The organism is Variovorax sp. Soil_C_17, assembly GCF_057657265.1.
Window position 1 is genome coordinate 778,420 of record NZ_JBDGIT010000001.1, and the last position, 107,818, is coordinate 886,237.

Here is a 107,818-nt window from a genome sequence, read left to right on the forward strand (position 1 = left end):
GCCAATGGCGGCGGCCTGTGTCCATTCGAAACCGAGCAGCGCGAGCATGGCCTGCGCGGCCGGCAGCTTGTCCTCGGTGCCGTAGCGCACATGCTCGATGCCCAGGGCCTGCAGTCGCAGGCGCAGCGGCTTGGAATCGCGCCCCGTGATCACCGCCGGCGTGATTCCGGCCAGGCGCAGCAGCTTGAGGCCGTAGCCATCGAGGATGCTGAAACGCTTGAGCGTTTCGCCGTGCTCGCTGAAATAGACGCCGCCATCCGTCAGCACGCCGTCGACATCGAAGAAGGCCACACGGATGTCCTGGGCGGCGAGCAAGGTCTCCGCCGTGAATGCGAGCGCCATCAGATGACTTTCGCGCGCATCAGGTCGTTGATGGTGAGCGCGCCGATCAGCACGTCCGCCGCATCGGTCACCAGCACGCTGGTGATCCTGTGCTGCTCCATCAGCTCGGCCGCCTCCGCCGCCAGCGCATCGGCACGCAGCTTGCGCGGGCCGGGGTGCATCACGTCGGCCGCGGTCAGGGCGCGCAGGTCCGCACCGGTCTCGATCTGGCGGCGCAGGTCGCCGTCGGTGAAGATGCCGATCGCGCGGCCCTCGCGATCGACGATCGCGGTGGCGCCCAGCCCCTTGGAGCTCATCTCGCGCATCAGCTCGCTGAAGCTGGCGCCGGGTCCCACGCGCGGCACGGCGTCGCCGGAACGCATGACGTCGCTGACGTGCGTGAGGAGCTTGCGGCCCAGGGCGCCGCCCGGATGCGAGCGAGCGAAATCCTCGGTGCCGAAGCCGCGCGCATCGAGCAGCGCGACCGCCAGGGCGTCGCCCATGGCCATCTGCGCGGTGGTGCTGGCGGTGGGCGCCAGATTGAGCGGGCAGGCCTCTTTCTCGACGCCGCCGTCGAGCACGATGTCGGCATGGCGCGCGAGCGTGGAGTCGGTGCGGCCGGTGATCGCGATCAGCGGCACGCCCTGGCGCTTGACGACCGGCAGGATCACCGTGAGCTCGTCGACCTCGCCGCTGTTGGAGATGGCAAGCACCAGGTCGACCGGCTTGATCATGCCGAGGTCGCCATGGCTGGCCTCGGCCGGGTGCACGAACATCGCGGGCGTGCCGGTGGAGGCCAGCGTGGCGGCGATCTTGCGGCCCACATGGCCGCTCTTGCCCATGCCCATGACCACCACGCGGCCGCGCACCTCCAGGATCTTCTGCACCGCCGCCACGAAGCTCGCGCCGATGCGCTGCTTGAGGCCGAGCACGGCCTCGGCCTCGATGTCGAAAGTGGTGCGGGCCCGCGCGAGCATCGCGTCGGAGGAGGCCTGAAGGGCCGGGTCGGGGCTGGAGCGCATCGCGGGATTTTATCGGCCGGGCATGATCGCGCCCGCGAACGGGGGTTCCATTCAGTAGCATCGGCCCATGTCTTCCTTCGACCTCACGCTGATGTACCTGCTCGCGGCAGTGGTCGGCGTGGTCGCCTGCCGCTTCCTGCGCCTGCCGCCGATGCTGGGCTACCTGGGCGCAGGCGTGCTCATCGGGCCCCATGCACTGGCCCTGGCCCAGGACGCCGATGGCGTCCGGCACCTGGGGGAGTTCGGCGTCGTCTTCCTGATGTTCGTGATCGGGCTGGAGTTCAGCCTGCCCAAGCTGCGCGCGATGCGCAAGCATGTGTTTGGCCTGGGGCTGCTGCAGGTCATGCTGACCATGGCGATCGCCACACTGGGCGGGCTGCTGCTGGCCTCGTGGCTGCCGCCCTACTGGCAGCTGGGGTGGCAGACGGCGCTGGCGCTCTCGGGCGCGCTCACCATGAGCAGCACCGCGATCGTGGTGAAGCTGATGGCCGAACGGCTGGAGCTCGAGAGCGAGCACGGCAAGCGCGTGATGGGCGTGCTGCTGTTCCAGGACCTGGCCGTGGTGCCCTTGCTGGTGCTGATCCCGGCGCTGGGCGCGCCGCCGGAGGCCATGCTGAAGGCGCTGGCCATCGCCTGGCTGAAGGCCACCTTCCTGGTGGCCGTGCTGCTCTACGGCGGGCCGCGGGTGATGCGCTGGTGGCTGACGCTGGTGGCACGCCGCCGCAGCGAGGAGCTCTTCATGCTCAACCTGCTGCTGGTCACGCTGGGCCTGGCCTGGCTGACGGAGCTCGCGGGGCTGAGCCTGGCGCTCGGGGCCTTCGTGGCCGGCATGCTGGTCTCCGAGACCGAGTTCAAGCATCAGGTGGAGACCGACATCCGGCCCTTCCACGACCTGCTGCTGGGTTTGTTCTTCATCTCCATCGGAATGTCACTCGATTGGCACATCGTGGTCCAGCAATGGGCGCTGGTCGGCGTCCTGCTGCTGCTGCCGCTGACCTTCAAGCTGGTGCTGGTCACGCTGCTGGCGCGCTTGCTGGGGGCAACGGCCGGTGTGTCGCTGCGCACCGGGCTGTACCTGGCGCAGGCGGGCGAGTTCGGCTTCGTGCTGCTGAGCCTCGCGCAGGGGGAAGAGCTGCTGCCGGCCTGGCTCGCGAACCCGGTGCTGGCCTCGATGGTCCTGTCGATGCTGGCGACGCCCTTCATCGTCCTGTACAGCAACCGCATCGTGCGCAAGCTCGTGGCCAGCGATTGGCTGCAGCAGTCGCTGCAGATGACCTCGATCGCGCGCAAGACCATCAACACGGCCCAGCACGTGATCATCTGCGGCTACGGACGCTGCGGGCAGAACCTGGCGCGCATGCTCGAGCGCGAGGGCATTCCCTACCTGGCGCTGGACCTGGACCCCGACCGCGTGCACCAGGCGACCGCAGCCGGCGACTCGGTGGTGTTCGGCGACGCGGCGCGGCTGCAGGCGCTGATGGCGGCCGGCCTGGCGCGCGCCAGCGCGGTGGTCGTGACCTACCTCGACACCCCCGGCGCGCTCAAGGTGCTCGCCAACACGCGGGCGCATGCGCCGCAGGTGCCGGTGATCGTGCGCACCAAGGACGACCGCGAGCTGGAGAAGCTGCAGGCGGCCGGTGCGACCGAGGTGGTTCCGGAGGCGATCGAGGGCTCGCTGATGCTCGCCAGCCATGCCCTGGCGCTGGTCGGGGTGCCGATGCGGCGCGTGATCCGCGTGGTGCAGGACCAGCGGGATGCCCGCTACAACCTGCTGCGCGGCTACTTCCACGGCGCCGATGACGACAACGCCGACGAGCTCGATCACGAGCGGCTCAACAGCTACACGCTGACGGCCGACGCGCAGGCGGTGGGCCGGCCGCTGGACCAGGAGGCGCTGGAGGAGGTGGGCGTGCGGGTGGCCGGCTTGCGCCGGCACAACGGCAAGGCCGTGACCGTGAGCGACGACGTGGTGCTGGCGGACGGGGACACGCTGGTCCTGTCGGGCAAGCCCGGCGCGCTCGCCGTCGCCATCGAGCTGTTGCACAAGGGCTGAGCCCGTGCGCAGCGGGCCTCAGTTGGCGAGGCTCGGGTTGCGCTTCTCCTCGTCGATCTGCTGCTGGCGCCGCACCGCGTCGCACTGGGCATGGGCCCTGAGCTCGGGCTTGGCGCATTGGGCGACCATGCAGCGCGAGCGGCCGAAGAAGCCCTGACCCGCACAGGTCGCCTCGGGGCTGGGCGGCGCGACCGGCTCCGCCGGCGCCGTGGCGACGACCGCCGCAGGCGCAGGTGCGGGTTGGGGAACCGGCGTCGTCGGCGCGGCCGGCGGGGCCTTGCGTGGCTTGGGCGCGGCGGCGGCGGCCGCCTTGGGCGCGGCAGCGGCAACGGGCTTGGCCGGCGCTTCGGCCTTGGCAGGCGGCGGGGCAACAGCGGGCGGCGAGGCTGATGCGGGCGGCTCGGCAAAGGCCTTCGCCTGGGGCACCGGCAGGGGCTCTTCAGCCGGAACCTGCGCGATCTGGGTCGGCGGAGCGGGCTGAGTCGGCGGAGCGGGCTGGGGCGCCGGCGCGGGCGGCGCCGCATCACGCGCGGGAGCAGGCGGCGCCATGGCGACGGGTCCCGCAGCCGCAGGCGTCTGGCCCGCGGCCGGTGTCACGGCGTCGCGCGGGCTTTGCATGTACCAAGCCGCCGCAGCGATTGCGACAAGCAGCAGGGCGAAGCCACCCCACAGCGGACGGGACCGGCGCGGTGCCGCAGGCACGGAGAGCGTGGCGGGTCGCGACGCCGCCTTCGGCGCTCGAGCCGCGGTCGGAGATGGTGGCAATGGGGCAGGGCGAGTTGGCACCCTTGGCGGAGCCGGCGAGCGACCGATCGCCACGGTGGTCTCGTCGGCAGCGGATGAAGACCTCTTCGCCACGGCCTCGGGCAGCGGCATCCGCTCCGTGATCGGCCACTCGGCGGGCGCAACCCTGTCGTTCGCGGCGACGGCCACAGCCACCAGGCGATGCCCGCAACCTTTGCAGAACTTGGCGCCGTCGCGATTCTGCGCCCCGCAGGACGCGCACTCCACACCCATCTTGGAAGCCCTCAAACTGTACGCATCACCCTCCAAGCGGCGGGGTGGCTGTCGGCGCACTCGTCAGATCGAGAGCTTCAGGTCACCGCCACGCGCTTGGGCTTGTTGACCATTCTCTTCGCAATCACTGCGCCCAAGGCCATGGTCAGCTCCAGGGCCACGGCGGGCTGGCGGTTCGACATCTCGGCAAAGCGGATGGCCGTGAGCCGCCAGACGCGCGCCGCGCCAGTGGCGATGACGTTGGCCGAACGTGGAAGCCTGGAGAAGAAGGCGCCTTCGCCCACCACCGAACCGGGATTGAGGATCGCGAGCCGCATCTGCCCCTGGCTCCCGATCAGGTGCACGCTGAGTGCACCGCGCTCGATGAAAAAGAGCGTGCGGTCGTGGGCGCCCTGGTCGATCAGCACCTGGCCGGCGTTGAGGTCGTAGGGCTGCAAATAGCCGGCCATGGTCTCCCATTGCTGGGCATTGAAAGCCGGAGCGAACGCGTCGTAGCTGGTGTTCTGTGCGACGGCCCGGCAAAGATCCTGGATGCTCGATGACATGTTGATACCCTGCTGTGCGTGCGTGCCGGGACGCAGTATCGACGATTGCGTCAGATTGCAGTGACAGAAGTCACATCTACTAACTCTTTTTGTCTACTTTCCGATACAAAATCGGGAAAAGATCACACCCAGCAGGTCGTCGGCGCCGAACTCGCCGGTGATTTCGTTGAGCGCGTTCTGCGCCAGGCGCAGCTCCTCCGCCAGCAGATCCAGGAACTGGGCGCGGGCCGCGAAGTGCTCGGCGGCCACCGCGAGATGCCCCTCCACGCGCGACAGCGCCTGCACATGGCGCGCGCGCGCCAGGTACACCCCTTCCGGCACCGCCTGCCAGCCCGCCACCTCGAGCAGACGCTGGCGCAGCGCTTCGATCCCGAAGCCGGTCCTGGCGGAAAGGCTGATGCCTGCGGCCGGCGCCGCGGAAGGGGCTGCGTCCTGCTTGCTCCAGACGTCGAGCACCGGCACGCCGGCAGGCAGCTTTTCGCTCAGCAGCCGCAGGATCTCCGCATCGGCCTGCGCGTAGTCGGCGCCGGCCACGCGCGTCAGGTCGTGCAGGAACAGCACGGCGTCGGCGTCTTCGATCTGGCCCCAGGCGCGCGCGACCCCGATCTGCTCCACCAGGTCCGTGCTGTCGCGCAAGCCGGCGGTGTCGACCACATGCAGGGGCACGCCGTGGATCTGGATGGTCTGCGACACCACGTCGCGCGTGGTCCCCGGGATCGGGCTCACGATGGCGAGCTCGGCGCCGGCCAGAGCGTTGAGCAATGAACTCTTGCCTGCATTGGGCTGGCCGGCAATGACCACCTTGATGCCTTCGCGCAACAGGGCGCCCTGCCGCGCACGCAGTTGCACCGCGCCCAGCTGCGCCTGCAGAGCGGCGAGCTGGCCCTCGGCATCGGCCTTCTGCAGGAAATCGATCTCCTCCTCCGGGAAATCCAGCGTCGCCTCGACCAGCATGCGCAGGTGGATCAAGGCGTCGCGCAGCGTGTGGATCTCCTGCGAAAAGGCGCCCGACAACGAACGCCCGGCGCTGCGTGCCGCCGCCTCGGTGCTGGCATCGATGAGGTCGGCGATGGCCTCGGCCTGGGCCAGGTCGATCTTGCCGTTGAGAAAGGCGCGCTGGCTGAATTCCCCCGGCTCGGCCACGCGCAGGCCGGCCAGCCGGGGCCGCCCGGTGGCGGAGTCGTCTTCGGCGGCAGCTTCCAGGCAGCGAGCCAACAGCAGCTGGAGCACCACCGGTCCGCCGTGCGCCTGCAGCTCGAGAACGTCCTCGCCGGTGTAGGAATGCGGCGCCGGAAAATAGATGGCCAGGCCGCGGTCGATGGCGCCGCCGCCGGCGTCGAGAAAGGGCAGGTAGGTGGCCTCGCGCGGCTTGAGGCTGCGCCCGCAGACCGCCGCGATCAGGGGCGCCAGCCGCGCGCCGGAGACGCGCACGATCCCGACCGCGCCGCGGCCGGACGCCGTCGCGATGGCGACGATGGGATCGGTGGTGCGCGCCAGCATGGGGAGGATGATGCTTCAACGAGAAGGGCCGCAGTCTGCGGCCCTTGCTCGAGATCGTTCTGATCGTGCGCTACTTGCCGATCACGCCCAGGCGCTTGTTGATGAACCACTGTTGCGCGATCGACAGCACGTTGTTCGTGATCCAGTAGAGCACCAGGCCGGCCGGGAAGAAGATGAACATCACGCTGAAGGCCAACGGCATGATCCACATCAGCTTGGCTTGCATCGGGTCCGGCGGCGTCGGGTTGAGCCAGGTCTGGAACAACGAGGTTGCGGTCATCACGATCGGCAGGATGAACCAGGGGTCCGGCGCCGACAAGTCCTTGATCCAGCCGATCCAGGGCGCGTGGCGCATCTCGACCGACGACAGCAGCACCCAGTACAGCGCGATGAACACCGGGATCTGGACCACGATCGGGAAGCAGCCGCCCATCGGGTTGACCTTCTCCTCGCGGTAGATGCGCATCATCTCCTGCTGCATCTCCTGCGGCTTGTCCTTGAGCCGCTCGCGCATTTCCATGACCTTCGGATTGATGGCCTTCATCTTCGCCATGCTGGCGTAGGCCTTGGCGTTGAGCCAGTAGAAGGCCGCCTTCAGCAGCACGACCAGCGCGACGATGGCCCAGCCCCAGTTGCCCAGCATCGTGTGCAGCTTGTCGAGCAGCCAGTAGAGGGGCTTGGAGATGATGGTGAAGATGCCGTAGTCCTTGACCAGCTCGAGGCCAGGCGCCACGGCTTCGAGCGTTTTCTCGGCCTGTGGGCCGACAAACAACTCGGCGTCGATGGCCTTGGAGGCGCCGGGCTCCACCGCGCCGGCCGGCGTGATCATGCCCACCGCGTAGAGGTTGTTGTCGACCTTGCGCGCGAACAGCTCGCGCGGAACGCCGTCCTTCAGCAGCCAGGCGCTCGCAAAATAGTGCTGCACCATCGCAACGTAGCCGTTGGTCGCTTCCTTCACGAAGTCGGCCTTGTTGTTCTCGATGTCCTTGAACTCGATCTTCTGGTACTTCTTCGCCTCGGTGTAGACCGCCGGGCCGGTGAAGGTCGAGTAGAAGGAGGACTCGCCCGGCGGCTTGTTGCCGTCGCGCACGATCTGCAGGTACAGCTGCGGCGAGACCGGCGCCGTTCCGGTGTTCACGATCTCGTGGCGCACCTGCATGTCGTAGGAGCCGCGCTTGAGGGTCCAGGTCTTGACGAGCTTGACGCCGCCCAGGTCGGCCGATTCGAAGCGCAGCGCCAGGTCGTTGGCACCCTCCTTCAGCGCACGCTCGCCTGTGAAAGTCATCGGCGTCTTGTGGGTGGGGAAGGTGCCGCCGATCAGGCCGGTCTGGGCGACGTAGTAGCGATTGGCGCTCTGGTCGAGGAGGACGAAGGGCTTGTCCTTCTCGGTCAGGTCGTCATGCTGGATGAATTCGCTCTGCACCAGCGAGCCGCCCTCGGTGTCGAAGGTCAGCTTGAGCACGTCGGTGGTAACCACGACCTTCTCGCTCGCCGCAGGCGCTGCGGTCTTGCCGTCCGGCACCGCGCCGGCGCCGCTGGCGCTGGACGGGGCTGCGCCGGTGGCCTGCGGCACTGCATTTGATGCCGCACCCGAACCTGCACCGGCCGGAGCGGCCGCCGGCGCCGTCGCTGTCGCAGGCGGCTTGGTCGACGGCAGGAAGGTGGGATTGCGGCCATTGAAGACCTGCCACTGGTCCCACAGCAGCACCAGCGAGAAACCAAAGATCACCCACAGGATGGTGCGGCGAATATCGTTCATGAAGAAGACTTCTTGTCGTCGGAGAAAAGGGAGGAGAACAGCGCGCGCGTATCGCGGGCGCCGGGTTCCTTCCTCGGGGGAACGGGTTCATGGCCGCCCTGGCACCACGGCTGGCAGCGGACGAGACGGCGCAGAGTCAGATAGCTGCCGGCCGCCGCGCCATGTCGATCCAGCGCCTCGATGGCGTAGGCCGAGCAGGTGGGCTCGAAGCGGCAGCCCTGCCCGAGCCAGGGGCTCAGCAGCAGACGGTAGGCCTTTACCAGGCCGATCAGCAGGGCTTTCATGAGGCGCTCGCAGCAGCAGCACGGGCGGCCCGCTCCAGCAATTGCTGGAGCTCGGCGCGAACGGCGGCCTTGAGCTTGTCGGAACTCGCGCTTACGAATTCCTTGCGGTCGAAGCCCGCGCGCAACCGCACCACGTGCGCGGCAGGCGGCAACGAAGCTTCGGCGGCCGAACTCATGCGATAGATTTGGCGCTTGATGGCATTGCGGGTGACGGCCCTGCGCGCCCAGCGCTTGGGCACCATGGCCCCGACCCACACGTCCTGCGTGGCGAACAACGGCGCGGCGCCGGCTTGCGCGTCGAGCGCGCAACGGTGCAAGGCGAAATGGGTGGTGCGCGCCACGGTAGCACCTGCAAGAACAGCCTGGAATTGCGCGCGGGTCTTGAGCCGCTGCATGGAAGCCAATCGCAGGGCGCCGGCGGACAAGGACGGCGGCAGCGGAACGACTGGCAACGGAGCCTTAGACGGCGAGGCGCTTGCGGCCCTTGGCGCGGCGTGCGTTGATCACGGCGCGGCCGCCGCGGGTCTTCATGCGAACGAGGAAGCCATGGGTACGGGCGCGGCGGACTTTGGATGCTTGGTAGGTGCGTTTCATGATGTTTTTCCTGATGGACCCGAAAAGCCGGGCTTGTCGGGTTCTGTTGCCACGCCTGTTGCCAAAGTGGCTCCGGGCTGACCGAAGATCGAGTTTGATTACCCCGAAACCTATAAAGAGGTTTTCAGGGAAACCCGCGATTATCGCAAACATTCTGTACCGCAACAATCCGCGCGTGCCTGGGAGCGGTTTCCGCGCACCGGAAAACCATGTGGATAAGGCTTTGACAAGTTAGAATCACCGGCCCGTCCCAGGGGCGACTATCCACAAGCAGAACGACAAATGACCGAGGGACACTTGACCTTTCAGACCCCCCATGCCGAGTGAAGGCATTGGCGACAGCCTCTGGCAAGCCTGCGTCGACCAGCTCGCGCAGGAACTGTCGGAACAGCAATTCAACACCTGGATCAAGCCGCTGACCGCCAGGGTCGCGGACGATCTTTCGCGGGTCACCGTCTTCGTCGCCAACCGCTTCAAGCTGGACTGGATCCGGGCCCAGTACGCGGGCAAGATTGCCGCCATGGCCGAGAAGCTCTATGGTCAGCCGGTCATCATCGAGTTAGCGCTTGCTCCTCGGGAAATCGTTGCCCGGCCTGTATCCATGGCCGTCGCAGTCGAAACCGATGTGCCGCGCGACGTGGCCGGTCCAGGCGAGGATGCGCCGGGCGGCGCCTTCAAGAACCGGCTCAACTCCGGCCTGACTTTCGAGACCCTGGTCGAGGGCACGGCCAACCGCATGGCACGCGCCGCCGCCATGCACGTGGCCGGCACGCCGGGCCATCTCTACAACCCCCTTTTCATCTACGGCGGCGTCGGCCTGGGCAAGACCCACCTGATGCATGCGGTGGGCAACCGGCTGTTGTCCGACCGCCCCGACGCCAAAGTTCTCTACATCCACGCGGAGCAGTTCGTGTCGGATGTGGTCAAGGCCTATCAGCGCAAGACCTTCGATGAGTTCAAGGAGCGCTACCACTCGCTCGATCTGCTTCTGATCGACGACGTCCAGTTCTTCGCCAACAAGGACCGCACGCAGGAAGAATTCTTCAATGCCTTCGAAGCCCTGCTGGCCAAAAAGTCGCACATCGTCATGACCAGCGACACCTACCCCAAGGGGCTGGCGGACATCCACGAGCGGCTGGTCTCGCGCTTCGACTCCGGGCTCACGGTGGCGATCGAGCCGCCCGAACTGGAAATGCGCGTGGCGATCCTGATCAACAAGGCGCGGGCCGAGAACGCCGAGATGCCGGAGGAAGTGGCCTTCTTCGTGGCCAAGAACGTGCGCTCCAACGTGCGTGAGCTCGAAGGCGCGCTGCGCAAGATCCTCGCCTACTCGCGCTTCAACCAGAAGGAAATCTCGATCGCCCTGGCGCGCGAGGCGCTGCGCGACCTGCTGTCGATCCAGAACCGGCAGATCTCGGTCGAGAACATCCAGAAGACGGTGGCCGACTACTACAAGATCAAGGTCGCCGACATGTACTCGAAGAAACGCCCGGCCTCGATCGCGCGGCCGCGTCAGATCGCGATGTACCTGGCCAAGGAGCTGACCCAGAAGAGCCTGCCCGAAATCGGCGAGCTGTTCGGCGGCCGCGACCACACGACGGTGCTGCACGCGGTGCGCAAGATCTCCGGCGAGCGCCAGCAGCTCACCGAGCTCAACCAGCAACTGCACGTGCTGGAACAAACCCTCAAGGGCTGATGCATGCCTGTCATCGCAGATTCACGAAGGTCTGTCAAAGGACAACTCTGGGGAAAGTTCCGGCACAAACGGGCGCTTGTCCACAGGCCAGCGTCGCTTCCGGAAGTTGTGCGCCTCGGCGCGACAGCACCGAAGCACGCCTGCACACAGCCAGCCGGCAACGGCAAGTGCCTGTCGCCAAAGCGGAAAATGGCTCTGTCCACAGCGGGGCGCGCCCCTTATCTACTACTACTAATTTGAATTAAAGAAATAAGGAAGAGGTAAGTCATGATCGTTTTGAAGGCTACACAAGACAAAGTCCTCGCCGCCCTGCAATCGGTGGCGGGGATCGTGGAACGGCGCCACACGCTGCCGATCCTGGCCAACGTGCTGATTCGCAAGACCGGCCCCCGTCTGCAACTGACCACCAGCGACCTGGAGATCCAGATCCGCACCCATGCCGAGCTCGGTGGCGACGACGGCAACTTCACCACCACCGTGGGCGCGCGCAAGCTGATCGACATCCTGCGCACCATGCCGGCCGACCAGACGGTGAGCCTGGAGTCCAGCGCCAACAAGCTGGTGCTCAAGGGCGGCAAGAGCCGCTTCACGCTGCAGTCGCTGCCGGCCGAAGACTTCCCGCTGGTGCAGGAATCCGCCAACTTCGGCCCGGTGTTCAGCGTGCCGCAGAAGACCCTGAAGGACCTGCTCAGCCAGGTTTCCTTCGCGATGGCGGTGCACGACATCCGCTACTACTTGAACGGCATCCTGTTCGTGGCCGAGGGCAAGCAGCTCAGCCTGGTGGCCACCGACGGACACCGCCTGGCCTTCGCCTCGGCCATGCTGGACGTCGAGGTGCCGCGCCAGGAGGTGATCCTGCCGCGCAAGACGGTGCTGGAAATGCAGCGCCTGCTGTCCGACGCCGAGGGCGCGATCGAGATGCAGTTCGCCAACAACCAGGCCAAGTTCGCCTTCGAGGGCATGGAGTTCGTCACCAAGCTGGTGGAGGGCAAGTTCCCCGACTACAACCGAGTGATCCCCAAGAACCACAAGAACTCGGTGACGCTGGGCCGCGCGCCACTGCTGGCCAGCCTGCAGCGCACCGCGATCCTGACCAGCGAAAAGTTCAAGGGCGTGCGCCTCAACATCGAGCCCGGCACGCTTCGAATCGCCTCCAACAACGCCGAGCAGGAAGAAGCCCAGGACGAGCTCGACATCGACTATGGCGGCGACGCCATCGAGATCGGCTTCAACGTGGGCTACCTGATCGATGCGCTGGCCAACATGGGCCAGGACATGGTGAAGCTGGACCTCGCCGATTCCAATAGCTCCGTGCTGATGACGATTCCCGACAACGCGTCCTTCAAGTACGTCGTCATGCCGATGCGCATCTGACGGCCTTCGACAGGGAGTGACGAGGCCGCCCGCGCATTCCGCGGGCTTGGTCTTTCAAGAGACGAATAAAACCTGGTTCCCGAGAGAGTAGAAAGATCCTGATGAGCGAAGACAGCAAGCCGGAAACGCCGCACACCGAACCGGTCTATACCCCCGAGATCGAAAGCGCAATCCCGATCGAAGTGACGCCAGCCGCCGCTGACGCCTACGGCGAAGGCTCCATCACGATCCTCGAGGGGCTGGAGGCGGTGCGCAAGCGTCCCGGCATGTACATCGGCGACACCTCCGACGGCACCGGCCTGCACCATCTGGTGTTCGAGGTGGTCGACAACTCCATCGACGAGGCGCTGGCGGGCTATTGCGACGACATCGTCGTGACCATCCACACCGACAACTCGATCTCGGTGGTGGACAACGGCCGCGGCATCCCGACCGGCGTCAAGATGGACGACAAGCACGAGCCCAAGCGCTCGGCCGCCGAGATCGCGCTCACCGAACTGCATGCCGGCGGCAAGTTCAACCAGAACAGCTACAAGGTCTCCGGCGGCCTGCACGGCGTGGGCGTGAGCTGCGTGAACGCATTGAGCAAGATGCTGCGCCTCACGGTGCGGCGCGAGGGCAAGGTGCACGTGCTCGAGTTCAGCCAGGGCTTCGTGCAGAACCGCATCGTCGAGACGGTGAATGGCGTCGAGGTGTCGCCGATGAAGGTCACGGGCGACACCGAGAAGCGCGGCACCGAGGTGCACTTTCTGCCCGACACCGAGATCTTCAAGGAGAACGCCGACTTCCACTACGAGATCCTCAGCAAGCGGCTGCGCGAACTGAGCTTCCTCAACAACGGCGTGCGCATCCGCCTGTTGGACGAGCGCACCGGCAAGGAAGACGACTTCTCCGGTGCCGGCGGCGTCAAGGGCTTCGTCGAGTTCATCAACAAGGGCAAGACGGTCCTGCACCCCAACGTGTTCTACGCCGCCGGCGAGCGGCCGGCCGACACCTACGGCGGCATCCCCGGCACGCACATCGGCGTCGAGGTCGCGATGCAGTGGAACAGCGGTTACAACGAGCAGGTGCTGTGCTTCACCAACAACATCCCGCAGCGTGACGGCGGCACCCACCTGACCGGCTTGCGCGCCGCGATGACGCGGGTGATCAACAAGTACATCGAGGAAACCGAGCTGGCCAAGAAAGCCAAGGTCGAAGTCACCGGCGACGACATGCGCGAAGGCCTGTGCTGCGTGATGAGCGTGAAGGTCCCCGAGCCCAAGTTCTCCAGCCAGACCAAGGACAAGCTGGTGTCCAGCGAGGTGCGTGCGCCGGTCGAGGACATCGTGGGACGGCTGCTCGCCGACTACCTGCAGGAGCGCCCGAACGACGCCAAGATCATCTGCGGCAAGATCGTCGAGGCCGCGCGCGCCCGCGAGGCGGCGCGCAAGGCGCGCGAGATGACGCGCCGCAAGGGCGTGCTCGACGGCATGGGCCTGCCCGGCAAGCTGGCCGACTGCCAGGAGAAAGACCCGGCGCTGTGCGAGGTCTACCTGGTGGAGGGCGACTCCGCCGGCGGTTCGGCCAAGCAGGGCCGCGACCGGAAGTTCCAGGCCATCCTGCCGCTGCGCGGCAAGATCCTCAACGTGGAGAAGGCGCGCTACGAGAAGCTGCTCACCAGCAACGAGATCCTGACCATGATCACGGCGCTGGGCACCGGCATCGGCCGCGCCGGCGCGACCACGGCGGGCGGCGGCGCCGACGACTTCAACGTCGCCAAGCTGCGCTACCACCGCATCATCATCATGACCGACGCCGACGTCGACGGCGCCCACATCCGCACGCTGCTCTTGACCTTCTTCTATCGCCAGATGCCGGAGCTGGTGGAGCGCGGCCACATCTACATCGCGCAGCCGCCGCTTTACAAGGTGAAGGTCGGCAAGGAGGAGCAATACCTCAAGGACGGCCCGGCGCTCGATGCCTTCCTGCTGAAGGTGGCGCTCAAGGACGCCAGCATCCGGACCGGCGGCAACGAGCCGGCGGTGCTCGGCGGCGACACCCTGGCCGAGCTCGCGCGCAAGCACCAGCTGGCCGAGGCCGTGATTGCGCGGCTGGGCAACTTCCTCGATGCCGAAGCGCTGCGCGCCATTGCCGACGGCGTGTCCCTGGACCTGGACACCACCCCCGGCGCCGAGGCTTCGGCCGTGGCGCTGCAGGCCAAGCTTCGCGAACTCAGCGCCACGGGCGTGCCGGCCGAAGTGGCCAGCGAGTTCGACGTGCGCACCGACAAGCCCCTGCTGCGCATCAGCCGACGCCACCACGGCAACATCAAGAGCAGCGTGATCACGCAGGATTTCGTGCATGGTGCCGACTACGCGGCGCTGGCCGAGGCCGCCAAGACCTTCCGCGGCCTGCTCGGCGAAGGCGCCGTCGTGCGCCGCGGCGAGGGCGAGAAGGCCAAGGAGGAGAAGGTGGGCGATTTCCGCGAGGCCATGCGCTGGCTGATCGGCCAGGCCGAGAACGCCACCGCGCGCCAGCGCTACAAGGGCCTGGGCGAGATGAACCCTGAGCAATTGTGGGAAACCACCATGGACCCCAACGTGCGGCGCCTGCTCAGGGTGCAGATCGACGACGCGATCGAGGCCGACCGCGTGTTCACCATGCTGATGGGCGACGAGGTCGAGCCGCGGCGCGAGTTCATCGAGCAGAACGCACTTCGGGCAGCGAACATCGACGTGTAGACGCGCCGCAAAAAAAGTCCCGCATTCGCCGCCTTCGCAGCCGCACTGCTCGTAAACGCTATACCTCGCCCGACTCTTGCTAAGCAAGAATTTCGGCCGATTGGACGCCGTTTTTGGAGCGAGGACAGCAGCATGAAAGCGAACCGGATCGGGTGGCCCCTGGCGGCATGGGTCTTCCTTGGTGCATGGACATCTGCACAGGCGCTGCCGTCGAACCCGCCGATCCTGATGACCCAAGGCATCGAGTACATGTGCGGCGGCAAGAGCAGCGACGAGGCGGCGTTCATGCGCATGGTGTCGCCGCGCTGGGCGGCCACACTGGAGTTCTCGGTCAACCGCGCCAAACCCAACGAGGTGCCTGCCGATGTGGCCGTGGTGGTGCGCGAGCGCTATACCGGCCGTCCGATCATGCAAGCCGTCGCCGGAGCCCCCTTCATGCTGGCGCGGCTCGATCCCGGCGCTTACGAGATCGAGGCCACGCTGGCCGGGGTCACGCTGAAGCAGCCGATGACCGTGTTCAATGGCGTCGCTTCGCGGGCCGTGTTCGTCTGGCCTTCCAACGTCGATTTCGCCAATGCCGGCGGCCCGCACAGGGCGGAGCAGCAGGCAGCTGCGCGCACCAGCGACTGAGCGGCCCGGCGGGCGCGGCAGCATGCCGCCGAAGTTCAGCCTCGTCTAAGACTGGACGTCCATAGTCCCGGGCGTGGGACGAAACACTTCGCCCCGCTTCCCAACCCGAGCAAGGACATGGCTATGAACACAACCCGTTTTTGGCGGCCGGTAGCCGCCCTGGCATTTTTCGGCGCGTCGCTCCTGGGTGCGCTTGCGGCGCATGCGGCCTACAACCCGCCGATTCACATGGCCAATGGCATCGAGTACATGAGCGGGGGCATCAGCAGCGACGAAGCCGCGCTGATGCAGACCGTCGCGCCGCGCTGGCCCGCCACCTTCGAGTTCGCGATCAAGGACGGCACTCACTCCGACTTCGCGGCCGATGTCGCCGTCACGGTGCGCGATGCCGCCGGCCGCACCGTGCTGTCGCAAGTCAACGCAGAGGGCCCCTTCATGGTGGCGCGCCTCGATCCCGGCCGCTACGAGGTGGAAGCCACGTTGGCCGGCCGCACATTGACTAAGACCGTCGAGATCCATGCCGGCAGCCCGACCCGCACGCTCTTCCTCTGGCCCGCCGGCACCGACGTCAGTGCGCATTCGTGAGCCACGGCCGGAGGAGCCCAGGGGTCTGTCGGCCCACATCCTGCCGACCTCGGCCACCATGGTCGGGGTGTGCATGACGGTGCTCTCGATCGGCCGGCTGCGCCGCAACGGCCGTTCGGGCGTGCTGATCGACAAGCTGCTGGCCTTCGACGCCCTGGTCTTCCTGGCGAGCGCGGTGCTTTCGTTCGCCTCGATACGTTCGCGCCGCCAGGGGCCGAGCCATGAGCGGCGGGCCGAGCTGCTGTTCCTGGCCGGCCTCGCCATCCTGGCGCTGGGTGCCGTGGCACTGGCTTTCGTGATCGATTGAGGCTGTGGGACGCCCCGTTACTTTTTGCTGGCACGCGCCTTGAATGCGGCGCTACAAGCGCCCACATGCGCTGCTGGTGCTTCGCTACCGTGCAAGGCCTCGATGCCGCTTCGCCCCCTCACCCTCCTCGTCACGCTGCTGCATGTCTACATCGGCCTGCGGCTTCTGCCTGCGCTGGCGAGCTTCACCGGCGCCTGGCCGCTGCTGCTGTCCGCGCTGTTGCTCTCGGCCGCGACCATGCCGCTGCCCTTCATCGGTGCGCGCGGCAGGGCCAAGCGTGCGGCGCTGGCCCCGGGCTGGAAATGGCTGGGGCTGCTGAGCATGGGCTGGTTCTCCTCGATGTTCGTGCTCACGCTGGTGCGCGATGCAGGCCTGCTGCTGGCCTGGATGCTTGCCCTGGTCGGTGGCGGGTCGATCGATATTTCGAGCGCGCAGTCCTGGAGCGCGGCGGCCGTGGCGCTGCTCGCGACGCTGGTCACGCTGATCGGCTTCTTCAACGCCCGGCGCACCGCCAGCGTGGTGCGTGTCGACGTGCCGATCCGGGACCTGCCCGCGAGCCTGGAAGGCTTCACCATCGCCCAGCTCAGCGACATCCATGTGGGCTCGACCATCCGGCGCGGCTACATCCAGCGCATCGTCGATGCGGTCAACCGGCTGGGCGCCGACATGGTCGCGATCACCGGCGACCTGGTCGACGGCACCGTGTCCGAGCTGCGCGAGCATGTGGCGCCGCTGGCCGGTTTGCGCGCGCGCCACGGCACCTTCGTGGTGACCGGCAACCACGAGTACTACGCCGGCGCCCACGCCTGGATCGACGAGCTTAGGCGGCTGGGCTTGCGCGTGCTGCTCAACGAGCACGTGGTGCTGCAGACGCGCAACGTGAAGGGCGCGCAGACCGACGAGGAGGTGCTCGACAGCGCCCTGGTGGTGGCCGGCGTGACCGACTACACCGCGGCGCATTTCGATGCCGACCATGCCAGCGACCCCCAGGGCGCGCTCGACGATGCGCCGCCGCTGGTGCGCACCCGGCTGCTGCTCGCGCACCAGCCGCGCAGTGCGCCGGCCGCGGCCGAGGCGGGTTACCAGCTGCAGCTCTCGGGCCACACGCATGGCGGGCAGTTCTTTCCGTGGAACCTGTTCGTGCCGCTGCAGCAGCCCTTCACCGCCGGGCTGCACCGGCTGCGCGACATGTGGGTCTACACGAGCCGCGGCACCGGGTACTGGGGGCCGCCGAAGCGCTTCGGCGCGCCTTCGGAGATCACCCTGCTGAGGCTGGTGCCGGAGCGCTCCTGAAGGCCGCGTGGGCCATCAGTCGGGGCGGATGTTCCGTGCCGTGGCCAGCAGCGTGGCGCACAGCGTCTCCCCACCCTCCGGCGCGACGGCGTAGACCTCCGCCGCGCACACGGTGAGCAGCGGGCCGCCGTGCACCACGCGTCCGCGCGCCCGCACGGCACGGCCGGCGGCAGGAGCCACCAGCTTCAGCGTGGCGTCCACCGTCGCGTTGCGCCAGCCCACGGGCAGCACGCTGCCGGCTGCCGACACGGCTGCGAAGTCCGCCGCCGCGAACACCGCAGTGGCCTGCAGGCGGCCCGGGCTGAAGCTGAGGGCTTCGGTGATGGGCAACTCGACCTCGACCTCGCCGGCCGTGAGCTGCGTGAAGCGCAGGCCCAGCGTGCGCGCCATCGGCATGGCGAGCACGGCTTGTTCGACCCGCTGGAGTTGGGGGTTGTCGTTCATCGCTTCTTCTCCTTGGCGCCCGGCCAGGGCGCCTGTTTCGCTTTCTTCGAGGGTGCTGCAGCGCGCTGCGGACGTTGCGCGCGCAGCCAGTCCGCGTGCTCCATCACCTGTGCGCGCAAGGCGTGCAGCCGGGCGATCTCCTGGTCGAGGGCAGCCGCGCGCTCCTCCAGCGCATCGGTCATGCGCGTGATGCTCAGGCGGCCGGCGCGGTAGGCCGGCAGCAATTCGGCGATGGCGGGCAGCGAGAAGCCGATGCGCCGCGCCATCGCGATGAAAACCACTTCGCGCCGCATCGACTCCGGATAGTCGCGATAGCCCGAGCCATTGCGGGCGGGTAGCAGCAGGCCCAGCCTTTCGTAGTGGCGCAGTGCATGCACCGTGACGCCGGCGCGACGAGCGAGTTCCGAGATCCGCATGAGCCCGAGGCTAGCAAGCCTCGCGCTACGCGAGAGTTAGGTGAAGGCAGTTTTTTTGCGCCGCGACGCGGCGCGCGTTCAGGCCTGCGGGCCGGCGAGCCGCAGGGCGTTGGCGCTCGCCTTGGCGTGGATCGGCTTCAAGCCGCGCTGCGCGATGCGGGCGCCGGCGCTCGACAGCTGGCTCAGCGTGGCGGCCGAGCGGGTGGCCGCAATCGCGAGCGCGCGGCCGTGTGTTGCCATCTGCGCCGGCGTGGTGCTGGTGGCAAGCGAGACCAGCGCCACGGCGCCGCCCAGCCACTGCCGCATGGCGCGATTGGCCAGGGCGAACTGGGTGCTGTGCAGCTGGTTGGCGATGGCGGAGCTTGACTCCGCCACCGCCGCCAGCTTCTCGTGGCCCATGAGTTGCATCTCGGCAAGGTCCGCATCGCTCGGCACCAGGCCCGCCTTGGCCATGAGCCCGGTGCGCAGCTGGATCACGGAGCTGGAGTGCAGCAGCATCTCCTGCGTCTTGAGGGCCACGTCGATCCACAGCATGAACGGGTTGAAGAAGCGCGGGGAGGAGAGGACTGCGGACATGAACGTCATACGAAAGAGCTGAGATGCACTATAGGCTCATCGAAGGAGGTTGCGGCAACGCTGCTAAATTTGAGAGAAGATTTCCACTTCCCTGTCGCGGCGACATGCCCTTGTCCGTCTCTTGTAAGGCGGCGATGGTAGTCAGCCTTTTTTTGTCCGTCGCAGGTTCTGTTCGAATGACCAACAAGAAATCGTCCTGCGTCAAGGTTCTGCTCTGTGCGGGACTTTTGTCGCTCTCACTCGCCGCCTCCGCCTTCGAGGATGGCAAGCCCGCCTTCTACGTCGAAGCCGGCCGGGCGCCGCACAACGACACCAGCACCCGCTCGCTCACGATCGGTGCGGTCCTGCCCTGGGGGACGCAGGATCTCGTGTGGGGCACCCGGGTCACGTCCTATGCGGACCTGTTCCTGAGCCAGTGGCGTGCGCCGACCGTCGCTCGGGACGGCCATCACAACTTCTCGCAGCTCGGCGCCATCGCGGGCTGGCGCTTTCGCTTCGACGAGGGCGCCTCGCCCTGGTTCTTCGAGGCGGGCCTCGGCGTCACCTCGATGAACGACCGCTACGAGACGCCCGACCGCAGCTTCAGCACCCGCTTCCAGTTCACCGAGCAGTTGGGCATCGGCCGCAACTTCGGTGCGCGCGGGGAGCACGAGCTCTCGCTGCGGGTCCAGCATTTCTCGAACGCCGGCATCCGCAGGCCGAACCCCGGCGAGAATTTCTACAAGGTCCGCTACCTCTATCGCTTCTGACGGGAGCGCTTGCGCGGCACCAGGTATTCGTTGGCGACGGCGAGGTCTTTCAACCACTGTTCATAGGCCGATTCGCGCTGCTCCGGATCGCCTCTGAGCAGCGCCGACGGATGCAGGGTGACCAGCACCGGCAGGCCGCGCGCGTCGGTGTGCCAATGGCCCCGCTCGCGCATGACGGCGACCGGCCGCCCGAGCAGGGCGCGCGAGGCGGTGGCGCCGAGCGCGATCAAGGCCCGGGGGCGCACCTGGGCGATCTCGCTTTCGAGCCAGTGCAGGCAGGCGGCGACCTCACGCTGCGCCGGCGTCTTGTGCATGCGCCGCTTGCCGCGCAGCTCGAACTTGAAGTGCTTGACCGCATTGGTCACATAGAGCCGATCGCGCGACCAGCCCAGGTCCTCCACGGCCTTGTCCAACAGCCGGCCGGCCGGGCCCACGAAGGGACGGCCCTGCAGGTCCTCCTGGTCGCCCGGCTGCTCGCCGACCATCATCACCGTGGCGCCGACGGGCCCTTCGCCGAACACCGATTGCGTGGCGTGCTCGCCGATCGGGCATTCGCGGCAACGGTCCGTGGCCTGGTGCAACACTTCCAGGGCGCGTTCGCGGTCCTCGGGCAGTTCGGGTGGTGAAGGGATATCGGGCATGGCGAGCTGGCCCCACCGGCGTCAGGGTCTGCGCTGTCGTGCGCGCCGCCGGCGGTGCCGCACCCGCACCTCGGTGAAGAAATAAGCGGCGGAGGCGATGCACAAGGGCAGCAGGTAATAGATCGCCCGATAGGCCAGCAGTGCGCCCAGCAGGCGATCCGTTGCGATCTGGTGCGACAGCAGCGCGACGAAGACCGCCTCCAGCACGCCCAGGCCGGCCGGCACATGGGTGATCACGCCCGCCACCGCGGCCACCAGAAGCACGGCGAGCACCTGCGGATAGGGCAGCTGCTGCTGCAGCAGGAGCCAGATCACGCCGCCGATCAGCGCCCAGTTGGTGCAGGACATCAAGAGCTGCAGCAGCGCCATGCCGAGGGCCGGGGTCTGCAGTTCGTGCCCGCGCAATTCCCAGGTGTGCTCTCGCGCCACCGCGCAAAGGATGAGGTAGGCGAGCGCCAGCACGATCAGCGTGCCGCCGAGGATGCGCAGCCCGTCCTCCTCGATCTTCCACTCGGGCGGCAGTGCATTCGGCCAGAAGAAGAAGGCGAGGCCGGCCACCACCAGGTAGCCGAGCCAATTGGTCAGCATGCTGAAGCCGAGCACGCGCGTGATCGTCAGGTTGTCCAGGCCGTGGCGCGAATAGAGCCGGTATCGGAAGGCGACGCCGCCGATCAAGGAACCGAGGTTGAGATTGAAGGCATAGCTGATGAAGGTCACGCCCATGACGGTGCCGGTGCCCAGCCGGTGGCCCGTCATGTGGCGGCCGAGCAGGTCGTAGGTGCTGTAGATCCCGAAGCTGCAGGCGGCCAGGAGCACGGCGGCCAGCAAGGCCGGCAGCGGGATCTCGAACACGGCCTGCAGCACCCGGCCCCAGTCGATCGTGCGTGCCTGGCGCACCAGCAGCCAGGCCACGAGGCCGAAGAAGCTCCAGGTCGCGATGCGCTTGAGCCAGGGCCACCACGCGTGGCGCGCCATGCCGTGCACCGGCACGCCGTTGCGCAAGGCGGGGCGCGCATCGCCGCTCATGCGTGGTCCGTTCGGGTCGCCCCGCCGTGCGGGCCCTGTCCGGCCAGCGGCTGAAGTCGCGGCGCATGGCGCGGCAGCCAGCCGACCCAGGAGGGATACCAGCGCAGCAGGTGGAAGACGAAAAAGCTGCGCACCAGCCGCCAGGCACTCCACTCGCTGAGCTCGGCCACGTCGATCGTCTTGCAGTGATCCCGCATCAGATATTCCAGCCGCTCGCCGAGATGCGCGGCGAAGGCGGCATCGCGCACGATCACGTTGGCCTCGAGATTGAGCGACAGGCTCAGCGGGTCGAGGTTGCTGGAGCCGACCGTGCTCCAGCGATCGTCCACCAGCGCCACCTTGCCGTGCAACGGGCGCTGGCAATACTCGTGGATGTGCACGCCGGCATGCAACAGGTGGTGGTAGAGCATGCTGGCGCCGACCTTGACGATCGGCATGTCCGGCTCGCCCTGCAGGATCAGGTTCACGTCCACGCCGCGCCGCGCCGCGCGCCGCAGCGCCTTGATGAGCCGGTAGCCCGGGAAGAAGTAGGCGTTGGCGATCACGATGCGCTGGCGCGCGCTGCGGATGGCGGCGAGGTAGTGGCGCTCGATGTCGTTGGTGTGGCGCCGGTTGTCGCGCGTGACGAACTGCGCTTCGGCTTCGCCGGCCGCCGCGTTGGCCGGCGGCGGTGCCGCCGCGAGGCGGCGCCGGAACCAGCCGGCGCCCTTGTTGCCCACGGCGATCGCGTGCAGCACGAAGCGGTGGATTTCCGACACGATCGGGCCTTCGAGCTCGACCGCATAGTCCTGCTTGGCCTTGGGGCCGAAGTCCATCAGGTGGTCGGCCGAAAAATTGATGCCGCCCACGAACGCGATCCGGCCGTCGACCACCGTGATCTTGCGGTGCATGCGGCGAAAGAGGTTGAGCCGCTGGCCGAGGAACCGGCGGCCCGGGTCGAACACGCGCACGCGCACGCCGGCCGCGCTCAGGCTTTCGACGAACGTGTCGGACAGGTTGGGCGAGCCGAAGCCGTCGATCATCAGGTCCACCTTCACGCCACGCTTCGCCGCCGCGCACATGGCCTCGTGAAGCGCGAGGCCGACCTTGTCCTCGAACAGGATGAAGGTCTCGATGATCACCTCGCGCTCGGCCGTGCGGATGGCCTCGAAGACGCGCGGAAAGAACTGCTCGCCGTTCTCGAGCAGTTCCACGCGGTTGCCGGCTGTCCAGCGCTGGGCCATGGCTTTCCTCGTCAGAGCTCGATCTCCGCCACCAGAGGCGCATGGTCCGACAGGTGCGACCACGGCTTGCGCGGCAGCACGACCGGCGCGTGCACGCCCGCGTTGCGCACGTAGATGCGGTCGAGCGACAGCAGCGGGAAGCGCGAGGGGAAGGTCTTTGCGGCGCTGCCGTTGGCATGCACGAACACTTCGCGCAGTGCGGCGCCCTGCTCGAGGATCTCGTGCGCGCGGCCGCGCCAGTCGTTGAAGTCGCCGGCCACGATCAGCGGCGCATCGGCCGGCACTTCGTCGCGCACGATGTGGCACAAGAGTTCGAGCTGCTGCAGCCGGTGGTTCTCGGCCAGGCCGAGGTGCGCGCAGATCGCGTGTACATCGACGGTGCGGCCGGGCAAGCGCAGCACGCAGTGCAGCAGCCCGCGCTTTTCCGGACCGACGATCGACACGTCGTGGTTCTTGAAGTGGACGATCGGGAACTTCGACAGCACCGCATTGCCGTGGTGGCCCCGCGGATAGACCGCGTTGCGGCCATAGGCGAACTGCGGCCACATGGTGTCGGCCAGGAACTCGTAGTGGGGCGCCTCCGGCCAGTTGTCGATCCTGCGCGAATGGCGCGAGTGCGTGCCCAGCACCTCCTGCAGGAACACCACGTCGGCGCCGACCGTGCGGACCGCCTCACGCAGCTCCGGCAGGATGAACTTGCGATTGAGCGCGGTGAAGCCCTTGTGGGTGTTCACCGTCATGACCTTGAGCGAGGTGGGCGAGGCAACCGTACCTGCAGCGGGGGTGGAGGGCTTCACAGAGGCAGTTGTAAGGCGGTGTGCCCGGCACCGCTGTAGGAGCTTGCCACCTTCTTCACTCGCCTGCGGAAGGCAGCGGCCGGTTCCTACAGGCGGGCCTGCCCGATCCCCACATCCGGTGCGCCGGGGGCTTCCTACGGTGGACTCGGAGCTCGAGCAAGGGGCTCACGTTTCTGTTTGAACCTTGAAGGGGACATCACCATGAAGAGAGCCTTGATTGCAAGTGCGGTGCTCACCGGCCTGATGGGCCTGGCGGGCGCCAGTTTCGGCCAGACCACCAGCGTCCCGGCACAGCCCGACCCGGCCAAGGGCGGGCAGGCGAGCACCAAGAGCGTGCCGGGTGGCGTGGCGAACGCCACCCAGCGGCCCGACGGCACGGACCCGGCCTCGCGCGAGGCCGTGAGAGCGGAGGCGCGGGCCCACAACCGCAACAACATCAACAACCCGGTACCCAAGGGTGAGGCCACCACCACCGTGAACGGACAGCCCAATGCCATGCCGAGGCCCACCGGCGAGATGTCGCGTGGCGAGGTGAGCGCGGATGCGCGCAAGGTGAGGCCGCGCTTCGGCGAGCGTGGCGAGCGGCCTGAAGTTCCGACCAACCCGACCGACAAGACAGGCACGCCGCAGTAAGCGGCCTTGACGGCAAAAAGCCCGCAGCCATCGCTGCGGGCTTTTTCATGGGCTTCTGCGGCCCTCAGCTCTTGGCGGGTTCGCGCTGGCCGTGGTGCGGATGGTGGTGGTGGCCGCCACGATGGCCGAAGTGCACGGTTTCCGCATCGAAGGTCTTCTGCTGCGCCGGCGAGAGCGTCGCATAGAAGCTGCGCGTGGCCTCCACGCGCTGGGCGAAGCGGGCGCTGCGCTCGGCCTGGCGGGCCTGCATGTGCTCCAGGCGCTGCGGCGTCGTCAGCTTGGCGAACTCGGCGCGGTCCATGCGGGCCTGGCCGGCCGGGCGGGACGGCCGCTGCTGCGCGGTGGTGAAGTTGTTCCATGCGCCTTCCTGGCTGGCGTCGAGCTTGAGCTTCTGCTTGAGCTCGGCCAGGCGTTGCGCGCGCTTGGCCTGCATGTGCTCCATGCGCTGGGCGCGGTCCATGTGCGGGCGCGCGGCCTTGGCATCGGCCGGGGCGGCCTGCGCAGCGGGAGCGGGGGCGGGCGTCGAGGACGGGGAGCCCTGGGCGAAGCCGGTGCTGCAGGCGAAGGCGGCCGAGGCAATCAGGCCGGCCATGAGCTTTTTCTGACGAGACGAGATCATGAGGGTGCTTCCTTTCGAAGAAGCCTGCCGACACGGCGGCAGGTGAGGCAAGTGTGAAGGCGCTCTGTGTCGCCGCCGTCGCGCATGCGTGAGGCGGGCGTAAAGAAAAATGTCAGGCCGTTTCGGCGCCGGCAGCTACTTGGGCCGCGGGGGCTCCAGGCCGGCGTCCGGCGGCTCGAGCCGGCCGGCGCGCAGCGCGCCCACCGCGCGGACGACCGCGCGGGCGACGTTGCGCACCTCTTCCTGCAGGCCGGTGTCCTGGTCGAGCGCATCGTGGCTGGTCGCATAGGGGGCGTAGTAGCCGAGGTAGCGGTCCAGCCGCGCCTGCGAGCCGGCATCGAGCAGGCCCATCCAGTCCAGCCAGTCGCTGAGGTTGCGCCGCAGGCTCTCCACCCCGGCCACGTCGCCATGCACCACCAGGCCATAGGCCCGCCCCGCCAGATGCTTGGGATAAGCCCAGCCCTTGAGTTCGATCGCCTTGGCTTCGTCGGCCTTCTTGCCGTGGGTGGAGGTGGGGTCGGGATTGCCGCCGTCGGCGCAGACCAGGCGGTCGGCCATCAGCTTGAGCGGGCTGGTGGACTGATACCAGTGGGTGGGCGTGAAGATGATCACCCCGTGGGCCGCGACCCAGCGTTCGTAGATCTCGTTCATCCAGTCGCCGGTCTGCCGCAGCGCATGGTTGGGGTAGCAGCTGCAGGGCCAGTGGCACAGCGGCATCGCCGTCGAGACGCAGCTCTTGCAGGGATGGATGTGGCGGCCGTAGTCGGAAGTGAGCACGCTGAGGTCCAGCACGTCGATGTCCATCTGCTGCGCCTCGAGCACCTCGCGCGCCAGTTGCATCAGGCGGAAGCTCTTCGACATCTCTCCCGGGCAGGTGCCGTCGTTGCGCGGAGAGCCGTTGATCAACAGCACGCGCGACTTCGTCTCGGGCTTCGACCACGCGGCCTGCGCACGCTCGATGCGCGCCTTCGCTTCCAGCCAGTCGACGGAGAGCTCGTACTCGGGGTCGGCGTACCCCGGGCCTGCCTTGCGCGTCACCGGCGCCTTGCGGCTTTCCCGGTAGGCCTCCCAGGCGATGACCTCGATGCGCGCCAGGGCCTCCGACTCGGCGCGATAGGCCGGGTCGCGGTAGCTCTGCATGAAGCGTTCGTGAAACTCGGTGCGTTCGATGGGTGGTGGCGCCTGGCCTTTGCGGACTTCGGTCATCCCATCAATCTATGCAGCACGCGGCGCTCGCACACCGCCGAGACAGGCGCGAGCTGCGGTAGGCGGGCGACTACAGCCCGCCTCGGCGCCGTCCCGCTCAGGCGAGCTTGCCGTTCTGGAAGTCGTTCACGGCCTGCGTCACTTGCTCGCGCGTGTTCATGACGAAGGGACCGTACTGCGCGATCGGCTCGCGCAAGGGCTTGCCCGCGATCAGCAGCGCCCGCGCCGGGCTGTGGTTGGAGGCCGGGGCGCGCAGCAGCACCCCGTCGCTGTCCGGATCGTTGGCCAGGATGGCCATGCGCTTGGTCGGAATCTCGCTGCTGCCGATGTAGAGCGATTCGCGGAACACGTAGAGCAGGGCATTGCGGTCCGGCGCCAGGGCCTGGGCGAACTCGGTGCCCGGCGGCAGCGTGAGATCGAGGTAGAGCGGCTCCGTGTGCTCGCGCTGCACCGCGCCGGCCATGCCGTGGCTCTCGCCCGCGATCACGCGCACATGCACGCCGGCCGGCGTGACGAGCTCGGGGATCTCTTCGCTGCGGATGTCGCGATACCAGGGCTCGCGCATCTTGTCCTTGGCCGGCAGGTTGAGCCAGAGCTGAAAGCCTTCCATCAGCCCTTCCTCCTGCTCGGGCAGCTCGCTGTGCACCAGGCCGCGGCCGGCCGTCATCCACTGCACGCCGCCGCTGGCCAGCAGGCCCTCGTGGCCGGCGCTGTCGCGATGGCGCATGCGGCCCGCGATCATGTAGGTGACGGTCTCGAAGCCGCGGTGCGGGTGGCTGGGAAAGCCGCCGATGTAGTCGGCGGGGTTGTCGCTGCCGAAGGCATCGAGCATCAGGTACGGGTCGAGCCGCTGCTGCAGCGGCTGGTGCAGCACGCGCGTGAGCTTGACGCCGTCGCCGTCGCTGGTGGAGACGCCGGCGACGATCTGGTCGATGCCGCGCGGCCGGGCCAGCGTCACGGGCTCGACATGGTGAGGGGGTCGGGTTGCGTTCGGCGTGCTCATGCGAGGCAATGGTGGCACGGACCGATGTCCTCGCTAGGGGTGGGGATGCCGCGCGGCCAGCGCCTCGAGCTCCCAGGACACGCCTTGCCAGCCTGCGTCGATGCCGGCGGTGCGGGGAGCGGCCGCTGTGCGCCCGGCCTCGATGGCCCAGCGCGCGCCGGCGCTCACGCTGTCGATCAGCGGCACGGGAAGCCGGGGCGCGATGGCGGCGGCCAGGCCCGCCAGTCCGGCGCCGCCCAGGATCACCGCCTGCGCCTCGTAGCGGGCGACAGCCTCCAGGCAGGCCTCGGTCAGCAGTGCCTGCGCGCCGGCCGGGTCGGCTGCCAGCTCGGCGCCGCTTGGCGCCACCGTGTGGATGCCGGCCAGCGCGGATGCGTGGCCGAGCGCCAGGGCCAGGCGTTCGAGCATCGGCCGCCAGCGCTCGCCGCCCGTCACCACCGCGAAGCGCCCGTGCCGTGCCGCGGCGGCGAAGGCGGCTTGCGCGAGGCCGCCCACCGGCACGCCGCTGGCCTCGCGCAGGGCGAACAGGCCCGGGTCGCCGAAGCAGCCGATCAGCACCGCGCCGGCACGCTCGCCGCGCGCCACGGCCGCGGCCCACGCATCGAGCACCGCGTGCTGGGCCACTGCGTAGCTGGCCTCGCTGGCGATGTAGGGGGCGCCGAAGCGGGCGGTGACGGTGTGCACCTTCAGGGCCGGACTCACTTCGCCCTGCACATGGCGCTGCAGCAGCGCACTCACCGCCGTCGAGGTGTTGGGATTGATGATCAGCAGACAGCCCACGTCATCAACGTCGTTGCCGCGTGGCGCGCCGCCGCAGCCAGACCGCGCTGCCGAGTGCGAGCGCCATCACCGCGAACGAAACGATGGTGGTGACCGTGCCCAGCGCGTAGATGGCGGGCGTCGTCACGGTCGAGGTCAGGCCCTGCAGTTCCAGCGGCAGGGTGTTGACGTCGCCGATGGCCTGCGAGGTGCGCGCGATCTCGTCCCAGCTGAGCGTGAAGCCGAACATGCCGATGCCGACGATCGAGGGCCCGATCAGCGGCAGCACCACATGACGGAAGCTCTGCCAGGGCGTGGCGCCGAGGTCGCGCGCGGCCTCCTCGTAGGCCGGGTTGAAGCGGTTGAATACGGCGAACATGATGAGCAGGCCGAAGGGCAGCGTCCATGTGAGATGGGCTCCCAGAGCGGAGCTCAGCAGCCCCAGCGCGGTGCCGTAGGTTTCGAGCGTGCCGTTGGCATCCAGTGCCGCCAGCGCGCCCTTGATGCCGCTGTCGATCAGCCGGAACTGCAGGCCGATGCCCAGCGACACGATGATGGACGGCATGATCAGGCTCGCCACCGTGACGAAGAAGAGCGCGTTGCCGCCCGCGAGCTTCTTGCGGAAGGCCAGGCCCGCCAGCACCGAGAGCGCGACGGTGAAGAGCATGACCACCGTGCCCAGCATCAGCGAGCGCCGGAAGGCGGCGCCGATGTCCACCGTGCCCAGACCTTCGGCGAGCTTGCGGAACCAGTGCAGCGAGACGCCGCGCAACGGAAAGGTCAGGCCGCCCTCCGGCCCCTGGAAGCTCAGCACGAAGATGGTGATCATCGGCCCGTAGAGAAAGAGCACGAAGAGCGCGAACACCATCGCCAGCGGCCAGAAGCCGCGGCTGCGCTGGACGCCGAACCGCGTGCCCACCTCAGAGCTCCTTTCGGATGTCGACGAGCCGCGTCAGCCCCCAGATGATCATCAGCACCACCGCCAGCAGGATCATCGCGTTGGCCGCTGCCAGCGGGAACTGCAGGTAGGAGGTCTGGACCTGGATGATCTTGCCGACCGAGGCGATCTGCTGGCCGCCCATGACGCCGATGGTGACGAAGTCGCCCATCACGATGGTGATGACGAAGATCGAGCCGATGAGGATGCCGGTGCGCGAGAGCGGCACGATCACGTTCCACAGCGTCTGCCAGCCGGTGGCGCCGGCGTCGCCGGCGGCTTCGAGCAGCGAGCGGTCGATGCGCATCATCGAGTTGAAGATCGGCACGATCATGAACATCGTGTAGAGGTGCACGAAGGCCAGCACCACCGAGAAGTCCGAGAACAGCAGCCATTCGACGGGCGAATCGACAAGGCCCAGCGCCACCAGGCCCTGGTTGACGAGCCCGTTACGGCCGAGCAGCGGCACCCACGAGATCATGCGGATCACGTTCGAGGTCCAGAAGGGCACGGTGCACAGCACGAACAGCAGGGTCTGCATGCCGGGCGAGCGCACGTGGAAGGCCAGGAAGTGGGCCACCGAGAAGCCGATCAGCAGGGTGATGGCCCAGACCAGCAGACAGAACTTGAGCGTGCTCAGGTAGGTGGAGAGCGTGACGCAGAAGTCGCCGCTGTCGGTGAGATGCGAGCAGCCTTCGAAGATGCTCGCGTAGTTGCGCAGCGTGAGCGCCGGGAGCAGCTCGTACTCGTTGAAGTTCCAGAGGCTGACCATCGCGATCAGCGCCAGCGGGATCAGGAAGAAGAGCAGGAAGACCAGCGCGAATGGCGCGGCTTGCCACCAGGGCTTGATGCTTGCAGTTGCCGATGTGTTCATTTCTTGTTCCCTCCCCTTCCGGGGGAGGGAGCAACGCAGTTACGCCGCTACGAACTCGTTCCACTTGCGCACCATGTACTCGTTCTCGTCCATCACCGCGTTCCAGCAGGCGATGCCGCCCATGCGCTGCTCGTAGCTCCCGCCGTCCCGCACCGCGCCGGTCTTGGCCAGCAGCTCGCCGTTCGGGCTCTTGATGTCCTGCGTCGCGGCCTTGCCCTCCATCCAGTAGGCCCACTCGTAGGCCTCCATCTTCGCCTTGGCGGTCTCCAGCACGGCGCTGTAGTAGCCCTGCCGATTGAGGTACGCGCCGGCCCAGCCGTCGAGGAACCAGTTGATGAACTCGTAGGCGCCGTCGAGCTTCCTGCCCGAGAGCGTCGCCGGCAGCCCGAAGCCCGCGGCCCAGGCGCGGTAGCCCTCCTTCAGCGGCTGGAAGTTGCACGAGATGCCCTTGGTGCGCACGGCTGTCACGGCCGGCGACCACATCGACTGGATCACCACCTCGCCGGAGGCCATCAGGTTGACCGACTCGTTGAAGTCCTTCCACAGCGCGCGGAACTGGCCGGCCTTCTTGGCCTCGATCAGGGTCTTGATCGTGAGGTCGATCTCGGCCTTGCTCATGTTGCCCTTGTCGGCGTACTTGTGGATGCCCTTGGCCTCCACCACCATCGCCGCGTCCATGATGCCGATGGACGGAATGTTGAGAATCGCGGCCTTGCCCTTGAACTCGGGATTGAGCAGTTCGGCCCAGGTGTCGATGGGCCGCTTGATGAGGTCGGGCCGGATGCCCAGCGTATCGGCGTTGTAGACCGTCGGGATCAGCGACATGAACTGGGTCGGCGACTTGGCGAACACCTTGCTCTTCTCGCCCTCCAGGAAGATCACCTTCTTCGGCGCCGTGCCCTGGTCGCCCACCTTCTTGCCGGCCACCTCGCCCTTGGTGAAGAGAGACGTGATCTTGTCGGCGTTCTTGATCTTCTTTGTGTCGATGCCCTTGAGGTTGCCCGTGGGAACGATTTTCTTCAGCGAGAAGTACTCGGTGTCGATCAGGTCGAAGCTGTTGGGCGCGGTCACGGCGCGCTTGGTGACGTCGTCGGTGGTGACGGCCACGTACTGGATCTCGATGCCGGTGTCGGCCTTGAACTTCTCGGCGATCGCCTTGTCCTGGTTGACCGCGGTGCCGAGATAGCGCAGCACGATCTTCTCCTGCGCATGGATGGCGGGGAACACGCCGGCGGCGAGGATGCCCGCGGTGCCTTGCAGCAGGGTGCGGCGCTGCACGCCTTGGGGGGTGGTGGAGTCGATGGGTGCGGACATGGTTGGGCTCCTGAGGGCGCTGTGATGAATCGGGTTGTGGGGGGTCAGGCCGCCATCGACGCCAGCGCCGACAGGGGCGCGGGGCGCGACACCGGCCCTGAGGGCGGCTCGCCCTCGGGTCGGACGGCGCCCGGCCCCAAGGGACGCGCGTCGGCCGGCGACCACGAGAGGCGCACGTCCTGGCCGACGGCATGGGGATGCATCGCGTAAGCCTTCTCCGGCAGCAGCACCGAGACGCCGCTGCGCTCGGGCGCGGCGCCTTCGAGCTGCAAGCCGATCAGCACGTAGGTGCCCTGGTATTCGACATCGGTGATCCGGGCCGCGAGCCCGGGCTGGGCGCCGGCGGCCGGCGCGATCTGCATGTGGTCGTTGCGCACCGCGATCAGCCCGGCGGGCGTTTCCAGCACGTTGTGCCCGCCCATGAAGCGGGCGACGAACTCGCTGGCCGGATGGTCGTAGACCTGGTGCGGCGTGCCCACCTGCTCGATCAGGCCGTGGTTCATCACCACCATGGTGTCGGCCAGCGCCATCGCTTCCTCCTGCGAGTGCGTCACGTGGATGAAGGTCAGGCCCAGCTCCTTCTGCCAGCGCCGCAGCTCGGCGCGCATCTGGATGCGCAGGAAGGGGTCGAGCGCGGACAGCGGCTCGTCGAGCAGCAGCACGCGCGGTTGCGTGATGAGCGCGCGCGCCAGCGCCACGCGCTGCTGTTGCCCGCCCGACAGCTCGCCCGGCTTGCGCTGCGCCAGGTGCCCCATGGCGACGCGCTCCAGCAGCTGGCCCGCGCGCCGGTGCCGCTCGACCTTCGAGACGCCCTTCATCTTGAGGCTGAAGGCCACGTTGTCGAGCGCGGAGAGGTGCGGGAAGAGGGCGAAGCTCTGGAACATCATGGCCGTGCCGCGGGCCGCGGCCGGCAGGTGGGTGATGTTGCGGTTGTCCAGCAGGATGTCGCCGCCCGAGGCCGTTTCATGCCCCGCCACCATGCGCAGCGTGGTGCTCTTGCCGCAGCCCGAAGGCCCGAGCAGGCAGCAGTAGGAGCCGCTCGCGATGCGCAGGTCGATCTGGTCGACCGCGGGCGGCGCGCCGGCGGCGTAGCGCTTGCTGAGCGCCACGAGTTCGACAGCCGCGGGCGGAAGGGCGGTAACAGCATCCATCGACAGCGTCATCGCAAGATGAATGCCAGCGACTGCCCACCTGGCGGCAGCCCCGGTCGCGCCGAATTGGTGCGGGCAGTGCCCGCTTCAGGGCGGCGGTGCGAAGCGCGAGGTGGCGAGGTTTTTGAGCAGCGACTCGCGCTGCCCGCGGGTGAGGCCGCGCAGGCCCTCGGCCACCCACTTGGCGCGCTCCCCGTCGATGCGCCCGTCGCGCTGCCACTTCTCGAGTGCCGCGCCCGGGTTGTTCAGCATCGCGGCCAGCCAGACGGCCTGGGCCGGGTCCAGGTTGCGGGCGCTGCGCTTGAAGTAGCGGCGGGCCGCGGCCTCGGCGCCGCACAGGCCCTCGCCCCAGGGCGCGTTGTCGAGGTAGAGCTGCAGGATGCGGGGCTTGCCCAGCGTTTCCTCCATCTCCACCGCGTAAAGCAGCTCGCGCAGCTTGCGCTCGGCGCTGCGTTCGCTGCCGGTCACGACCAGCCGGGCCAGCTGCTGGCTCAGGGTGCTGCCGCCGCGCGCGACCTGGCCGGCCTTCTGGTTGGCGTCGAGCGCGGCCGTGAGCTCGGCCAGGTCGTAGCCGGGGTGGCTGAAGAAGCGCTGGTCTTCGGCCGCGATCACCGCACGGGCCAGCCAGCTGTCGGGCGCCAGCCGGCTCGGCGGGCCGCAGCTGGTGCGGGCGTCGAGCAGGGCCTCGGTGCCCAGGCCTTCGACGCGGAACTGCTCGATGCGCGGGATCAACGCGAGATGGTACGCCGGCAGGTCGAGCTGAGCGCGCAGGGCCAGCGTGCCGCTGATCTTCGCCCGCTGCAGCTCGGGCAGGGAGGGCGCCAGCACGCTGTACCAGCGGGCGATCGGCGCGTCGGGCGCATCGATGTGGATCTGCAGGGTCTTCTGCGTGAGCCGGCCGTCCCAGCGTGCGCGCAGCACGTTGTCGCCCGCCACGCTGGAGACGGTGGTCGCGGCCGGCGTGGCCTCGAGCACGCCGTTGAGCGAGCCGGCATCGCGGCGCGCGGTGAAGCGCAGGTTGTCGAGCCGGATCGGCGTGGTGCCCAGCGCGGGCACGAAGGCACTGCAGGGCGCGCAGTCCAGCTCGAGGGTGTTGGTGGCCGCGTTCCAGCCGACGTGCACCGGGCCATGCTCGGTCGGGAAGCTGCGGCCGGCCAGCCAGGGTGCGAACCAGGAGGAGGTGGCGAGCCGGATGGCGGTGGGGACGCCGACATCGAGCGTGAAGGGCCCCGCCCTGACGCGGGTCGGCCACTCGCCGGGACTGGGCGCCAGCGCCAGCTTCACGATCAGGTAGACCGCGACCGCGGCGGTCAGCACCAGGGCCAGCAGGCCAAAAAGCAGGAAGAGCAGCGCTTTCTTCAAAAAAATCTCTCAATCACTCGAACGCGATCGGCCTTGCCAGGGTGACAGCCTGCCACGGCCCCTTGGACCGGCCACCGATTGCCGCCCAATACCAGGCTGAAGTGTCGGTGAAAGCCGTTCCCTCGGCATCGACGATGCGCTCGCAGACGCGCAACTTTTGCCCACCGGGGCCGTCGGTGACGAAACAACGCCACAGTCGATCCTGCGGATCGCGTTCCAGCCGCGTGTCGCCGATGCGAAAACCCAGCGCCCGGTAGCAGTCGGCAGCCGGGTGAAGCATGCGGGTCGGTGCGTTCACCTGGCGCAGGACCAGGGTCTGGCGGCCGTCGGTCAGGCGCGCGACGGCGCCGGGAAAGCGTTCGGCAAAGCGCTGCTCGACCGCGCCCAGCGCCATCGGCCGCAGCGGCGCGCCATCCCAGTGGCTGGGCCATTCGTGGAAGCTCGCGACCGGGGCCGCCGGCGGCGACGGGCGCAGTGCCGAGGCGGCCGACCACAGCAGGCACAGCGCCATCACCCCGGCGAAGCCGGCCTTTTGCGCGATGCGGTTGAGGAAGCGGTTGCCGAAGCAGCGTTCAAGAAAGAGCGGTATCGACACGGCGGGCTCCGGGGGTGGTGATCAGGCCGGGAATGGCGGTGGGGGCGAAAGGCGTCCGGGGCGCCGGCGCCATCAGCCGCGCGACCGCGCCGCAGACCAGCGCCAGCACGGCCAGGCCCACCGCCTCGTGCAGCCAGGGTGCGAGCGCAAGGCCCGCGCCCTCGAAGCCCACCAGCACGCTGTTGCGCAGAATGTTGCCGGCCAGCACCAGCAGGCCCACGGCCGGCAGCCGGGCCAGGAAGCGCCGGTCGCCGTGCCGCGCCCGGAGCGCGACCGCACAGGCCGTGAAGTAGCCGAGCCAGGCCATCTGCACGCCGGAGCAGGGCGCGTCGACGATGACCAGCCGGCCATCGACCAGCAGGCTGCTGCCCTCGCGCAGCACCGAGAAGCCCGGCGCCAGCAGCCACCGGCTGGCCTCGGCCGTGATCACGCGCAGCGGGTAGCCGGCATAGAACTGCAGCGAGGACAACAGCGGCAGCGCCAGCACCGCGAGGCCCAGCACGGGAAGCCTGGCCACCTGGCGCGGCAGGAAAGCCAGCAGGCCGGCGGCCAGCGCGAGCACGGCAACCAGGCCGGCCGCGAGCGGCGGCAGCGGCGGCACGGGGCCCATGCCGGTGCGCAGCAAGGTGGCCGCCAGCGTGCCGGCGGCCGCGAGGGCCAGCCAGCCGAGGCGCGGTGCGGCGCGCAGCGACCGGCGCTTCGACCATGCCAAGAGAGCGAGTGCGCAAAGGGCCAGCAGGCCGAGCGGATCGTCGGCGCCATCCTGCAGCCGGCGCGCCATCCAGAGCCAGGTCGGCGCCAGCGCGGCGGCCTGCAGCGCCAGCCAGGCGGCGGCGGGCGCGCGGTCGAGGCGGATGCCCCAGTCGAACACACGGGGGTGATGGCGGGCGAGTTGATCGAGGGTCATGCGTGCGTCCTCGTCATGCGGTGAAGCGGCGCGGATCGTGGCGGCGTGCGCGGCGGCGCAGCATGGCCAGCATCGACAGCAGCACCGCGATGGCGCCCCAGGTCTCGGGCTCCGGGGTGCTCGGCACTTCGGCGCCCAGCGTCTGCCCCTGCCCCAGCGCCAGCTCGCTCACGCCCTTGGGCAAGGGCTGCGGCTGGTCCACCGAGGTGCTGGCCTGCGGCGCGGGATTGCGCACCACCTTGTCGACCGCGATGAAGCTGGTGTACTGCGTGAGCAAGCCATAGCGCAGGCCCAGCTCGGTGATGCGCTGCTTGAAGGCATCGCCGCCCTCCAGCGCTTCCTGGTCGCCGAGGCTGGCGATGCGGTGCCGGGCCCACAGGCTGCGCAGCGCGGCGGCATCCTGGCGCGTGCGCGCGTCGATCGCGAGCTCACGGCGGTACGGGCCTTCGGCGCCCTGGCCCTCGATCACCACACGGCCCTTGGGCTCGCCGCGCCACTTGCCGAACACGATCACCGGGCGCTCACCCAGCACGTCGGGCAAGGCCTGCGGCTCCACGTCGTAGACATCGAGTCCGCCGAAGGTGGCTTTCACGTTGGTGAGCACCGGCGACTCCACCATGCGCTTGAAACGCGCCGCCTGCTCGGGCGCCTGCAGCGGGTCGGTGATGACGAAGGGCTCGCCCATGCCGGCGCGCGCCAGGCCTTCCATCAGGTGCCGGTTGACCGAGCTGCCGATGCCGAAGGCGAAGACGTTGGCCTTGGACAGGTTCCGGCGCACCAGCTCGAAGGCCTCGCGCTCCACCGTCACGTAGCCGTCGGTCACGACCACCACGGTGCGCGACACCTCCTCGGCCTTGGGCTGCGCATAGACGCGCTTGAGCGCCGGAATGAGCTCGGTGCTGCCGCCGCCGCTGTAGTTCTTGATGGTGGAAAGGGCCTGCTCGATGTTGGCGCGGGTCGCGGGCACCGACTGCGGCGACAGCATCTTGCTGCTGCCCGAGAAGAGCAGCACGTTGAAGGTGTCGCTGGGCCGCAGGCCGCCGATCAGCCGCTCCAGCAGCACCTTGGCCGTGTCCAGCGGGAAGCCGTGCATCGAGCCCGAGATGTCGACCACGAAGATGTAGTCGCGCGGCGAGGTGGCGTTGGCAGCCACGGACTTGGGCGGCTCGACCATGGCGAGGAAGAAGTTCTCCGGGTTGTCCCCCTGGCCCTTGTAGAGCATCAGGCCCGACTCGATCTTCTCGCCGGCCAGGCGCCAGTCGAGCACGAAGTCGCGGTTGTTGGCGGGCTCGCCGGTGCGCGCCAGCGTGATGTCGGCATGCTGGTCGTCGTCGCGCTTGCCGACGTCGATGGCATGGGTGGCGGAACGCACTTCCTTGATGCCCAGGGGCGTGTCGAGCGCGACCTTCATCTTGAAGCTCGTGTTCGGCGCCGTACCCGCGCGCAGCGTCGGCTGCCCCACCCACTTGGCATTCCTGTTCTCCGACTGCGGGCTGTTGTAGCGCGGCCCCACCACGGTGGGGAACACGAAGCGGTAGTTGCCGGCCTGCGGCACCAGCAGCTCGGTGTAGCGCAGCTCCACCTTCACCTCGTCGCCCGGCAGGATATTGGCGACGTTCATCTGGAACACGTTGGGCAGGTGCTGCTCCAGCAGGGCGGCGGTCCTGCCTTCCTTCTTCGCGGCGTCGTAGTCGATGCGGGCCTGCTGCTTCTCGCGGATCTGTGCGGTGATCAGGCGGTCGGCCAGTCGCACGTTGAGCCCGCCGACGGCCGCGCGCGTCGAGCCCGGAAACACGTACTTCGCCTCGATGGCGCGCGTGCCCTCGTTGCGGTAGGTCTGGGTGACGGTGACGTCGGCGATCACGCCCGAGACCTTGACGTCGACCTCGGTGGACTTGAGCGGCAGCGCGTCGACCGCCGGGTCGTCGCTCTTGACGAAGAAGTACGGGCTTTCGGTCTTCAGGCGCGGGCCCTGCGCCTCCTGCGCATGCAGGGGCCGCGCGACGAGCAGCGCGAAGCCCGCGCTCGCGAGGCCGATGGTCGCGAGCCAGAGCCAGCGGCCGGGGCGTGTGGTGATGGCTTCCATGGCGATGGTCCTTTTCCCTCGATGGATTCGTGCAACGGTGCACGGGAGCCAATGTCGAGAGCGCAGGCGAAGGGAGTTGGAAGCCTTCTTGAAGCGCGTGGCCCTGTGTGAAGTCCATGTGAAGTCCCGTGCCGCGCGCACTTCACATGCGCTTCGGGGTGCGCGGCCAGCATCGGCCCATCGTCATCGATGAGGAGAACTCCCATGCTTGCGCGGCTTCGGCATTCCGTGCTCATCAAGGTCCTGGGCCTGCTGGTCCTGACCGTGCTGCTGTGCATTCCACTGGCCCGGATCGAGGGCCTGACCCGCGAGCGCGGCGACAGCCAGCGCGAGGCGGCGGCGGAGCTGGCCGCCACCTACACCGGGGCGCAGACGCTGGCCGGCCCCTTCGTCGTGCAGCCCTACCTGGAGCGCTGGATGGAGCCGCAGCGCGATGCGCAGGGCCGCATCGTCGGCCAGGAGGCGCGCAGCAAGGAGATGACGCACCTCGTCTTCCCCGACAAGCTGCACCTCGAGGGCAGCCTGGCGCCGCAGGCGCGCTACCGCGGCATCTTCCGCATTCCCTTCTACACGCTCGATGCGGCGCTGGAGGGCGGCTTCGCGGCCTTCGATGCGGCCGCGCTGCCGCACAGCGAGAAGGAGTCCACGATCGAGCTCAGGCCGCCCTACGTGGCCTTGCACCTGAGCGACCTGCGCGGCCTCGACGGCTCGCCCGCCTTGCAGTTGGCGAGCGAAACGCTGCGCTTCCAGCAGCGCCTGCCGGGCGTGGCCGAGGACGCGGGGCTCGCGGGTGGCATCCACGCACCGCTGGCCGGCGCCGCACTCGCGGCCTGGCAGGCGGGCCGGCCGCTGCCCTTTCACCTGAAGCTCGGCATGGTCGGGCAGGAGCGGCTCGCGGTGGTGCCGATCGCCGAGGAGACCACGGCGCATCTGGTCTCGCCCTGGGCCCATCCGAGCTTCGGCGGGCGCTTTCTTGCGTCCGAGCGCAGCGTGAGCGCGCAAGGCTTCGACGCGCGCTGGCGCGTGTCCTCGCTGGTGACCACGGCGCGCGAGCAGGTGCGCGAAGGCCTGCGGGGCGGCCGCGACGGCCGGGCACCCGGTGCGGGCGCGCCGATGCAGAGCTTCGACGTCTCGCTGGCCCAGCCGCTCAACGTCTATGCGATGTCCACCCGCGCCGCCAAGTACGGCCTGCTCTTCATCGGCCTGGTGCTGATGGCCGCCTTCATGTTCGAGCTGTTCCGGCGCCTGCCGCTGCACCCGGTGCAGTACGGGCTGGTGGGCTTGTCGATCGCGGTCTTCTTCTTGCTGCTGCTCGCCCTGTCGGAGAAGGTGGCCTTCTGGCTGGCTTATGCCTGCGCCGCCGGTGCCAGCGTGCTGCTGCTGGCGGTCTACTTCAGCGCGGTGCTGCGCGGCTGGCGGCGCGGCCTCTCCTTTGCGGCCTATGTGGCGCTGCTCTATGGCGCGCTCTACGGGCTGCTGGCCTCGGAAAGCAATGCGCTGCTGCTGGGCGCGCTGCTGGTCTTCGGCATGCTCGCGGCGCTGATGCTGGCCACGCGCAGGGTCGACTGGTACGCGCTGTCGACGGGCCATGCGCCCGCCGCAGGAGCGCAGCCATGAAGGCCGGCATGAAACGCGCGCTGATGTGGAGTGCCGCCGCGATGGCGGGCGGCGCGGTGGCCTTGGCCTGCATCGCGGGGATCGCGGTCGCGGTGCTCTCGCCCCAGTTGCCGGACGTCTCGGCGCTGTCCGACTACCGGCCCAAGCTGCCGCTGCGCGTCTACACCGCGGACGGCGTGCTGATCGGCGAATTCGGCGGGGAGCGGCGCGAGCTGGTGCCCATCGCCGACATGCCGAAAACGTTGAAGGACGCGGTGGTGGCGGTGGAAGACGCCCGCTTCTACCAACACCCGGGCATCGATCCCAAGGGCCTGCTGCGCGCGGTGCTGGCCAACCTGCGGCATGGCGTGCACCAGGGTGCCTCCACCATCACGCAGCAGGTGGCGCGCAACGTCTACCTGAGCGCCGAGCGAACGCTGACGCGCAAGATGCTGGAGGCGCTGCTCGCCTTCCGGCTGGAGCAGCATCTCAGCAAGGACCAGATCCTCGAGATCTACCTGAACCAGATCTTCCTCGGCCATCGCGCCTACGGCTTCGCGGCAGCGTCGGAGCGCTACTTCGGCAAGCCCTTGAAGGACATCACGCTGGCCGAAGCCGCCATGCTCGCCGGGCTGCCCAAGGCGCCGGGCACCAACGACCCGGTGAGCAATCCGCGCCGCGCGCGCGCCCGCCAGCTCTACGTGCTGGACCGCATGGTGGAGACCGGCGCCATCGGCGCGGCCCAGGCGGCCGAAGCCAGGCAGGAGCCGCTGCGCCTGCGCGACCCGTCCGAGCCGAAACGCCTGCATGCCGAGCACGTGGCCGAGACCGTGCGCCAGCTGATGGTCGCGCAGTACGGCCCCAGCACCTACACGCGCGGCTTCAAGGTCAGCACCACGCTGGTGGCGACCGAGCAGGCGGCGGCGTACCAGGCCCTGCGCAAGGGCATCCTGGACTACGAGCGGCGGCAGCCGTGGCGCGGGCCCGAGCGCTTCGTCGACCTGCCTGCCGATGCGGCCGGGCTCGACGGCGCGGTCGACGAGGCGCTGGCCGAGCATGGCGACAGCGGCGACGTCCTGGCCACCGTGGTGCTGCAGGCCGATGCCAAGGAGGTGCTGGCCGTGCGCGCCAATGGCGACGAGCTGCGGATCGTGGGTGAAGGCTTGCGCCTGGCCCAGGCCGGCCTGTCGCCGCGGGCGGCGCCGAACCTGCGCGTGCGGCGCGGCGCGGTGGTCTATGTGACGAAGACGCCCAAGGGAACGTGGGAGATCACGCAGCTGCCGGAGGTCGAAGGCGCCTTCGTGTCGCTCGACCCGCGCGACGGCGCGATCCGGGCGCTGGTGGGCGGCTTCGACTTCAACAGGAACAAGTTCAACCATGTGACGCAGGCCTGGCGCCAGCCGGGCTCGAGCTTCAAGCCTTTCATCTATTCGGCGGCGCTCGAGAAGGGCTTCACGCCGGCCACGCTGGTCGACGATGCGCCGCTCTTCTTCGACGCCGCCACCACGGGCGGGCCGCCCTGGGAGCCGCGGAACTACGACGGTCGCTTCGAAGGGCCGATGAGCCTGCGCCACGCGCTGGAGCAGTCGAAGAACATGGTCACCGTCCGCGTGCTGCAGTCGATCGGGCCGCGCTACGCGCAGGACTGGATCGGCCGCTTCGGCTTCGAGCGCGCGAAGCACCCGGCCTACCTGCCGATGGCGCTGGGCGCGGGCTCGGTCACGCCGATGCAGATGGCGGCGGCCTATGCGGTCTTCGCCAACGGCGGCTACCGCGTGAGCCCTGCGCTGGTGACGCGCATCACCGACCACAGGGGCCAGGTGCTGGTGGAGACGCCGCCTGCGGTGCGCGACGAGACCACGCGCGCCATCCCCGAGCGCAATGCCTTCGTCGTGAGCTCGATGCTGCAGAGCGTGGTGCGCAACGGCACCGGCGCCAAGGCCTGGCAGGCGCTGAAGCGCGAGGACCTGCACGGCAAGACCGGCACCACCAACGACTCGATCGACACCTGGTTCGCGGGCTTTGCCTCGACCCGCGTGGGCGTGGCCTGGATCGGCTACGACACGCCGCGCCAGCTGGGCGTGCGCGGCGAGACCGGCGGCAGCCTGAGCCTGCCGATCTGGACCGGCTACATGCAGGCGGCGCTGCAGGGCGTGCCGGTGGCGGAGACGCCGGTGCCCGGCGGCCTGGTGAAGGTCGACGGCGAGTGGTACTACGACGACTACGCGCCCGGCCGGGGCATCGCCAGCCTGGGAGTCGACATCGGCCCCGCGCCGCCGGCCGAAGCGCTCGCCGCCGTGCCCGTCGGCGACGCGCCGACGCCGGAAGAGCGCAGCAGCATCCTCGATCTGTTCCGCTGAGGCCTCCGCCGTGCGAGCGTCGACGCCGGAATGCATGGCGGCGCTGATCAACAGGGACAGGCGTTTCCGTCAAGCCTCTTGATGGGGATATCCGCCGTTGGCTCCAATCGCGCAACCTCCCGCGGCTTCGGTTCCAGAACGCCACAATTGATCAGATTTGTCCGGTGACTTTTTCCGCAGAATCACGCGCGGCCATGTGGCCTGAGCAGATTCAAGGGGCGGAATGCAAGAAGAACATGGAGCTGCCGACGGTGCAACCGCACTGCGAGCAGTGGCGCATCTCCAAGCGCTGGAGGCGCGGCGTGATTGCACCGTCGCGCCTTCGAAGCCGGGTGCTGTCTGGCCGAGATCGCCTGAAATCATCGGCACATTCGTCGCCGGCTGCGTGGGCCATCTGCTGCTGCTGATTCCCACGCTCATCACCCTGCAGATTTACGACCGCGTGCTTACCAGCCGCCGCGGCGAGACCTTGGTCATGCTGCTGGCCGCAGCCGCCTTGTCGCTGGCCGCCTGGTGCGTGGCCGAGACTTCGCGCGTGCGCTGGCATGCAGCACGCGCGGCGGAGATCGAAGAGCGACTCGCGCAGGCGCTCGTACCCCTCATGCTGCAGATGCAAGCTTCCCAGGTTGGCGCGATGGCCCAGCAGGTCTGGAGAGACATCGCCGCCGTGCGCGCATTCGCCGGCGGTCCCGCCCTGCTGGCCCTTGTCGACCTGCCGTGGTGTCTCATCTACCTCCTGGTCATCGCGGCCTTCCATCCGCTGCTCGGTGCCGTGGCCCTCGCGGGCATCCTGATGCTCCTGGGGCTCGCCTGGCTGACCGAATGGCGCTTGCGCGGCGAGGTAGCCTCGGCCGAGCAGGCCCAGACGCAGGCGCAGCGCATGACCGGCGACATCGCTGCCTTCGCCGAAGTCATGCAAGCCCATGGCCAGCAGGACCAGGTCGGCGCGGCCTTGAGCGCACTCATGGGGAAGGCGTCCCGCGCCAGGCTGGACGCCGAGCTTCCCGGCCACAGTCTCAAGACCTGGGGCAAGCTGCTGCGCCATCTCCTGCAACTTGCCATGCTCGCCACCGGCGCCTGGCTGGTGCTCGGCGGCCAAGCCACCGGCGGCGTGATGATCGCGGGCAGCATCCTGCTGGGCAAGGCCTTGATGCCCCTCGAGGTCTTGATCGGCGGCTGGAAACACCAGCTGGAAGCGCGCAAGGCATGGCTTCGGCTTCGGCAGGTGCTGGCCTCGCGGGACCTGGCGACCCGCATGCTGCCCGAGACCCTCCTGCCGCCGAGTAAAGGCGAATTGCGCGTGGCGCAGCTCAGCGTCCGGCCCCTACCGGGCGAACCCGGGGTCCTGCACGGCCTCGACTTCCAGTTGCCCGCAGGAGCGCTGCTCGCCGTGCTCGGCGTCAGCGGCAGCGGCAAGAGCACTCTGGCTCGCGTGCTGGCCGGCGTGCAGCCGCCGAGCCACGGCGAGGTGGCACTGGATGGCGCGGCGCTCCATCAGTACGGCCCGCAGGCGCGAGGCCGGGCGACCGGCTACCTTCCGCAGGATGTTTTGCTGCACAGCGGCAGCGTCGCCCACAACATCGCGCGCCTGTGGCAGCCGAGCGAGGCCCTCACGGCCCAACAGAGCGATGCGGTGATCCAGGCGGCGCAGCGCGCCGGCGCGCATGAACTCATCACCGCGCTGCCCCGGGGTTATGACACGCCGCTGGGAGACCAGCCTGGTGCGCACCCGCTCTCCGGCGGGCAGCGCCAGCGCATCGCGCTGGCCCGCGCGATCCATGCCGCGCCCGGCGCCGGCGAGCCGAGCCTGATCGTGCTGGACGAGCCCGACAGTCAGCTCGACGCTGAAGGCGAAGCCGCCCTGGAGCGCTGTCTGCACGGCCTGCGGCAGCGAGGCAGCACCGTCGTCGTCGTGACCCATCGCCCCCACCTGGTCGCGATCGCCAGCCATGTGCTGGTGCTGGGCCAAGGCATGGTCGAGCAGTTCGGTCCGCGCGAGCAGGTGCGGCAATGGATGGTCAAGCGCAACCAGGCCCTGCTGGCGCAGCAAGCCGGCCGGCCATGAGCGCAGCGCACATGGCTTCGCCGTCCGCGCGGCGGGAGAGGCGCCGTGCCTTGCGCACCGGGTTGTGCGGCACCTTGCTCGGCATCCTCGCACTGAGCGCGTGGGCTGCCCTGGCGCCGTTGGCAGGCGCGGTCATCGCCGAGGGCACCGTGCAGTCCGCGGGCCATCGCAAGACCGTGCAGCACGCCGAGGGCGGCATCGTCGCGGCCATCCACGTGAAGGACGGCGATCGTGTCGTCCAGGGCCAACCCCTCATCACCCTGGCCGACGAGCGCGTGGCTGCCGGTGCGCAGTCGCTGCGCGAGCAGTGGGCGGCGAGCGCGCTCAAGGCCCAGCGGCTCCAGGCCGAGATGGCCGGCATCCGCTTCGCGCCCGACCTCGAGGTCCTCGACGAACGCATCGCAGCGAGCGGCGATGCGGGTGACAGCTTGCAATGGAAGGTCCTGGCCGAGCGCGAGCAAGGACTGTTTGCTGCCCGCGCCCACCAGCAGGCCGAGCAGGCGCGCTGGCTGAGCGAGCAGCTGTCGCAGATCCGGCGCGAGATCGCGACCCAGGACGAGCTGATCGCCACGACCAAGTCCGCATTGCAGCTGGCGCAGCGCGATCTTGCCGCCAACGAGAGGCTCAAGGCCGAGGGGTTCATCAGCGAAGCGAGGCTGGGTGAACTGCAGCGCGTCGTCGCCGACTACCGCGCACGCGTGCAAGCGAGCCAAAGCCAGCTGGCCCAGGCCCGTCAAAGAGAAGCGGAGACCCGTCTCAAGCGCTCGGCCCAGGCGACGGAGTTTGCGCGCGCGGCGGCGGATGAATTGAAAGAGGCAAGCGCCCAGCTCGCGCAGATCGAACAGGCGCTGCGACCGGCGCTGGATGCGCAGTCGCGGCAACGGCTGGTGGCGCCGGTCGCGGGCGAAGTGGTCGACCTGAAGGTCCACACCGTGGGCGCCGCCATCGGGCCGCGCGAGCCGGTGATGGACATCGTGCCGGCCGGCTCCGGACTGGTCATCGAGGCGCGCATTGCGCCGGCCGACATTCGGGATGCACAGCGAGTGCAGGCGGGTTCGGGGCTTGCCCACGTGATGCTCACGGCGTATCGCGCCCGTGCCACGCCGCAGGTCGAGGGCCGGCTCATCTACGTGGGCGCCGACCGGCTGACCGATCCACGCTCGGCCAATCCCGCTGCGCCGTACTACGTGGCGCATGTGAGCGTGAGCCCCGAGGCCCTGCAAACGGCCAGCAAGCTGGCCGGCCAGCCCCTGGTGCTGACGCCCGGCATGCAGGCCGAGGTGTTCATCCCCACGCAGGAGCGTAGCGCGTGGCGCTATCTGTTCGACCCGGTGCTGGACGGCATTCGGCGCAGCTTGCGCGAGCGGTGAGATGGCCGCGCATCGAAGCCAATTGAGATCAATGACGACCTGAGAGAGAAGAACGATGAAACGATGGCAATACAGGCCGGTTCTACTTTGCGTTGCAGCGTTGTTGGCGGCATGCGCCACAGGTCTGCCACAGAAAGGATCTTCGCGGGAGACGCGATTGCCCCAGCCGGATGACAGGACGACAGCTCCCGAATTGAAGTCGCTGGCGGAGGCTCGACCGTGCGCGATCACAACAGCGACGCCAACGTTTGATGGCGTTCGCATCTGGTTCACCAAAGAAGTTTTTTGGACCTTCGACCGGCCGACCGGGGGCATTGCGAACGGTGGTGTCATTGCAGGCGGGGTTGTCACTCGATTCGTGACCCTTCCGGACGGCCGTGATGACGTCTTGCCGGATGAGCCATACATCGACCTGAAATTCGGCCACAAGCTGCGCCTGAGGGCTCCCCACACTGGTTGCACGGTGTGGTCCACACGCGATCAGGCGCGATCCTTCCTACATACCAGGAGTTCACTTTGCTTGCCGGTATTGCCGTGCGAAAGCGAGGAGACCGCGCATGAGCTCAGAGGCTAGCTTCCATCTTCAAGCTGTACCTGCCGAGTGTTCGCTGATTCACCATCCCAAAGGAGACATATGAAATGAATCAAGTTGCTGATCAAAGGAGATTCGAATGAAACGACAACGTTGGAGACGCCACTGCTACTTGCGTAGTCGGGCGTTGATTTCGACGACAGCTCTGGCACTTTGCGCCTGCGCCGAAGCGCCACCCGCAGCCATGTCCACACGCGCTGCAATCATGCAAGACCAGCCGATTGCGAACGGGCTCTCCCCCGAGGTGGAACGCCTGATCGACGCGGCCAGGCCATTGGGCGGCGCTACGTCAAGCGCTCCGCCGCCGCCACCTGTGCCGCAGGCCGAGGGCACACCGCTGCCGCCACGCGACCCCCGCATCGCGGAGCGCTGGCCGCCCGAGATCAAGCAGTTGGTGGACAACATGCTGGGGCTCTATCGCAAAGGCCCGGACGAACGGCCTCCGGGCGTGAAGGAGGTGGAGAAGACGATCGGAATCACGTTGACTGAACGACCGTTGTCGGAACGAGAGGCCTTCTTCTATAGCAAGCAATTCGTAGTCGGTGGCACACGCTATATGAATCCTGCTCTACAGCAGTTTGGGCTGGGGGAGTACTACGGCATTTCACGCGCAAGAGACGGCGATGGCATGAGGCAATACCTCAGATTGGTCACTTCGCCGAAGGAGACTGGCTTTTGCCTTGATCCTTACGAACTCGCCGTTTACACAGGATCGACGTTCGTGAATGGAGATACGTCAGTGCACGTCGCCATTCGGCAATGGCCTCCAGCCTATGTCTGGGGCATGTTTCGCTGGAGCAACACAAGCCGCTATGTCGGTCAGGGCTTCAGCATCCACGTGGGCCAGGGCCGCGATCCAGCCACACGTGAAGTTATCAATACAGGCTGCGTCGCACACATCATGGTCGGCGGCCGCTACCAAGAAGAGAAGTGAGCATGACAACAATCAACGCGAACGTATTCAACGGACTCACGGACGCGGACGGTTTTGATATGACCGCCTTGAAAGGCACGATCAACGCCAGACGGATTGCAATACTGATCTTGCTTGCCGCTGTAGCGATGCTGGCGGCTTGCACACACACCCGACCCTCGGAAGAGAAGCCTGCGCCCGAGGGGCAATCTCCCCCGCCCGAACTTGCGACTTCAACGACGCCCCCTGCCCCGCTCGTCCCGCAAGCAGAGGGCACGCCGTTGCCGTCGCGCGATCCCCGCATCGCGGAGCGCTGGCCGCCCGAGATCAAGCAGTTGGTAGACAACATGCTGACGCTGTATCCGAAATCGCCTGAGGAAAGACAGCCAAGCGTGAAGGAGGTTGAAAGCAAGGTGGGAATCACGCTCACCGAGCGGCCGTTGACCGAAGCAGAACATTTCTTCTGGAGTAGGCGCTTCGTGATCAGCGGCACACGCTATATGAATCCTGCTCTACAGCAGTTTGGGCTAGGTGAGTACTACGGCATTTCACGCGCAAGAGACGGCGATGGCATGAGGCAATACCTCAGATTGGTCACTTCGCCGAAGGAGACGGGGTTTTGCCTTGATCCTTACGAACTCGCCGTTTACACAGGATCGACGTTCGTGAATGGAGATACGTCAGTGCACGTCGCCATTCGGCAATGGCCTCCAGCCTATGTCTGGGGCATGTTCCGCTGGAGCAACACCGGCCGTTACATCGGTCAGGGCTTCAGCATCGGAGTGGGTCATCGCCGCGATCCGACCACTCGCGAAATTGTCAACACAGGCTGCGTCGTCGACATCGCCGTCGCCAGTCGCTACCAAGAAGAGAAATAGTCATGACAACCATCAACGCAAGCGTGTTTGCCGGACTCACCGGCGCCAACCCCACTCTCATCGCGCGAGCCGTCGCGCTCATCAACGACCAGCGCTTGACCTCACTGGAGCCGCTCCGGCAGGAGTTGAGCAAAGGCGGTTTTACGATACGCCAGGCAACGCCCACGGACAAGATGGACGGCAATCCCGCTATCTTTGTCGATCCAGTACGCGACTTCCAAGGCAATGTCATCCAACGTGGTGAAATCGTTCTTCGCGTGGAAGACCTTAGGTCAGCCAGCGATCCCAGCGTACTCAAGTTCATCGATAACATCGACCATGAGGGAGCAGGACATGGCAGCGGTGCAAAGGTTTTGGAACGAGCGGCCGCGCGTGGCAACTTGGTGGCCGCTCAAAGCGGCCTCTCCACAACCGAACGAGGCGACAAGTACATCAAGGCCGTGCTCGACGATGAAACAAGCGCGCGGTATCAAAGTTGGACGTTCCGCAACGAACTCAACAGCTTGAATACCGAGTACACGGCATCCAACCGCGCGTCGCTCGCCACCGACGAGATCTACAAGGAACTCGCCCGTCTCGACAATGTTGCAAACGGACTGGGCCTGACGGGAACTGCCAAATCAACCTATATCGTCGAGCATGCGCGTGACGCAATGGCCGCCTACGACAACCACTACTACCCCGCGTCTGCGGGCATGTACGTCATCGACACGCTGCGCATCAAGGACACGCCGGCGGGTGCGGACTATCTGCTCCATGTCAAACAGAGCTTCAACGCCATGGGCTACGAGGTGATCGAACCGGTCATGCACGACGACGGCTCATCGAGTGCCGCCATCTTGTACGAGGACGGTAGCCGTACCGAGGTGATCTTCGATTCGAACGGCAACCTTTACCAAAGGGCTCGAACGCTTGCGAGCGGCGACCAGACCGTGACCCAGTACCTCGCAAACGGCCAGGCTTGGCGAGTCTCCGAGACCGATGGCGCCCGCGACAACGCCGACTACAGCAACCGCATCACCACCTACGACGCCCAGGGTCGCATCGATTCCACCGACCTGCGCCGGGACGACGGCGCCCGCGACTGGACGGACTACGACCAGAGCAACGCCCAGCCCTGGAGCCGCGTCGAATCGCACTTCGACGCCCAGGGGCGCGAAGACTACGCCCGCACTTTCATCGACGACGGCACCTGGAACTTCTACGACTACGACCAGACTCACGCACGCGGCGACCGCACGTGGCTGACGCACTTCGACGCCCAAGGCCGAACCGATTGGTCCCATGTCACGCAGGACGATGGCAGTGTCGACGTGACCGACCACGACCAGACGAATGTTCGCGGCGACCGCACATGGCATACGCACCTGGACGCACAAGGCCGCACCGACTGGACGTCCGTCACCCAGGACGATGGCAGTGTCGACGTGACCGACTACGACCAGACGAATGTCCGCGGCGACCGCACCTGGCAGACGCACCTGGACGCCCAAGGCCGCACCGACTGGACCTCCGTCACCCAGGATGACGGCAGCCATGACTGGACGGACTACGACCAGACGAACGAGCGCGGCGACCGCACCTGGCAGACTCACACGGACGCCCAAGGCCGCACCGACTGGACCTACGTCACCCTGGACGCCGGCGGCCACGACTGGACCGACTACGACCAGGCCAACGAGCGCGGCGACAGCATCTGGCAGAACCGCACGGATGCATGGGGTCGCGAAGACTGGGCCAATGTCACGCTGGACGATGGAAGCCGCAACTGGTACGACTACGACCAGGACGGCACCCAGCCCTGGAGCCGGGTTCGATCCCGTTTCGACGCCTGGGGCCGCGAGGACTATGCCGACATGGCCATGGACGATGGCAGTCGCGATCGCTACGACTATGACCAGGAAGGCGTCCGAGGGTGGGCTCGCGCCATGTCCCATTTCGACGCGTGGGGGCGCGAGGACTACGCCGACATGTCCATGGACGATGGGACGCGCGACCGGTACGACTACGACCAGGACGGCACGCAGGGGTGGACGCGCGTGATGTCCCATTTCGACGCCTGGGGACGCGAGGACGAAGCCACCGTTTTCATGGACAACATGAGGCGCACGCGCTACGACTACGACCAGGACAACACGAAGCCGTGGAGCCGGGTCGAGCAGTATTTCAATGCCGCGGGGTATGAAGCCTCTGCCAATGTCTTCAACGACGACGGCAGCCGGACGCTGATCGAATACCTCGACCCTGGCGTCAGGCTGGTGACGACCTTCAATGCGGCCGGCCTGCAGATGTACAGGGAGGCGATCGTCGACAACGCGCACCATTTGCCGGCGCCGCCGCCATCGTTCTACGGCCGGCCGGTGGAGTCTCCCTTTCCGCCCGCGTACCACGATCCCTTCGATCCCTACCCCAATGCCGATGTCGAAGTGGGTCCGCTCGCGCCGGCGTGGTGAATGCGCAGCTGGTTCACCCGAGCGAGCATCCCCGCGACGAGACCGGCGCAGGGAATCATCGAGGAAGCTGCCCCTCAGCCGTGCGAGGCCAGCGGCAGCGTGAGCGTCGCCAACGCGCCGCCGCGTGGCGCGTTGGCGAGCTCGATGCGGCCGCGATGCAGCCCTGCGATCTCCTTCACGAAGGCCAGCCCGAGCCCGGTGCTCTTCTTCTGGCTGTGCGGCCGCGCGAGCGAATAGAACTTCTCGAAGACCTTGTCCTTCGCATAGTCCGGAATGCCGCGGCCGTGGTCGCGCACGGTGATGCGGGCCTCGCGTGCGCCGGCATGCAGCGCCAGTGCAACCTCGGCGCCGGCGGGCGAGAAGTCGATCGCGTTGTCGAGCAGGTTGCTGAGCGCGCGCCGCAACAGGAAGGGGTCGCCCTCCACGCGGGCCTCGTTGTCGATCGCCACATGCAGGCGAATCTCGCGCGCCGCCGCCGCGCCCTGGGCGCTGGCCGCCACCTCCTGCAGCAGCGGCGCGAGCGCGACGGTCTCGCTGCGCTCCAGCGCGCGCTGGGTCTCCAGCGCGGTGAGCTCCATCATGCGGTCGACGATCTCCTGGATGCGCTGGGTCTCGCGCGTGATGTTGGCGAGGAAGCGCTCGCGCTCGGCCTGCGGCATCGAAGGCTCCTGCACCAGCTCGGCCGCGCCGCGAATGGCCGACAGCGGGCTCTTGATCTCGTGCGTGAAGGTCTGCACGTAGTCCGCCACGTAGCTGCGGCCGGTGAGCGCATCGCGCATTTCGCCGAAGCCGCTGCGCAGGGTGTCGACGGCGCGGCGCAGCATGCGCGCGAGGTTCCAGCTGCGCTGGCTGCGCAGCCAGCGCCAATAGTCCGAGATCAGGCCGAAGGGCCGCACCAGCCAGACCGAGACGATGAGGGCGCCGACCAAGAGCGCGAAGGCCGAGCCCACGCCCACCCACAGCGTGCGGGCACGCGCGTCCTCGACGAACTGGCCGAAGCTCTGCACCGGCTTGCCCACGCTGACCACGCCGACGATCTCGTTGTTCCAGCGCACCGGGGCGGCGGCGTACATCACCGAAGTCAGCGGATCGCCCTCGATGTCGCGCGAGGTGCGCGCGCCGTACATGCCGGCCAGGGTGCGGCTGACGTCGCTCCACTTCGAATAGTCGGCGCCGGTGTTGCGGCCCAGCGAATCGAAGAGCACGCGGCCGCTGCGGTCGGTCACGTAGACGCGCAGCTCGACGCGGCTCTTGTGCAGGTTGTAGATCTGGGCGGAGAACTGGCGCGCGTAGACCGAGCGGAACAGCGGCTCCAGCCGCGCGGTGTTGATGGCGCCGGCGATCACGTCCTGCTCGATCAGGCTGGCCATGAGCTGCGAGGACTCGACCAGCGACTCCTCGGCCGATTCGCGGTAGCGCGGGTCGATGTCGGCGACCACGCGGTAGAGCAGGAAGGCGATGCCCGCCGTGTAGATCAGCAGGATGCCGATGAAGATGCGGGTTCTGCGGCTCAAAAGATGGCCCCCACGCTCCGCACTTCGTGTCGTCGCTGCCCCCCGAGGGGGCCGCAGGCCGCCTTGGGGCGGCCCGGCGCCGGCCTGTCCCGCTTCATCGCGGAGGCAACTCTTCGTTGAGCGCATAGCCGGTGCCGCGCAAGGTGCGGATCGCTTCGACCTCGGGTGCGACGGCGCGCAGCTTGGCGCGCAAGGTCTTGATGTGGGCATCGACCGTGCGGTCGAAGCTCTCGCTGGCGTCGTCCCACACGAGCTCGAGCAGCTCGTCGCGCGTGAAGACGCGCCCCGGGCGCTGCACCAGCAGCTTCAGCAGCCCGTATTCGTAGCGCGAGAGCTCGAGCAGCCGGCCGTAGTAGCGGATCTGCATGCGCTCGGCATCGAGCACGAAGGGCGAGCCGGGGAGGGTCGCCGCGGGCGCGGGCGCGATGCTCGCCGGCGGATGGCCGTTGCCGCGCCCGCTGCGCCGCAGGATGGTGCGCACGCGCGCCACCAGCTCGCGCGGCGAGAAGGGCTTGGCCACGTAGTCGTCGGCGCCCAGCTCGAGGCCCACCACGCGGTCGATCTCGTCGCTGCGCGCGGTGAGGAAGAGCATCGGCACCTCGGGCCCGCCCTGCTCGCGGTTGAGCGCCTGCAGGCGCTTGAAGAGCTCGAAGCCGTTCATGTCGGGCAGGCCCACGTCGAGGATGGCGAGCGCCGGCGGCTCGGCCGCGAACCGGGCGATGGCTTCCTCGGCCGTGGCGCACCAGACGGGCAGGAAGCCGTCGGTCTTGAGCACGTACTGCAGGGTGTCGGCGATGCCGGACTCGTCTTCGGCGATCAGGATCCGAGGGGGGGAGAGCATGGGGCGGATGGTAGCGGGCCGGAACCTTTGCGCGCCCGGGCGAACGAACAGGGCCTTTTCATTTTTCCGGAGACTCCACCGTGACCCCTTCCGAAACCCGGGCCATCGTGAGCCTGAGCCTGCTGGCGGCCTTCGTCGACGGCGAGAAGCACGAGCGCGAGCGCGCCGAGATCAAGCGCATCGCCGAGGGCCTGTCGCAGGCCGACGGCGTGCAGCTGCCCATGCTGTATCAGGATGTGCTGATGAAGCGCGTGTCGCTGGCCTCGGTGGCCGGCGAGCTGAAGAGCTCGGATGCCCGGCAGCTGGCCTACGAGATGGCCGTGTGCGTTTGCGATGCCGACGGCACCCAGTCGGAGGCCGAGCGGCTGTTCCTCGCCGATGCGCGCACGTCGCTGGGGCTGGACACGACGGCGGCGACGCAGTTCGCGCAGCAGGCCGAGGCGATCGCCGCCGTGCCGCTGGCACCGGCTGCTGCGGTTGCTGCGAGCCCCGCCGTCGACGGTGCGGCGCTGGACCAGGCCATCCTCAACGCCGCGATCCTCAACGGCGCGCTGGAGCTGCTGCCCGAGACGCTTTCGACGATGGCGATCATTCCACTGCAGATGAAGCTGGTCTATCGCATCGGCAAGGCCCATGGCTACGAGCTCGACAGCGGGCACGTGAAGGACTTCCTCGCCACCGTCGGCGTCGGCCTGACCTCGCAGTACCTGGAGCAGGCCGGCCGCAAGCTGCTGGGCGGGCTGCTCGGCAAGATGGGCGGCGGCATGCTCGGCGGATTGGGCAAGCAGGCGGTGAGCTCGGGCATGAGCTTCGCGAGCACCTACGCGCTGGGCCATGTGGCGAAGCGCTACTACGCGGGCGGGCGCACGCTCTCGACGCAGATGCTGAAGGAAGCCTTCGCCAGCGTGACGCAGGAGGCGCAGGGCCTGCAGACGCGCTACCTGCCGCAGATCCAGGAGAAGGCCCGCACGCTCGATGCGGGCAAGGTGCTGGCGATGGTGCGCGGCGCTTGAGGCGCGCTCGGCAGGCCGATCGATCTCGGCAACGGCGGCGGTCAGGCTGCGGCTTGGCTGCGGCAGCTTCAGGCCTGGTGCAGGTCGAAGCAGCACCCCGCGTAGTACGCCTTGTCGCCGCCCTCCACGAAGGGCACCTCGATCGGCTTGCCCTCGTTGCGCCAGGCGTCGCGCCGTTTGTAGCCCGACTCCGCCAGTTCCGCGAGCAGCTGGTCGTGGTGCTGGATGCGATAGGGGCAGACGGCGAAGCCGATGCTGTTGAGCGTGTAGAGCGTGCGCTCCGGATGCACGGCCGTGGTGTTCAGCACGATGCGCCGCGGCTTGACCGGCAGCGCCGCGATGATCTCGGAGATGCGCTGCGGCAGGTATTGCAGGCTGCCGGAGGCATAGAGCACGTCATAGCCGCTCGCGTCCCGGAAGTCGGTGCTGAAGCTCAGCTGCGCGCTGACCTCGCGCTGGACCGCGAGCTCGCGGCCCGTCTTGACCACGGTGGGCACGTCGCAGACCGTCCAGCGCAGATCGGCCGGGTAGTGGAGCATGCGGCGAAAGGCGTAGTACTTGATGCCGACGTGGCCGCCCAGGTCGAAGACGCTGCGCATGCCGTCGTCGAGCGCGCGGCCGATCCAGAACAGGCCCGGATAGTCGTAGAAGGCGACCTGATGGCTGTAGAAGGCGTCCGCCGGCGCGTTGTCGTAACCGACAGCCTTGGAGGGCGGCGCGCCGGCCTCGGCGGCGGCGAAGCTGTCGAAGGAGCCCATGAACAGGTTCTCCTCCCGGTTCTCCAGGAACTTGCGCCGGTAGGCGGCTTCACGAACCGACGGGGGAAGAAGACTCGAAAGCATGGGAGCCCTTTGCCTTTGTGTTGAATGCAAGTGCAGCGCGCATTTTGCACTTTGAAACAAAGGTATTCAATAGTTTCGATGGCCGGCGATGGGCCGCCGGCGGGCCGCGGCGGTTATTCGACCCGGTAGCCGGCGTTCTCGATGGCGAGGGCGAGATCCTGGCGCGGCTGGGTACTCAACACGTCGACATGGCCGGTTTCGAGATCCACGGTGACCTGCGCTTTGGGATCGACCGCCTGCACCGCGTTCTGGACGGCAGTGACGCAGTGGTTGCAGCTCATGCCCGACACCTGGAATTTCTGGCTCATCGTTGCTCCTTGAGGGGGTTGAAGCGTCAGTGTCGACTCTGCCACGGTGGCAATGTCAAGGTCGATGCATCGCACATTGGCTGAAGGGTAATGCGGGCCTCTCGCAGGCCGGGGAACTGCGGCGCGCAGCCTGCTGTCCTGTCGTATCCTCGTGGCCGCTCGTCACCCCGCGGTCCTTGCATGGGCAGGGCGAGGGCGTGGTCCCGATCCCTTCCTCCGCTTCTTCCTTTTTCATGCGAATCCTCCTGGTCGAAGACGATGCCGTGCTGCGCGGCGTGGTGCTGCGCAGCCTCGGCGATGCCGGCCACCGCGTCGACGTGGCGGCCAATGCCGAGGACGCGGACCACCTCTGGCGCGTGCAGTTGTTCGATGCCGTGCTGCTCGATCTCAGCCTGCCCGCCACCGCCAGCGAGACCAGCGGCCTGGCGAGTGGATTGACCGTGCTGCGCCACGCTCGTGCGCGTGGCGACCGCACGCCGGTGCTGGTGCTGACGGCGCGCGATCGCACCGAAGAGCGCATCGCCGGCCTCGATGCCGGCGCCGACGATTACCTCGGCAAGCCCTTCGACCTGGCCGAGGTGGAGGCGCGCCTGCGCGCCCTGGTGCGGCGCGCGCAAGGCACCGAGGACATCGCGACGCTGGGCCGGCTCAAGCTCGACCGCAAGGCGCGCCGCTTCGCGGTGGCCGGCGCGCCGCTGGACCTGCCGGCGCGCGAGTTCGAGGTGCTGTGGGAGCTGATGAGTCCCCCGGGCCGCACCGTCAGCAAGCGGACGCTGTCCGACAAGCTTTCGACCTTCGACGAGTCGCTGGGCGACAACGCGCTGGAAGCCTTCATCTCGCGCCTGCGCAAGAAGCTGGTCGGCAGCGGCGCGGCCATCCGCACGCTGCGCGGGATCGGCTACCTGCTGGAAGCGGCGGTGTGAGCGTCGCCGGCGCGCCGGCACGCCGGTCGGCGGGCGCGCCCCCGCTCAGCGGGCGCATGCTGCGGCGGGTGCTGCTGCCGCTGGCGCTGACCTGGCTGGTGGGCACTGCGGTGGCGGTGGCGGTGGCCGGCCATTTCACCGAACAGGCCTTCGATCGTGCGCTGCTCGACGACGCCTACGCCGTCTCGGCCAACGTCGAGTCCGGCGGTCGCGAGATCCGGCTGGAGCTCACGCCGCGGGAGGTCACGAGCGTGCTCTTCGATCAGTCCGAGAACATGTACTTCGCGGTGCTCCGAAAGGACGGCTCGCTGCTTGCGGGCCATGCGGGCCTGGCGGCGCCGGCGCCGGAGCAGGGCGTGCGCTACCGCTTCTCCGACATCGACTACCAGGGGCAGGCGCTGCGCGCGGTGGTGCTGAACCATGAGCCGCCCGATGCCTTCCGCGTCGTGATCGCGCAGACCACGCGGGCGCGCAGCGCGCTGGTCGAGCGGCTGCTGGTCTACTCGCTGGCGCCGCAGCTGGTGCTGCTGGCGCTGCTCGCCGTCTGGCTGTGGCGCGGCATCGAGAGCGAGCTGCGGCCGCTGGGCGAACTGCGCCGGACGCTGGACCGGCGCGATGCGCGCGACCTGGCGCCCGTGCCGGTGGCGCGCAGCTCGCGCGAGCTGGAGCGCCTGGGCGAGACGCTCAATGCGCTGTTCGAGCGCCTCGGGCACAGCGTGCGCGCACAGCGCGAGTTCGCAGGCAACGTGGCGCACGAGCTGCGCACGCCGCTGGCGGGCATCCGCGCGCTGGCCGATTACGGGCTCGCGCAGCAGGCGCCCGCCGTGTGGCGTGAGCAGCTGCAGCAGATCGCCGCCAGCCAGGCGCGCGCGAGCCGGCTGGTCGATCAGCTGCTCGGCCTGGCGCTGGCCGACGAAGCGCGCACCGGGCTGCAACGCGAGCCGCTGCGGCTGGACGTGCTGGTGGAACAGGCGGTGCTGCGCCATCTCGCGCGCGCCGATGCGCAGGGCGTGGACCTCGGCGCGCTGGGGCTGGAGGCACCAGTGACGGTGCTGGCCCATGCCGCGCTGGTCGAGGGCATTCTCGACAACCTGATCGACAACGCGCTGCGCTATGGCGGCCGCACCATCACCATCGCGCTGACCGAGCGCACGCTGGCCGTGATCGACGACGGTCCGGGCATCGCGCCCGAGTTGCAGCGGGCGCTGGTGCAGCGCTGGTCGCAGGGGCCCGAGGGCACGAAGCTGGGGCAGGGCGCCGGCCTCGGGCTGGCGATCGTGGCGCGCTATGCCGCGCTGCTGGATGCCCCCCTGCGCTTCGAGCCCGCCGGCGAGGCGGGCGGGCTGCGGGTCAGCGTGGCTTTCGGCGCGCCGCCCGAGGACCAGGATCAGTCCAGCGCCGGATAGTCGATGTAGCCCTTCTCGCCGCCGCCGTAGAAGGTGCCCTTGTCCCACGGGTTGAGCGGCGCGCCTTCGCGCAGGCGGCGCGCCAGGTCGGGGTTGGATATGAAGGGCTTGCCGAAGGCCACGAGGTCGTCGCCTTCCTTCAGTGCGGCTTCGGCCAGCGGCTTGTCGTAGCCGTTGTTCACCATCCAGGCGGCCTGGCCACCGGCCTTGCGATAGGCGGCCTTCAGGGCCTCGTAGTCGAAGGGGCGGTCCTCCAGCTCGCGCGGCCCGCCGGTGGCGCCCTCGATGACGTGGATGTAGGCCAGGCCCAGCGGCGCGAGCTGTTTCACGACGTACTCGAAGAGCGGCTGCGGATCGGCATCGTGCACGTCGTTGGCCGGCGTGACGGGCGACAGGCGGATGCCGGTCACGCCGCCGCCGACCGCGTCGACCACCGCGCGCGTGACCTCGAGCAGCAGGCGGGCGCGGTTCTCGATGCTGCCGCCGTAGTCGTCGGTGCGATGGTTGCTGCCGGTCTTGAGGAACTGGTCGAGCAGGTAGCCGTTGGCGGCATGGATCTCGACGCCGTCGAAGCCTGCGGTCTCGACGGCGTTGCGCGCCGCTGCTGCGTAGGCGTGGACGATGCCGGGCAGCTCGGCGGCGTCGAGCGCGCGCGGCTCGGAGGTCTCGGTGAAGGTGGGCACGCCGTCCCTGATCAGCACCGTCTTGGTCTTGGCCGCGATGGCCGACGGAGCCACCGGCTTGCCGCCGCCCGGTTGCAGCTCGTGGTGCGAAACCCGGCCCACGTGCCACAGCTGCACGACGATCTTGCCGCCCTCGGCATGGACGGCATCGGTGACGCGCTTCCAGGCCTGGAGCTGCTCGCCGGCGTAGAGGCCGGGCACGTCGGCATAGCCCTGGCCCTGGTGGTTGATGGCGGTGGCTTCGGTGATCAGGAGTCCGGCGCCGGCGCGCTGGGCGTAATAAGTGATGGCGATGGGGGGCGGCACCGCGTGGGGCGAGCGGTTGCGCGTGAGCGGTGCCATGACGATGCGGTTGGCAAGCTTCAGGTCGCCGGCCTGGATCGGATCGAAAAGGGAGGACATCCTTTTTGCCTTTTGTTGTGAAGGGGTTGGGTCCGACGGTAATGCGATCCGTTCGGCCGTGCTGTCACGGGGTTGTCGCACTGCTGCCAAGGCATGCCGCAGAATGGCCGTCCCCGATGAATCGCGCCGCCACGCTCACGCCCGCCCAGGCTCTGCGCCTTGCGCTCGCGCTGTCGCTGGGGGCGGCGGTCTCGCTGGGCATCACGCGCTTTTCCTATGGCCTGCTGCTGCCGCCGATGCGTGCCGACCTGGGCTGGAGCTACACGCTCGCAGGCGGCATGAACACAGCCAATGCCGCGGGCTACTTGCTCGGCGCGCTGATGACGCCGGCCTTGATGCGGCGCTTCGGGCCGCTGCGTCTGCTGGTGGGCGGTGCGGTCTGGGCCAGCCTGTTCATGGCGGCCAGCGGTTTTTTCACCTCGGCACCGGCCCTGCTGGTCCAGCGCTTCCTCGCCGGGGTTGCGAGTGCCTGGGTCTTCGTCGCGGGCGGCCTGCTGGCCGCTCGCCTCGGCGCGCTTCGTCCCGAGCGCGCGGGCCTGCTGCTGGGCCTCTACTACGGCGGCACGGGCTTCGGCATCACGCTGTCGGCCTTGCTGGTGCCCTTGGTGCTGCAGGCTGCGGCCGGCCAGGCGCATGGGTGGGCGTGGGCGTGGTGGGCGCTGGCGCTGGCCTGCGTGGCGGCGACGGCGCTCTTGGCCAGCGCCGCGCGTGCGATGCCGGCCTATGCGCCCACCGCCGCTGCGGCGTCACCGGCAACGGCCGCCGCGCCGGGCAACGTCGTGCTTCGCCTGACCTGGGCGCTCGCGGGCTACGCCATGTTCGGCGTTGGCTACATCGGCTACATGACCTTCGTGATCGCGCTGCTGCGCGAGCAGGGGGCGAGCCCGGGCAGCATCACGGCCTTCTACGCGCTGCTCGGGGTGGCCTGCGTGGCCTCGGCACGGCTCTGGGCAGGCCTGCTGGACCGCTTTCGCGGCGGCGGGCCGCAGGCCTTGCTCAATGCGCTGCTGGGGCTGGCGACTCTGCTTCCGGTGCTCAGTGGCGCATGGCCGGTGGCCCTCGTGTCGGGCCTTCTGTTCGGCGCGGTCTTCCTGTCGGTGGTGGCCTCGACCACGGCCCTGGTGCGCCACAACCTGCCGGATGCGCAATGGGCGAGCGGCATCAGCGCCTTCACCATCGTCTTCGCGCTGGGACAAATCGTCGGACCGACCGTGACGGGCTGGATCTCCGACGGCGCCGGTGGCCTGGCGCGCGGCCTCGTGGCCTCGGCCGTGGCGCTGTGGATCGGCGCAGCGCTGGCGTGGCGTCAGCGGCCGCTGGACCGCTGAGCGACGCCGCGCGCGTGCGGGATTACTTGCTCAGGCCCTCGGCCTTGAGCGCTTCCTGCACCTTCGGCCGGGCGCCGACGCGGGCATGCCAGGCCTGCACGTTCGGGTAGGGCGACAGGTCGATCCCGACCGGCTTGGCCCAGTTGGTGACGGTGAACAGGTAGCCGTCGGCCACGGTGAAGTGGTCGCCCATCAGGTATTCCTTGCCGGCGAGCTCGCGGTCGAGCCACTCGTAGCGCGACTGCAGCTTGGACTTGAAGACAGCCTTGGCTTCGTCGGGCATGGCGGGATTGAAGAAGGGCGAGTAGGTCTTGTGCATCTCGGTGCCGATGAAGGTGAGCCACTCCTGCAGCCGATAGCGCGACAGCGTGCCGGCAGCCGGCGCGAGGTTCTTGGTGGGGGCGAGGTCGGCGATGTACTGCACGATGGCCGGGCCTTCGCGCAGCCGCGTGCCGTCGTCGAGCTCGAGCATCGGCACGTAGCCGAGGGGGTTGATGCCGTAGTAGTCGGTGCCGTCCTGCAGCTTGTGGCTCTTGGTGCTGGCGAGCACGGGCTCGAAGGCGATGCCGGCTTCGCGCAGCGCGATGTGCGGCGACAACGAGCAAGCGCCGGGCGAGTAGTACAGCTTCATGCGAAAGACTCCGATGGTTGTTGAAAAACGGTCTGGGGGAGAGCAGGGGATGCTAGCGGTTTCGGCCGCGCCGCGTTTTTGTCCTACGGTGCCTCAGGCGGGCCGACTATCGGTGGCGGGAGAGGTCCTTCTTATTCTGCGTTGCACTGCGGCGGAGTCCGCAATCGAAGGAGTCCCTCCATGTTGAAGTACGCCATCATCTTCGCGATCATCTCGCTGATCGCGGCCGGGCTCGGCTTCGGCGGCATCGCCGCAGGCGCAGCCGGGATAGCCAAGCTGCTGTTCGGCCTGTTCCTGATATTGGCCGTTCTCTTCCTGGTGCTGGCGGCGCTGGGTATCGGCGCCACGAAGAAAGCCTTGGACTGACAACGCCGCGGCGGCTTCCGTCGCGGCCCGGGGAGGAATATGCATGTCTCGAACGTAGAAGCGGTGCTGGACTATGAAGTCGAAGCGCCGGCGCACCTGGTGTTCAACATCGAGGCCGCACGCAACGGTGCGCAGGCGGTTGCCAGCGAGTCGCTGGTGATCGAGCCGGCAGTGCCGCGGGAGGCCTTCTGCGACGAAAGCAGCGGCAACCGCTTCGTGCGCTTCGATGCGCCGCCGGGTCCGCTGAAGATCCACTATCGCGCGCAGATCCAGCGCGACCATGTGCTGCTGCCGGCCGAGCTCGCGGAGCTGCCGGTCAATCAGGTGCCGAACGACATCCTCCACTACCTGATGCCGAGTCGCTACTGCGAGTCGGACCTGATGTCGCGTTGCGCGCAGCAGCTCTTCGGCGATCTTCCGGCGGGCATCGGACGCGTGCAGGCGATTGCCGACTGGATCCACGACAGCATCGTCTACGAGCCCGGCATCAGCGACTCGACCACCACGGCGCGCGAGGTGTTCGTCGAGCGCGCAGGGGTGTGCCGCGACTTCGCGCACCTGGGCATCACCTTTTGCCGCGCGCTCAACATCCCGGCGCGCCTGGTGGTGGGCTATGTCTGGTTCGACGAGCCGCCGCAGGACTTTCATGCGGTGTTCGAGGCCTGGCTGGGCGGCCAGTGGGTGCTCTTCGATGCCACGCGCATGGCGCCGGTGGACCGGCTGGTGCGCGTGGGCACCGGCCGCGATGCGAAGGATGTGGCCTTCTGCACCTTCTTCGGGCCGGTGCGCATGACCGGCAAGACGATGAGCGTGCACGAGCTGCAGGACGAGCGCCTGGTGGCCTCGGCCGGCCCGGTGCCGAGCGGGCAGCTGGTGGGCATCGAGAAGCCCATTCCGATCAGCCCCGTTGCCGCGGGTTCGGCCTCGCTGCTGCAGGCACCGGCCGAGCTTCGTTTGCTATAAAAAAGATAGCAGACCACAAAGGCGGCAGGCGACCTGGCGGCGCGCGCCACGGCCACGGCCCTTGCCCCTGCGCTCCTCCCGGAGTCGTCTGCGCGATTAAAATCGACGCCCCTTTCCGCAAGCGCACGCGCAGGTGCGCCCCCTCCCCATGCTCTATCCCGAAGAATTCGATGTGATCGTCGTTGGCGGCGGCCATGCCGGCACAGAGGCCGCGCTGGCCTCTGCGCGCATGGGGGCCCGCACGCTGCTGCTCACCCACAACATCGAGACGCTGGGGCAGATGAGCTGCAACCCGTCGATCGGCGGGATCGGCAAGGGGCACCTGGTGAAGGAGGTCGATGCGCTCGGTGGTGCGATGGCCATCGCGACCGATGAGGCCGGAATCCAGTTCCGCATCCTCAATTCGAGCAAGGGGCCGGCGGTGCGCGCGACGCGGGCGCAGGCGGACCGGGTCCTCTACAAGGCGGCGATCCGGCGCCGGCTGGAGAATCAGCCGAGTCTTTGGCTCTTCCAGCAGGCGGTCGACGACCTGATGGTCGAGGGCGACCGGGTGGTGGGTGCGGTAACGCAGGTGGGCATCGCCTTCCGCGCGCGCGCCGTGGTGTTGACGGCCGGGACCTTTCTCGACGGTCGCATTCATGTGGGCCTGGACAACTACCAGGCCGGGCGGGCGGGCGATCCGCCGGCGGTCAGCCTTTCGGCACGGCTCAAGGAGCTGAAGCTGCCGCAAGGACGGCTCAAGACCGGCACGCCGCCGCGGCTGGATGGGCGCAGCATCGATTTTTCCAGGTGCGTGGAGCAGCCAGGCGACGGCATGCCGGGTGGGGCAGGGCCCATGCCGGTCTTCAGCTTCATGGGGCGCACGGACATGCATCCGCAGCAGATGCCTTGCTGGATCACCCATACCAACGCCCGCACGCACGAGATCATCCGGTCCGGCTTCGATCGCAGCCCGATGTTCACCGGGAAGATCGACGGGGTGGGGCCGCGCTACTGCCCGAGCGTCGAAGACAAGATCAACCGCTTTGCCGACAAGGAGAGCCATCAGATCTTTCTGGAACCCGAGGGGTTGGCCACCAACGAGTACTACCCGAACGGGATCTCGACCAGCTTGCCCTTCGACATCCAGTACCAGCTGGTGCGCTCGATGGCCGGGCTGGAGAACGCGCATATCCTGCGGCCCGGCTACGCGATCGAGTACGACTACTTCGATCCGCGCGAACTCAAGAGCAGCTTCGAGACGCGCGCCATCCAGGGCTTGTTCTTCGCCGGGCAGATCAATGGCACCACGGGTTACGAAGAGGCGGCGGCGCAGGGCCTGTTCGCCGGCATCAATGCGGCGCTGCTGTGCCGGGGCGAGGCGGCATGGTTGCCGCGCCGCGATGAAGCCTACCTGGGCGTGCTGGTCGACGACCTGATCACCAAGGGCGTGACCGAGCCCTACCGCATGTTCACCAGCCGCGCTGAGTTCCGGCTGCAGCTGCGCGAGGACAACGCCGACATGCGCCTGACCGAGGCCGGCCGCAAGCTGGGCCTGGTCGACGACGCGCGTTGGGATGCCTTCTCGCGCAAGCGCGACCTTGTTTCACGTGAAACAGAGCGACTTCGCTCGATTTGGGTGAACCCGCGGAATCTTCCGGCCAGCGAGTCGGAGCGTGTGCTCGGGAAGGCGATCGAGCGCGAGTACAACTTGGGCGACCTGCTGCGGCGGCCCAACGTCGACTACGTCTCCCTGATGTCCTTGGACGGCGGCAAATACGCCACGGACCAGCCGCTCGGTGCGGCGGAGATCGAGCAGATCGAGATTGCCGCCAAGTACGCCGGCTACATCGATCGCCAACACGACGAGGTCGAGCGCGCGGCGCATTTCGAGAATCTCAAGTTGCCGGCTGACCTAGACTACAGCCAAGTCAAGGCGCTGAGCTTCGAGGTCCGGCAGAAGTTGGCCAAGCATCGCCCCGAAACACTCGGGCTGGCCTCACGCATTTCGGGTGTGACCCCGGCTGCCGTCTCGCTGCTGATGATCCATCTGCGAAAGGGCGGGCACCGCGCCTTCGCACAGGACAGCCCCTCGGCCGAACCGCAGCAAGTCGGCGAATGAGCGCCGATCGGGAGCTGCGCGAAGGTGCAGCGACACTTGGGCTGAGCCTGGACGACCGGCAAAGCGAGCAACTGCTGGCCTATGGCGCGCTGATCCTGAAGTGGAACAAGGTCTACAACCTGACCGCATTGCGAGACCCGGCGAGCGTCTTGACCCATCATCTGCTTGACAGCCTGTCCGTCATCCAACCCTTGGCCCGCGAGTGGCCGGGGAGGGCGGCGCTGCTTGATGTGGGCGCTGGTGCGGGGTTGCCGGGCGTTGTCATCGCGATCCTGCGCGACGACATCGCCGTCACTTGTCTGGATGCGGTGGCCAAGAAGGCTGCCTTCGTCCAGCAGGTCGCGGCGGAGCTCGGTCTGGTCAACTTGCGTGGCTTGCACGCTCGGGTGGAATCGCTGACCGGCAGCTACGAGCTGATCAGCTCGCGCGCCTTCGCCTCCTTGTCGGACTTTTTTGAAGGGTCGAAGCATCTGCTCGCGCCCGGCGGGCGGTGGCTCGCCATGAAAGGCAAGATGCCGAGCGAGGAACTGTCGCAGGTGCCCGCTGAAATCGAGGTGTTTCACGTGGAACAGCTGAGCGTTCCGGGGCTGGATGCCGACCGCTGCATCGTCTGGGCGCGAAAACAGAGCGCTTGAGCAGCCGTCCGCGCATCGACCTCGCTTAGACTCGAAGCCTCCCTTTCCGAGGCAATTTCCATGTTCGGCATCGCTGACTACGGCGCATTCGTTGTCGCCATCATCATTTTTCTGGCGATTCCCGGGCCGGGCAATCTGGCCATCATCACCTCCACCGGCAAGGGTGGCATCCGCGGCGGGCTGGCGGCTGCTTTCGGCCTGATTGCCGGCGATCAGATCCTGATGTGGGCTGCCGTGGCGGGAGTTGCTGCACTGCTGAGCGCCTATCCGCCGGCCTTCAAGGCCGTCCAGTGGCTGGGCGCTGCCTACCTGGCCTGGCTGGGCTTCCGGATGCTGACCACCAAGCCAGGCGCCGCGCCGGTAATCAATATCCGCCCGCGCCAATACTTCCGGCAGGCGCTGATGATCACGCTCCTGAATCCGAAGGCGATCGTCTTCTACATGGCCTTCTTCCCGCTCTTCGTCGACCCGGCGCGCCATCAGGGCTTGCTGACCTTCGGCGTCATGGCACTGACGATTGCAGCGCTGACCTTCGCCTATTGCCTGGGTGCCACGCTGCTCACGCACTTCCTGGCGGAGCGGCTGCGTGCCAATCCGCGCATCAAGGCCCTGCTTGAAAAACTGGCGGGCGTCTTCCTGATCGGATTTGGCGTGAAGCTGGCGGCGTCCCAGTAGCATGGCGAAGATCTTCTGCATCGCGAACCAGAAGGGGGGCGTGGGCAAGACCACGACCACCGTCAATCTCGCGGCCGGGCTGGCCAAGGTCGATCAGCGGGTCCTGATGATCGACCTGGATCCGCAGGGCAACGCGACCATGGGCTCAGGCATCGACAAGCGCCAGCTGGAGACCACCGTGTACGACGTGCTGCTCGAGTCGGCCTCGGTGGCCGAGGCGCGGGTGAGGGCCGAGAAGTGCGGCTACGACGTGCTGGGCGCCAACCGCGAGTTGGCGGGCGCGGAGGTCGAGATGGTGACGCTCGATCGCCGCGAGAAGCGGCTGCGCACCGCGCTGGCTGCCGTCGGCGCCGAGTACGACTTCATCCTGATCGACTGCCCGCCCAGCCTGAGCCTGCTGACGCTGAACGGCCTGTGCTCCGCGCACGGCGTGATCGTGCCCATGCAGTGCGAGTACTTCGCGCTCGAGGGCCTGACGGACCTGGTCAACACCATCAAGCAGGTGCATGCCAACCTCAATAAGAACCTCCAGATCATCGGCCTGCTGCGCATCATGTTCGACCCACGCATCACACTGCAGCAGCAGGTCAGCGAGCAGCTCAAGTCCCATTTCGGAGACAAGGTCTTCGACACCGTGATCCCGCGCAACGTGCGGTTGGCCGAGGCGCCGAGCTACGGCCTGCCGGGCGTGATCTTCGATCCGGCCGCGCGCGGCAGCCAGGCGTTCATCGCCTTTGCGGAGGAACTGGTCCGGAAGATGCCGCCGGCCAGCGCGATGGCGGGTGCCACCGCGGCGGCGGCACCGGTGCCGATGGATGCGCCGCCTGTCGTCGTCCAGGATCCGCATGGTCTCTGAAGGCCGCCGGATCGAAACTTCTTGCTATCAATTTTGGAGCAGATGACCGCGCCCACCATCCTGTTGCTGCCCGGCTGGCAGAACAGCGATGCTCCGCACTGGCAAAGCCGCTGGGAGGCCGTGCATGGCGACCGCCGCGTCGAGCAGCATGAATGGATGCGGCCGCTGCGCGGCGACTGGTCGGCCCGGCTGGAGGAGGAAGTGCTGGCTTCGCCGGGACCCGTGGCCCTGGTGGCCCACAGCCTGGGCTGCATCCTGGTGGCCGCCTGGGCCGCCCATTCACGCAACACCCACAAGGTGCAGGCGGCCTTCCTGGTCGCCCCGGGCGATCTCGAGCGGGAGGATCTGCGCCAGCTGATTCCCGGCTGGGCGCCGATCGTGCGCCAACCCCTGCCGTTTCGTGCGTTGATGATCGCCGCCGGCGACGATCCCTACTGCAGCGCCGAACGCTCGCGCGGCCTGGCTCGCGACTGGGGCGCCCGCTACCACGATGCCGGCCCGGGCGGCCATCTCAACGGCGAATCCGGCCTGGGCGACTGGCCCGCGGGCCGCCAACTGCTGAACGAACTCCTGAAAGAAGAATGAACTCGATGGCCACCAAAAAACCCAAGGGCCTCGGCCGTGGACTCGAAGCCCTTCTCGGGCCCACCTTCACCGGCCCGGACACTTCCGCCAACGACGACGCGGCGCCGCCCAATCCGACCATCCTGAACCTCGACCAGATGGTCCCCGGCGTGTACCAGCCGCGCACCCGGATGGACGAGGGCGCGCTCTACGAGTTGGCCGAGAGCATCAAGGCACAGGGCATCATGCAGCCCATCCTGGTCCGCCGCCTGGACGGGGACGCATCGCGCGCCAACAACAATGCCGAGTTCGAGATCATCGCGGGCGAGCGCCGCTTCCGCGCCGCCAAGCTGGCGGGCCTCGACACCGTGCCCGTGCTCGTGCGCGATGTGCCGAACGAGGCTGCGGCGGCCATGTCGCTCATCGAGAACATCCAGCGCGAGGACCTCAACCCGCTCGAGGAGGCCCAGGGCCTGCAGCGCCTGGTCGCCGAGTTCGGCTTGACCCACGAGTCGGCGGCCCAGGCGGTCGGCCGCTCGCGCAGTGCCGCCAGCAACCTGCTGCGCCTGCTGAACCTTGCCGAGCCAGCCCAGGCCATGCTGATGGCGGGCGACATCGACATGGGTCACGCGCGCGCGCTGCTGTCGCTGGACAAGGCCACCCAGATCACGGCGGCCAACCAGATTGCGGCCAAGAAGCTCTCGGTACGCGAGGCCGAGGCGCTGGTGAAGAAGCTGGGGGCCGAGTTCAGCCTGCGGCCGCCGGCGCGGCGCGGCGGCGTGGAGAAGTCGCGCGACCTGCAGCGGGTCGAGGAAGAACTGGCCGACCTGCTGGCCGCCGAAGTCGAGGTGCGCATCAAGAAGCGCAGCAAGCGGGGGGGCAAGGTCGAGCAGAGCGGCGAGCTCGCCATCCATTTCGGCTCCCTCGAAGCCCTCAACGGCCTCATCGACCGCATCCGCCAAACGGCCTAGTTGCAAAGTGGGGAAGTCCTAGCTTCCGGACGGTTGTCCGGAGGCTTCTTTGCACCTATGCTCTGCCGGTTACTTTTTCTAACCTAATAGCCTGAAAGTATTCAGAGGGAATCCGACCATGAACTCCGCCCGTCTTTCGCTTGCCATCGCCGTGGGTGCGCTTTTCCTGACCGGCTGCCAGACCACCGACATGCAGATGGGCAGCCAGAGCGCGAAGACGATGGCGACCGGCAGCGCCGCCGGCACCGCCTCGGCCAACGCCAGCGGCTCGCTGGAGCGCTGCGCCTCGCCGCTGGGCACCGTCTCGCTGATCGAGAACCAGTCGGCCGGTTGGTACACCATCCTGCGCAACGAATACCGCCTCCCGCCCACCGCCAACCTGCTGCGCCTGCTGGTGCAGCAGTCCAACTGCTTCGTGGTCGTGGAGCGCGGCGCCGCGGGCATGAACGCCATGGGGCGCGAGCGCGAACTGATGGCCTCGGGCGAGATGCGCCAGGGCAGCAACTTCGGCCGCGGCCAGATGGTCGCTTCGGACTACGGCCTGTCGCCCGAGATCGTCTTCAGCAACAGCAATGCCGGCGGCATGGGCGGCGGGCTTGGCGGCTTGGTCGGCGGGCGCTACAGCGGCGTGCTGGCGGCCGTGGGCGGCAATCTCCAGACCAAGGAAGCCAGTGCGCTCCTGACCCTGATCGACAACCGTTCGGGCGTGCAGGTCGCAGCCTCCGAGGGCAGCGCCTCCAAGACCGACTTCGGCGCCTTCGGCTCCGTTTTCGGCGGCGGCGGGGCGGGCGGCCTGGGCGGCTACACCAACACGGCACAGGGCAAGGTGATCAGCGCCGCCTTCATGGACGCCTTCAACCAGATGGTCGTCTCGCTGCGCAACTACAAGGCGCAGACGGTGCAAGGCCAGGGCCTGGGCGGCGGTGGCCGGCTGGGCGTGGACGGTGGCGTCGCGCCTTCGCAGACCTCGGCACCGGCCGAGCGGGCCCCGGCGCGCCGCAGGTAATCAGAGAGGAAGCGCCGAAGTTCGGTCGGCGCACAACAAAGCCCGGCCTCCTGGAGCGCCGGGCTTTTTCTTGGCGCGTCAGAGGTTGAAGATCTTCCCCGGATTCATGATGTTCTTCGGATCGAGCGCGCGCTTGATGGTCCGCATCATGTCGATGGCGCCGGCGCCGGCTTCGTCGACCAGGAAGGCCATCTTGTGCAGCCCCACGCCGTGCTCGCCGGTGCAGGTGCCTTCGAGCGCCAGCGCGCGCGAGACCAGTGCGTGGTTGAGCTTCTCGGCCGTCACCCGCTCCTCGGGCGCGTTCGGGTCGAGCAGATAGCCGAAGTGGAAGTTGCCGTCGCCCACATGGCCGACGAGGAAGTAGGGGATGCCGCTGGCGTCGGCCTCGGCCACCGATTCGAGCAGGCAGTCCGCGAGCCGCGAGATCGGCACGCAGGTATCGGTGGAGATCACGCGGCAGCCCGGGCGCGACTGCACCGCCGCGAAGTAGCTGTTGTGCCGTGCGGTCCACAGCCGCGTGCGCTCCTCCGGCGTGCTGGCCCATTCGAAAGCCTTGCCGCCGTGGCCGCTGGCCAGTTCCTGCACCGTCTCGGCCTGCTCCTTGACGCCGGCCGGCGAGCCGTGGAACTCCATCAGCAGCATCGGCTCCTCGCGCAGCGCCAGCTTGGAATAGCTGTTCACCATGCGCACCGTGTTGACGTCGATCAGTTCCACGCGCGCGATCGGCACCCCCAGCTGGATGATCTCGATGGTGGTGCGCACCGCGGCCTCGATGCTCGGGAAGGAGCAGATCGCCGCCGACACCGCCTCGGGCAGCGGATAGAGGCGCAGGGTGATCTCCGTCACCACGCCCAGCGTGCCTTCGCTGCCCACGATGAGGCGGGTGAGGTCGTAGCCGGCCGATGACTTCTTCGCGCGCGTGCCGGTGCGGATCACTTCGCCGCTCGCGGTGACCACCTCGAGCGCCAGCACGTTCTCGCGCATGGTGCCGTAGCGCACCGCGTTCGTGCCGCTCGCGCGCGTGGCCGTCATGCCGCCGATCGAGGCATCGGCGCCGGGGTCGATGGGGAAGAACAGGCCCGTGCTCTTGATCTCTTCATTGAGCTGTTTGCGCGTGACGCCGGGCTCCACCGTCACCGTGAGGTCTTCGGCATTGACCGAGAGCACGCGGTTCATGCGGCTCACGTCGATGCTGATGCCGCCCTGCACCGCCAGCAGGTGGCCTTCGAGCGAGGAGCCGACGCCGAAGGGGATCACCGGCACGCTGTGCTCGCCCGCGAGCTTCACCGCATCGGCCACGTCCTGCGTGCGCTCTGCGAAGACCACCGCCGCGGGCGGCGGCGCGTCGAACGAAGACTCGTCGCGCCCGTGCTGCGTGCGCACCGCGAGCGCCGTGGAACAGTTGTCGCCGAAGCGGGCCTTCAAGGCCTCGATCAGGGCGGCCGGCACCTCGCGCAGCGCGATGGCAGGGGTGAGCTGGGAGAGGGCGGTTGGCGCGTTCATCGGCGGGTCTCCTGAGGGGGCTACCATTCTACGAACCACCTTCCACGAAGACAGCCACATGGGCAACCGACTCACACAGATCGCCACGCGCACCGGCGACGATGGCACCACCGGCCTCGGCGACAACACGCGCGTTCCCAAGGACCACCGGCGCGTGCACGCGATGGGCGAAGTGGACGAGCTCAACTCGCACGTGGGCCTGCTGCTCTGCGAGCCGATGCCGGCACCGGTGCGCGAGCTGCTGGTCGACGTGCAGCATCAGCTCTTCAACCTGGGCGGCGAGCTCTCGATGCCCGGCTACACCCTGCTGAAGGGCGAGGCGCTGCTGCAGCTGGACAATGCGCTGGCCGAGCACAACGCCGCGCTGCCGCGGCTCGCCGAGTTCATCCTGCCGGCCGGCACTCGCGCCGCGGCGCAGGCCCATGTGTGCCGCACCGTCGCCCGGCGTGCCGAGCGTGCGCTCGTGGCGCTCGGCGCCGAGGCCGAGCTCAACGATGCGCCACGCCAGTATCTCAACCGCCTGAGCGACCTGCTGTTCGTGCTGGCGCGCGTGCTGAACCGCGTGGATGGCGGCGACGACGTGTACTGGAAGAGCGAGCGGATGGCGCGTGCCGCCGTCGCTGACGACCAATGAAGCATCCGATTCGAGGAGATCGACTCATGACCATCAAACCCCTCTCGTGCGCCTGCGCCGCCGCACTCGCGGCCTGCCTGAGCTTGCCGGTGGCGGCATCCGCGCAGAACGCGAACGATCCGCCCACGGCCCAGCGTGCCCACACGCTCAAGTCGCCGCCGCAGAACAACAAGGTGCTCGGCGGCATCCAGCGCGGCTCCGATGCCGCAGGCCGCAGCATCGACCGCGCCGACTCGGCCACGCGCCGGGGCGTCAGCAACACCTCCGAGCGCGCCAGCAGGCCCATTCGCAACTTCGGCGAATCGTTGGGCCGCAAATTGCCCGGCGGGCAGGGCCGCAGCGCGCCGCCTTCCGTGGGCCCGCAGGGCAGCGCGCCCTGAGAAGCTTCCCAGCGGCCCCTTTACCCGCGCTTACACCCTTCATGCCCGCCACATCACCGGCGGGCCGGGGCGATACATGGGCTTTCCATACTGCACCCATGTTCCAACGCACTGAAGGAGTCGCAATGAACAAGCGCAGCAGGATCCGTACAAGCGTCGTCGCCGCCATGCTGGCACTCGGCATGGCCGGCAGCGCGCTGGCGCAGGACGAATGGCACGGCCATCGCGACCGCTACAGCCGCCACGACCAGGACGGTCCGCGCTATTCGCAGCGCTACGACCGCGATCACGACCAGGACGGTCCGCGCTATTCGCAGCGCTACGAGCGCGATCACCACTACAGCCAGCGCGGACGATGGGAAGCACGGGACGACCATCGCCGCTGGGAGGAGCGCCGCGCCTGGCGTCGCGGCGGCTACCTGCCGCCGGTCTACCGCGGCCACTACCAGGAGGTGGGCGACTGGCGTGCCCACCGGCTGCAGGCGCCGCCCAGCGGCTATCACTGGGTGAGCGCGAACGGCGACTTCGTGCTGGCTGCCATCGCGACCGGGCTGATTGCCCACATCATCGCGTCGAACTGACGCAGGGGGATCAGGCGGCGGCTGCGGCCGTCTGCGCGCAGACGTTGCTTCCGGTGATGGTCAGGCGCAGCCCGCCGCCATGCCACTCGAGCCAGTTCAACGCCACGTAGGCCTCGATGTCGGCATCGGCGATCTGGTCGGCCTGGCGCTGCTTCAACAGGTTGACCGTGGCAGGCAGGGCCTGCCTCAGCCGCTCCCGCGCCTCCTCGGCCGCCGTGGAGGCGGGGTTGCGCGTGGGAAGAGAAGTCGATGCCTTTGCCAAGATCGCTCCGATCGCAGACGAAAGAGACCAATGTACGCTTCCTGGAAGCGCCGTCACGGACCTTTTTCGCAAAATGGCGGGTAGAGCGGGTGCCGCCCGGCATTGCCCGCACCCCCGCACCCCTACTTGCGCGGCGTCTTCAGCAGCTTGCTGACCTCGTCCACGTTGGCGCGGATGCGCTGGCTCACGATATCGAAGGCCTCGGCCTGCGACTTGGCGGCCAGCTCCGACAGCTCACGGATGTCGTCCAGCGCCTGCTTGAAGGCGGCCTTGCCCATGGCATCGAGCTTGGCAAGATTTTCGCGCGGCTCGGCGGGCGACATGCCCTTCACCGTGCCCTGCCAGTCGACGATCGAGGCCTTGAGCATCTCGGTCTGACGCGCCACCACGGCCTGCAGACCTTGATAGGACCGCTCATTGGCCTCCATCAGCGCCTGCAGGTCCTTGCGCCCGCTCTCGACGATGGTGCTGGCTGCGCCGGCCAGCGGGAGATTCTGCAGGCGTTCGGCCATGCCCTTGAGTGGCTTGACGAAGGCCTCCTGAACATCCTCCGCGGCTGTCGGCCGCGCCTTTTTGGCGCCGGCTGTGCTGCTCGTCTTGCTGCTTGTTGCCATGCTTCACTCCGGGTTGTGGTTGGAGCCGCCACGATACGCCCACACCCCCGCTGGATGGAAGTCGCAAACGCCCCAATTCTTCCTGTCTTGCAATTTCGCACGCATGTGCTAAATTCAAAGGCATGGACGCCAAGACCCAGAAGAGCGAGCTGACCCGCACGGCCATCGTCGGCGCGGCGATGGACCTTGCCGCCGCAGAGGGCCTTGACGCCATCACCCTGCAGACCGTTGCCACTCGCCTGGGCTTGTCGAAGAGCGGTGTGTTCTCCCGCGTCGGCTCGCGCGAGGCGCTGCAGAAGGCCGTGATCGAGGAGTTCGGCCGCCGCTTCCTGGCCGACGTCTTCGTGCCCGCGATGCAGAAGCCCAAGGGCCTGGCGCGGCTGGACGAGATCGTCTCGCGCTGGATCGTTCGCACCCGCGACGTGGAGACCGAGACCGGTTGCATCTACACCGCCGGCGCCTTCGAGTTCGACGACCGCGAGGGCGAGTTGCGTGATCTGCTGGTCGAGGAGGTCACGCGCTGGCGCGCCGCCCTGCGCCGCACCGTGCTGCAGGCCATCGAGACCGGCGAGCTGCGGGCCGACACCGATCCCGCGCAACTCGTCAGCGAGATCAACGGCCTGATCATGTCCCTGCTGCACGACGCGCGCTTCCTGCGAGACACGCGCGCCGCCGACCGCGCCCAGCTCACCTGGCAGCGGCTGCTGGCCAGTTACCGCGCCTGAGACCCCGATGACTGCCGCCCTTGCCCTTCGCTCGTTCATATTTCGCACACTCGTGCGATAAAGGAGAAAACCATGTTGATCGCTCTCTTGTTCATCGGGGCCTGCCTCGTCGGCCTCGGCCTGCGTTCGGCCGCCGACACGCTCCGCAGCCTTCCCCGGAGCAACGAAGACTGGGTCTGGTACTGAACAACAAGGAACCCGCCATGACGACTGCCACGTCCACCGCCGCCCGCTCCGCCGCGGCCTCCAATTACTACGGTGCCAGCCCGTGGATGCGCGCCTTGCGCCTGGCTCTCGGCGCATCGCAGCGGGCCTGGCCCGCGCTCGGCGTGCGTGCGGCCTACCGGCTGTTCGGCACGCCGCTGCCACTCAAATGGCTGAACCGCCGCCATGGCCCCGGTGCCGGATGGCAGCGCGAGTCCTGGTCCTTCGAGAACGCCAACCTGGGCCTTTACACGCCCGACGCGGCCTCGCCCGAGGTGCCGCGCGTGCTGCTGGTGCATGGCTGGGGCGGCCATGCCGGCCAGATGCTGCCGCTGGCGCAAACCCTTGCAGCCGCCGGCTTCGCACCGCTGCTGCTGGAGATGCCGGCCCATGGGAGAAGCGCCGGGACGGTGAGCAACCTGCCGCAGTTCGCGCGGGCCATCGACTACGTGGCGGCCCGGCTGGCGCTGGAGGGCACGGCGCTCAAGGCGATCGCGGCCCACTCGCTGGGCGCCAATGCGCTGGCCTACGCGGCCAGCCGCGGCCTGCGCGCAGACCGCCTGGTGCTGCTGGCGCCGCCCGCGTCGCCGCATGCGTTCACCCGCTACTTCGCCCATGTGTTCGGCCTCAGCGAGCGCACGCGTGCGGCCATGCAGCACCGCATCGAGGCGCGCGAGGGCATCCTGATGCCGCTGCTGGAGCCCGCTGCAGTCGGACCGCGCATCGCCCAGCCCACGCTGGTGGTGCATGACCGCGACGACCGCGTGAACCGCTTCGCCGACGGCGTGGCCTACCGCGACGCGATCGCCGGCGCAGAGCTGGTCGCGACGCAGGACCTGGGCCACCGCCGCATCCTGAGAGAGCCCTCGGTACTGCAGCAGGTGGCCGCCTTCATCTCGAAGGCTTGACCGGGGCCGTTCAGCGCGCCGCCAGCGCGGTCCCGTCCGGCAGCTCGATCTTCACCTCGAGCACTTCGAGGTTGTCCTGCTTCTCCAGGTGGACCTTGATGTCGTCGGCATTGATCGACACGTACTTGGAAATCACCGCGATCAGCTCGCGCTGCAGCTCCGGCAGGTAGTCGGGACGGCGCTTGCCGCTCAGGCTGCTGCGCTCGTGCGCGAGGATGATCTGCAGCCGCTCCTTGGCGACGGCTGCCGTCTTTTTCTTTTCGCCCAACAGGAACGAGAGGAAAGACATCCCTTACCTCCCCCCGAAGAAGCGCTTGAAGAAGCTGGGCTTCTCGGCGTCGACGAAGCGCATCGGCTTGTCCTCGCCGAGGAATCGCGCAATGACGTCGGCATAGGCCTGGGCCACGATGCTCTCCTGGTCGTGAATCACGGGGATGCCCTGGTTGGAGGCTTGCAGCACGCTTTCCGATTCGGGAATCACGCCGATCAGCTTGATGCGCAGGATGTCCTGGATGTCCTCCAGCGACAGCATCTGCCCGCCCGCCACCCGGTTCGGGTTGTAGCGCGTGATCAGCAGGTGCTCCTTGATCGGCTCGCCGCCTTCCTTGGCGCGCTTGGTCTTGGAGCCCAGCATGCCCAGGATGCGGTCCGAGTCGCGCACCGAGGAGACCTCGGGGTTGGTCACGATCAGCGCCTCGTCGGCGAAGTGCATCGCCATCAGCGCGCCGGTCTCGATGCCCGCGGGCGAGTCGCAGACGATGTAGTCGAAGCCCTGCTCCTTGAGCTCGTTCAGGATCTTCTCGACGCCCTCCTGCTTCAGCGCGTCCTTGTCGCGCGTCTGAGAGGCGGCCAGCACGAACAGGTTGTCGCACTGCTTGTCCTTGATCAGCGCCTGGCTCAGGTTGGCCTCGCCCTGGATCACGTTGATCAGGTCGTAGACCACGCGCCGCTCGCAACCCATGATCAAGTCCAGGTTGCGCAGGCCGACGTCGAAGTCGATCACGGCCGTCTTCTTGCCCGCCAGCGCGAGCCCCGATGCAAAGCTCGCGCTCGTGGTCGTCTTTCCGACGCCGCCCTTGCCCGAGGTCACCACCACAATCTTGGCCATTCCAGTCCTTCTCTTCTGTTTCGTTCGTTCAGGTGTGCGAGCCGATGCGCGTCACTCGATCGCGCTCATCACGATCTTTTTTCCATCCAGCGAGATCTGTGCCGGCTTGCCGGCGATCTCCGCGGGCAGCGCGACTTCCGCGGTGCGGTAGATGCCCGCGATCGCGACCAGCTGCGCTTCCATGCAGGTGGTGAAGATTCGCGCCTCGGTGTTGCCGCGCGCCCCTGCGATCGCCTTGCCGCGCAGCGGCGCGTAGACGTGCACGTTGCCGTCCGCGATCACCTCGGCGCCGAAGCTCACCACCGCGGTCACCACCACGTCGCCGCCGCGCGCATAGACCTGCTGGCCCGAGCGCAGCGGCTTGTCGATCACCAGCGTGCCATGGGCCGGCACCGGCACCTCGCGCACGATCTGGGGTTGCGGGGGTTCGGCCGCCGGCGCGGGCGGCCGCGCGCTGGGCGTCGGCGGCACCGGCATTGCCGTCACCGACAGGCCGGCGCCCCGCGCCGCGAAGTTCTGTGCATCGCTGCCGCCGCGCACCGCGATCGGCTGCGTCTGGTGGCGCGCCAGCAGGGCGCGCAGCGCGGCGAAATCGATGCCCGGCCCCGCATCGGCCTGAGGGAGTTGCGAGAGGTCGATGACCACCGGCTCCTGGTCGAAGAAATCGGGGGAGTCGGCGAGCTGCAGGTCGAGCGCTTCGGCCAGCACGCCCAGGTCCGCCGTCTTGAGGATCACGGCGATCAGCGGCAGCGTCGCGCTCTTGAATTCGAAAACCGCTCGGGTGCGCGCGGCGGATGCATCGGCCATGGAAAACGTAGGTGCGAAAAGCGTTGGAGTCTAACGGGCAGTGGCGGGCAACCTGTCGATGCTTCATGGAAAGATGACGCTGCACAACACTTCTTGCATGGGGTTTCACATTGATTCGCGGACGCAACACCGGCAGGAATGATGGCTTGACTCCTACAAGCGAGGCCGGTTTTTATTCACAGACTCGGCCGCTTCGAAATTGCGCGGCACGCTCGCCCTTATGCAACCCATCCTCGATATTCGAACGGTGCACTCGGACCTCTACACCTACAGTCTCGGCGCGGCACAAGAAGCCGAGCTTCAGTGCGGTGACTTCTTCGACACGGCCGAGCGCTGCCTGCTCGACGCGGGGCGGGGCCTGTACCTCTACTTCGATCGCGTCCAGATCCGCTTCGCCGGCTTCGCGCTGGGCAGTTTTCCGGTCGCGCGCATGATCGATGACCCGCCGGGCCTGCTGCAGGAGCTGATGGCGCGCATCCTGCGCATCTACCGCGCGCGCGCCGTGCCGCACTGGAACCCGCCTCAGGCCGCCCGCGAACGGTTGAGCAGGGCGTAGAGCAGGATCGCGCCGAAGGTGGCGGTGCCGATGCCGCCCAGCGCGAACTGGCCGAACTTCAGCGTGAAGTCGCCGGTGCCCAGAATCAGCGTGATGGCCGCCACGATCAGGTTGCGGTTCTGCGAGAAGTCGACCCGGTTGTCGACCCAGATCTTGGCCCCCGCCACCGCGATCAGGCCGAACACCACGATGCTCACGCCGCCCATCACCGGCAGCGGGATCGCCTGGATCAGCGCGCCGAACTTCGGGCTGAAGCCCAGCAGCAGCGCGATCAGCGCCGCCACCACGAAGATCGCGGTGGAGTAGATCTTCGTGGCAGCCATCACGCCGATGTTCTCGGCATAAGTCGTGACGCCGGTCCCGCCGGCCGCGCCGCTCACCATCGTCGCGATCCCGTCGCCGATGAAGGCGCGCCCCAGGTAAGGATTGAGATCGCGCCCCGTCATCGCGCTCACCGCCTTGATGTGGCCCAGGTTCTCCGCCACGAGGATCACCGCCACCGGCGCGATCAGCAGCATGGCGTTGACCTCGAACACCGGCGCCGCGAACTTCGGCAGGCCGAACCAGGCCGCCGCGGCCAGCGGGGCGAGGTCGATCGGCTTGCCGAGGCCCAGGCCGTTGGTCAGCACGGCGTAGATGAGGCTCGCGGCGATCAGCCCCATCAAGATGAGCAGGCGCTGCACCATGCCGCGCGTGTAGACCGCGATCAGGCCCACGCACAGGAAAGTCAGCGCCTGCATCCAGGTGTCGAAACCGGTGGGCGCCATGTTCTTGATCGGCACGCTCGCGAGATTGAGCCCGATCACCGCCACCACCGCGCCCGTCACCACCGGCGGCATCAGCCGCTCGATCCAGTGGACGGCGACGTCCTGCTCGATCTCCTCCACCTCCACGCCGCGGATCGGCACCGACTTGTGGTGCCGCTCGTTGGTGAGCGCGACCAGCACGCCGATCAGCACGTAGACCGCGCCGCAGGCGATGATGCCGCCCAGCGCCACGCCGAGGTTGGCGTTCGGTCCCTGGCCGGCGTAGCCCGTGGCCGCGATCACCACGCCGATGAAGGCGAAGCTCGAGCCCAGGTAGCTCGGCACCCGGCCGCCGGTCACCAGGAAGAAGATCAGCGTGCCGACGCCGCTCATCAGGATCGCGATGTTCGGGTTGAAGCCCATGAGGATGGGCGCCAGCACCGTGGCGCCGAACATCGCGATCACGTGCTGCACGCCCATCGCGGCGGTCTGCGGCCAGGGCAGGCGCTCGTCGGGCGCCACCACGGCGGCATGGCCGGCCGCGACCTCGCGCCAGCGGGGAAGGTAGGAATCGCTCATGGTCGGGGTTCTCCTCGGTTGTTGTTCTCGGGCTGCCTTCAGGGATCAGCCTTGGGGGATCAGCCTTGGGGGATCAGCACTGCCATGGTGATGCGCGAGACGCAGGTCAGCTCGCCGGCGTCGTTGCTGAGGTCGATCTGCCAGACCTGCGTGCTGCGGCCGCGATGCACCGGGCGCGCAACGCCCGTGACCCAGCCCGAGGTCGTGGCCTTGAGATGGTTGGCGTTGATGTCCAGGCCCACTGCGCGGTGACCTTCCGGCGCCGAGTAGTGCGCGCCGCAGGAGCCCAGCGTCTCGGCCAGCACCACCGACACGCCGCCATGCAGGATGCCGTAGGGCTGGCGCGTGCGCTCGTCCACCGGCACGCGGCCGCGGATGAAGTCGGGGCCGATCTCGAGGAACTCCACGCCCAGCGTGGCGACCGCCGTGTTGACGTGGCTGCGGGTCAGCTCCTCGATCGAGATCTCTTTTTTCCAGATGGACATTCGCGTTCTCCAGGGTCGATGTGGGTCAAAACTATAGCGACTGACCCTGACATCACCGGTCGTCCCCAGACGACATGGCCAACCCACCCCGGGACTCAAGCTCTGGCAATGACGCGAACGCGACGATGGCTCATCGGCACCGGCGTGGCGGTGCTGCTGCTCCTGGGCGGCCTGGGCTGGTTCGCCTGGCGCTTGCTGCCGAGCGACGAAGCACTCGCGGCCCGGATCAGCGAGAGCTTCGAGCGCGCCAGCGGCATCGGCCTGCGAGTGGGCAGCGCGAGCTGGTCCCTGCGGCCCGCGCCGGTCGTGGTGCTGCACGATCTCGAGACCGATCAGCCGCGGCCTATCACCGTGCGCCGCGTGGTCCTGCGCCCGCGCCTCGCCGCGCTGTTGCGCCGCTCCATCGCCATCGAGGCCGTCGAGGTCGAAGGCGCCGTGCTGCCGCGGGCTTCGGTGCGCGCCTTCCGCGGCCGCTGGCAGGCGGGCGAGGTCTCCGGCATGCTCGCCGGCGCGTGGACCCCGGCCGAGATCCCGGTCGAGCGGCTGCGGCTGCAGGACATCGTCTGGATCAACCGCCGCGACATCGCGCTGGCCTACGATGCCGAGCTGCGCTTCGACCCCGGCTGGCGACCGCGCGAGGCGGAAGTGCGGCGCCCCGGCGTGTCGCCCGCCACGCGCCTGCGCCTCGCGCGCGAAGGCGGGGAGGACCGCTGGCGCGTGCAGATCGATGCCGGCGGCGGCACCTGGAACGGCCAGGCCCAACTGCAGACGCTCGAGAAAGGCCGCATGCGCGTCACCGCCGAGCTGGAGCCGCGGGGCGTGGACGTGGGCGATCTGGTGAGCGCCTTCCGCCGCAACCAGGCGGTCGAGGGCCGCTTCGACGGCCGCACCGAAGTGCGCAGCGAGGGCGACGACGTCGGCGAGCTGATCCGCCACCTGAACACCCGTACCCGCTTCGTCATGCGGCCCGCGACGCTCAAGGGCTTCGACCTGTCGAAGGTGGTCGGCGCGCCGAATGCCGGGCGCGGCGGCCGCACGGTGCTCGACGAGCTCACCGGCACCCTCGAAACCCAGAACACCGGGGACGGCATCCTGCTGCGCTACACGGGCCTGCAGGCGCGCTCGGGCGTGCTCAGCGCCAGCGGCAGCGCGAGCGTGCTCAATCGCCGCCTGAACGGCGAGATGGCGATCGACCTGGTCGACGGCGTGGTCGGCGTGCCGCTCAAGCTGGCCGGCACGCTCGACGAACCGCAGCTGTCGCTCACCGGCGGCGCGCTGGCCGGGGCCGCCGTGGGCACGGCCGTGTTGCCGGGCGTGGGCACCGCGATCGGCGCGCGCGTCGGGCAGCAGGTGGAGAAGCTGTTCGGCGGCGAGGACGACAAGAAGAAGCCGCCGGCAACCGCGCGGCCGAAGTCGCGCTGAAGCCGGGGCAGATCAGGCGGGCCGGAAACCAGGCAGCGCATGCATGCGCTGCTTCAATGCCTCGATGAAGGCCGTCACCCGCGCCGGCCGGTACAGCCCCGGCGGCAGCGCGATGTGGATGCCGATCGGCTCCAGCCACCAGCGCGGCAGCACCCGCTTGAGCCGGCCGGCCTGGATGTCCGCATGGCACATCCAGGGCGCGGCGGCGCCGATGCCCGCGCCGTTGAGGATCGCGCGGTAGCTCGACAGCAGGCTGTCGGTCTTGATCGGCGTGTCCAGCCGCACCATGCGCGAGCGCCCGGACCGGTCGAGCAGGCGCACGCTGCCCTCCACATAGGGCACCAGGCCCACGCAGGGCAGCGAGGGCAGCCGCGCCAGCGTGACCGGGCCGGTGCGCTTGAGCAGGGCCGGCGTGGCGATCAGCACGCGCTCCATCGCGCCCAGGTGGCGGCTCACCAGGCCGGGGTCGCGCACATCGCCCACGCAGACCCAGCACTCCGCGCCCGAGGCCGCGAGGTCCACCACGCGGTCGGTGAGCGTCAGCTCGATGCGCAGGCCGGGATGCGCGGCACGCAGGTCCGTCACCGCGTCCGTCAGGAAGCCCGTGCCGTAGCCCGAGGGGCCGATCACGCGCAAGGTGCCCTCGGGCCGGCTCTGGCCGCCCGACAGCCGGTGCGACAGGCCCGACCAGCGATCCGTCAGGTCATGCGCCTCCGCCAGCAGCGAACGGCCCTCGTCGGTGAGCGAGAAGCTGGCCGTGGTGCGCAGCGCGAGCTTGCAGCCCAGCAGGCGCTCCAGCTCCAGCAGGCGACGGCTTACCGTCGGCTGCGTGGTGTCGAGCAGCCGTGCCGCCTTGCTCAGCGATCCGCTCTCGCCGATGCGGATGAAGGTCTCGAGCAGGTCCAGGCGGTCGTGTGCGTACTTCATGCGCGTGACGTATAGCACTTCATCGCCTGATACGTCTACCCGGCAGGCCGCTCTGTTCGTATCGTCCATGGCATGAACAACCCGGCTCCCATCGTTCGCACCGTCGGCGACACGCCGCAGGGCGGCACCGTCCTCGGCTTCTACGCGCCCAAGGGCGCGCCACGCCCGCCGCGCATCGCGCGCGGCGAGGGCGTCTTCCTGTGGGACGCCGACGGCAGGCGCTACCTGGACGCCACCGCCGGCGCCGTGGTTGCCAACATCGGCCACGGCAACCCGCGCGTGCTGGCCGCGATGACCGAGCAGGCGGCCAAGGTCAGCTTCGCCTATCCGCGCTTCTTCGAGAGCGAGCACAACATCGCGCTGGCCGATCGGGTCTGCGCGCTGGCCGGCGAGGGCTTCGACCGCGCCTTCTTCGTCTCGGGCGGCTCCGAGGCCAACGAGTCGGCCATCAAGCTGGCGCGCCAGTACGCGGTGGTCACGGGGCAGGGCAGCCGCAGCAAGGTGATCTCGCGCGACCCCAGCTACCACGGCTCCACGCTGGGCGCGCTGGCGGTCACGGGCGATGCCAACACGCTGAAGCTGTACGGCCCGATGATCCGCTCGATGCCGAAGGTGCCCGCGCCGCTGTCCTACCGGGTGCCGGAAGGGCACACGGTGGCCTCCTTCGAGATCGCCTGCGCCGACGCGCTCGAGCAGGCCATCCTGCGTGAAGGCCCGGAGACGGTGCTCGCCTTCATCCTCGAGCCCATCGGCGGCCTGTCGACCGGTGCGGTCGTCTCGTCGGACGCGTACTTCCGGCGCGTGCGGCAGATCTGCGACCGCCATGGCGTGCTCGTCATCTACGACGAGATCATGAGCGGCGCCGGCCGCACCGGCGCCTTCCTCGCCGCGCATCACTGGCCCGCGGCGCGGCCCGACCTGGTCACGCTCGCCAAGGGCCTGGCCGCGGGCTACACCCCGCTGGGCTGCCTGCTCGCGCCCGACCGCATCGTGGACGCGGTGGCCGGCAGCGGTGGTTTCGTGCATGGCCACACCTACTTCACCAATCCGCTCTCCTGCGCCGTCGCCCATGCGGTGGTCGACGAGGTGATCCGGCAAGACCTGGTCGCGAAGGCGCGCGACCGGGGAGAGCTGCTCATGGCGCGCCTGCGCGAGATCGCCGCGCGCTCGCCCATCGTCGGCGACGTGCGCGGCATGGGCCTGCTGACCGCGATCGAAATCGTGGCCGACAAGTCCACCCGGCGCCAGCTGCCCGTGGCCTTCAATGCGCCGGCGCGGCTCACCGAGCATGGCCTCCGGCATGGCATTGCGCTCTACAACCGGCGCGCCAACCTCGGCGCCTTCGGCGACTTCCAGATGATCACGCCGCCGCTCACCATCAGCGAGGCAGAGATCGACACCCTGGCCGAGCTGCTCGAAAAATCGCTCGCGGACCTCGCCGACGAGATCGCGCGCCGGGGCCTCGCGGCCTGACCCTTTTCCATCCCCGAAGGTCCATCATGATCCATCGACTCCTGCAGACCGCGCTCGCCTGCGCGACCCTTGTCTTCGCCGCCGCAGCGCCCGCGCAGATCGCCACGAACAAGGGCCCCGTCAAGCTGATCGTCGGCTACCCCGCGGGCGGCTCGGCCGATGTGCAGGCGCGCACGCTGTCCGACAAGCTCGCGGCCGAATTGGGCACCACCGTGGTCGTCGACAACCGCACCGGCGCCGGCGGCCAGATCGCGGCCGACTACGTGCGCAGCGCCGCGCCCGACGGCCTCACCGTGCTGCTGGCCAACATGCACATGATGGTGATGCTGCCGCTGACCTCCAAATCGGTCCGCTACGACCCCGTCAAGGACTTCAAGGCCGTGGGCCGCATCGCCAGCTTCTACGAAGGCATCGCCGTGCCTGCCGCGCTGCCGGCCAGGGACGTGAAGCAGTGGCTGGACATCGCGCGCGCCGATCCGCAGAAGGCCACCTACGGCGTGCCGGCGCCCGGCAGCGTCGCGCAGTTCATGGGCTATCGGCTCGGCGCCGAAGCCAAGACCCACCTCGTGGCCGCACCGTACCGCGGTGCTGCGCCGCTGGTGCAGGACCTGCTGGGCGATCAGATCGCGGCCGGCATCACGCCCATCGCCGACCTCGTGGCCCATCAGCAGAGCGGCAAGCTCAAGGTGCTGGCGGTCAATGGCGCGAAGCGCGCCGCGCTGCTGCCCGACGTGCCCACGCTCAAGGAGCTGGGCCAGCCGCATTTCGACAACCTCGAGTGGACCGGGCTTTTCGTGCCCGCCGGAACGCCCAAGCCCATCGTCGACCAGCTGCATGCGGCCCTCGGCAAGGCACTGGCCAGCAAGGAGGTGCAGGAGCGCTTCCTCAAGCTGAGCAGCGATCCGCATCCGAGCACCGGCGAGGAGCTCGGCAAGCTCATCGAGGACGACCTCCAGCGCTGGGGGCCGGTGGTCAAGGCCTCGGGCTTCACCTCCGAATGACCCGCATCCCTGCACACAGGCCTCTTCATCTTCCCGGCGTTCACGGCTATGCCGACCACAAGAGCGTGGCGGCCGGGGAGCTGCTGCGCTTCCACGTGAGCAGCGACCGGGCCTGGCGTCTTTCGGTCTGCCGGCTGGGCAGCGATGTGGAGGGGCGCAGCGACGACCAGGTGCTGCATCGCTTCGCACCGTCCCCCGCGCGCGTGCAGCCCATCCATCCGGGCTCCTACGTGCACGTCGACAAGGGGCTGCCTGCCGCACTGCCCCTGCGCGGGCTGACGGTGGAATGCTGGGTCAAGCCCTGGCGCATCGACGCGCGGCAGAGCCTGATCGGCCAGTACGACTTTCCCGCGCATTGCGGTTGGGGCCTCTTCATCGAGGAGGGCGGCGCGCTCGGCTTCCATCTGGGCGATGGCGGCGCCTTCCGCGCCGATGCGCTGCAGGCCCGGGGCCGGCTGGCCGCGCGGCGCTGGCAGCACGTGGCCGCCACGTGGAACGGCCGGGTCGCTGCGCTGTGGATCGACGGCGTGCAGGCCGGGCAATGGGAGGCGGCGCGGGAGGTGCGGCCCGGGCCGGCGCCGCTGCGCCTGGGCGCCGGCGCCGTCGAGGGCCTCGCCGATCTGTTTCTGGACGCCGACCTGCTGATGCCGGTGCTCTACGACCGCGCCCTCGCGCCGGAGGAGATCGCGCAGCGCTTTGCCGAACGCGGCCTGGTCGCCGCCACCGGCCGCTCGGTACTGGCCTGCTGGCCCTTGCGCGAGGAGCGCGGCGCGCAGGTGGCCGATGCGAGCGGCCATCAGCGCAACGGCCGCATCGTCAACCACGGCACCTGGATGATCGTCGGGCCGGCCTTCGAACCCGCCAAGGTCGGCGCGCATGAAGACGCCGAAACGCGCTACGACCCTTTCAGCGATCCCACGCGCGGCCACGGCCTGCGCCTGGCCAGCGACGACCTCTACGACTGCCGCTGGGAGGCCACGCACGAATTCCGCATTCCGGAGCATGCGAAGCCCGGCCTCTACGTGGGCCGCCTGCGCTTCGAGCTCGACGGCCGCGACGCCGACTACGACATCACCTTCATCGTCCGCAAGCCCGCGCAGGCCGCGCCTGCGCCCATCCTCGTGCTGTGCGCCGTCAGCAGTTGGCTGGCCTACGCGAGTACGCCCTTCGCGAAGAACGTGGTGGACGATCCCGTGTGGCCGCGCCGTTCGGCGGGCCTGGAGAATTGCCACCCGGAGGCCCCCGCCTATTGCAGCTACACCGACCATCGCGCCGGCCAGCCCTGCTACCAGGTCGGCCTGCGCATGCCCTGGCCGAACGCCAGCCCCAACGCCCTGTACGACCCCGAGGGCAGCGGCTTCAGCCAGTGGGCGCGGCTCGAGCGCCGCCTGCATGTGTGGCTGGAGCGCGAAGGCTACGACTTCGATGTGATCGGCGACATCGACCTGCACCGCGACCCGTCGCTGCTCGCGCGCTATCGCACCGTGTTCGTCAACGGCCACAGCGAGTACTGGTCGACGCCCGCCGTCGACGGACTGGACGACTACCTGCGCCGCGGCGGCAGCGCGATCGTGCTGTCGGGCAACACCATGTACCTGCGCGTGAGCTACGACGAGGACATGACCGTGATGGAGCAGCGCAAGGTCAACGGCCCCGATCACGACGAGACGATGCCGCCGCCGGGTCCGCCCGCCGGCGCCTTCGGCGAGCAGTTCCACAGCCAGGACTGGGCGCGCGGCGGCCGGCTCAGGGCCTCGGGCCGGGCGGCCGCGGACATCATCGGCCTGGAGACCGCGGGCTGGGCCTTCGCCGACGGCGAGGACTTCGGCGTCTACCACGTGACCCGGCCGCGCCATGCCTTGTTCAACGAGCCGCATCCGCTGGGCCTCGCCGAGGGCCAGACCTTCGGCCATGCGCCGGGCGGCGGGCTGCCGCGTGCGATCGGCCACGAGTGGGACCTCAGCATCGCCACCCTGGCGCGCATGACCCGGCGCGTGCCGGCGGGCGCTTCGCTCCCCGTGCCGCAGCAGGGCATCGAGGTCATCGCCCAAGGCATCCGCCGCGTGCCCGGCCGGCTCGATGCCTACCTCGATTGCTTCTCGAACCTGACCGAGTCGCTCGACGGCCTGTCGGCCGAGATGATCTACTGGGAGCGCCCCCAGGGCGGCCGTGTGTTCCACGCCGGCGCGGTGGGCGCGGCCTGGGTGCTGGGCAGCGATCCGGTCTTCGGCCGGCTGCTGCGCAACGTGCTGCACCGCTTCGGCGTGCAGCCCAGGGAGTGAAGCTCAGCCTGCGAGCAGGGCGCCCAGGCGCTCCACGTCGACATTGCCGCCGCTGATCAGCACGCCCACGCGCAGGCCGCGCAGCTGCGCCTTCATCTCGCGCGCAGCCGCGAAGCCCAGGCAGCCGGTGGGTTCGACCACCAGCTTCATGCGCGTGGCGAAGAAGCGCATGGCCTCGACCAGCTGTGCGTCGCTCGCCGTCAGCACGTCGTCGACGTCGCGGCGGATGACGGCGAAGGTGTGCTGCCCCAGGTGCTGCGTCTGCGCGCCGTCGGCGATGGTGCTGGGCGTGTCGATGTGCACGATGCTCCCGCTGCGGAAGGACTGCTGCCCGTCGTTGCCTGCCTCGGGCTCCACGCCGTAGAGCTTGCACTGCGGCGCGAGTGCGCGCGTGGCCAGCGCCGTACCGGACAGCAACCCGCCCCCGCCCAGGGGCACGAACAGGGCATCGAGCGGCCCGGTTTCCTCGAACAGCTCCATCGCCGCCGTGCCCTGGCCGGCCATCACGTCCGGATGGTCGTAGGGCGGGATGAGCGTCATGCCGTGCTTCTGCGCCAGCTCGCGCCCGATCTGCTCGCGGTCGTCCTTGTAGCGGTCGTAGATCACCACCTGTCCACCGTAGCCCTTGGTGGCCGCCACCTTCGTGGCCGGTGCGTCGTGCGGCATCACGATGGTCGCGGGCATGCCCAGGATGCGGGCCGCCAGCGCGATCGCCTGTGCATGGTTGCCCGAAGAGAAGGCCACCACGCCGCCGCGGCGCTGCTGCTCGTCGAACTTCGCGAGCGCGTTGAAGGCCCCGCGGAACTTGAAGGCGCCGATGCGCTGCAGGTTCTCGCACTTGAAGAAGAGCTGCGCGCCCAGCTCCTCGTCGGCCGTGCGTGAACGCAGGACGGGCGTGCGGTGGGCATGGCCTTCGATGCGGCGCGCGGCGGCGGCCACGTCGTCGAAAGTGGGGAGCTTCAGCGTAACTGGCATGGAGGTGCTTCCTGTGTTGGACTGATTATCCATAGCTGGACAAATCGTCAAACCTCGTGCACGTTGTCACAGCCTCTCGAACCAGCGGTCGGCCCACTGGTTGAGCGGCTTCAGGCGCTTGACCAACTCCGCGCCCGATTCGGTGAGCGCATAGCCTGCCTCGGCCAGCTCGACGATCTGCAGCGCGCGCAGCTCCCTGAGCCGGTCGTTCAGCACCGAGGGCGACATCTCGCCCGCATTCGCCTGCAGCGCGCGAAAGCTCTGCGGCACGCCGTCGCGCAGCTCCCACAGGATGCGCAGCGTGCCCTTGCGCCCCAGCTGTTCGAGCAGGGCCATGATGGGCCGGCGGGCAGTGAGATGGGCAGCGTCGGGGGCAGGAGCGGGCATGGCGGCGAGACGATGTCGTGGACACACTTGCGCTACGGAATCCGTAGCGGTAGACTGGATTCGGCTGCTACGAATTCCGTAGCGGTCCAAGCCATTCTAGCCAGAGGAGTCGAGCATGACCACCCCACCCGCAGCGCGCATCGCGCCGCTCGCGCCACCCTATCCGGAGGAGCTCGGTGCGCTCCTGAAGAAGATGACGCCACCCGAGGCGCCCGAGATCCTGTCCCTGTTCCGCGTGCTGGCCGTCAATCCGTCGCTGGCCGAGCGCTCCGTGCCATGGGGCGGCTACCTCCTGGGCCGCAAGGCCACGCTGCCGCTGCGCGACCGCGAGATCGTCATCCTGCGCGTGTGCGCCCGCTGCGGGGCGGAGTACGAGTGGGGCGTGCACTGGGCGGCGTTCGCGCAGGCGGCGGGGCTGGGCGAGCCCGAACGCGAAGCGATCGTTTCGGCACGGGCCGATCTCGATGGGCTGGCACTTCGAGATCGCCGGCTGATCCGGCTGGTCGATGCCCTGCACGACAAGGCCGATGTCGATGACGCGCTCTGGCAGGCGCTCTCGCTGGAGTGGACACAGCCGCAGCTGGTCGAGTTGCTGATGCTGGCGGGCTGGTACCACGCGATCAGCTACGTGTGCAATGCGGCGCGCGTGCCCTTGGAAGCGTGGTCGGCGCGGTGGTGAGCGCCGGAGCTGTGAGCCCATGGGCCGGCCAACCACGCAAGGACGTCGGCTCACGAGGAAACAGCGGCGCCGCCTGTTGAGGAAGGCGCTTCAGCGGCGTCGAGTCGCATTCGAACGCCTTTTTGGCCACCCGCCCTGTTCGGCAGCCTCCCGCCTGCCGATATGCAGGCATGAGCACGTGGAAGCCAGCGCCCCAGGGCGCGCCGAACTACCGGGTCCTGCAGCGCGAAGGCTGCACGATCGTGTACGGCCACATGCCGCTGGGCACCTGGCTGCGCCTGCTGCGCGGGGCGAGCGATCTGCATGTGCTGCATGCCGACGTGGCGCGCATGCTGGGCGCCACGGCGGTCATCGGCCCGCCCGACGGCCTGGCGCGCATTCGCGAGCAAGAGGCTGCCGCCGCGACCGGCCGGGTGCGCGCGCAGCTGGGCCGCGCGGCGCGCCGGCTGGACGCGCAGGCGGTGCGCTGGCTGGCGGCCGGCGAGCAGGGCCTGTCGAGCCTGGCGCTCTTCACGCTTCTGACCGGCGTGCGCCCGCCCCACTACGGCGGCGCCGCGCTGGACCTGCCGCGCGATGCCCAGGAGTTCCGGCGCTGTCGCCTGCTGCTGGAACAGGTGCCCGTGCTGCAACGCGCGCTGCATCAGCTCGCGCGGCGCGTGGGTGACCCCGAACTGGTGTCCTGGGCGGCCCTGGCCGAGACCTGGAGGGATCTCTGCGCCCAGATGGACCATGAATGGCCGGCCTGGCGCACACAGCCGGGCCGGGCGCCCGGGGTGAACGCGATGCTGGCCTGCTTCCACGAAGTGGAGACCGACCGCGCCGTGCTCCGGGCCAGCCGCACCACCGCATCGCTGCCGCTGCCCTACGGCGTGCCGGATCGGACCGCGGGGCCGGGCAACGCGCGCTGGCTCATGTAGGAAGACGCGTCGCACATCGCGCAGCGGCGCCCCGTCAGCCGAGCCGCACCACCTCGGCGTCCTGCGCTGCCCCGTACAGCCGCTCCACCTCCGCCGCGCGCCGCACCAGCACCGCGCGCTGGTTGATGTAGCCCTTGTCCGTGATTTCCCCCGCATCGATGTCCGGCGGCGTCGCCAGCACCAGCGCGCACACCGGGCATTGCGACGAGCCCGCGCCCTCGTCGCGCAGGGCCTGCATCGTGCGCAACAGCGCCGCCGCCAGCTCCTCGCGCGGCCGCTGGGCGGCCTGCGCGCTCGGGAAGACCAGCATGCCCACCGACTCGCGGTCGTGGCCGGTGATCACCACGTCCTGCACCAGCGGCGCCAGCCGCGAGACCAGCTGCACGCGCAGCGTGCCCACCGAGACCCAGGTGCCGCTCGTGAGCTTGAAGTCCTCGGCCACGCGGCCGTTGAACATCACGCCGCATTCCGGCCGCTTCGCGTCCGCCAGGTAGCCCGCGTCGCCGATGCGGTAGTAGCCCTCTTCGTCGAAAGCCTGCGCGGTCTCGCGCGGCGCGTTGCGGTAGCCGGGAAAGACGGACACGCCCTTGACCCGCATCTCCAGCTTGTCGCCGTTGGGCACGAACTTCAGCTCCAGTCCCGGCAGCGGCGCGCCGATGCAGCCCGCACCCTCGAGCTTCCAGTGGGCCGAGGTGATGGCCGGCGAGGTCTCGGTCGCGCCCCAGGAGGTGGTGAGCCACAGCGGCGCAGCCGGCCGCGCACGCTTGGCCACCGCCTCCAGCCGCTGCCAGGTCGAGGGCGCCAGCGCTGCGGCGGCGTAGAAGCACAGGCGCAGGCGCGACAGCACATCGGCGGCGAGCGCTTCATCCGCCTCGAGGAAGGGCAGCAGCATGTCGAAGCCGCGCGGCACGTTGAACAGCAGCGTGGGCCGCACCTCGCGCAGGGTGCGCACGGTCTTCTCGATCAGGCCCGGCGCCGGCCGGCCCTCGTCGATGTAGAGCGCGCCGCCATGGCAGAGCACGACGTTGAAGTTGTGATTCGCGCCGAAGGTGTGGCTCCAGGGCAGCCAGTCCACTAGCACCGGCGGCTCCTGGTCCAGGAAGCGCCAGGTCTGCGCAATCATCTGCTGGTTGGCGCACAGCATGCGGTGGGTGTTGATCACCACCTTGGGCTTGCCGGTCGAGCCCGAGGTCAGCAGGTACTTGGCATGGGTCTCGGGCAGGATGGCCTCGAAGGCTTGCATCACGGCCGGCGTTTCTTGCGTGGCCAGCAGGCGCTCGAAGGCCAGGGCGCCGGCATGCGCATCGGCATTGCGGCTGAACACCGTGATCGCCTCGACGCCGCAGCCGGCCAGCACGCTGCCGTAAACCTTGGCATCCGAGGCATAGATCAGCGCCGGCCCCAGCGCCTGCAGCATGCCGTGCAGCCGCGACGGGTCCTTGGCCATGCGCGAGTAGGCGCTGGAGAGCGAGCACGCGGTGCGCCCGATGTGCATCGTGGCGAGCATCAGCACGGCATGGTCGATCGCGTTGTCGGAGAGGATCACCACCGGCTTGTCTGGCGGCATGCCCAGGTCGAGCAGGCCCTGCGCCACCGCCCCGACCGCACGGCGCAATGCGCGGTAGTCCAGCTTGCGCCACCCCTCGCCGCTTTCGTCGCGCTCGGCCAGCGCCAGCGCATCGGGCGTCTCGCGCGCCCAGCGCTCCAGCCATTCGCCGATGCAGCGGGCGTAGGGCTTGAGCGCCACCGGCGAGCGCAGGGCGAAGGAGCCGTCGTCGAAGTCGATGCGGACCGTGCGGGGCGGGGCGAGCTGGGTGGGGTCGTCGAAGAAGCCCTCGGCTTTCATCGCTTGTCTCCTGGAGGCGCGTTGTTATTCGAGTGTGCCGGACGCCGACTTGGCGCGGATCAGGTTCAGCAGCAGGGTGTCGCGCATGCGTTCGAGTTCGCTTTCATGGCGCTCGCCGAGTTCCGCAGCAACGCCCTCGGTCACCTGCTGCTTGAGCTGCGCCGTCATGAGGGGCGAACCCAGGTCCTTCCACCAGTCCTCGATCGGCCCGCCCAGGTGCGCCAGCACATGCGCGATGCCGCCCGCGCCGCCCGACAGGTGCAGGTTCATGAAGGGACCCATCACTGCCCAGCGCAGCCCCGGGCCCTGCGAGATGGCCGTGTCGATGTCGGCCACCGAGGCCACGCCCTGGTCGACCAGATGGAAGGCCTCGCGCCAAAGCGCCGCTTGCAGCCGGTTGGCAATGTGCCCTTTGACCTCGCGCTTCACGTGGATCGGCCGCTTGCCGATGGCGGCGTAGAAGGCCATGGCACGCTCGACGGCGTCGGCCGAGGTGCGCTCGCCGCCGATCACTTCCACCAGCGGAATCAGGTGCGGCGGATTGAAGGGATGCCCCAGCACCACGCGCTCCGGATGCGCGCAGCCCGACTGCATGCCGCTGACCGTCAACCCCGAGGAGCTGGAGGCCAGGATCGCGTGCAGCGGCGCGGCGGCGTCCATGCGGCGGAACAGATCGATCTTGAAATCCAGGCGCTCGGGGCCGTTTTCCTGCACGAAGTCCGCATCGCGCAGGGCGTCTTCCAGCGAAGCGTGAAAGCGCAGCCGCTCCATCGAGGCGCCTTGCGCCAGCCCGAAGCGCTCCAGCGTGGGCCAGTGCTGCGCCACGGCCTCGCGCAGCCGCGCCTCCGCGCCCGGGGACGGGTCGGTGGCATCGACGTCCAGACCCTGCGCGAGGAACCAGGCGGCCCAGCTGGCGCCGATCACGCCGGTGCCGACCACCGCGACGCGCCTGACGGACGTGGCCATCTGCGCCATCTCAGGACTCGGCCGTGAAGCCGACCTTCTTGACCAGCGGGCCCCAGCGCTCGAACTCGGCGCGTTGCGAGCGCGCCATCTCTTCCACGGTGGAGCCCTGCGCGATCAGGCCGACCACCGCCAGGCTGTCGATCACCGACTTTTCCTTGATCGCGGCGTTGATGGCCGCATTGGCCGCGCCGACCACCGCGGCCGGCGTCCTGGCCGGCGCGTAGAAGCCGAACCACTCCTCGGTCGTGAGCTCCGCGAAGCCCTGCTCGGCCAGCGTCGGCACTTCGGGCGAGAAGGGCGAGCGCGCCTTGCCGGAGGTGGCCAGCAGCCGCAGCTTGCCGGCCTTGTGGTTGGCGATGAAGTCGCCGCTGGGCGTCACCATCGCGGCGATCTGACCGCCCACCACGTCGGTCACCCCGGGGATGGAGCCGCGGTAGGGCACGTGCTTGAGCTCGACGCCGTTGTTGATGCCCAGCAGGGCCCCGATGAAGTGCGGCGTGGAGCCGGCTGCCGGCGAGCCGTAGCTGGCCTGGTCGGGGTTGGCCTTGGCCCAGGCCAGGAAGTCCTTGACGTTCTTCACGCTCGCCGGCACCAGCGGGCCGACCGCCAGGCCATGGTGCATCACCGCGGCGATCGACACCGGCGTGATGTCCTTGACCGGGTCGTAGCTCAGCTTGCTGTAGATGTGCGGGTAGATGGAGGTGCAGGAGAAGGGCGACAGCGCCAGCACGCTGCCGTCGGCCGGCGCGCCCTTGAGCACCTCCAGCGCGATGCGGCCGCCCGCGCCGGGCTTGTTTTCCACGACGCCCGCGTTGCGGGTGTAGGCCGAGCCCGCCAGCTTCTCGCCGACGCGGCGCGCCACGCTGTCGCCGGCGCTGCCGGCCGGGAAGCCGTAGTAGATCTTGATCTGCTCGAGCGTCTGGGCCAGCGCGGACAGCGGCGCGAGCGCGCCGAAGGCGGCGGCGGCGCCGAGGGCGTGGAGGAAGTGGCGGCGATCGGTCATGGTGTTGTCTCCTCGGAGGCTGTTGTAGAGAGCGTTCGTCACAGGGCGAATTCGGGGCGCGGCAGGCCGACGCGCGGCAGGCCCATCATGTCGCGCGCCTCGGCGGGCGTGGCGGGCTGCATGTCCAGCTCGCCGAGGATGCGCACGATGCGCTCCGTCAGCTGCAGATTAGTCGCGAGTTCGCCGTGGCGGTAGTAGAGGTTGTCCTCCAGCCCGACGCGCGCATGGCCGCCCAGCAGCAGGGCGCTGATGTTGGCCTCCAGCTGCGAGGGCCCGATGCCGCTGACGCAGAAGATCGCGCCCTTGGGCAGCGTGTCCACCATCATCTGCAGGTGGCGCGGCGAGAAGGGCATCGCGTTCTGGAAGTTGCGGTGCACGTTCATCACCAGGTTGATGAAGTAGGGCGCTTCGTCGAGGCCCTCGTTGATCAGCGTGGTCGTGTCCTGCAGGATGTGCGTGGGGCTGAACACCTCCCATTCGGGCTTGATGCCGCGCGCCTTCATGCCGGCGGCGAGCTCGCGGCCCTTGCCGAGCGGCGTGTCCATCAGGATCTCGCGGCCCTCGAAGCTGAGGTTGAGCGTGGTCGCGTCCAGCGTGCACATCTCGGCGCCGGCGTCCATGCCCTTGATGCGTTCCTCGAAGGCGATCTCCCAGCGCCCGCCGGGCAGCGGCTTGACCATGTCGCCATGCACGCCGCCGCCGGTGGAGTTGTTGATCACGATGTCGCAGCCGGCGTCGCGGATGCGCTGGTTGATCTCGCGGTATACCGCCGCGTCGCAGGTCGCGCCGTCATCCGGCCGCCGCGCATGAATGGCAGCCACGCTGGCACCGGCTTTCCAGCAGGCCACCACGTCGGCGGCAATCTCCGCCGGCTGGGTGGGGAGGTGGGGGTTCTGCGATTTGTGCGCCATGCCACCGGTAGGGGCAATGGTCACGATCACCTTGCGCTTGGACATCGGGTCGGTCTCCATGGATGAGCGCGCTATTATTTTTGCCCGCCGGCGGGCCCACAGTCATTGCGACGACATTTGGAGTCAGGGTTTACGCGGCGCAGGAGCGTCGATGCACAACAAGCCGAGCCGGCGACCGGCGGCATCCCTTTCGATCCCCGAGCTGCTGCAGCACTCGGTCTGGTTTCCCGCGCTCGACGCGCAGGCCCAGGCGCGCGTGCTGGACGAAATCCGCGAGCAGCCCGTGGCCGCCGGCTGCGCGCTGTGCCGTCGCGGCGACACGCCCCTGCACTGGTACGGCACGCTCGAGGGGCTGCTCAAGTGGTCCATCACCGCCGACGACGGCCGCGCCGTGACGCTCGGCGGCCTTTCGGTCGGCAGCTGGTTCGGCGAGGGCACGCTGCTGCGGGCCCTGCCGCGCTCGGCCGACATCATCGCGCTGCGCGACAGCCGGGTGGCGCGGTTGCCGCTGGAGACCTTCGAGTGGCTGCACCAGACGCAGCTGAGCTTCAACCACTTCCTGCTGCGCCAGCTCAACGAGCGGCTGCACTGGTTCATGGGCAACTACGCGGCGCACCGGCTGCTCGACGCCGACAGCCAGGTGGCGCGGGCGCTGGCGGGCCTGTTCCATCCCTGGCTGCATCCGGGCAGCGATGCGCACCTGCAGACCTCGCAGGAGGAGATCGCGAACCTGTCGGGGCTGTCGCGCCAGCGCTGCAACGCGGCGCTCAACCGGCTGCGCGAGGCGGGGCTGCTGCACATCGAGTACGGGGGGATCACCGTGGTCGACCTGGAAGGCCTGCGGCGCTTCGTCGAGTAGCGCCAGAGTCCGCGCCCGCGCCCGCACCTGCCCGGAGCGGCTTCAGTGCTGCTGTTGCTGCGTCTTGTGCAGGGGCTTGGCGCCGGGGCTCTGCGGCTGTTCGCCTTCTTCGGCGGGGCCCGCATGCGGGCGCGGCCCGTGCAAGTTGTCGTGCTCTTCGTCGAGGCGGCGCACCTGCTCGTCACGCCACTTCTCGTAGTCCGGATCGCGCCGCGGCCGGCGTGTTTCCGCGCGGCTGGGGGCATCGTGTCTGGGCATCATCAAGCTCCTTGGAAGGCGACTGGCCCCACGCTAGCCTGTGCCCGGCTTGCCGATGTCGGGGCAGCGCGGGACCCGCCGTGGGAGAACTCGCACGTGGCTGCCCGGACGATGTCACCGTCTGTCTGCCCGATACCTCGGTTCGCGGCTTTGATGCGCGATGGCGAAGATCTGGGGGCCCAAGTCTGCGTCCTCTGCGTAGATTACGGTGTACGGAAACCGATCGAAGTGATAGACGCGCATACCTTGCCCGGCGTGCGGCCCGCGCTGCTGGTTTTCGCGAAGCAGGTCCAAAACTCTTTCGTACTCGGCCAGGAATGCTTCGGCGATCAGTCGGCTGGCATGCGTCGCGTAGTAGACCGCCGCATCACCGAGTTCGGCTTCGGCTTCCGGGTGTATCCAGTGGCTCACTCGATCCTTGCCCGGACGCGCGCAAGAGCTTCATTGCCAGAGACCATCGCCGTCTTACCGGAGCGGACGTCCTCCTGGCGGCGCATCGCGACTTGCATCCAGGCTTCTTGCGCCTTCGACCTGGGCTCGAAACTGGCGATCAGGCGCTCCAGAAGCCGAGCGCGGTCTTCGGGCGGCAGGCCGAGGACCTGGGCCTCGAGATCGTGGACGGGAGTGGACATGATGGCGCCTCCGAAATGCTTCGACTCTCAAGCATGTTACAGCGCTGCGCTCCCGCGCCGCCTCAGAACTTGTGCCCCAGATGGGGCGGCCCTTCCTCGTCGCCCGTGCTCTCATCGTCCACCGACGCGAGCTTGAGGCGTGCGGCTTCGTGGCGCACCTTCAGCTCGGCATAGCGATCGCGCTCCGCCGAGCGCGAAGGCGTCTGCTGCATGCAGGCGATGAAGAAGCGCGACTCCTCGGCATTCAGGCCAAGCAGCAGTTCCTGGCCGCGCCCATCGATCGCCAGGGCGCTGCGGGCCTGCAGTTCGGTGCGTTGTGCTTCGGGCATTTCGAGCATGTTCATCGCGGGCTCCTCGATTCAATCCTGCAGTCTGCCACCACGCGTGCGGCAATGCGACGGAAGTTGCCGCACGGCTTGCGCGGTCACGGCTGACATGCGGGCCTGCACCGCGGTGGCGGACCTCGGGCGGAACCAACCTCTCGCCCGGTCCGGCGATGGGTCGCTCAGGCCGCGCCGTGCGCCTGCAGCAGCGCCTCCCTGAAGGCCAGCGCCGCGCGCGAGGGCGCCGGCGAGCGCCGCATCACGCACACGAAGCCGCAGTCGTAGCGGAACATCGACTTGCGCACCGGCCGCATGCGCCCGCCCTCCTCGAAGATCCGGCCGTAGTGGTCGGGCAGGAAACCCAGGAAGCGCCCCGAGAGAATCAGCGTCGCGATCGCCTCCTGGTCCAGCCCGGTGGCGGCGCGCTTGAGTCCGGCGCGGTGGCTGGCCTCCATGTTGGGCGAGTGGTAGCCCAGCCCGGCGAAGCGATGTGCACGCAGCCCCTTCCAGTCCAGCCCGGTGTTGCGGCCGTCGAAGAGCGGATGGCCGGCGCCGCAGTACAGCAGCATGGTCTCGTCGAAGAGCAGGTCGTAGGCGAGGCTCTCGGAACGCCGGTGCGCAGGGATGATGCCCACGTGCAGGCTGCCGTCGATCAGCTGGCGCTCGATCGCGTTGATGGTGCCGATCTGGATCTGCAGCGCCACCTCGGGCGCGCGCTCGACGAAGCCGGCGATGGCTTCGCCGATGCGGGCCTTCGGGTTGGTCGCCGTCTTGTCGAAGAGCCCGATCTCCAGCTGCCCGCCCATGCGCTGGTGGATGTCGTCCACGCCGCTGCGGAAGGTGTCGACCGCGCTCAGCAGGCGCATCGTCTCCTCGTAGACGCGCTGCCCCTCGACCGTCAGCGCGAAGCCGGCGCGCCCGCGCCGGCACAGGGTGAGGCCCAGGCGGGTTTCCAGGTCCTTGATCTGCCGGCTGATGGTGGAGGTGCCGACGTTGAGCTCCAGCTCGGCCGCCGCCATGCCGCCGCAGTCGGCCACGGCCTTGAAGACCTTGAGCATGCGCAGGTCCGATTCGCCGAGCTGGCCCAGGCGGGAAGGGGCGGGAGAGGAGGGCGCCTTTACTTTCATGGATTGGCAAGTGAACGTGGATATTCCGGCATTGGCCGAAGTATCGGGGCTCCCCAGAATCGATGCCACCTCCAACCCGCCGGCGCGCCAGCGCCCTCCTGCCATGAGCTCCCTCGCCGCCGACACGTCCGACCGTCTCCCCGCCGTCCGCACCGACGCCGCCTGGCTGGATGCGCACTGGATGCCCTTCACCGCCAACCGCCAGTTCAAGGCTGACCCGCGCCTGATCGTCGAGGCCCAGGGCCTGTACTTCACCGACAGCGACGGCCGCAAGATCTTCGACGGGCTGTCCGGCCTGTGGTGCTCGGGCCTGGGTCACGGCCGGCCCGAGATCACCGAGGCGGTGAGCCGCCAGATCGCCAGGCTGGACTATTCGCCGGCCTTCCAGTTCGGCCATCCGCTGTCCTTCGAGCTCGCCAACCGGCTGCGCGAGCTCACGCCCGAGGGCTTGGACTACGTGTTCTTCACCGGCTCCGGCTCCGAGGCGGCCGACACCTCGCTCAAGATGGCGCGCGCCTATTGGCGTGCCAAGGGCCAGGGCGGCAAGACCCGCCTGATCGGCCGCGAGAAGGGCTACCACGGCGTCAACTTCGGCGGCATCTCGGTGGGCGGCATGGTCGCCAACCGCAAGACCTTCGGCCAGGCGGTGGAGGCAGACCACCTGCCGCACACCCAGCTGGCAGCCAACGCCTTCTCGCGCGGCGAGCCGGCGCAGGGCGCCGAACTGGCCGACCGCCTGCTCGACCTCATCGCGCTGCACGACGCGAGCAACATCGCCGCCGTCATCGTCGAGCCCTTCTCGGGCTCCGCCGGCGTGGTGATCCCGCCCAAGGGCTACCTCGAGCGCCTGCGCGAGATCTGCACCGCCAACAACATCCTGCTGATCTTCGACGAGGTCATCACCGGCTTCGGCCGCGCGGCCGCCATGACCGGGGCCGATGCCTTCGGCGTGACGCCGGACATCATGAACGTGGCCAAGCAGGTCACCAACGGCACCCAGCCGCTGGGCGCGGTGATCGCGAGCCGGGAGATCTACGACACCTTCATGGCCGCCGGCGGCCCCGACTACATGCTCGAGTTCCCGCACGGCTACACCTACTCGGCCCATCCGGTGGCCTGCGCCGCCGGCGTTGCGGCGCTGGACGTGCTGGTGAAGGAAGACATGGTCGGCCGCGTACGGGCTTTGGCGCCGCACTTCGAAGCCGCCGTGCACAGCCTCAAGGGCAGCAAGCATGTGACCGACATCCGCAACTACGGCCTGGCCGCCGGCTTGACGCTCGCATCGCTGCCCGGCGAGCCGGCACGCCGTCCCTACGAGGTGGCCATGGCCTGCTGGAAGAAGGGCTTCTACGTGCGCTACGGCGGCGACACGATCCAGCTGGCGCCGCCCTTCATCGCGGAGAAGGCCGATATCGAGCGGCTGGTCAGCGCGCTGGGCGATGCGCTGGCCGAGACGGCTTGACCTTTGACGACGGGGCTGCAGCGGCCCGACCGGCGTGCAGCATGCCCTCGGCCCACGCGTCCCTGATCTTCGCGAGAAATCCAGCCGGGACCCGCGCGTCGCCTTGGGCGTCTTCCAGGGTCCGGTGCATGGACTCCGCAATGCCCTCGAGCACACGGCCAGGCTGGCTCACCCCGCAGACCCGGCGCCCGAAGTCGTGGAGTTCCTCGGTGGTGGGGTAGGCCTTGGTCCGATGCCTGCCGGCGAAGAGCTTGAGCGCCAGCGTACGGTCCTCGAGCTCGGGACCTCCCGGGTATTGCGTGTACCTGTAGACCGAGGTCGTCACCACGTCGAACATCGGGGCGAGCCACACATCCGCGCAGGAGCGGTACAGCACGCCGAAGTTCTTCAGGTGTGCATCGCCGTTGCGCACCATGACGGAGAAGGCGACCTGCTCGAAGAAGCGGTGCAGGTTGTCGCTGTGCAGCCGCAGTTGCCGTAGCAGCTCGGCGATGCGTTGGTAGCTTCCCTGGTACTTCCGATCCGACAGGATTTCACGCACGCGCAGGCCTGCCAAGGCCGCGACGTCCTCGAAGCCCAGACGCTCCGTGCGGCCATCGTCGCGCTGCACCAGGTCGAAGCGGTCCAGGATCAGCATCTGCCCGTCGTCGGAGAGGGCGAACGAAGGCACTTCGATGCCGGCGCCCCGTGCAGCGCTCAGGCACAGGTACTCGTTGGCTGCAAGGCTCGGGTAGGCCGCGCTGGCCGCCTTCACGATGAGCGACGGGACGGGAATGGTCGGTCGGTCCGGGACCATGATCTTGGGCTGCATGCCCGCAATCCCTGCGCCCGTGCTCAGGTAGGCGGCCACCAGTTCGTTGAAGACCTCCGGCGTGTATCGGGTCCTGAGCAGTTCATCCTTGCTCAAGGGCGGCGGTGCTGCCGACAGCGGATGCTCCGGAAGGCTGTACCCCAGCCGCCCGATGCCATTGCGGCCGATCAGCGCCAGCAGGTGCATGGGCGTCATCGGTTGCTTGGGGAACAGCTCCCGGATCTTCATGAACAAGTCACCCTCCGGGAGGTTCTGATCCATGGGCGGGAACAGGTCGCCGTCCTGCCACGTGAGTCTCTCCTTGGGCGGCATGAGCAAGGCGACGGGCTGCTGCTCGGGATCCGGGTCGAGGTAGCGGAACTCGTAGGTAGACGTCTTGAGCAGTTGGCCCGCAGAGTCCGCGTCGCCGATGGAGACCGCGAGGGCGCGGATCTTTTCAGGAAGCATCGTCCTCTTCCTGGAAGCGGCGGGCGACTTCCTCTGCCGAGGGCAGGCCGACGCCCTCCAGTCGCAAGGCCAAGCCCAAAGCCCCCATGACGGCCATCAGGGACGAGACGGTGGAGTCTTCGCCAGCCTCAAGGCGGTAGATGACCTCGCGAACCTTCCCGGCCCTGGCCGCCAGCTCGGACTTGCTCATTCCCAGGGCTTCTCGCCGCTCGCGGAGAGCGCGGCCAAGTTCATCAGGCAGGCGGAGAGTGTCAGTCATGGCTGACAATTATGGGCGCTGTACCGCATATTGCAAGCCATGGCTTGCAGACACCCAATCTTGGCTGCTGGGTAAGCTGCGAGCTATAACTTGCAAAGCAACGCGTTTCGAGGCAAATTGCTAGCCAAAACTGGCAGCCTGCTGGCACCCTCACCACGCCGCCGGCAGCTTCTTCAAGATCACCATCCGCCCGTCCCGCTGCCCCACATAGCCGCCGGCCGTGAGCTCCTTCATCACCCGGTTCACCATCTCGCGCGAGCAGCCGACGCGGTCGGCGATGTCCTGCTGCGTCAGCTTGTGGCGCAGCAGGCGCTCCTCGCCCACCGGCTCCGACAGCTCCGTCAGCACCCGCACCATGCGGCCGTAGACGTCCTGCAGGCCGAGGCTGCGCACCTGCGCCGTCAGTCGCCGCACCATGCGGATCAGCTTGCGAGTCAGGTGCATCGCGAAGTCGGGATGGTCGGTCAGGAACTGGCGCAGCTCCGAGCCCTGCACCACCCGGCAGCTGCAGGTCTCCATCGCCTTGATCGAGGCCGAGCGCTTCTCGCCGTCGATCGAGAGCTCCCCGAAATACTCGCCCGGGCCGTGCTCGGCCAGCACCAGCTCGCGGCCGTCGTCCGAGCTGGCGTAGATCTTCACCCGGCCGCTCAGCAGGATGTAGAGCGAATCGGTGGTGTCGCCCTCGTTGATCAGGATGGCGTTCGCGGGAAAGGTGCGCGTCATGCCGCGCGGCGCGATCGCGTCGAGCAGGTGCTGCGGCAGGCGGTCTTCGGCGTCGGCGGGCATCGGGGCGCTCCTGTGCGCATGGGGGAGCCTGAAGTCGCTCTCGCGCGACCAAATACCGGCCCCCAGCGGCAGTGACGCCAGCATGCCCAGCTCCGTTCCCGGCCGCCGCAAGCCGTCGGGAAGGCTCCTGAAGGAGGGGAGGGCCGGCCCCCCTGCGCGCCGCGGCCCGTCGCAGTACCATGGCCGCGCCATGGCTTGCCCCGCCTGTGGATTCGACGTCGACAGCGACTTCGCCTTCTGCCCGAAGTGCGGGACGCGGCTCGCGGCTGCGCCTCCCCCGGCGCCCGAGCCCGAGTCCGACCGCCGCATGGTCACCGTGATGTTCGCGGACCTGTCGGGCTACACGGCACTCTCCGAGACGCTGGACGCCGAGGACCTGCGCACCTTGCAGACCGAGCTCTTCGAGCAGATGGCCGCCACCATCCGCCGCTTCGACGGCTTCGTCGAGAAATTCGTCGGCGACGCCGTGATGGCGGTCTTCGGCGCCCCCGTGGCCCATGAGGAAGATCCGGAGCGAGCCCTGCGCGCCGCCCTGCTGCTGCACCAGCGGGCCGGCGAGCTCGGCAGGCGCTGGCAGGCGCGCACCGGCCGGCCGCTGTCCCTGCACATCGGCATCCACACCGGCCCGGTGGTCGCGGGCCATCTCGGCTCGGAGGGCGACGCCGCCTATGCCGTCACCGGCGACACGGTGAACGCCGCCTCCCGCCTCCAGAGCGCGGCAGGCGCCGGCCAGACCGTGGTCAGTCACGCGACCTGGCTGCACACCCAGCATGCCTTCTGCTTCGAGCCCTTGGGCGAACTCTCGCTCAAGGGCATTGCCCAGCCGATGGCGGCCTACCGGCTGGAGGCCGCCCTGAACGCCCCCCAATCGACGCGCGGCCTGCACGCGCACGGCCTGCGCAGCGCCCTGGTCGGCCGCGACGCGGAAATGGAGGCGCTGCAGCAGGCCTTCGAGCAGATGCGCGCCGGGCAGGGCCGGCTGCTGCGCATCGTCGCCGAGGCGGGCAGCGGCAAGACCCGGCTGCTCTCCGAATTCCTGGAGCGACTCCAGGCCCAGGGCCAGCTGGAGGACGTGGCCGTGCGCCGCGCCGCCTGCTCCCCGCTCGGGGAGCGCGCCTTCGGCGTGCCGGCGGCCCTGCTGCGCGACGCCTGGGGCCTGGACACGCGCGACCCGGACGATACGGCGCGCCAGAAGGTCGCCGCGGCCCTCGTCGGCCTGGGCGTGCAGGAAGCCGAGATGCAGGCGCTCTCGGCTTGCCTCGGGCATGTGCTGGGCCTGGAAGGCGAGGAGGCGCACACCCGCTATCTCGACCCGGAGCGGCTCAAGCAGCAGATCTTCTTCGCCGTCCACGCCGTGCTCGAGCGCCGCCTGCAGCACAACCCCGTGCTCATGATCGTGGAGGACCTGCACTGGACCGATGCCGCCTCGCTGGAGCTCCTGCGCTTCCTGCTGGAGCGGCTGTGCGACCATCCTTTCATGCTGCTGGTGACGCAGCGCCCGGCCCCGGCCCTGGAGGCGTGGGCCGAGCGCGCCGCCGCCACGCAGACCGTGCTGCGGCTCGAGCCCCTGTCGGCACGCTCCAGCGACGCCCTGCTCGACGGCCTCTTCGGCCCGCGCGCCCTGCCCGGGGCCCTGCGCCAGCGCATCGTCGAGCACGCCGGCGGCAACCCGCTGTTCCTCGAGGAGATGGCCCGTGGCCTCATTGCCGACGGGCTGCTGGTGCGCCGCGGGGAGCGATGGATCTACAACCCCAGCGTGAGCGCCGTCCAGGTGCCGCAGACCGTTCACGGCTTGCTGCTCGGCCGCATCGACCGGCTGCCCGCGCCCGCCCGCGCCGTGCTGCGCGAGGCCGCGGTGATCGGCCCCGAGTTCGACGAGGCCCTGCTGCGCAGCGTGTCGAGCGCGCCGGAATCGGTGGCGCAGGGGCTGGACAGCCTGCTCGACGCCGGCATGCTGGCCGCGATGCCCGCGGAGGACGGCCGCGAGTTCCGCTTTCGCCAGGGCTTGCTCCAGGAGGTCGCCTACCAGAGCCTGCTGCTGCGCCGCCGCACCGAGCTGCACACCCGCATCGGCGAGGCGCTGGAAAAGCAGTGCGGCGGCCAGCCCCGGCGGCTGGAGGAACTGCAGGCCCTCGCCCATCATTTCCGGCTGAGCGTGGACAAGGTGCGCGGCGCGCGCTACCTGGTTGCCGCCGGCGACTGGGCGCGCGGCACCTACGCCAACGACGACGCCATCCGCGACTACGCGCAGGCGCTGGACATCCTGGCCGCCAACAAGGGCAGCGAGGAACAGCGCCTGGCCGTGCGCGAGCGCCTGGCCGACGTGCTCGCGCCCGCCGGCCGCATCGCAGAGGCCACGCAGCAGCTGTTCGCCGCCCGCGAAGGCCGCTCGGCCGACGGCGACCGGGTCTCCGAGGCCCGCCTGCTCGGCAAGATCTCCGCCCTACGCTGGGAGGCCGGCGACCGCGCCGAGGCCCAGGAGTGCCTGACCACCGGGCTGGCGCTCGTCGACGGCGAGGCCCCGCACATCGAGCGCGCCTGGCTCTACCAGCGCATGGGCGAACTGCGCTTTCGCAACGCCGACAACCACGGCGCGCTGAACTGGACCCAGCGCGCGCTCGCCCATCTGGAGGCGCTGGAGGGCCGCGAGGACGCGGACGAGGAGGAGCGCCGCAACGCCCGCGCCGCCGCCGCGCTCGCCCTCAACACCCAGGGCGTGGCGCTGGCCCGGCTGAACCGCCTCGACGAGGCCGTGGCCCAGCTCGAGCGCAGCGTGGCGGTAGCCAGCCAGGCCGACCTGCCGCAGGCCGAATGCCGGGCCCTGTGCAATCTGGGCGTGCTCTACAGCTCCAGCCATCCCCAGCGCGCCATCGAGGCCTGCGAGCGCGGCCTGGAAACGGCGCGCCGCATCGGCGATCTGGGCCTGCAATCGCGCCTGTCCGCCAACCTGGCGGTCGCCTACTGCACCCTCACCAACCGCTGCGACGAGCGCGGCGTCGGCGCCGCCCATGCCGCCATCGAGATCGACCGCAGCACCGGCCAGCTGGACCACCTGGCCGTGTCGCTGGTCGTGCTGGCCCAGATCTACCAGTGCCACGGCGATGCGGACCGCGCGATGCAGCATTACCAGGAGGCGCTGGCCCTGGCCGAGAAGAGCGCCGAGCCTCAGTTACTCTTTCCTTGCTACGAGGGGCTTGCCACTCTGTACCTCGATGCCGATGATGGCGTGCAGGCGGAGCGCTACATGGCGCTCGCCCAGGACACCTGTCAGCGTGCGGGGCTGGACCCCGATGCGCTGGTTGTGCTTCCGTTCCTTTGCTGATTTGCAGAAGGGAGTCGTTCATCATGGCCATGTCAATGCACCCCATCGCCCCCGGTGAAGTCGCACCGGGCTTCGCCCTGCCGTCGATTGCCGGCTCAGGCATCGTCACCCTCGACGACTACCGCGGGCGCAGCCCGCTCTTCCTGTCCCTGATGCTGGGCTTGTGGTGTCCCTTCTGCCGCCGGCAGCTGGCGCAGCTCGGCACCTTCGAAGAAAAGCTCAAGGGCATGGGCGTCGAGAGCCTGGCGGTGGTGGCCACGGCACCCGAGAACGCACGGCTGTACTTCAAGTTCAGGCCCACGAAAGTGCCCCTGGCCGCCGACCCGGACCTTTCCACCCACCGCGCCTACGGACTCCCCAAGCCGGAACCCACGCCGGCCCTGATGGAGGCCTTGGACACGGTGCGCGTCAACCCCTTCGGCGACCTGCCCGAGCCGCTGCCGATCTCCCAGGCGGGCAAGGTGCTGCAGGAGATGGATGGGTACCAGTACACGGCGACCGACCAGGTCGACGTCGAGAAGCAATGGCCGCAGCTGAAGGGCCTGTTCATGATCGACCGCACGGGGGTCGTGCGGTGGGCTTATGTGGAATGTGCGACCGAGGGGCTGGCGGGGATCGGGAAGATGCCGGCGGCCGAGGAAATCCTGGAGGCGGCGCGCAGCTGCGCTGCATGACGCGCGCTCGCGCCTACTTGCCTTTCTCCCGGATCGCCTTCCACTTTTCTTCGTAGTCGTCGATCAGCTGCTGGTATTGCCTGAAGCCCCAGGCGGCGATCTCGTGCCTGCGATCGCCGAAGTCGGGGCTGCGCTCCTCGTTGGTGGCGACGATGCTTCGATCGGCCGCCATGTCTGGAACCCGGTGATCACTTCGACAACCTGCTTCCGGACAACGACCGCATCCGGCCAGCGCCTGCAACGCCGCTTCAAAACGCGCGACGCCGGCACCTTCGCTTTGCTCGAGGCGATCGGCCGCGACTGCGTCGGTGCCGTGCAACTGTTGCCGGAGGGCATGGCTCCGGCGGGATGGGACCGCGTCGACTGCGAACCGCTGCGCGACGCGGACATCCGCGCCCTGCTGCAGGCTGTGCCTTCCGACACCGCCTTGGGCCAGCTCGCGGACGATGAGGACCTGTTCCGCATCTCCATTGCCGGCGCACAGGAGAAGACCGCCTTCACCCGCCACCGCGGCCGCTGGTGCCGGCCGCACGGCGCGACACCCACCACCCACATCTTCAAGTTACCGCTGGGCCTGGTCGGCGGATCGCGGCGCGTCGACCTGTCCGACTCCGTCGAGAACGAGTGGCTGTGCGCGCAACTGCTGCGCGAGCTGGGCCTGCCCGTGGCCAACACCGAGATGGCGGAGTTCGACGGCCAGAAGGTGCTGGTCGTCGAGCGCTTCGACCGCGCGTGGATGGACGGCAAGAAGTGGATCGCGCGGCTACCGCAGGAGGACTTCTGCCAGGCCCTGGGCTTCCCGCCCGACAAGAAGTACGAGAAGGATGGCGGGCCCGGCATGGATGCCTGTCTGAAGCTGCTGGCCGGCAGCGCGGATGCGCAGACCGATCGCGCGGCTTTTGTGCTGACGCAGCTGGCCTTCTGGCTCCTGGCTGCGACCGATGGGCATGCGAAGAACTACTCGATCTTTCTGGGGCATGGGGATGTGTATGCGATGACGCCGCTGTATGACGTGATCTCGGTGTGGCCCTATGTGGGGGAGGGGGCGAACCAGTTTCGGTGGCGCAGTGCGGGGCTGGCGATGGCCCTGCGCTCGAAGAATGCCCACGATGCGCTTCACACGATCCAGGCCATGCATTGGGATTGGCTGGCGATGAAGAACGGTGGGGCGGCGGTGTGGGAAGCTATGCAGGCGATGGTTCAGCAAGTCGAGCTCGCGATCGCGCGCGTGGAGGAGCGGCTGCCGGCCTCCTTTCCTGGAAGGACTTGGGAGCGCGTCGTGAAGGGAACGCGGGCGCAGGTGCGGCAGTTTGGAAGTGGAATACGTCAGATGGGTCAGCCGGCCGATTGAGGCGATCGTCGAAAGAGCCACTGCACGCTGCTGGTTTCCGGCAAGAGCATGCCTTGCGCGTGAGCAGGTCAACTGTTGTCCAGCGAGAGTAGCCGTAGTGCGATCCAGCCCAACGGAGTGATCTCGTCCACGACGATCCCAGGCTGCGGACCTCCACCGAGCTGGGGGACGACGACCTGCATCTCCGCTTTCAAGTACCTGACCCGCACCAGTGCGCTTGCGGCCTTGAAGTCCTTCTCGTCCGTCAAGACGAGAGGCAGACGTTCAACGGCAGCGCGGCGCAGCAGCGCGAAAGGGCATGACCCCGAATCAAGGCTATGGGCCATCGTCATCCATTCCTTGTGCGCACCCCAGGACGCGGGTCTCAATCCTAAATTGGGATATCCTACATTAGGATGTACTTTTCCGCGCATGTCGCGCGGCCTCCATGCCCCCTCCTATGCAAAGCTTCGCAGCTCCTTGGCCGAGGCGCGCATGAGTGCGGGCCTGACGCAGGCGCAGGTCGCGCAGCGGCTCAAGCGTCCGCAATCCTTTGTCTCAAAGTACGAGAACGGCGAGCGTCAGCTCGATGTCATTGAGTTCGTCGCTGTGTGCAAGGCGCTTGGGGTGCCGGCAACTGAGTTGATTGGGCGGATCACTTGAGCGGCTCGAATGCGCAGAGTTCGAGTCGATCGGCCCGGGTGCATGGGAGGTCAGCTGTGCAGCGGTTGCTGCCGGTCGCCGGTGTATGCCAAGGTCACGTTCCTGCTCAAATGCGGCAATTGAACCCACGTGCCTAAGGAAGCGCGCCGACCGCTACCTTGCCCGCGGTTGGAGCGAAACCGCCGTCGCGATCGCTTCGATTAACACCTGCCGACTGTTTCGAGACTCCGCTTACGAAAGAGCTCCGGCACCCGCCGAAAGCTATCCGGGTACACGCATGCCGCTGAAATCAACGCGCAACTTCCTTCAAACAGACGAGGGCCAGCTGGCTCAATACCGTTCGCGCAAGTCCCGCCGGCTCCACGTAGCGGTCCACGATGTCGAACCTCAGTCGAAGCGAATGTCCGAGGTGGATCGCGACAGGTTTCAGGCCGAGGTACTCGCCGGCATGTTGATGAGAAAACGGATGGCTTTCAAGGGCAGCCTCGCCTTGCGGATCGACCTGAGCACGAGTTCGAAGAATCCGCCTCAAGTCCACACCATCGCCAAGAACATTCTGGATCTGCTCGCCGCACGAAGGCCGAACGTGAAAGGGCGGGAGGCCTGCGTGCTGTACAAGGATGACAAGCAGATCCAGGCGCTTTCCGTGTCGTGCCGTCACGGAGAAGCGCAGCCACTGACCATGCTTGAGGCTCGACCCATGTCCGCGATGCTCAAAGACCTGGAGACCGCCACCGAAGCCTCAAGGCAGCTCGAACTGTCGGACCCGTCTCGATGGTACGAAGACGATCGCAATGACGAATGGGTCAAGTCACTGAAGGACCATTTCAAGAACGAAGAGGCCCTGCGAATCCGGCTTGGTGACGCCACCTACGACGCATTCACGAAGTTCTATCGCTATCACGCGCAGCGGGCGTTGTTGTCTCGCAGCACAGTGAACGTTTCCGTGCTCCATTGGATGTACGGGCAATCCGAAGTTGCCTCGCGCATCTTGGCCCCGGACGCTTGGGTGGAACTGATCCGCAGGCACGGGGGTTCGCCTGGAGGTTGGAGAACTGCCCATCGCAAAAAAGGAACTGGCGACGCCTTCAAATCGCGTATCGCCAGCGCGATTGCGGATTTCAAGATCAGGTGGAACTGGCTTCTCGATCCACTCGAGATCGCCGTCGCGCTTGAAGTCGTCGTTCGACCAAATCCTGGGACGCCGCGGGGTGTGTTGCACGACCTCGACAACATTGTTCGGGACTATCTCCTGCCCCCAAGTTGTGCCCGCATTCGACACAGTGAGTGATCAGCGATGGACGATCGACTTCGAGGACCTGAAGCAAGCCGCTCCCGAACTGGCCGCAGCTTGGGGCGCGAATCCTCTCCCACCGAAGGGGACGCGCTCGGGCGTCACTCGCTATGAGGTCTGGCGTCTTCCTCCGTCGAGCGAGAGCGGGCCAGGATTTGTCAGCGCCGCCCTGGTTGCCGATATCGATGCAAAGGGCGGCTTGATGGAACAAATGGACGACTTGGTCGAGGAATGGTCCACGATGCTGTCGAGGAAGCGGCTCTGATCGCTTATTTCGCCAGGTCCAAAGTCGAGTTGCGTACTCCACTGATCGCGGACACCCATTCCAGACGATCGCGGGCAGCGTTCCAATTTGTGGCAAGTAGATTCCACGCCGATCGGCGTATCGGCAGCCGCCGTCACGGGTTGGCCCAACCCGACCAACTTCCCTCGGTCTCAAGCGGTGGCATGGTCCGAATCGCAGCGGTTGCCGCCGCTGCGACATATAGGGCGAGCGATCGGTCTGGGCCAGGTTGCGGTCGCTGATCCCTCTGTAGCTCGCATGGTGGCTAAGCTGGCAGCCGATGCAGCAAACAGCTAATCCCTTCTTGCGGGCCGCTACACTTTGAAACACCGCTTCTCGAAAGGCGCGGGGAGGCCTGGAAGACGAAGCCGAGAATGCGCGTCCACCTGGCTGGCTTAATGACTTCCGGGGGAGAAGAAGACCATGAACCAAGGCGCAACTTGGGGCAAGTGGGACCTGCACATCCACACGCCTGCCTCGTACCAATGGAGCGGCAAACGCTTGCGCGATGTCGCCGCAGCTGCCGACCGAGACGCTTTGCTGAAGCAAGTCGTTGACGGCATCAACGACAGTGGCTGCGCCGCCGTTGCTGTCATGGACTACTGGACCTTTGACGGCGTCCTCGCCCTGCGTGAATACCTCGGCCGGCCGGGAGCGATGAAGTGCAAGGCAACCATACTCCCGGGCATCGAGCTGAGGATGGTTTCCCCAGGCAGCTTTCGTCTGAACATGCATGTGTTGCTCAACCCCGAGCTGTCCGCCGACAAGCTGAACGCCTTCAAGACCCAGCTGAAGCTGAGCATGGGCGGTAAGCCGTTGACCGACAGCTACCTCGTGGAATGGGCGCGTCAGAATTTGAGTGCCGAGCGCTTGGCCACGCTTGGGATTTCTCGCGCGACCCTCAACAGCGATGAAGCGGCGGCGCTGCAGGCCGGTTCAAAGTGCGCAGAGGTGACTGCGGAATCGGTTGGCGAGGCTTTGCGTACTTTTGGCGAGCGTGACGCCATCCTGTTCGTGCCGTTCGACACCAGTGACGGAGTGAACAAAATCCGTTTCCGGGAGCACTACTCCTTCCCGCGCGAGGTGCTCGCAATGGAGGCAGTCTTCGAGGTCGCCAACCAGGCAACCCGG

110 protein-coding genes and 1 pseudogene (2 of these 111 running past the window's edge) are annotated in these 107,818 nt (G+C 68.3%); 51 read left to right on the top strand and 60 right to left on the bottom strand.

Translation table 11 applies throughout. The annotated features are described in order from the left end of the window. Both AC3A6Y_RS03645 and AC3A6Y_RS03650 read right to left on the bottom strand, forming a co-directional pair. Positions 1–342, bottom strand: partial view of a KdsC family phosphatase gene (locus AC3A6Y_RS03645; RefSeq protein WP_487866867.1) — the 5' portion only. The gene continues 207 nt to the left of window position 1, outside the view; only the first 342 of its 549 coding nucleotides appear in the window; the start codon lies at positions 340–342; its stop codon lies beyond the left edge, outside the window. Then, positions 342–1,343 carry a KpsF/GutQ family sugar-phosphate isomerase gene (locus AC3A6Y_RS03650; protein WP_487866868.1) on the bottom strand — a complete coding sequence of 334 codons (1,002 nt, stop codon included), beginning with the start codon at positions 1,341–1,343 and terminating at the stop codon, positions 342–344. Before AC3A6Y_RS03650 ends, AC3A6Y_RS03645 begins: the two co-directional genes overlap by 1 nt. A gap of 67 nt (positions 1,344–1,410) precedes the next feature. On the opposite strand from AC3A6Y_RS03650, the gene AC3A6Y_RS03655 reads away from it, so the two are divergent. After that, positions 1,411–3,396 carry a monovalent cation:proton antiporter family protein gene (locus AC3A6Y_RS03655; RefSeq protein ID WP_487866869.1) on the top strand — a complete coding sequence of 662 codons (1,986 nt, stop codon included), beginning with the start codon at positions 1,411–1,413 and terminating at the stop codon, positions 3,394–3,396. 18 nt (positions 3,397–3,414) lie between these two features. Here AC3A6Y_RS03655 and AC3A6Y_RS03660 read toward each other — a convergent pair whose 3' ends face one another. From AC3A6Y_RS03660 to rpmH, 8 genes and pseudogenes are all read right to left on the bottom strand, one after another. After that, positions 3,415–4,014, bottom strand: a complete 600-nt coding sequence (locus tag AC3A6Y_RS03660) for a hypothetical protein (protein ID WP_487867817.1) — start codon at positions 4,012–4,014, stop codon at positions 3,415–3,417. Between the two features lie 327 nt (positions 4,015–4,341). Further along, positions 4,342–4,413: pseudogene (locus tag AC3A6Y_RS03665) on the bottom strand (zinc-ribbon domain-containing protein); the annotation flags it as partial. Between the two features lie 77 nt (positions 4,414–4,490). Beyond that, entirely contained in the window at positions 4,491–4,958 is a 468-nt protein-coding gene (locus tag AC3A6Y_RS03670; RefSeq protein WP_487866870.1) for a Crp/Fnr family transcriptional regulator, read from the bottom strand. A 93-nt stretch (positions 4,959–5,051) separates the two neighbouring features. Continuing rightward, positions 5,052–6,458 (bottom strand): tRNA uridine-5-carboxymethylaminomethyl(34) synthesis GTPase MnmE, encoded by a 1,407-nt coding sequence (gene mnmE / locus AC3A6Y_RS03675; protein ID WP_487866871.1) that lies wholly within the window; start codon positions 6,456–6,458, stop codon positions 5,052–5,054. 70 nt (positions 6,459–6,528) lie between these two features. After that, positions 6,529–8,217, bottom strand: a complete 1,689-nt coding sequence (gene yidC, locus AC3A6Y_RS03680; RefSeq protein ID WP_487866872.1) for a membrane protein insertase YidC — start codon at positions 8,215–8,217, stop codon at positions 6,529–6,531. Then, positions 8,214–8,501, bottom strand: a complete 288-nt coding sequence (yidD, locus tag AC3A6Y_RS03685; RefSeq protein ID WP_487866873.1) for a membrane protein insertion efficiency factor YidD — start codon at positions 8,499–8,501, stop codon at positions 8,214–8,216. The genes yidC and yidD overlap by 4 nt, the downstream gene beginning before the upstream one ends. After that, on the bottom strand, positions 8,498–8,896 hold the full coding sequence (locus AC3A6Y_RS03690; RefSeq protein ID WP_487866874.1) for a ribonuclease P protein component: 399 nt from the start codon (positions 8,894–8,896) through the stop codon (positions 8,498–8,500). Before AC3A6Y_RS03690 ends, yidD begins: the two co-directional genes overlap by 4 nt. 64 nt (positions 8,897–8,960) lie before the next feature. Next, the gene (gene rpmH, locus AC3A6Y_RS03695) at positions 8,961–9,095 is read right to left on the bottom strand and encodes a 50S ribosomal protein L34 (protein ID WP_007834827.1); all 135 of its coding nucleotides are present in this window, start codon (positions 9,093–9,095) and stop codon (positions 8,961–8,963) included. A 316-nt stretch (positions 9,096–9,411) separates the two neighbouring features. Here rpmH and dnaA point away from each other — a divergent pair, with 316 nt between their 5' ends. From dnaA to AC3A6Y_RS03730, 7 genes are all read left to right on the top strand, one after another. After that, positions 9,412–10,791 carry a chromosomal replication initiator protein DnaA gene (gene dnaA, locus AC3A6Y_RS03700; protein ID WP_487866875.1) on the top strand — a complete coding sequence of 460 codons (1,380 nt, stop codon included), beginning with the start codon at positions 9,412–9,414 and terminating at the stop codon, positions 10,789–10,791. A 267-nt stretch (positions 10,792–11,058) separates the two neighbouring features. Then, positions 11,059–12,165 carry a DNA polymerase III subunit beta gene (dnaN, locus tag AC3A6Y_RS03705; RefSeq protein WP_487866876.1) on the top strand — a complete coding sequence of 369 codons (1,107 nt, stop codon included), beginning with the start codon at positions 11,059–11,061 and terminating at the stop codon, positions 12,163–12,165. A gap of 101 nt (positions 12,166–12,266) precedes the next feature. Then, complete coding sequence (gyrB, locus tag AC3A6Y_RS03710; RefSeq protein ID WP_487866877.1) at positions 12,267–14,888, top strand: DNA topoisomerase (ATP-hydrolyzing) subunit B; 2,622 nt, start codon at positions 12,267–12,269, stop codon at positions 14,886–14,888. A gap of 132 nt (positions 14,889–15,020) precedes the next feature. Further along, on the top strand, positions 15,021–15,518 hold the full coding sequence (locus AC3A6Y_RS03715; RefSeq protein WP_487866878.1) for a hypothetical protein: 498 nt from the start codon (positions 15,021–15,023) through the stop codon (positions 15,516–15,518). 123 nt (positions 15,519–15,641) lie between these two features. After that, the gene (locus AC3A6Y_RS03720) at positions 15,642–16,103 is read left to right on the top strand and encodes a carboxypeptidase-like regulatory domain-containing protein (RefSeq protein WP_487866879.1); all 462 of its coding nucleotides are present in this window, start codon (positions 15,642–15,644) and stop codon (positions 16,101–16,103) included. A gap of 73 nt (positions 16,104–16,176) precedes the next feature. After that, positions 16,177–16,410: a hypothetical protein gene (locus AC3A6Y_RS03725; RefSeq protein ID WP_487866880.1), complete on the top strand. Its 234-nt coding sequence runs from the start codon at positions 16,177–16,179 to the stop codon at positions 16,408–16,410. 102 nt (positions 16,411–16,512) lie between these two features. Then, a complete protein-coding gene (locus tag AC3A6Y_RS03730) occupies positions 16,513–17,703 on the top strand; it encodes a metallophosphoesterase (RefSeq protein ID WP_487866881.1) in 1,191 nt (396 codons plus the stop codon). 15 nt (positions 17,704–17,718) lie between these two features. Here AC3A6Y_RS03730 and AC3A6Y_RS03735 read toward each other — a convergent pair whose 3' ends face one another. From AC3A6Y_RS03735 to AC3A6Y_RS03745, 3 genes are all read right to left on the bottom strand, one after another. Further along, the gene (locus AC3A6Y_RS03735; RefSeq protein ID WP_487866882.1) at positions 17,719–18,147 is read right to left on the bottom strand and encodes a PaaI family thioesterase; all 429 of its coding nucleotides are present in this window, start codon (positions 18,145–18,147) and stop codon (positions 17,719–17,721) included. Continuing rightward, on the bottom strand, positions 18,144–18,563 hold the full coding sequence (locus tag AC3A6Y_RS03740) for a MerR family transcriptional regulator (protein ID WP_487866883.1): 420 nt from the start codon (positions 18,561–18,563) through the stop codon (positions 18,144–18,146). Before AC3A6Y_RS03740 ends, AC3A6Y_RS03735 begins: the two co-directional genes overlap by 4 nt. Positions 18,564–18,641: 78 nt before the next feature. Next, on the bottom strand, positions 18,642–19,139 hold the full coding sequence (locus AC3A6Y_RS03745) for a polyhydroxyalkanoate granule-associated phasin (RefSeq protein WP_487866884.1): 498 nt from the start codon (positions 19,137–19,139) through the stop codon (positions 18,642–18,644). 176 nt (positions 19,140–19,315) lie between these two features. On the opposite strand from AC3A6Y_RS03745, the gene AC3A6Y_RS03750 reads away from it, so the two are divergent. After that, on the top strand, positions 19,316–19,888 hold the full coding sequence (locus tag AC3A6Y_RS03750; protein WP_487866885.1) for an acyloxyacyl hydrolase: 573 nt from the start codon (positions 19,316–19,318) through the stop codon (positions 19,886–19,888). On the opposite strand, the gene AC3A6Y_RS03755 is transcribed toward AC3A6Y_RS03750, so the two are convergent. Genes AC3A6Y_RS03755 through AC3A6Y_RS03770 form a run of 4 tightly spaced genes read right to left on the bottom strand, consistent with a single transcriptional unit; the run spans position 19,876 to position 23,518 of the window. After that, positions 19,876–20,529 (bottom strand): UdgX family uracil-DNA binding protein, encoded by a 654-nt coding sequence (locus AC3A6Y_RS03755; protein WP_487866886.1) that lies wholly within the window; start codon positions 20,527–20,529, stop codon positions 19,876–19,878. The two genes, AC3A6Y_RS03750 and AC3A6Y_RS03755, sit on opposite strands and share 13 nt — an antisense overlap. A 21-nt stretch (positions 20,530–20,550) precedes the next feature. Continuing rightward, positions 20,551–21,555, bottom strand: a complete 1,005-nt coding sequence (locus AC3A6Y_RS03760; protein ID WP_487866887.1) for a lysylphosphatidylglycerol synthase domain-containing protein — start codon at positions 21,553–21,555, stop codon at positions 20,551–20,553. After that, positions 21,552–22,778 carry a cardiolipin synthase ClsB gene (gene clsB, locus AC3A6Y_RS03765; RefSeq protein WP_487866888.1) on the bottom strand — a complete coding sequence of 409 codons (1,227 nt, stop codon included), beginning with the start codon at positions 22,776–22,778 and terminating at the stop codon, positions 21,552–21,554. The genes AC3A6Y_RS03760 and clsB overlap by 4 nt, the downstream gene beginning before the upstream one ends. An 11-nt stretch (positions 22,779–22,789) precedes the next feature. Continuing rightward, positions 22,790–23,518, bottom strand: coding sequence for an endonuclease/exonuclease/phosphatase family protein (locus tag AC3A6Y_RS03770; RefSeq protein WP_106559618.1), 729 nt, complete (start codon positions 23,516–23,518; stop codon positions 22,790–22,792). 258 nt (positions 23,519–23,776) lie between these two features. Between AC3A6Y_RS03770 and AC3A6Y_RS03775 the strand changes: the two genes are divergently transcribed. Further along, positions 23,777–24,208, top strand: coding sequence for a serine/threonine protein kinase (locus AC3A6Y_RS03775; protein ID WP_487866889.1), 432 nt, complete (start codon positions 23,777–23,779; stop codon positions 24,206–24,208). Positions 24,209–24,272: 64 nt separating this feature from the next. Here the strand turns inward: AC3A6Y_RS03775 and AC3A6Y_RS03780 are convergent, their stop codons facing one another. From AC3A6Y_RS03780 to AC3A6Y_RS03835, 12 genes are all read right to left on the bottom strand, one after another. After that, positions 24,273–24,827, bottom strand: a complete 555-nt coding sequence (locus AC3A6Y_RS03780; RefSeq protein WP_487866890.1) for a Spy/CpxP family protein refolding chaperone — start codon at positions 24,825–24,827, stop codon at positions 24,273–24,275. 135 nt (positions 24,828–24,962) lie between these two features. After that, on the bottom strand, positions 24,963–26,033 hold the full coding sequence (locus AC3A6Y_RS03785) for a flavodoxin family protein (protein ID WP_487866891.1): 1,071 nt from the start codon (positions 26,031–26,033) through the stop codon (positions 24,963–24,965). Positions 26,034–26,130: 97 nt separating this feature from the next. Continuing rightward, positions 26,131–27,036 (bottom strand): pirin family protein, encoded by a 906-nt coding sequence (locus tag AC3A6Y_RS03790; RefSeq protein WP_487866892.1) that lies wholly within the window; start codon positions 27,034–27,036, stop codon positions 26,131–26,133. Positions 27,037–27,069: 33 nt separating this feature from the next. Further along, complete coding sequence (locus tag AC3A6Y_RS03795; protein ID WP_487866893.1) at positions 27,070–27,816, bottom strand: aspartate/glutamate racemase family protein; 747 nt, start codon at positions 27,814–27,816, stop codon at positions 27,070–27,072. A gap of 4 nt (positions 27,817–27,820) precedes the next feature. Beyond that, positions 27,821–28,663 carry an ABC transporter permease gene (locus AC3A6Y_RS03800; RefSeq protein WP_487867788.1) on the bottom strand — a complete coding sequence of 281 codons (843 nt, stop codon included), beginning with the start codon at positions 28,661–28,663 and terminating at the stop codon, positions 27,821–27,823. 52 nt (positions 28,664–28,715) lie between these two features. Beyond that, on the bottom strand, positions 28,716–29,606 hold the full coding sequence (locus AC3A6Y_RS03805) for an ABC transporter permease (RefSeq protein ID WP_487866894.1): 891 nt from the start codon (positions 29,604–29,606) through the stop codon (positions 28,716–28,718). A 39-nt stretch (positions 29,607–29,645) separates the two neighbouring features. Next, positions 29,646–30,920 (bottom strand): ABC transporter substrate-binding protein, encoded by a 1,275-nt coding sequence (locus AC3A6Y_RS03810; protein WP_487866895.1) that lies wholly within the window; start codon positions 30,918–30,920, stop codon positions 29,646–29,648. Between the two features lie 44 nt (positions 30,921–30,964). Next, the gene (locus tag AC3A6Y_RS03815) at positions 30,965–32,071 is read right to left on the bottom strand and encodes an ABC transporter ATP-binding protein (RefSeq protein WP_487866896.1); all 1,107 of its coding nucleotides are present in this window, start codon (positions 32,069–32,071) and stop codon (positions 30,965–30,967) included. Positions 32,072–32,158: 87 nt separating this feature from the next. Then, positions 32,159–33,433, bottom strand: coding sequence for a biosynthetic peptidoglycan transglycosylase (locus AC3A6Y_RS03820; RefSeq protein ID WP_487866897.1), 1,275 nt, complete (start codon positions 33,431–33,433; stop codon positions 32,159–32,161). A 13-nt stretch (positions 33,434–33,446) separates the two neighbouring features. Continuing rightward, entirely contained in the window at positions 33,447–34,028 is a 582-nt protein-coding gene (locus tag AC3A6Y_RS03825; protein ID WP_487866898.1) for a hypothetical protein, read from the bottom strand. Beyond that, entirely contained in the window at positions 34,006–34,935 is a 930-nt protein-coding gene (gene xrtQ, locus AC3A6Y_RS03830; protein WP_487866899.1) for an exosortase Q, read from the bottom strand. Before xrtQ ends, AC3A6Y_RS03825 begins: the two co-directional genes overlap by 23 nt. A gap of 13 nt (positions 34,936–34,948) precedes the next feature. Then, positions 34,949–37,021 carry a VIT and vWA domain-containing protein gene (locus AC3A6Y_RS03835; RefSeq protein ID WP_487866900.1) on the bottom strand — a complete coding sequence of 691 codons (2,073 nt, stop codon included), beginning with the start codon at positions 37,019–37,021 and terminating at the stop codon, positions 34,949–34,951. Positions 37,022–37,225: 204 nt separating this feature from the next. Between AC3A6Y_RS03835 and creD the strand changes: the two genes are divergently transcribed. From creD to AC3A6Y_RS03870, 7 genes are all read left to right on the top strand, one after another. Next, complete coding sequence (gene creD / locus AC3A6Y_RS03840) at positions 37,226–38,638, top strand: cell envelope integrity protein CreD (RefSeq protein ID WP_487866901.1); 1,413 nt, start codon at positions 37,226–37,228, stop codon at positions 38,636–38,638. Then, positions 38,635–40,977 (top strand): penicillin-binding protein 1A, encoded by a 2,343-nt coding sequence (locus tag AC3A6Y_RS03845; protein WP_487866902.1) that lies wholly within the window; start codon positions 38,635–38,637, stop codon positions 40,975–40,977. Before creD ends, AC3A6Y_RS03845 begins: the two co-directional genes overlap by 4 nt. Positions 40,978–41,248: 271 nt before the next feature. Beyond that, positions 41,249–43,042, top strand: coding sequence for a type I secretion system permease/ATPase (locus AC3A6Y_RS03850; protein ID WP_487866903.1), 1,794 nt, complete (start codon positions 41,249–41,251; stop codon positions 43,040–43,042). An 11-nt stretch (positions 43,043–43,053) separates the two neighbouring features. Beyond that, entirely contained in the window at positions 43,054–44,412 is a 1,359-nt protein-coding gene (locus AC3A6Y_RS03855; protein ID WP_487866904.1) for an HlyD family type I secretion periplasmic adaptor subunit, read from the top strand. Between the two features lie 671 nt (positions 44,413–45,083). Further along, positions 45,084–45,938 carry a hypothetical protein gene (locus AC3A6Y_RS03860; RefSeq protein WP_487866905.1) on the top strand — a complete coding sequence of 285 codons (855 nt, stop codon included), beginning with the start codon at positions 45,084–45,086 and terminating at the stop codon, positions 45,936–45,938. A 2-nt stretch (positions 45,939–45,940) separates the two neighbouring features. Next, positions 45,941–46,795 carry a hypothetical protein gene (locus tag AC3A6Y_RS03865; RefSeq protein WP_487866906.1) on the top strand — a complete coding sequence of 285 codons (855 nt, stop codon included), beginning with the start codon at positions 45,941–45,943 and terminating at the stop codon, positions 46,793–46,795. 2 nt (positions 46,796–46,797) lie between these two features. Then, positions 46,798–49,248, top strand: a complete 2,451-nt coding sequence (locus AC3A6Y_RS03870) for an RHS repeat domain-containing protein (RefSeq protein ID WP_487866907.1) — start codon at positions 46,798–46,800, stop codon at positions 49,246–49,248. Between the two features lie 74 nt (positions 49,249–49,322). Here the strand turns inward: AC3A6Y_RS03870 and creC are convergent, their stop codons facing one another. Further along, positions 49,323–50,762 carry a two-component system sensor histidine kinase CreC gene (creC, locus tag AC3A6Y_RS03875; RefSeq protein WP_487866908.1) on the bottom strand — a complete coding sequence of 480 codons (1,440 nt, stop codon included), beginning with the start codon at positions 50,760–50,762 and terminating at the stop codon, positions 49,323–49,325. Between the two features lie 94 nt (positions 50,763–50,856). Further along, positions 50,857–51,603 (bottom strand): two-component system response regulator CreB, encoded by a 747-nt coding sequence (gene creB, locus AC3A6Y_RS03880; protein ID WP_487866909.1) that lies wholly within the window; start codon positions 51,601–51,603, stop codon positions 50,857–50,859. A gap of 80 nt (positions 51,604–51,683) precedes the next feature. Between creB and AC3A6Y_RS03885 the strand changes: the two genes are divergently transcribed. After that, positions 51,684–52,616 carry a YcjF family protein gene (locus AC3A6Y_RS03885; RefSeq protein WP_487866910.1) on the top strand — a complete coding sequence of 311 codons (933 nt, stop codon included), beginning with the start codon at positions 51,684–51,686 and terminating at the stop codon, positions 52,614–52,616. 68 nt (positions 52,617–52,684) lie between these two features. Here the strand turns inward: AC3A6Y_RS03885 and AC3A6Y_RS03890 are convergent, their stop codons facing one another. Next, positions 52,685–53,458, bottom strand: coding sequence for a TIGR04325 family methyltransferase (locus AC3A6Y_RS03890; protein WP_487866911.1), 774 nt, complete (start codon positions 53,456–53,458; stop codon positions 52,685–52,687). A gap of 113 nt (positions 53,459–53,571) precedes the next feature. Continuing rightward, the gene (locus tag AC3A6Y_RS03895) at positions 53,572–53,766 is read right to left on the bottom strand and encodes a heavy-metal-associated domain-containing protein (RefSeq protein ID WP_309960883.1); all 195 of its coding nucleotides are present in this window, start codon (positions 53,764–53,766) and stop codon (positions 53,572–53,574) included. Positions 53,767–53,999: 233 nt separating this feature from the next. Between AC3A6Y_RS03895 and AC3A6Y_RS03900 the strand changes: the two genes are divergently transcribed. Both AC3A6Y_RS03900 and AC3A6Y_RS03905 read left to right on the top strand, forming a co-directional pair. Continuing rightward, positions 54,000–54,689, top strand: a complete 690-nt coding sequence (locus AC3A6Y_RS03900) for a response regulator transcription factor (protein WP_487866912.1) — start codon at positions 54,000–54,002, stop codon at positions 54,687–54,689. Between the two features lie 56 nt (positions 54,690–54,745). Beyond that, entirely contained in the window at positions 54,746–56,095 is a 1,350-nt protein-coding gene (locus AC3A6Y_RS03905; protein WP_487867789.1) for a sensor histidine kinase, read from the top strand. Here the strand turns inward: AC3A6Y_RS03905 and AC3A6Y_RS03910 are convergent. Next, positions 56,077–57,180 (bottom strand): alkene reductase, encoded by a 1,104-nt coding sequence (locus AC3A6Y_RS03910; RefSeq protein WP_487866913.1) that lies wholly within the window; start codon positions 57,178–57,180, stop codon positions 56,077–56,079. The two genes, AC3A6Y_RS03905 and AC3A6Y_RS03910, sit on opposite strands and share 19 nt — an antisense overlap. Before the next feature lie 116 nt (positions 57,181–57,296). Between AC3A6Y_RS03910 and AC3A6Y_RS03915 the strand changes: the two genes are divergently transcribed. Beyond that, on the top strand, positions 57,297–58,508 hold the full coding sequence (locus AC3A6Y_RS03915; protein WP_487866914.1) for a YbfB/YjiJ family MFS transporter: 1,212 nt from the start codon (positions 57,297–57,299) through the stop codon (positions 58,506–58,508). A 22-nt stretch (positions 58,509–58,530) separates the two neighbouring features. Here AC3A6Y_RS03915 and gstA read toward each other — a convergent pair whose 3' ends face one another. Continuing rightward, positions 58,531–59,139 carry a glutathione transferase GstA gene (gene gstA, locus AC3A6Y_RS03920; protein ID WP_487866915.1) on the bottom strand — a complete coding sequence of 203 codons (609 nt, stop codon included), beginning with the start codon at positions 59,137–59,139 and terminating at the stop codon, positions 58,531–58,533. Positions 59,140–59,319: 180 nt separating this feature from the next. On the opposite strand from gstA, the gene AC3A6Y_RS03925 reads away from it, so the two are divergent. The 9 genes from AC3A6Y_RS03925 to AC3A6Y_RS03965 all read left to right on the top strand — a co-directional run bounded on the left by AC3A6Y_RS03925 (position 59,320) and on the right by AC3A6Y_RS03965 (position 67,276). After that, positions 59,320–59,505, top strand: a complete 186-nt coding sequence (locus tag AC3A6Y_RS03925; protein WP_487866916.1) for a DUF1328 family protein — start codon at positions 59,320–59,322, stop codon at positions 59,503–59,505. A gap of 39 nt (positions 59,506–59,544) precedes the next feature. Then, positions 59,545–60,468: a transglutaminase-like domain-containing protein gene (locus AC3A6Y_RS03930; protein WP_487866917.1), complete on the top strand. Its 924-nt coding sequence runs from the start codon at positions 59,545–59,547 to the stop codon at positions 60,466–60,468. Positions 60,469–60,616: 148 nt separating this feature from the next. Then, on the top strand, positions 60,617–62,569 hold the full coding sequence (gene mnmG, locus AC3A6Y_RS03935; RefSeq protein ID WP_487866918.1) for a tRNA uridine-5-carboxymethylaminomethyl(34) synthesis enzyme MnmG: 1,953 nt from the start codon (positions 60,617–60,619) through the stop codon (positions 62,567–62,569). Next, positions 62,566–63,204, top strand: a complete 639-nt coding sequence (gene rsmG, locus AC3A6Y_RS03940; RefSeq protein ID WP_487866919.1) for a 16S rRNA (guanine(527)-N(7))-methyltransferase RsmG — start codon at positions 62,566–62,568, stop codon at positions 63,202–63,204. The genes mnmG and rsmG overlap by 4 nt, the downstream gene beginning before the upstream one ends. Before the next feature lie 60 nt (positions 63,205–63,264). Continuing rightward, on the top strand, positions 63,265–63,879 hold the full coding sequence (locus tag AC3A6Y_RS03945) for a LysE family transporter (RefSeq protein WP_487866920.1): 615 nt from the start codon (positions 63,265–63,267) through the stop codon (positions 63,877–63,879). A 1-nt stretch (position 63,880) separates the two neighbouring features. After that, positions 63,881–64,735, top strand: coding sequence for a ParA family protein (locus AC3A6Y_RS03950; RefSeq protein WP_487866921.1), 855 nt, complete (start codon positions 63,881–63,883; stop codon positions 64,733–64,735). 42 nt (positions 64,736–64,777) lie between these two features. Further along, positions 64,778–65,320 carry an RBBP9/YdeN family alpha/beta hydrolase gene (locus tag AC3A6Y_RS03955; protein WP_487866922.1) on the top strand — a complete coding sequence of 181 codons (543 nt, stop codon included), beginning with the start codon at positions 64,778–64,780 and terminating at the stop codon, positions 65,318–65,320. A gap of 5 nt (positions 65,321–65,325) precedes the next feature. Next, positions 65,326–66,270: a ParB/RepB/Spo0J family partition protein gene (locus tag AC3A6Y_RS03960; protein ID WP_487866923.1), complete on the top strand. Its 945-nt coding sequence runs from the start codon at positions 65,326–65,328 to the stop codon at positions 66,268–66,270. 118 nt (positions 66,271–66,388) lie between these two features. Beyond that, complete coding sequence (locus AC3A6Y_RS03965; protein ID WP_487866924.1) at positions 66,389–67,276, top strand: CsgG/HfaB family protein; 888 nt, start codon at positions 66,389–66,391, stop codon at positions 67,274–67,276. Positions 67,277–67,354: 78 nt separating this feature from the next. Here the strand turns inward: AC3A6Y_RS03965 and AC3A6Y_RS03970 are convergent, their stop codons facing one another. Further along, on the bottom strand, positions 67,355–68,779 hold the full coding sequence (locus AC3A6Y_RS03970; protein WP_487866925.1) for an FAD-binding oxidoreductase: 1,425 nt from the start codon (positions 68,777–68,779) through the stop codon (positions 67,355–67,357). Between the two features lie 58 nt (positions 68,780–68,837). Between AC3A6Y_RS03970 and AC3A6Y_RS03975 the strand changes: the two genes are divergently transcribed. The 3 genes from AC3A6Y_RS03975 to AC3A6Y_RS03985 all read left to right on the top strand — a co-directional run bounded on the left by AC3A6Y_RS03975 (position 68,838) and on the right by AC3A6Y_RS03985 (position 70,374). Beyond that, positions 68,838–69,413 carry a cob(I)yrinic acid a,c-diamide adenosyltransferase gene (locus AC3A6Y_RS03975; RefSeq protein WP_487866926.1) on the top strand — a complete coding sequence of 192 codons (576 nt, stop codon included), beginning with the start codon at positions 68,838–68,840 and terminating at the stop codon, positions 69,411–69,413. Between the two features lie 26 nt (positions 69,414–69,439). Continuing rightward, entirely contained in the window at positions 69,440–69,793 is a 354-nt protein-coding gene (locus AC3A6Y_RS03980; protein ID WP_487866927.1) for a hypothetical protein, read from the top strand. Positions 69,794–69,918: 125 nt separating this feature from the next. Next, on the top strand, positions 69,919–70,374 hold the full coding sequence (locus AC3A6Y_RS03985) for an RcnB family protein (protein WP_487866928.1): 456 nt from the start codon (positions 69,919–69,921) through the stop codon (positions 70,372–70,374). A 10-nt stretch (positions 70,375–70,384) separates the two neighbouring features. Here the strand turns inward: AC3A6Y_RS03985 and AC3A6Y_RS03990 are convergent, their stop codons facing one another. Both AC3A6Y_RS03990 and phaP read right to left on the bottom strand, forming a co-directional pair. Further along, positions 70,385–70,636, bottom strand: a complete 252-nt coding sequence (locus AC3A6Y_RS03990; RefSeq protein WP_487866929.1) for a hypothetical protein — start codon at positions 70,634–70,636, stop codon at positions 70,385–70,387. Positions 70,637–70,758: 122 nt separating this feature from the next. Next, entirely contained in the window at positions 70,759–71,250 is a 492-nt protein-coding gene (phaP, locus tag AC3A6Y_RS03995) for a TIGR01841 family phasin (protein ID WP_487866930.1), read from the bottom strand. Positions 71,251–71,372: 122 nt separating this feature from the next. Between phaP and AC3A6Y_RS04000 the strand changes: the two genes are divergently transcribed. Continuing rightward, the gene (locus AC3A6Y_RS04000; protein WP_487866931.1) at positions 71,373–71,975 is read left to right on the top strand and encodes a TetR/AcrR family transcriptional regulator; all 603 of its coding nucleotides are present in this window, start codon (positions 71,373–71,375) and stop codon (positions 71,973–71,975) included. 203 nt (positions 71,976–72,178) lie between these two features. Then, entirely contained in the window at positions 72,179–73,087 is a 909-nt protein-coding gene (locus tag AC3A6Y_RS04005; protein WP_487866932.1) for an alpha/beta hydrolase, read from the top strand. Between the two features lie 10 nt (positions 73,088–73,097). Here AC3A6Y_RS04005 and minE read toward each other — a convergent pair whose 3' ends face one another. Genes minE through minC form a run of 3 tightly spaced genes read right to left on the bottom strand, consistent with a single transcriptional unit; the run spans position 73,098 to position 75,002 of the window. Next, entirely contained in the window at positions 73,098–73,376 is a 279-nt protein-coding gene (minE, locus tag AC3A6Y_RS04010; protein ID WP_487866933.1) for a cell division topological specificity factor MinE, read from the bottom strand. A gap of 3 nt (positions 73,377–73,379) precedes the next feature. After that, entirely contained in the window at positions 73,380–74,195 is an 816-nt protein-coding gene (minD, locus tag AC3A6Y_RS04015) for a septum site-determining protein MinD (protein ID WP_487866934.1), read from the bottom strand. A gap of 51 nt (positions 74,196–74,246) precedes the next feature. Then, on the bottom strand, positions 74,247–75,002 hold the full coding sequence (gene minC / locus AC3A6Y_RS04020) for a septum site-determining protein MinC (RefSeq protein ID WP_487866935.1): 756 nt from the start codon (positions 75,000–75,002) through the stop codon (positions 74,247–74,249). 220 nt (positions 75,003–75,222) lie between these two features. Between minC and AC3A6Y_RS04025 the strand changes: the two genes are divergently transcribed. Further along, the gene (locus AC3A6Y_RS04025; RefSeq protein ID WP_487866936.1) at positions 75,223–75,558 is read left to right on the top strand and encodes a hypothetical protein; all 336 of its coding nucleotides are present in this window, start codon (positions 75,223–75,225) and stop codon (positions 75,556–75,558) included. Here the strand turns inward: AC3A6Y_RS04025 and AC3A6Y_RS04030 are convergent. Beyond that, complete coding sequence (locus AC3A6Y_RS04030) at positions 75,525–76,883, bottom strand: solute carrier family 23 protein (RefSeq protein WP_487866937.1); 1,359 nt, start codon at positions 76,881–76,883, stop codon at positions 75,525–75,527. The genes AC3A6Y_RS04025 and AC3A6Y_RS04030 overlap by 34 nt on opposite strands. A gap of 59 nt (positions 76,884–76,942) precedes the next feature. Next, positions 76,943–77,368, bottom strand: a complete 426-nt coding sequence (locus AC3A6Y_RS04035; RefSeq protein WP_106559714.1) for a hotdog fold thioesterase — start codon at positions 77,366–77,368, stop codon at positions 76,943–76,945. Between the two features lie 108 nt (positions 77,369–77,476). On the opposite strand from AC3A6Y_RS04035, the gene AC3A6Y_RS04040 reads away from it, so the two are divergent. Then, the gene (locus AC3A6Y_RS04040) at positions 77,477–78,790 is read left to right on the top strand and encodes an AsmA family protein (protein ID WP_487866938.1); all 1,314 of its coding nucleotides are present in this window, start codon (positions 77,477–77,479) and stop codon (positions 78,788–78,790) included. A 12-nt stretch (positions 78,791–78,802) separates the two neighbouring features. Here AC3A6Y_RS04040 and AC3A6Y_RS04045 read toward each other — a convergent pair whose 3' ends face one another. Next, the gene (locus tag AC3A6Y_RS04045; RefSeq protein ID WP_487866939.1) at positions 78,803–79,717 is read right to left on the bottom strand and encodes a LysR family transcriptional regulator; all 915 of its coding nucleotides are present in this window, start codon (positions 79,715–79,717) and stop codon (positions 78,803–78,805) included. 72 nt (positions 79,718–79,789) lie between these two features. On the opposite strand from AC3A6Y_RS04045, the gene AC3A6Y_RS04050 reads away from it, so the two are divergent. Genes AC3A6Y_RS04050 through AC3A6Y_RS04060 form a run of 3 tightly spaced genes read left to right on the top strand, consistent with a single transcriptional unit; the run spans position 79,790 to position 84,473 of the window. Continuing rightward, the gene (locus tag AC3A6Y_RS04050; protein WP_487866940.1) at positions 79,790–81,190 is read left to right on the top strand and encodes an aminotransferase family protein; all 1,401 of its coding nucleotides are present in this window, start codon (positions 79,790–79,792) and stop codon (positions 81,188–81,190) included. A 26-nt stretch (positions 81,191–81,216) separates the two neighbouring features. After that, positions 81,217–82,191, top strand: a complete 975-nt coding sequence (locus AC3A6Y_RS04055; protein ID WP_487866941.1) for a Bug family tripartite tricarboxylate transporter substrate binding protein — start codon at positions 81,217–81,219, stop codon at positions 82,189–82,191. Then, the gene (locus tag AC3A6Y_RS04060; protein WP_487866942.1) at positions 82,188–84,473 is read left to right on the top strand and encodes a N,N-dimethylformamidase beta subunit family domain-containing protein; all 2,286 of its coding nucleotides are present in this window, start codon (positions 82,188–82,190) and stop codon (positions 84,471–84,473) included. The genes AC3A6Y_RS04055 and AC3A6Y_RS04060 overlap by 4 nt, the downstream gene beginning before the upstream one ends. 3 nt (positions 84,474–84,476) lie before the next feature. Here AC3A6Y_RS04060 and AC3A6Y_RS04065 read toward each other — a convergent pair whose 3' ends face one another. After that, entirely contained in the window at positions 84,477–85,448 is a 972-nt protein-coding gene (locus AC3A6Y_RS04065) for a threo-3-hydroxy-L-aspartate ammonia-lyase (protein WP_487866943.1), read from the bottom strand. Between the two features lie 66 nt (positions 85,449–85,514). Then, positions 85,515–85,835 carry a winged helix-turn-helix transcriptional regulator gene (locus AC3A6Y_RS04070; RefSeq protein WP_487866944.1) on the bottom strand — a complete coding sequence of 107 codons (321 nt, stop codon included), beginning with the start codon at positions 85,833–85,835 and terminating at the stop codon, positions 85,515–85,517. A gap of 115 nt (positions 85,836–85,950) precedes the next feature. Here AC3A6Y_RS04070 and AC3A6Y_RS04075 point away from each other — a divergent pair, with 115 nt between their 5' ends. Then, positions 85,951–86,514, top strand: a complete 564-nt coding sequence (locus tag AC3A6Y_RS04075; protein ID WP_487866945.1) for a carboxymuconolactone decarboxylase family protein — start codon at positions 85,951–85,953, stop codon at positions 86,512–86,514. A gap of 170 nt (positions 86,515–86,684) precedes the next feature. After that, positions 86,685–87,431 carry a hypothetical protein gene (locus AC3A6Y_RS04080; protein WP_487866946.1) on the top strand — a complete coding sequence of 249 codons (747 nt, stop codon included), beginning with the start codon at positions 86,685–86,687 and terminating at the stop codon, positions 87,429–87,431. Between the two features lie 34 nt (positions 87,432–87,465). Here the strand turns inward: AC3A6Y_RS04080 and AC3A6Y_RS04085 are convergent, their stop codons facing one another. Genes AC3A6Y_RS04085 through AC3A6Y_RS04100 form a run of 4 tightly spaced genes read right to left on the bottom strand, consistent with a single transcriptional unit; the run spans position 87,466 to position 92,202 of the window. Further along, positions 87,466–89,277: a feruloyl-CoA synthase gene (locus AC3A6Y_RS04085; protein WP_487866947.1), complete on the bottom strand. Its 1,812-nt coding sequence runs from the start codon at positions 89,275–89,277 to the stop codon at positions 87,466–87,468. 24 nt (positions 89,278–89,301) lie between these two features. Next, positions 89,302–90,243 carry a 3-hydroxyacyl-CoA dehydrogenase NAD-binding domain-containing protein gene (locus AC3A6Y_RS04090; RefSeq protein WP_487866948.1) on the bottom strand — a complete coding sequence of 314 codons (942 nt, stop codon included), beginning with the start codon at positions 90,241–90,243 and terminating at the stop codon, positions 89,302–89,304. Positions 90,244–90,253: 10 nt separating this feature from the next. Continuing rightward, a complete protein-coding gene (locus AC3A6Y_RS04095) occupies positions 90,254–91,246 on the bottom strand; it encodes a Bug family tripartite tricarboxylate transporter substrate binding protein (protein WP_487866949.1) in 993 nt (330 codons plus the stop codon). Positions 91,247–91,284: 38 nt separating this feature from the next. Continuing rightward, positions 91,285–92,202, bottom strand: coding sequence for a beta-keto acid cleavage family enzyme (locus AC3A6Y_RS04100; RefSeq protein WP_487866950.1), 918 nt, complete (start codon positions 92,200–92,202; stop codon positions 91,285–91,287). 106 nt (positions 92,203–92,308) lie between these two features. Here AC3A6Y_RS04100 and AC3A6Y_RS04105 point away from each other — a divergent pair, with 106 nt between their 5' ends. Continuing rightward, on the top strand, positions 92,309–93,016 hold the full coding sequence (locus AC3A6Y_RS04105; RefSeq protein WP_487866951.1) for a Crp/Fnr family transcriptional regulator: 708 nt from the start codon (positions 92,309–92,311) through the stop codon (positions 93,014–93,016). 42 nt (positions 93,017–93,058) lie between these two features. Here AC3A6Y_RS04105 and AC3A6Y_RS04110 read toward each other — a convergent pair whose 3' ends face one another. The 5 genes from AC3A6Y_RS04110 to AC3A6Y_RS04130 all read right to left on the bottom strand — a co-directional run bounded on the left by AC3A6Y_RS04110 (position 93,059) and on the right by AC3A6Y_RS04130 (position 95,356). Continuing rightward, positions 93,059–93,274 carry a hypothetical protein gene (locus AC3A6Y_RS04110; protein WP_487866952.1) on the bottom strand — a complete coding sequence of 72 codons (216 nt, stop codon included), beginning with the start codon at positions 93,272–93,274 and terminating at the stop codon, positions 93,059–93,061. Between the two features lie 114 nt (positions 93,275–93,388). After that, positions 93,389–93,685 (bottom strand): type II toxin-antitoxin system RelE/ParE family toxin, encoded by a 297-nt coding sequence (locus AC3A6Y_RS04115; RefSeq protein ID WP_487866953.1) that lies wholly within the window; start codon positions 93,683–93,685, stop codon positions 93,389–93,391. Further along, positions 93,682–93,906: an addiction module protein gene (locus AC3A6Y_RS04120; protein WP_487866954.1), complete on the bottom strand. Its 225-nt coding sequence runs from the start codon at positions 93,904–93,906 to the stop codon at positions 93,682–93,684. The genes AC3A6Y_RS04115 and AC3A6Y_RS04120 overlap by 4 nt, the downstream gene beginning before the upstream one ends. A gap of 62 nt (positions 93,907–93,968) precedes the next feature. Beyond that, positions 93,969–94,250: a hypothetical protein gene (locus tag AC3A6Y_RS04125; RefSeq protein ID WP_487866955.1), complete on the bottom strand. Its 282-nt coding sequence runs from the start codon at positions 94,248–94,250 to the stop codon at positions 93,969–93,971. A 161-nt stretch (positions 94,251–94,411) separates the two neighbouring features. Further along, a complete protein-coding gene (locus AC3A6Y_RS04130) occupies positions 94,412–95,356 on the bottom strand; it encodes a LysR family transcriptional regulator (protein WP_487866956.1) in 945 nt (314 codons plus the stop codon). Between the two features lie 103 nt (positions 95,357–95,459). Between AC3A6Y_RS04130 and aptA the strand changes: the two genes are divergently transcribed. Beyond that, positions 95,460–96,818, top strand: coding sequence for an omega-aminotransferase AptA (gene aptA / locus AC3A6Y_RS04135; protein WP_487866957.1), 1,359 nt, complete (start codon positions 95,460–95,462; stop codon positions 96,816–96,818). Here the strand turns inward: aptA and AC3A6Y_RS04140 are convergent. The 3 genes from AC3A6Y_RS04140 to AC3A6Y_RS04150 form a co-directional block, all read right to left on the bottom strand. After that, the gene (locus AC3A6Y_RS04140; protein WP_487866958.1) at positions 96,781–98,076 is read right to left on the bottom strand and encodes a type II toxin-antitoxin system HipA family toxin; all 1,296 of its coding nucleotides are present in this window, start codon (positions 98,074–98,076) and stop codon (positions 96,781–96,783) included. The genes aptA and AC3A6Y_RS04140 overlap by 38 nt on opposite strands. After that, positions 98,066–98,335, bottom strand: a complete 270-nt coding sequence (locus AC3A6Y_RS04145; protein ID WP_487866959.1) for a helix-turn-helix domain-containing protein — start codon at positions 98,333–98,335, stop codon at positions 98,066–98,068. Before AC3A6Y_RS04145 ends, AC3A6Y_RS04140 begins: the two co-directional genes overlap by 11 nt. 150 nt (positions 98,336–98,485) lie before the next feature. Then, positions 98,486–99,121 (bottom strand): Crp/Fnr family transcriptional regulator, encoded by a 636-nt coding sequence (locus AC3A6Y_RS04150; protein WP_487866960.1) that lies wholly within the window; start codon positions 99,119–99,121, stop codon positions 98,486–98,488. Between the two features lie 190 nt (positions 99,122–99,311). On the opposite strand from AC3A6Y_RS04150, the gene AC3A6Y_RS04155 reads away from it, so the two are divergent. Both AC3A6Y_RS04155 and AC3A6Y_RS04160 read left to right on the top strand, forming a co-directional pair. Further along, on the top strand, positions 99,312–102,443 hold the full coding sequence (locus AC3A6Y_RS04155) for an adenylate/guanylate cyclase domain-containing protein (RefSeq protein WP_487866961.1): 3,132 nt from the start codon (positions 99,312–99,314) through the stop codon (positions 102,441–102,443). A gap of 29 nt (positions 102,444–102,472) precedes the next feature. Then, the gene (locus tag AC3A6Y_RS04160; protein ID WP_487866962.1) at positions 102,473–103,117 is read left to right on the top strand and encodes a redoxin domain-containing protein; all 645 of its coding nucleotides are present in this window, start codon (positions 102,473–102,475) and stop codon (positions 103,115–103,117) included. Positions 103,118–103,130: 13 nt separating this feature from the next. Here AC3A6Y_RS04160 and AC3A6Y_RS04165 read toward each other — a convergent pair whose 3' ends face one another. Beyond that, positions 103,131–103,289 carry a hypothetical protein gene (locus tag AC3A6Y_RS04165; protein ID WP_487866963.1) on the bottom strand — a complete coding sequence of 53 codons (159 nt, stop codon included), beginning with the start codon at positions 103,287–103,289 and terminating at the stop codon, positions 103,131–103,133. 12 nt (positions 103,290–103,301) lie between these two features. Here AC3A6Y_RS04165 and AC3A6Y_RS04170 point away from each other — a divergent pair, with 12 nt between their 5' ends. Beyond that, positions 103,302–104,468, top strand: a complete 1,167-nt coding sequence (locus AC3A6Y_RS04170; RefSeq protein ID WP_487866964.1) for a HipA domain-containing protein — start codon at positions 103,302–103,304, stop codon at positions 104,466–104,468. A 68-nt stretch (positions 104,469–104,536) separates the two neighbouring features. Here the strand turns inward: AC3A6Y_RS04170 and AC3A6Y_RS04175 are convergent, their stop codons facing one another. Then, positions 104,537–104,800 carry a hypothetical protein gene (locus tag AC3A6Y_RS04175; protein ID WP_487866965.1) on the bottom strand — a complete coding sequence of 88 codons (264 nt, stop codon included), beginning with the start codon at positions 104,798–104,800 and terminating at the stop codon, positions 104,537–104,539. Positions 104,801–104,879: 79 nt separating this feature from the next. Between AC3A6Y_RS04175 and AC3A6Y_RS04180 the strand changes: the two genes are divergently transcribed. The 4 genes from AC3A6Y_RS04180 to AC3A6Y_RS04195 form a co-directional block, all read left to right on the top strand. Beyond that, positions 104,880–105,110, top strand: coding sequence for a helix-turn-helix domain-containing protein (locus AC3A6Y_RS04180; RefSeq protein ID WP_487866966.1), 231 nt, complete (start codon positions 104,880–104,882; stop codon positions 105,108–105,110). 277 nt (positions 105,111–105,387) lie between these two features. Further along, positions 105,388–106,401 carry a hypothetical protein gene (locus AC3A6Y_RS04185; RefSeq protein WP_487866967.1) on the top strand — a complete coding sequence of 338 codons (1,014 nt, stop codon included), beginning with the start codon at positions 105,388–105,390 and terminating at the stop codon, positions 106,399–106,401. After that, positions 106,394–106,669, top strand: a complete 276-nt coding sequence (locus tag AC3A6Y_RS04190) for a hypothetical protein (RefSeq protein ID WP_487866968.1) — start codon at positions 106,394–106,396, stop codon at positions 106,667–106,669. The genes AC3A6Y_RS04185 and AC3A6Y_RS04190 overlap by 8 nt, the downstream gene beginning before the upstream one ends. A 441-nt stretch (positions 106,670–107,110) precedes the next feature. Continuing rightward, positions 107,111–107,818 carry the beginning of a TrlF family AAA-like ATPase gene (locus AC3A6Y_RS04195; protein ID WP_487866969.1) on the top strand. Its footprint extends 2,349 nt past the window's final position, so 708 of the gene's 3,057 nt are visible here — the first part of the coding sequence; it begins with the start codon at positions 107,111–107,113; its stop codon lies beyond the right edge, outside the window.

What these genes read in the sequence shown, in the direction of transcription:
- AC3A6Y_RS03650 (WP_487866868.1), bottom strand. Translation starts at nt 1,343, where the DNA reads ATGCGCTCCAGCCCCGACCCGGCCCTTCAGGCCTCCTCCGACGCGATG.
- AC3A6Y_RS03655 (WP_487866869.1), top strand. Translation starts at nt 1,411, where the DNA reads ATGTCTTCCTTCGACCTCACGCTGATGTACCTGCTCGCGGCAGTGGTC.
- AC3A6Y_RS03660 (WP_487867817.1), bottom strand. Translation starts at nt 4,014, where the DNA reads ATGCAAAGCCCGCGCGACGCCGTGACACCGGCCGCGGGCCAGACGCCT.
- AC3A6Y_RS03670 (WP_487866870.1), bottom strand. Translation starts at nt 4,958, where the DNA reads ATGTCATCGAGCATCCAGGATCTTTGCCGGGCCGTCGCACAGAACACC.
- mnmE (WP_487866871.1), bottom strand. Translation starts at nt 6,458, where the DNA reads ATGCTGGCGCGCACCACCGATCCCATCGTCGCCATCGCGACGGCGTCC.
- yidC (WP_487866872.1), bottom strand. Translation starts at nt 8,217, where the DNA reads ATGAACGATATTCGCCGCACCATCCTGTGGGTGATCTTTGGTTTCTCG.
- yidD (WP_487866873.1), bottom strand. Translation starts at nt 8,501, where the DNA reads ATGAAAGCCCTGCTGATCGGCCTGGTAAAGGCCTACCGTCTGCTGCTG.
- AC3A6Y_RS03690 (WP_487866874.1), bottom strand. Translation starts at nt 8,896, where the DNA reads ATGCAGCGGCTCAAGACCCGCGCGCAATTCCAGGCTGTTCTTGCAGGT.
- rpmH (WP_007834827.1), bottom strand. Translation starts at nt 9,095, where the DNA reads ATGAAACGCACCTACCAAGCATCCAAAGTCCGCCGCGCCCGTACCCAT.
- dnaA (WP_487866875.1), top strand. Translation starts at nt 9,412, where the DNA reads ATGCCGAGTGAAGGCATTGGCGACAGCCTCTGGCAAGCCTGCGTCGAC.
- dnaN (WP_487866876.1), top strand. Translation starts at nt 11,059, where the DNA reads ATGATCGTTTTGAAGGCTACACAAGACAAAGTCCTCGCCGCCCTGCAA.
- gyrB (WP_487866877.1), top strand. Translation starts at nt 12,267, where the DNA reads ATGAGCGAAGACAGCAAGCCGGAAACGCCGCACACCGAACCGGTCTAT.
- AC3A6Y_RS03715 (WP_487866878.1), top strand. Translation starts at nt 15,021, where the DNA reads ATGAAAGCGAACCGGATCGGGTGGCCCCTGGCGGCATGGGTCTTCCTT.
- AC3A6Y_RS03720 (WP_487866879.1), top strand. Translation starts at nt 15,642, where the DNA reads ATGAACACAACCCGTTTTTGGCGGCCGGTAGCCGCCCTGGCATTTTTC.
- AC3A6Y_RS03725 (WP_487866880.1), top strand. Translation starts at nt 16,177, where the DNA reads ATGACGGTGCTCTCGATCGGCCGGCTGCGCCGCAACGGCCGTTCGGGC.
- AC3A6Y_RS03730 (WP_487866881.1), top strand. Translation starts at nt 16,513, where the DNA reads ATGCCGCTTCGCCCCCTCACCCTCCTCGTCACGCTGCTGCATGTCTAC.
- AC3A6Y_RS03735 (WP_487866882.1), bottom strand. Translation starts at nt 18,147, where the DNA reads ATGAACGACAACCCCCAACTCCAGCGGGTCGAACAAGCCGTGCTCGCC.
- AC3A6Y_RS03740 (WP_487866883.1), bottom strand. Translation starts at nt 18,563, where the DNA reads ATGCGGATCTCGGAACTCGCTCGTCGCGCCGGCGTCACGGTGCATGCA.
- AC3A6Y_RS03745 (WP_487866884.1), bottom strand. Translation starts at nt 19,139, where the DNA reads ATGTCCGCAGTCCTCTCCTCCCCGCGCTTCTTCAACCCGTTCATGCTG.
- AC3A6Y_RS03750 (WP_487866885.1), top strand. Translation starts at nt 19,316, where the DNA reads ATGACCAACAAGAAATCGTCCTGCGTCAAGGTTCTGCTCTGTGCGGGA.
- AC3A6Y_RS03755 (WP_487866886.1), bottom strand. Translation starts at nt 20,529, where the DNA reads ATGCCCGATATCCCTTCACCACCCGAACTGCCCGAGGACCGCGAACGC.
- AC3A6Y_RS03760 (WP_487866887.1), bottom strand. Translation starts at nt 21,555, where the DNA reads ATGAGCGGCGATGCGCGCCCCGCCTTGCGCAACGGCGTGCCGGTGCAC.
- clsB (WP_487866888.1), bottom strand. Translation starts at nt 22,778, where the DNA reads ATGGCCCAGCGCTGGACAGCCGGCAACCGCGTGGAACTGCTCGAGAAC.
- AC3A6Y_RS03770 (WP_106559618.1), bottom strand. Translation starts at nt 23,518, where the DNA reads ATGACGGTGAACACCCACAAGGGCTTCACCGCGCTCAATCGCAAGTTC.
- AC3A6Y_RS03775 (WP_487866889.1), top strand. Translation starts at nt 23,777, where the DNA reads ATGAAGAGAGCCTTGATTGCAAGTGCGGTGCTCACCGGCCTGATGGGC.
- AC3A6Y_RS03780 (WP_487866890.1), bottom strand. Translation starts at nt 24,827, where the DNA reads ATGATCTCGTCTCGTCAGAAAAAGCTCATGGCCGGCCTGATTGCCTCG.
- AC3A6Y_RS03785 (WP_487866891.1), bottom strand. Translation starts at nt 26,033, where the DNA reads ATGACCGAAGTCCGCAAAGGCCAGGCGCCACCACCCATCGAACGCACC.
- AC3A6Y_RS03790 (WP_487866892.1), bottom strand. Translation starts at nt 27,036, where the DNA reads ATGAGCACGCCGAACGCAACCCGACCCCCTCACCATGTCGAGCCCGTG.
- AC3A6Y_RS03800 (WP_487867788.1), bottom strand. Translation starts at nt 28,663, where the DNA reads ATGGTGTTCGCGCTCTTCGTGCTCTTTCTCTACGGGCCGATGATCACC.
- AC3A6Y_RS03805 (WP_487866894.1), bottom strand. Translation starts at nt 29,606, where the DNA reads ATGAACACATCGGCAACTGCAAGCATCAAGCCCTGGTGGCAAGCCGCG.
- AC3A6Y_RS03810 (WP_487866895.1), bottom strand. Translation starts at nt 30,920, where the DNA reads ATGTCCGCACCCATCGACTCCACCACCCCCCAAGGCGTGCAGCGCCGC.
- AC3A6Y_RS03815 (WP_487866896.1), bottom strand. Translation starts at nt 32,071, where the DNA reads ATGGATGCTGTTACCGCCCTTCCGCCCGCGGCTGTCGAACTCGTGGCG.
- xrtQ (WP_487866899.1), bottom strand. Translation starts at nt 34,935, where the DNA reads ATGACCCTCGATCAACTCGCCCGCCATCACCCCCGTGTGTTCGACTGG.
- AC3A6Y_RS03835 (WP_487866900.1), bottom strand. Translation starts at nt 37,021, where the DNA reads ATGGAAGCCATCACCACACGCCCCGGCCGCTGGCTCTGGCTCGCGACC.
- creD (WP_487866901.1), top strand. Translation starts at nt 37,226, where the DNA reads ATGCTTGCGCGGCTTCGGCATTCCGTGCTCATCAAGGTCCTGGGCCTG.
- AC3A6Y_RS03845 (WP_487866902.1), top strand. Translation starts at nt 38,635, where the DNA reads ATGAAGGCCGGCATGAAACGCGCGCTGATGTGGAGTGCCGCCGCGATG.
- AC3A6Y_RS03855 (WP_487866904.1), top strand. Translation starts at nt 43,054, where the DNA reads ATGGCTTCGCCGTCCGCGCGGCGGGAGAGGCGCCGTGCCTTGCGCACC.
- AC3A6Y_RS03860 (WP_487866905.1), top strand. Translation starts at nt 45,084, where the DNA reads ATGAAACGACAACGTTGGAGACGCCACTGCTACTTGCGTAGTCGGGCG.
- AC3A6Y_RS03865 (WP_487866906.1), top strand. Translation starts at nt 45,941, where the DNA reads ATGACAACAATCAACGCGAACGTATTCAACGGACTCACGGACGCGGAC.
- AC3A6Y_RS03870 (WP_487866907.1), top strand. Translation starts at nt 46,798, where the DNA reads ATGACAACCATCAACGCAAGCGTGTTTGCCGGACTCACCGGCGCCAAC.
- creB (WP_487866909.1), bottom strand. Translation starts at nt 51,603, where the DNA reads ATGCTCTCCCCCCCTCGGATCCTGATCGCCGAAGACGAGTCCGGCATC.
- AC3A6Y_RS03890 (WP_487866911.1), bottom strand. Translation starts at nt 53,458, where the DNA reads ATGCTTTCGAGTCTTCTTCCCCCGTCGGTTCGTGAAGCCGCCTACCGG.
- AC3A6Y_RS03895 (WP_309960883.1), bottom strand. Translation starts at nt 53,766, where the DNA reads ATGAGCCAGAAATTCCAGGTGTCGGGCATGAGCTGCAACCACTGCGTC.
- AC3A6Y_RS03900 (WP_487866912.1), top strand. Translation starts at nt 54,000, where the DNA reads ATGCGAATCCTCCTGGTCGAAGACGATGCCGTGCTGCGCGGCGTGGTG.
- AC3A6Y_RS03905 (WP_487867789.1), top strand. Translation starts at nt 54,746, where the DNA reads ATGCTGCGGCGGGTGCTGCTGCCGCTGGCGCTGACCTGGCTGGTGGGC.
- AC3A6Y_RS03910 (WP_487866913.1), bottom strand. Translation starts at nt 57,180, where the DNA reads ATGTCCTCCCTTTTCGATCCGATCCAGGCCGGCGACCTGAAGCTTGCC.
- AC3A6Y_RS03915 (WP_487866914.1), top strand. Translation starts at nt 57,297, where the DNA reads ATGAATCGCGCCGCCACGCTCACGCCCGCCCAGGCTCTGCGCCTTGCG.
- gstA (WP_487866915.1), bottom strand. Translation starts at nt 59,139, where the DNA reads ATGAAGCTGTACTACTCGCCCGGCGCTTGCTCGTTGTCGCCGCACATC.
- AC3A6Y_RS03925 (WP_487866916.1), top strand. Translation starts at nt 59,320, where the DNA reads ATGTTGAAGTACGCCATCATCTTCGCGATCATCTCGCTGATCGCGGCC.
- AC3A6Y_RS03930 (WP_487866917.1), top strand. Translation starts at nt 59,545, where the DNA reads ATGCATGTCTCGAACGTAGAAGCGGTGCTGGACTATGAAGTCGAAGCG.
- mnmG (WP_487866918.1), top strand. Translation starts at nt 60,617, where the DNA reads ATGCTCTATCCCGAAGAATTCGATGTGATCGTCGTTGGCGGCGGCCAT.
- rsmG (WP_487866919.1), top strand. Translation starts at nt 62,566, where the DNA reads ATGAGCGCCGATCGGGAGCTGCGCGAAGGTGCAGCGACACTTGGGCTG.
- AC3A6Y_RS03945 (WP_487866920.1), top strand. Translation starts at nt 63,265, where the DNA reads ATGTTCGGCATCGCTGACTACGGCGCATTCGTTGTCGCCATCATCATT.
- AC3A6Y_RS03950 (WP_487866921.1), top strand. Translation starts at nt 63,881, where the DNA reads ATGGCGAAGATCTTCTGCATCGCGAACCAGAAGGGGGGCGTGGGCAAG.
- AC3A6Y_RS03955 (WP_487866922.1), top strand. Translation starts at nt 64,778, where the DNA reads ATGACCGCGCCCACCATCCTGTTGCTGCCCGGCTGGCAGAACAGCGAT.
- AC3A6Y_RS03960 (WP_487866923.1), top strand. Translation starts at nt 65,326, where the DNA reads ATGGCCACCAAAAAACCCAAGGGCCTCGGCCGTGGACTCGAAGCCCTT.
- AC3A6Y_RS03965 (WP_487866924.1), top strand. Translation starts at nt 66,389, where the DNA reads ATGAACTCCGCCCGTCTTTCGCTTGCCATCGCCGTGGGTGCGCTTTTC.
- AC3A6Y_RS03970 (WP_487866925.1), bottom strand. Translation starts at nt 68,779, where the DNA reads ATGAACGCGCCAACCGCCCTCTCCCAGCTCACCCCTGCCATCGCGCTG.
- AC3A6Y_RS03975 (WP_487866926.1), top strand. Translation starts at nt 68,838, where the DNA reads ATGGGCAACCGACTCACACAGATCGCCACGCGCACCGGCGACGATGGC.
- AC3A6Y_RS03980 (WP_487866927.1), top strand. Translation starts at nt 69,440, where the DNA reads ATGACCATCAAACCCCTCTCGTGCGCCTGCGCCGCCGCACTCGCGGCC.
- AC3A6Y_RS03985 (WP_487866928.1), top strand. Translation starts at nt 69,919, where the DNA reads ATGAACAAGCGCAGCAGGATCCGTACAAGCGTCGTCGCCGCCATGCTG.
- phaP (WP_487866930.1), bottom strand. Translation starts at nt 71,250, where the DNA reads ATGGCAACAAGCAGCAAGACGAGCAGCACAGCCGGCGCCAAAAAGGCG.
- AC3A6Y_RS04000 (WP_487866931.1), top strand. Translation starts at nt 71,373, where the DNA reads ATGGACGCCAAGACCCAGAAGAGCGAGCTGACCCGCACGGCCATCGTC.
- AC3A6Y_RS04005 (WP_487866932.1), top strand. Translation starts at nt 72,179, where the DNA reads ATGACGACTGCCACGTCCACCGCCGCCCGCTCCGCCGCGGCCTCCAAT.
- minE (WP_487866933.1), bottom strand. Translation starts at nt 73,376, where the DNA reads ATGTCTTTCCTCTCGTTCCTGTTGGGCGAAAAGAAAAAGACGGCAGCC.
- minD (WP_487866934.1), bottom strand. Translation starts at nt 74,195, where the DNA reads ATGGCCAAGATTGTGGTGGTGACCTCGGGCAAGGGCGGCGTCGGAAAG.
- minC (WP_487866935.1), bottom strand. Translation starts at nt 75,002, where the DNA reads ATGGCCGATGCATCCGCCGCGCGCACCCGAGCGGTTTTCGAATTCAAG.
- AC3A6Y_RS04025 (WP_487866936.1), top strand. Translation starts at nt 75,223, where the DNA reads ATGCAACCCATCCTCGATATTCGAACGGTGCACTCGGACCTCTACACC.
- AC3A6Y_RS04030 (WP_487866937.1), bottom strand. Translation starts at nt 76,883, where the DNA reads ATGAGCGATTCCTACCTTCCCCGCTGGCGCGAGGTCGCGGCCGGCCAT.
- AC3A6Y_RS04035 (WP_106559714.1), bottom strand. Translation starts at nt 77,368, where the DNA reads ATGTCCATCTGGAAAAAAGAGATCTCGATCGAGGAGCTGACCCGCAGC.
- AC3A6Y_RS04040 (WP_487866938.1), top strand. Translation starts at nt 77,477, where the DNA reads ATGACGCGAACGCGACGATGGCTCATCGGCACCGGCGTGGCGGTGCTG.
- AC3A6Y_RS04045 (WP_487866939.1), bottom strand. Translation starts at nt 79,717, where the DNA reads ATGAAGTACGCACACGACCGCCTGGACCTGCTCGAGACCTTCATCCGC.
- AC3A6Y_RS04050 (WP_487866940.1), top strand. Translation starts at nt 79,790, where the DNA reads ATGAACAACCCGGCTCCCATCGTTCGCACCGTCGGCGACACGCCGCAG.
- AC3A6Y_RS04055 (WP_487866941.1), top strand. Translation starts at nt 81,217, where the DNA reads ATGATCCATCGACTCCTGCAGACCGCGCTCGCCTGCGCGACCCTTGTC.
- AC3A6Y_RS04060 (WP_487866942.1), top strand. Translation starts at nt 82,188, where the DNA reads ATGACCCGCATCCCTGCACACAGGCCTCTTCATCTTCCCGGCGTTCAC.
- AC3A6Y_RS04065 (WP_487866943.1), bottom strand. Translation starts at nt 85,448, where the DNA reads ATGCCAGTTACGCTGAAGCTCCCCACTTTCGACGACGTGGCCGCCGCC.
- AC3A6Y_RS04070 (WP_487866944.1), bottom strand. Translation starts at nt 85,835, where the DNA reads ATGCCCGCTCCTGCCCCCGACGCTGCCCATCTCACTGCCCGCCGGCCC.
- AC3A6Y_RS04075 (WP_487866945.1), top strand. Translation starts at nt 85,951, where the DNA reads ATGACCACCCCACCCGCAGCGCGCATCGCGCCGCTCGCGCCACCCTAT.
- AC3A6Y_RS04080 (WP_487866946.1), top strand. Translation starts at nt 86,685, where the DNA reads ATGAGCACGTGGAAGCCAGCGCCCCAGGGCGCGCCGAACTACCGGGTC.
- AC3A6Y_RS04085 (WP_487866947.1), bottom strand. Translation starts at nt 89,277, where the DNA reads ATGAAAGCCGAGGGCTTCTTCGACGACCCCACCCAGCTCGCCCCGCCC.
- AC3A6Y_RS04090 (WP_487866948.1), bottom strand. Translation starts at nt 90,243, where the DNA reads ATGGCCACGTCCGTCAGGCGCGTCGCGGTGGTCGGCACCGGCGTGATC.
- AC3A6Y_RS04095 (WP_487866949.1), bottom strand. Translation starts at nt 91,246, where the DNA reads ATGACCGATCGCCGCCACTTCCTCCACGCCCTCGGCGCCGCCGCCGCC.
- AC3A6Y_RS04100 (WP_487866950.1), bottom strand. Translation starts at nt 92,202, where the DNA reads ATGTCCAAGCGCAAGGTGATCGTGACCATTGCCCCTACCGGTGGCATG.
- AC3A6Y_RS04105 (WP_487866951.1), top strand. Translation starts at nt 92,309, where the DNA reads ATGCACAACAAGCCGAGCCGGCGACCGGCGGCATCCCTTTCGATCCCC.
- AC3A6Y_RS04110 (WP_487866952.1), bottom strand. Translation starts at nt 93,274, where the DNA reads ATGCCCAGACACGATGCCCCCAGCCGCGCGGAAACACGCCGGCCGCGG.
- AC3A6Y_RS04120 (WP_487866954.1), bottom strand. Translation starts at nt 93,906, where the DNA reads ATGTCCACTCCCGTCCACGATCTCGAGGCCCAGGTCCTCGGCCTGCCG.
- AC3A6Y_RS04125 (WP_487866955.1), bottom strand. Translation starts at nt 94,250, where the DNA reads ATGAACATGCTCGAAATGCCCGAAGCACAACGCACCGAACTGCAGGCC.
- AC3A6Y_RS04130 (WP_487866956.1), bottom strand. Translation starts at nt 95,356, where the DNA reads ATGAAAGTAAAGGCGCCCTCCTCTCCCGCCCCTTCCCGCCTGGGCCAG.
- aptA (WP_487866957.1), top strand. Translation starts at nt 95,460, where the DNA reads ATGAGCTCCCTCGCCGCCGACACGTCCGACCGTCTCCCCGCCGTCCGC.
- AC3A6Y_RS04140 (WP_487866958.1), bottom strand. Translation starts at nt 98,076, where the DNA reads ATGCTTCCTGAAAAGATCCGCGCCCTCGCGGTCTCCATCGGCGACGCG.
- AC3A6Y_RS04145 (WP_487866959.1), bottom strand. Translation starts at nt 98,335, where the DNA reads ATGACTGACACTCTCCGCCTGCCTGATGAACTTGGCCGCGCTCTCCGC.
- AC3A6Y_RS04150 (WP_487866960.1), bottom strand. Translation starts at nt 99,121, where the DNA reads ATGCCCGCCGACGCCGAAGACCGCCTGCCGCAGCACCTGCTCGACGCG.
- AC3A6Y_RS04155 (WP_487866961.1), top strand. Translation starts at nt 99,312, where the DNA reads ATGGCTTGCCCCGCCTGTGGATTCGACGTCGACAGCGACTTCGCCTTC.
- AC3A6Y_RS04160 (WP_487866962.1), top strand. Translation starts at nt 102,473, where the DNA reads ATGTCAATGCACCCCATCGCCCCCGGTGAAGTCGCACCGGGCTTCGCC.
- AC3A6Y_RS04165 (WP_487866963.1), bottom strand. Translation starts at nt 103,289, where the DNA reads ATGGCGGCCGATCGAAGCATCGTCGCCACCAACGAGGAGCGCAGCCCC.
- AC3A6Y_RS04175 (WP_487866965.1), bottom strand. Translation starts at nt 104,800, where the DNA reads ATGACGATGGCCCATAGCCTTGATTCGGGGTCATGCCCTTTCGCGCTG.
- AC3A6Y_RS04180 (WP_487866966.1), top strand. Translation starts at nt 104,880, where the DNA reads ATGTCGCGCGGCCTCCATGCCCCCTCCTATGCAAAGCTTCGCAGCTCC.
- AC3A6Y_RS04185 (WP_487866967.1), top strand. Translation starts at nt 105,388, where the DNA reads ATGCCGCTGAAATCAACGCGCAACTTCCTTCAAACAGACGAGGGCCAG.